The sequence below is a fragment of the Shewanella basaltis genome, from assembly GCF_023283885.1.
Lineage (GTDB): Bacteria > Pseudomonadota > Gammaproteobacteria > Enterobacterales > Shewanellaceae > Shewanella > Shewanella basaltis.
On the sequence record NZ_JAKILA010000005.1, the window covers coordinates 1 to 115,343 of the forward strand.

Annotated in this window: 102 protein-coding genes and 1 pseudogene (1 of these 103 running past the window's edge); 51 read left to right on the forward strand and 52 right to left on the reverse strand. The window is 41.7% G+C overall.

The window, feature by feature from the left end; genetic code table 11:
- The 6 genes and pseudogenes from L2703_RS05260 to L2703_RS05285 all read right to left on the reverse strand — a co-directional run.
- Positions 1-180, reverse strand: a pseudogene (locus L2703_RS05260) (transposase); the annotation flags it as partial.
- A gap of 52 nt (positions 181-232) precedes the next feature.
- Positions 233-394 (reverse strand): AAA family ATPase, encoded by a 162-nt coding sequence (locus tag L2703_RS05265; protein WP_248970081.1) that lies wholly within the window; start codon positions 392-394, stop codon positions 233-235.
- Positions 395-505: 111 nt separating this feature from the next.
- Entirely contained in the window at positions 506-1,168 is a 663-nt protein-coding gene (locus L2703_RS05270; RefSeq protein WP_248970082.1) for a hypothetical protein, read from the reverse strand.
- 1,009 nt (positions 1,169-2,177) lie between these two features.
- Positions 2,178-3,089, reverse strand: coding sequence for a 2OG-Fe(II) oxygenase family protein (locus L2703_RS05275; RefSeq protein WP_248970083.1), 912 nt, complete (start codon positions 3,087-3,089; stop codon positions 2,178-2,180).
- Positions 3,090-3,247: 158 nt separating this feature from the next.
- Positions 3,248-3,961 carry a fibrobacter succinogenes major paralogous domain-containing protein gene (locus tag L2703_RS05280; protein WP_248970084.1) on the reverse strand — a complete coding sequence of 238 codons (714 nt, stop codon included), beginning with the start codon at positions 3,959-3,961 and terminating at the stop codon, positions 3,248-3,250.
- A gap of 378 nt (positions 3,962-4,339) precedes the next feature.
- Positions 4,340-5,230 carry an AraC family transcriptional regulator gene (locus L2703_RS05285; protein WP_248970085.1) on the reverse strand — a complete coding sequence of 297 codons (891 nt, stop codon included), beginning with the start codon at positions 5,228-5,230 and terminating at the stop codon, positions 4,340-4,342.
- Positions 5,231-5,409: 179 nt separating this feature from the next.
- Between L2703_RS05285 and L2703_RS05290 the strand changes: the two genes are divergently transcribed.
- Entirely contained in the window at positions 5,410-6,354 is a 945-nt protein-coding gene (locus L2703_RS05290; protein WP_248970086.1) for an SDR family oxidoreductase, read from the forward strand.
- A gap of 14 nt (positions 6,355-6,368) precedes the next feature.
- The gene (locus tag L2703_RS05295; RefSeq protein ID WP_248970087.1) at positions 6,369-7,256 is read left to right on the forward strand and encodes a patatin-like phospholipase family protein; all 888 of its coding nucleotides are present in this window, start codon (positions 6,369-6,371) and stop codon (positions 7,254-7,256) included.
- Positions 7,257-7,654: 398 nt separating this feature from the next.
- Here L2703_RS05295 and L2703_RS05300 read toward each other — a convergent pair whose 3' ends face one another.
- The 4 genes from L2703_RS05300 to L2703_RS05315 form a co-directional block, all read right to left on the reverse strand.
- Positions 7,655-8,539 (reverse strand): MBL fold metallo-hydrolase, encoded by an 885-nt coding sequence (locus tag L2703_RS05300; RefSeq protein WP_248970088.1) that lies wholly within the window; start codon positions 8,537-8,539, stop codon positions 7,655-7,657.
- 103 nt (positions 8,540-8,642) lie between these two features.
- Positions 8,643-11,711 carry an efflux RND transporter permease subunit gene (locus L2703_RS05305; protein ID WP_248970089.1) on the reverse strand — a complete coding sequence of 1,023 codons (3,069 nt, stop codon included), beginning with the start codon at positions 11,709-11,711 and terminating at the stop codon, positions 8,643-8,645.
- Positions 11,708-14,956, reverse strand: coding sequence for an efflux RND transporter permease subunit (locus L2703_RS05310; RefSeq protein ID WP_248970090.1), 3,249 nt, complete (start codon positions 14,954-14,956; stop codon positions 11,708-11,710). Before L2703_RS05310 ends, L2703_RS05305 begins: the two co-directional genes overlap by 4 nt.
- A 12-nt stretch (positions 14,957-14,968) precedes the next feature.
- Positions 14,969-16,042 (reverse strand): efflux RND transporter periplasmic adaptor subunit, encoded by a 1,074-nt coding sequence (locus L2703_RS05315; RefSeq protein ID WP_248970091.1) that lies wholly within the window; start codon positions 16,040-16,042, stop codon positions 14,969-14,971.
- A gap of 312 nt (positions 16,043-16,354) precedes the next feature.
- Between L2703_RS05315 and rhlP the strand changes: the two genes are divergently transcribed.
- Positions 16,355-17,206, forward strand: coding sequence for a rhombotarget lipoprotein (gene rhlP / locus L2703_RS05320; protein ID WP_248970092.1), 852 nt, complete (start codon positions 16,355-16,357; stop codon positions 17,204-17,206).
- A gap of 291 nt (positions 17,207-17,497) precedes the next feature.
- On the opposite strand, the gene L2703_RS05325 is transcribed toward rhlP, so the two are convergent.
- A complete protein-coding gene (locus L2703_RS05325; RefSeq protein ID WP_248970093.1) occupies positions 17,498-18,784 on the reverse strand; it encodes a citrate synthase in 1,287 nt (428 codons plus the stop codon).
- A gap of 411 nt (positions 18,785-19,195) precedes the next feature.
- On the opposite strand from L2703_RS05325, the gene sdhC reads away from it, so the two are divergent.
- From sdhC to L2703_RS05370, 9 genes are all read left to right on the forward strand, one after another.
- Positions 19,196-19,591, forward strand: coding sequence for a succinate dehydrogenase cytochrome b556 subunit (gene sdhC / locus L2703_RS05330; RefSeq protein ID WP_248970094.1), 396 nt, complete (start codon positions 19,196-19,198; stop codon positions 19,589-19,591).
- A complete protein-coding gene (sdhD, locus tag L2703_RS05335) occupies positions 19,585-19,932 on the forward strand; it encodes a succinate dehydrogenase, hydrophobic membrane anchor protein (RefSeq protein WP_248970095.1) in 348 nt (115 codons plus the stop codon). The genes sdhC and sdhD overlap by 7 nt, the downstream gene beginning before the upstream one ends.
- Positions 19,933-21,699 (forward strand): succinate dehydrogenase flavoprotein subunit, encoded by a 1,767-nt coding sequence (gene sdhA / locus L2703_RS05340; RefSeq protein ID WP_248970096.1) that lies wholly within the window; start codon positions 19,933-19,935, stop codon positions 21,697-21,699.
- A 16-nt stretch (positions 21,700-21,715) separates the two neighbouring features.
- A complete protein-coding gene (locus L2703_RS05345; protein ID WP_248970097.1) occupies positions 21,716-22,423 on the forward strand; it encodes a succinate dehydrogenase iron-sulfur subunit in 708 nt (235 codons plus the stop codon).
- Positions 22,424-22,624: 201 nt separating this feature from the next.
- The gene (gene sucA, locus L2703_RS05350; RefSeq protein WP_248970098.1) at positions 22,625-25,447 is read left to right on the forward strand and encodes a 2-oxoglutarate dehydrogenase E1 component; all 2,823 of its coding nucleotides are present in this window, start codon (positions 22,625-22,627) and stop codon (positions 25,445-25,447) included.
- A gap of 29 nt (positions 25,448-25,476) precedes the next feature.
- Positions 25,477-26,667 (forward strand): 2-oxoglutarate dehydrogenase complex dihydrolipoyllysine-residue succinyltransferase, encoded by a 1,191-nt coding sequence (odhB, locus tag L2703_RS05355; RefSeq protein WP_248970099.1) that lies wholly within the window; start codon positions 25,477-25,479, stop codon positions 26,665-26,667.
- Between the two features lie 75 nt (positions 26,668-26,742).
- Positions 26,743-27,909 (forward strand): ADP-forming succinate--CoA ligase subunit beta, encoded by a 1,167-nt coding sequence (gene sucC, locus L2703_RS05360; RefSeq protein ID WP_248970100.1) that lies wholly within the window; start codon positions 26,743-26,745, stop codon positions 27,907-27,909.
- Positions 27,909-28,781, forward strand: a complete 873-nt coding sequence (sucD, locus tag L2703_RS05365; protein ID WP_188739244.1) for a succinate--CoA ligase subunit alpha — start codon at positions 27,909-27,911, stop codon at positions 28,779-28,781. The genes sucC and sucD overlap by 1 nt, the downstream gene beginning before the upstream one ends.
- A gap of 66 nt (positions 28,782-28,847) precedes the next feature.
- Complete coding sequence (locus L2703_RS05370; RefSeq protein ID WP_248970101.1) at positions 28,848-29,774, forward strand: AEC family transporter; 927 nt, start codon at positions 28,848-28,850, stop codon at positions 29,772-29,774.
- Positions 29,775-30,101: 327 nt separating this feature from the next.
- Here the strand turns inward: L2703_RS05370 and fur are convergent, their stop codons facing one another.
- Positions 30,102-30,533 carry a ferric iron uptake transcriptional regulator gene (fur, locus tag L2703_RS05375; RefSeq protein WP_248970240.1) on the reverse strand — a complete coding sequence of 144 codons (432 nt, stop codon included), beginning with the start codon at positions 30,531-30,533 and terminating at the stop codon, positions 30,102-30,104.
- 351 nt (positions 30,534-30,884) lie between these two features.
- On the opposite strand from fur, the gene cobB reads away from it, so the two are divergent.
- Positions 30,885-31,619, forward strand: a complete 735-nt coding sequence (gene cobB, locus L2703_RS05380; protein ID WP_248970102.1) for a Sir2 family NAD+-dependent deacetylase — start codon at positions 30,885-30,887, stop codon at positions 31,617-31,619.
- On the forward strand, positions 31,612-32,076 hold the full coding sequence (locus L2703_RS05385; protein ID WP_248970241.1) for an ATP-binding protein: 465 nt from the start codon (positions 31,612-31,614) through the stop codon (positions 32,074-32,076). Before cobB ends, L2703_RS05385 begins: the two co-directional genes overlap by 8 nt.
- A gap of 55 nt (positions 32,077-32,131) precedes the next feature.
- On the opposite strand, the gene L2703_RS05390 is transcribed toward L2703_RS05385, so the two are convergent.
- From L2703_RS05390 to ggt, 5 genes are all read right to left on the reverse strand, one after another.
- Positions 32,132-34,225: a bifunctional 2',3'-cyclic-nucleotide 2'-phosphodiesterase/3'-nucleotidase gene (locus L2703_RS05390; RefSeq protein ID WP_248970103.1), complete on the reverse strand. Its 2,094-nt coding sequence runs from the start codon at positions 34,223-34,225 to the stop codon at positions 32,132-32,134.
- Between the two features lie 527 nt (positions 34,226-34,752).
- A complete protein-coding gene (locus L2703_RS05395) occupies positions 34,753-35,148 on the reverse strand; it encodes a type 2 periplasmic-binding domain-containing protein (protein WP_248970104.1) in 396 nt (131 codons plus the stop codon).
- A gap of 11 nt (positions 35,149-35,159) precedes the next feature.
- Positions 35,160-36,344, reverse strand: coding sequence for a porin family protein (locus L2703_RS05400; protein ID WP_248970105.1), 1,185 nt, complete (start codon positions 36,342-36,344; stop codon positions 35,160-35,162).
- A gap of 74 nt (positions 36,345-36,418) precedes the next feature.
- Entirely contained in the window at positions 36,419-38,035 is a 1,617-nt protein-coding gene (locus L2703_RS05405; protein WP_248970106.1) for a methyl-accepting chemotaxis protein, read from the reverse strand.
- 407 nt (positions 38,036-38,442) lie between these two features.
- The gene (gene ggt, locus L2703_RS05410; protein ID WP_248970107.1) at positions 38,443-40,194 is read right to left on the reverse strand and encodes a gamma-glutamyltransferase; all 1,752 of its coding nucleotides are present in this window, start codon (positions 40,192-40,194) and stop codon (positions 38,443-38,445) included.
- A gap of 122 nt (positions 40,195-40,316) precedes the next feature.
- On the opposite strand from ggt, the gene L2703_RS05415 reads away from it, so the two are divergent.
- The gene (locus tag L2703_RS05415; protein WP_248970242.1) at positions 40,317-41,486 is read left to right on the forward strand and encodes a GNAT family N-acetyltransferase; all 1,170 of its coding nucleotides are present in this window, start codon (positions 40,317-40,319) and stop codon (positions 41,484-41,486) included.
- A 31-nt stretch (positions 41,487-41,517) separates the two neighbouring features.
- Here L2703_RS05415 and L2703_RS05420 read toward each other — a convergent pair whose 3' ends face one another.
- From L2703_RS05420 to L2703_RS05430, 3 genes are all read right to left on the reverse strand, one after another.
- Positions 41,518-42,135, reverse strand: a complete 618-nt coding sequence (locus L2703_RS05420; RefSeq protein WP_248970108.1) for a LysE family translocator — start codon at positions 42,133-42,135, stop codon at positions 41,518-41,520.
- A 103-nt stretch (positions 42,136-42,238) separates the two neighbouring features.
- A complete protein-coding gene (gene hppD, locus L2703_RS05425) occupies positions 42,239-43,279 on the reverse strand; it encodes a 4-hydroxyphenylpyruvate dioxygenase (RefSeq protein ID WP_248970109.1) in 1,041 nt (346 codons plus the stop codon).
- A 68-nt stretch (positions 43,280-43,347) separates the two neighbouring features.
- A complete protein-coding gene (locus tag L2703_RS05430; RefSeq protein ID WP_248970110.1) occupies positions 43,348-44,508 on the reverse strand; it encodes a homogentisate 1,2-dioxygenase in 1,161 nt (386 codons plus the stop codon).
- 218 nt (positions 44,509-44,726) lie between these two features.
- Here L2703_RS05430 and L2703_RS05435 point away from each other — a divergent pair, with 218 nt between their 5' ends.
- Together L2703_RS05435 and L2703_RS05440 are read left to right on the forward strand one after the other, a co-directional pair.
- Positions 44,727-45,653: a LysR family transcriptional regulator gene (locus L2703_RS05435; RefSeq protein ID WP_248970111.1), complete on the forward strand. Its 927-nt coding sequence runs from the start codon at positions 44,727-44,729 to the stop codon at positions 45,651-45,653.
- 144 nt (positions 45,654-45,797) lie between these two features.
- On the forward strand, positions 45,798-46,586 hold the full coding sequence (locus L2703_RS05440; protein ID WP_248970112.1) for a TIGR00266 family protein: 789 nt from the start codon (positions 45,798-45,800) through the stop codon (positions 46,584-46,586).
- Between the two features lie 76 nt (positions 46,587-46,662).
- Here L2703_RS05440 and L2703_RS05445 read toward each other — a convergent pair whose 3' ends face one another.
- Positions 46,663-47,124 (reverse strand): EVE domain-containing protein, encoded by a 462-nt coding sequence (locus L2703_RS05445; RefSeq protein WP_248970113.1) that lies wholly within the window; start codon positions 47,122-47,124, stop codon positions 46,663-46,665.
- A 97-nt stretch (positions 47,125-47,221) separates the two neighbouring features.
- Positions 47,222-47,632 carry a YccF domain-containing protein gene (locus L2703_RS05450; protein ID WP_248970114.1) on the reverse strand — a complete coding sequence of 137 codons (411 nt, stop codon included), beginning with the start codon at positions 47,630-47,632 and terminating at the stop codon, positions 47,222-47,224.
- A 196-nt stretch (positions 47,633-47,828) separates the two neighbouring features.
- On the opposite strand from L2703_RS05450, the gene L2703_RS05455 reads away from it, so the two are divergent.
- Positions 47,829-48,821, forward strand: a complete 993-nt coding sequence (locus L2703_RS05455) for a 1-aminocyclopropane-1-carboxylate deaminase/D-cysteine desulfhydrase (protein WP_248970115.1) — start codon at positions 47,829-47,831, stop codon at positions 48,819-48,821.
- 162 nt (positions 48,822-48,983) lie between these two features.
- Here the strand turns inward: L2703_RS05455 and L2703_RS05460 are convergent, their stop codons facing one another.
- The 5 genes from L2703_RS05460 to L2703_RS05480 form a co-directional block, all read right to left on the reverse strand.
- Positions 48,984-49,157, reverse strand: coding sequence for a hypothetical protein (locus L2703_RS05460; RefSeq protein WP_248970116.1), 174 nt, complete (start codon positions 49,155-49,157; stop codon positions 48,984-48,986).
- A 556-nt stretch (positions 49,158-49,713) separates the two neighbouring features.
- A complete protein-coding gene (locus L2703_RS05465) occupies positions 49,714-50,406 on the reverse strand; it encodes a ChrR family anti-sigma-E factor (RefSeq protein WP_248970117.1) in 693 nt (230 codons plus the stop codon).
- Positions 50,399-51,061 (reverse strand): sigma-70 family RNA polymerase sigma factor, encoded by a 663-nt coding sequence (locus L2703_RS05470; RefSeq protein WP_248970118.1) that lies wholly within the window; start codon positions 51,059-51,061, stop codon positions 50,399-50,401. Before L2703_RS05470 ends, L2703_RS05465 begins: the two co-directional genes overlap by 8 nt.
- Before the next feature lie 143 nt (positions 51,062-51,204).
- Complete coding sequence (locus L2703_RS05475; protein ID WP_248970119.1) at positions 51,205-51,795, reverse strand: LON peptidase substrate-binding domain-containing protein; 591 nt, start codon at positions 51,793-51,795, stop codon at positions 51,205-51,207.
- A gap of 257 nt (positions 51,796-52,052) precedes the next feature.
- Positions 52,053-52,193 carry a hypothetical protein gene (locus L2703_RS05480; protein ID WP_248970120.1) on the reverse strand — a complete coding sequence of 47 codons (141 nt, stop codon included), beginning with the start codon at positions 52,191-52,193 and terminating at the stop codon, positions 52,053-52,055.
- Positions 52,194-52,549: 356 nt separating this feature from the next.
- Here L2703_RS05480 and L2703_RS05485 point away from each other — a divergent pair, with 356 nt between their 5' ends.
- On the forward strand, positions 52,550-53,494 hold the full coding sequence (locus tag L2703_RS05485; RefSeq protein WP_248970121.1) for a chemotaxis protein CheV: 945 nt from the start codon (positions 52,550-52,552) through the stop codon (positions 53,492-53,494).
- Between the two features lie 229 nt (positions 53,495-53,723).
- On the opposite strand, the gene L2703_RS05490 is transcribed toward L2703_RS05485, so the two are convergent.
- Positions 53,724-54,368, reverse strand: coding sequence for a hypothetical protein (locus L2703_RS05490; RefSeq protein ID WP_428848645.1), 645 nt, complete (start codon positions 54,366-54,368; stop codon positions 53,724-53,726).
- A 69-nt stretch (positions 54,369-54,437) separates the two neighbouring features.
- Positions 54,438-54,797, reverse strand: coding sequence for a DUF2750 domain-containing protein (locus tag L2703_RS05495; protein ID WP_248970123.1), 360 nt, complete (start codon positions 54,795-54,797; stop codon positions 54,438-54,440).
- A 227-nt stretch (positions 54,798-55,024) separates the two neighbouring features.
- On the opposite strand from L2703_RS05495, the gene L2703_RS05500 reads away from it, so the two are divergent.
- The 5 genes from L2703_RS05500 to ushA all read left to right on the forward strand — a co-directional run bounded on the left by L2703_RS05500 (position 55,025) and on the right by ushA (position 59,998).
- A complete protein-coding gene (locus tag L2703_RS05500) occupies positions 55,025-56,272 on the forward strand; it encodes a lytic murein transglycosylase (protein ID WP_248970124.1) in 1,248 nt (415 codons plus the stop codon).
- A 104-nt stretch (positions 56,273-56,376) separates the two neighbouring features.
- A complete protein-coding gene (locus L2703_RS05505) occupies positions 56,377-56,859 on the forward strand; it encodes an FKBP-type peptidyl-prolyl cis-trans isomerase (protein ID WP_248970125.1) in 483 nt (160 codons plus the stop codon).
- Positions 56,860-56,948: 89 nt separating this feature from the next.
- A complete protein-coding gene (locus L2703_RS05510; RefSeq protein ID WP_248970126.1) occupies positions 56,949-57,176 on the forward strand; it encodes a DUF3389 family protein in 228 nt (75 codons plus the stop codon).
- A 123-nt stretch (positions 57,177-57,299) separates the two neighbouring features.
- Positions 57,300-57,965: an alpha/beta hydrolase gene (locus L2703_RS05515; protein WP_248970127.1), complete on the forward strand. Its 666-nt coding sequence runs from the start codon at positions 57,300-57,302 to the stop codon at positions 57,963-57,965.
- 308 nt (positions 57,966-58,273) lie between these two features.
- A complete protein-coding gene (ushA, locus tag L2703_RS05520; protein ID WP_248970128.1) occupies positions 58,274-59,998 on the forward strand; it encodes a bifunctional UDP-sugar hydrolase/5'-nucleotidase UshA in 1,725 nt (574 codons plus the stop codon).
- A gap of 318 nt (positions 59,999-60,316) precedes the next feature.
- Here ushA and L2703_RS05525 read toward each other — a convergent pair whose 3' ends face one another.
- The 6 genes from L2703_RS05525 to L2703_RS05550 form a co-directional block, all read right to left on the reverse strand.
- Complete coding sequence (locus L2703_RS05525; RefSeq protein ID WP_248970129.1) at positions 60,317-61,168, reverse strand: D-hexose-6-phosphate mutarotase; 852 nt, start codon at positions 61,166-61,168, stop codon at positions 60,317-60,319.
- Positions 61,169-61,268: 100 nt separating this feature from the next.
- The gene (locus tag L2703_RS05530; protein ID WP_248970130.1) at positions 61,269-61,883 is read right to left on the reverse strand and encodes a DUF938 domain-containing protein; all 615 of its coding nucleotides are present in this window, start codon (positions 61,881-61,883) and stop codon (positions 61,269-61,271) included.
- Positions 61,883-62,545, reverse strand: a complete 663-nt coding sequence (locus L2703_RS05535; protein ID WP_248970131.1) for a response regulator transcription factor — start codon at positions 62,543-62,545, stop codon at positions 61,883-61,885. Before L2703_RS05535 ends, L2703_RS05530 begins: the two co-directional genes overlap by 1 nt.
- A gap of 177 nt (positions 62,546-62,722) precedes the next feature.
- Complete coding sequence (locus tag L2703_RS05540; RefSeq protein ID WP_248970132.1) at positions 62,723-63,160, reverse strand: acyl-CoA thioesterase; 438 nt, start codon at positions 63,158-63,160, stop codon at positions 62,723-62,725.
- A gap of 92 nt (positions 63,161-63,252) precedes the next feature.
- Entirely contained in the window at positions 63,253-63,519 is a 267-nt protein-coding gene (locus L2703_RS05545; protein ID WP_248970133.1) for a Rho-binding antiterminator, read from the reverse strand.
- 811 nt (positions 63,520-64,330) lie between these two features.
- Positions 64,331-64,864 carry a histidine phosphatase family protein gene (locus L2703_RS05550; RefSeq protein WP_248970134.1) on the reverse strand — a complete coding sequence of 178 codons (534 nt, stop codon included), beginning with the start codon at positions 64,862-64,864 and terminating at the stop codon, positions 64,331-64,333.
- A gap of 1,153 nt (positions 64,865-66,017) precedes the next feature.
- On the opposite strand from L2703_RS05550, the gene L2703_RS05555 reads away from it, so the two are divergent.
- The gene (locus tag L2703_RS05555) at positions 66,018-67,256 is read left to right on the forward strand and encodes an HD-GYP domain-containing protein (protein ID WP_248970135.1); all 1,239 of its coding nucleotides are present in this window, start codon (positions 66,018-66,020) and stop codon (positions 67,254-67,256) included.
- Between the two features lie 260 nt (positions 67,257-67,516).
- On the opposite strand, the gene L2703_RS05560 is transcribed toward L2703_RS05555, so the two are convergent.
- On the reverse strand, positions 67,517-68,581 hold the full coding sequence (locus L2703_RS05560; RefSeq protein ID WP_248970136.1) for a 3-deoxy-7-phosphoheptulonate synthase: 1,065 nt from the start codon (positions 68,579-68,581) through the stop codon (positions 67,517-67,519).
- Positions 68,582-68,784: 203 nt separating this feature from the next.
- Positions 68,785-69,597, reverse strand: a complete 813-nt coding sequence (gene ppsR, locus L2703_RS05565; protein ID WP_248970137.1) for a posphoenolpyruvate synthetase regulatory kinase/phosphorylase PpsR — start codon at positions 69,595-69,597, stop codon at positions 68,785-68,787.
- 127 nt (positions 69,598-69,724) lie between these two features.
- Here ppsR and ppsA point away from each other — a divergent pair, with 127 nt between their 5' ends.
- The 5 genes from ppsA (at position 69,725) to L2703_RS05590 (ending at position 78,074) form a co-directional block, all read left to right on the forward strand.
- A complete protein-coding gene (gene ppsA / locus L2703_RS05570) occupies positions 69,725-72,094 on the forward strand; it encodes a phosphoenolpyruvate synthase (RefSeq protein ID WP_248970138.1) in 2,370 nt (789 codons plus the stop codon).
- 129 nt (positions 72,095-72,223) lie between these two features.
- Entirely contained in the window at positions 72,224-75,271 is a 3,048-nt protein-coding gene (ydiJ, locus tag L2703_RS05575; RefSeq protein WP_248970139.1) for a D-2-hydroxyglutarate dehydrogenase YdiJ, read from the forward strand.
- Positions 75,272-75,292: 21 nt separating this feature from the next.
- Entirely contained in the window at positions 75,293-75,733 is a 441-nt protein-coding gene (locus L2703_RS05580; RefSeq protein ID WP_248970140.1) for a DUF1285 domain-containing protein, read from the forward strand.
- Positions 75,734-75,860: 127 nt separating this feature from the next.
- Positions 75,861-76,280, forward strand: coding sequence for a MarR family winged helix-turn-helix transcriptional regulator (locus tag L2703_RS05585; protein WP_248970141.1), 420 nt, complete (start codon positions 75,861-75,863; stop codon positions 76,278-76,280).
- Positions 76,281-76,856: 576 nt separating this feature from the next.
- Positions 76,857-78,074, forward strand: a complete 1,218-nt coding sequence (locus L2703_RS05590; protein ID WP_248970142.1) for a class I SAM-dependent methyltransferase — start codon at positions 76,857-76,859, stop codon at positions 78,072-78,074.
- A gap of 97 nt (positions 78,075-78,171) precedes the next feature.
- On the opposite strand, the gene L2703_RS05595 is transcribed toward L2703_RS05590, so the two are convergent.
- From L2703_RS05595 to L2703_RS05605, 3 genes are read right to left on the reverse strand one after another with little or no spacing between them, the layout of a single operon-like run.
- Entirely contained in the window at positions 78,172-79,248 is a 1,077-nt protein-coding gene (locus L2703_RS05595; protein WP_248970143.1) for an OprO/OprP family phosphate-selective porin, read from the reverse strand.
- Complete coding sequence (locus L2703_RS05600) at positions 79,245-79,868, reverse strand: DUF4956 domain-containing protein (RefSeq protein WP_248970144.1); 624 nt, start codon at positions 79,866-79,868, stop codon at positions 79,245-79,247. The genes L2703_RS05595 and L2703_RS05600 overlap by 4 nt, the downstream gene beginning before the upstream one ends.
- A 1-nt stretch (position 79,869) precedes the next feature.
- The gene (locus L2703_RS05605; protein WP_248970145.1) at positions 79,870-80,667 is read right to left on the reverse strand and encodes a polyphosphate polymerase domain-containing protein; all 798 of its coding nucleotides are present in this window, start codon (positions 80,665-80,667) and stop codon (positions 79,870-79,872) included.
- An 893-nt stretch (positions 80,668-81,560) separates the two neighbouring features.
- On the opposite strand from L2703_RS05605, the gene L2703_RS05610 reads away from it, so the two are divergent.
- The 5 genes from L2703_RS05610 (at position 81,561) to L2703_RS05630 (ending at position 86,680) form a co-directional block, all read left to right on the forward strand.
- Positions 81,561-82,328 carry a hypothetical protein gene (locus L2703_RS05610; protein ID WP_248970146.1) on the forward strand — a complete coding sequence of 256 codons (768 nt, stop codon included), beginning with the start codon at positions 81,561-81,563 and terminating at the stop codon, positions 82,326-82,328.
- A gap of 79 nt (positions 82,329-82,407) precedes the next feature.
- Positions 82,408-83,712 (forward strand): ABC transporter substrate-binding protein, encoded by a 1,305-nt coding sequence (locus tag L2703_RS05615; protein ID WP_248970243.1) that lies wholly within the window; start codon positions 82,408-82,410, stop codon positions 83,710-83,712.
- A 225-nt stretch (positions 83,713-83,937) separates the two neighbouring features.
- Complete coding sequence (locus L2703_RS05620; RefSeq protein ID WP_248970147.1) at positions 83,938-84,810, forward strand: carbohydrate ABC transporter permease; 873 nt, start codon at positions 83,938-83,940, stop codon at positions 84,808-84,810.
- Between the two features lie 3 nt (positions 84,811-84,813).
- On the forward strand, positions 84,814-85,644 hold the full coding sequence (locus tag L2703_RS05625) for a carbohydrate ABC transporter permease (RefSeq protein ID WP_248970148.1): 831 nt from the start codon (positions 84,814-84,816) through the stop codon (positions 85,642-85,644).
- A 10-nt stretch (positions 85,645-85,654) separates the two neighbouring features.
- A complete protein-coding gene (locus L2703_RS05630) occupies positions 85,655-86,680 on the forward strand; it encodes an ABC transporter ATP-binding protein (protein WP_248970149.1) in 1,026 nt (341 codons plus the stop codon).
- Between the two features lie 340 nt (positions 86,681-87,020).
- On the opposite strand, the gene L2703_RS05635 is transcribed toward L2703_RS05630, so the two are convergent.
- The 3 genes from L2703_RS05635 to L2703_RS05645 form a co-directional block, all read right to left on the reverse strand.
- Entirely contained in the window at positions 87,021-88,046 is a 1,026-nt protein-coding gene (locus tag L2703_RS05635) for an NAD(P)H-hydrate dehydratase (RefSeq protein WP_248970150.1), read from the reverse strand.
- Between the two features lie 227 nt (positions 88,047-88,273).
- The gene (locus L2703_RS05640) at positions 88,274-89,434 is read right to left on the reverse strand and encodes an MFS transporter (RefSeq protein WP_248970151.1); all 1,161 of its coding nucleotides are present in this window, start codon (positions 89,432-89,434) and stop codon (positions 88,274-88,276) included.
- Between the two features lie 28 nt (positions 89,435-89,462).
- A complete protein-coding gene (locus tag L2703_RS05645) occupies positions 89,463-90,119 on the reverse strand; it encodes a peroxiredoxin-like family protein (RefSeq protein WP_248970152.1) in 657 nt (218 codons plus the stop codon).
- A gap of 118 nt (positions 90,120-90,237) precedes the next feature.
- Here L2703_RS05645 and L2703_RS05650 point away from each other — a divergent pair, with 118 nt between their 5' ends.
- Both L2703_RS05650 and L2703_RS05655 read left to right on the forward strand, forming a co-directional pair.
- The gene (locus L2703_RS05650; RefSeq protein ID WP_248970153.1) at positions 90,238-91,146 is read left to right on the forward strand and encodes a LysR family transcriptional regulator; all 909 of its coding nucleotides are present in this window, start codon (positions 90,238-90,240) and stop codon (positions 91,144-91,146) included.
- 133 nt (positions 91,147-91,279) lie between these two features.
- Entirely contained in the window at positions 91,280-92,404 is a 1,125-nt protein-coding gene (locus tag L2703_RS05655) for an acyltransferase family protein (RefSeq protein WP_248970154.1), read from the forward strand.
- A 32-nt stretch (positions 92,405-92,436) separates the two neighbouring features.
- On the opposite strand, the gene L2703_RS05660 is transcribed toward L2703_RS05655, so the two are convergent.
- Positions 92,437-93,654: a cyclic di-GMP phosphodiesterase gene (locus tag L2703_RS05660; protein WP_248970155.1), complete on the reverse strand. Its 1,218-nt coding sequence runs from the start codon at positions 93,652-93,654 to the stop codon at positions 92,437-92,439.
- A 592-nt stretch (positions 93,655-94,246) separates the two neighbouring features.
- Between L2703_RS05660 and L2703_RS05665 the strand changes: the two genes are divergently transcribed.
- Both L2703_RS05665 and L2703_RS05670 read left to right on the forward strand, forming a co-directional pair.
- The gene (locus tag L2703_RS05665) at positions 94,247-95,116 is read left to right on the forward strand and encodes an AraC family transcriptional regulator (RefSeq protein WP_248970156.1); all 870 of its coding nucleotides are present in this window, start codon (positions 94,247-94,249) and stop codon (positions 95,114-95,116) included.
- 95 nt (positions 95,117-95,211) lie between these two features.
- The gene (locus L2703_RS05670; protein ID WP_428848646.1) at positions 95,212-96,132 is read left to right on the forward strand and encodes a nuclear transport factor 2 family protein; all 921 of its coding nucleotides are present in this window, start codon (positions 95,212-95,214) and stop codon (positions 96,130-96,132) included.
- Positions 96,133-96,217: 85 nt separating this feature from the next.
- On the opposite strand, the gene L2703_RS05675 is transcribed toward L2703_RS05670, so the two are convergent.
- Complete coding sequence (locus tag L2703_RS05675; protein ID WP_248970157.1) at positions 96,218-97,099, reverse strand: LysR family transcriptional regulator; 882 nt, start codon at positions 97,097-97,099, stop codon at positions 96,218-96,220.
- Positions 97,100-97,184: 85 nt separating this feature from the next.
- Between L2703_RS05675 and L2703_RS05680 the strand changes: the two genes are divergently transcribed.
- From L2703_RS05680 to L2703_RS05705, 6 genes are all read left to right on the forward strand, one after another.
- On the forward strand, positions 97,185-97,613 hold the full coding sequence (locus tag L2703_RS05680; RefSeq protein WP_248970158.1) for a PACE efflux transporter: 429 nt from the start codon (positions 97,185-97,187) through the stop codon (positions 97,611-97,613).
- A 169-nt stretch (positions 97,614-97,782) separates the two neighbouring features.
- A complete protein-coding gene (locus tag L2703_RS05685; RefSeq protein WP_248970159.1) occupies positions 97,783-98,196 on the forward strand; it encodes a phospholipase in 414 nt (137 codons plus the stop codon).
- A gap of 338 nt (positions 98,197-98,534) precedes the next feature.
- Positions 98,535-99,644 (forward strand): flavin reductase family protein, encoded by a 1,110-nt coding sequence (locus L2703_RS05690; RefSeq protein ID WP_248970160.1) that lies wholly within the window; start codon positions 98,535-98,537, stop codon positions 99,642-99,644.
- Between the two features lie 4 nt (positions 99,645-99,648).
- Positions 99,649-100,704 (forward strand): fatty acid desaturase family protein, encoded by a 1,056-nt coding sequence (locus tag L2703_RS05695; protein ID WP_248970161.1) that lies wholly within the window; start codon positions 99,649-99,651, stop codon positions 100,702-100,704.
- A gap of 543 nt (positions 100,705-101,247) precedes the next feature.
- Positions 101,248-101,718, forward strand: a complete 471-nt coding sequence (locus L2703_RS05700; protein ID WP_248970162.1) for a Dps family protein — start codon at positions 101,248-101,250, stop codon at positions 101,716-101,718.
- A 114-nt stretch (positions 101,719-101,832) separates the two neighbouring features.
- Positions 101,833-102,615, forward strand: coding sequence for a hypothetical protein (locus L2703_RS05705; RefSeq protein ID WP_248970163.1), 783 nt, complete (start codon positions 101,833-101,835; stop codon positions 102,613-102,615).
- Between the two features lie 54 nt (positions 102,616-102,669).
- Here the strand turns inward: L2703_RS05705 and L2703_RS05710 are convergent, their stop codons facing one another.
- Complete coding sequence (locus L2703_RS05710) at positions 102,670-103,257, reverse strand: TetR/AcrR family transcriptional regulator (RefSeq protein WP_248970164.1); 588 nt, start codon at positions 103,255-103,257, stop codon at positions 102,670-102,672.
- 170 nt (positions 103,258-103,427) lie between these two features.
- Complete coding sequence (locus L2703_RS05715; RefSeq protein WP_248970165.1) at positions 103,428-104,834, reverse strand: alanine/glycine:cation symporter family protein; 1,407 nt, start codon at positions 104,832-104,834, stop codon at positions 103,428-103,430.
- A 382-nt stretch (positions 104,835-105,216) separates the two neighbouring features.
- On the opposite strand from L2703_RS05715, the gene L2703_RS05720 reads away from it, so the two are divergent.
- From L2703_RS05720 to L2703_RS05730, 3 genes are all read left to right on the forward strand, one after another.
- Positions 105,217-106,566: a sensor histidine kinase gene (locus L2703_RS05720; protein ID WP_428848647.1), complete on the forward strand. Its 1,350-nt coding sequence runs from the start codon at positions 105,217-105,219 to the stop codon at positions 106,564-106,566.
- A gap of 259 nt (positions 106,567-106,825) precedes the next feature.
- Positions 106,826-107,377, forward strand: coding sequence for a response regulator transcription factor (locus L2703_RS05725; protein WP_248970167.1), 552 nt, complete (start codon positions 106,826-106,828; stop codon positions 107,375-107,377).
- Between the two features lie 124 nt (positions 107,378-107,501).
- Entirely contained in the window at positions 107,502-107,906 is a 405-nt protein-coding gene (locus L2703_RS05730; RefSeq protein WP_248970168.1) for an NUDIX hydrolase, read from the forward strand.
- Here L2703_RS05730 and L2703_RS05735 read toward each other — a convergent pair.
- Together L2703_RS05735 and L2703_RS05740 are read right to left on the reverse strand one after the other, a co-directional pair.
- Positions 107,868-108,890 (reverse strand): Gfo/Idh/MocA family protein, encoded by a 1,023-nt coding sequence (locus tag L2703_RS05735; RefSeq protein WP_248970169.1) that lies wholly within the window; start codon positions 108,888-108,890, stop codon positions 107,868-107,870. The two genes, L2703_RS05730 and L2703_RS05735, sit on opposite strands and share 39 nt — an antisense overlap.
- 3 nt (positions 108,891-108,893) lie before the next feature.
- A complete protein-coding gene (locus L2703_RS05740) occupies positions 108,894-109,208 on the reverse strand; it encodes a putative quinol monooxygenase (protein ID WP_248970170.1) in 315 nt (104 codons plus the stop codon).
- A 129-nt stretch (positions 109,209-109,337) separates the two neighbouring features.
- On the opposite strand from L2703_RS05740, the gene L2703_RS05745 reads away from it, so the two are divergent.
- The 3 genes from L2703_RS05745 to L2703_RS05755 all read left to right on the forward strand — a co-directional run bounded on the left by L2703_RS05745 (position 109,338) and on the right by L2703_RS05755 (position 113,482).
- Positions 109,338-110,207, forward strand: a complete 870-nt coding sequence (locus L2703_RS05745; protein WP_248970171.1) for a LysR family transcriptional regulator — start codon at positions 109,338-109,340, stop codon at positions 110,205-110,207.
- 104 nt (positions 110,208-110,311) lie between these two features.
- Positions 110,312-112,021, forward strand: a complete 1,710-nt coding sequence (locus L2703_RS05750; protein ID WP_248970172.1) for a sensor domain-containing diguanylate cyclase — start codon at positions 110,312-110,314, stop codon at positions 112,019-112,021.
- Between the two features lie 351 nt (positions 112,022-112,372).
- The gene (locus tag L2703_RS05755; RefSeq protein WP_248970173.1) at positions 112,373-113,482 is read left to right on the forward strand and encodes an energy transducer TonB; all 1,110 of its coding nucleotides are present in this window, start codon (positions 112,373-112,375) and stop codon (positions 113,480-113,482) included.
- A 21-nt stretch (positions 113,483-113,503) separates the two neighbouring features.
- On the opposite strand, the gene L2703_RS05760 is transcribed toward L2703_RS05755, so the two are convergent.
- From L2703_RS05760 to olsF, 3 genes are all read right to left on the reverse strand, one after another.
- On the reverse strand, positions 113,504-113,848 hold the full coding sequence (locus tag L2703_RS05760) for a hypothetical protein (RefSeq protein WP_248970174.1): 345 nt from the start codon (positions 113,846-113,848) through the stop codon (positions 113,504-113,506).
- A gap of 344 nt (positions 113,849-114,192) precedes the next feature.
- Complete coding sequence (locus L2703_RS05765) at positions 114,193-114,651, reverse strand: CBS domain-containing protein (RefSeq protein WP_248970175.1); 459 nt, start codon at positions 114,649-114,651, stop codon at positions 114,193-114,195.
- Positions 114,652-114,754: 103 nt separating this feature from the next.
- On the reverse strand, positions 114,755-115,343 hold the 3' portion of the coding sequence (olsF, locus tag L2703_RS05770) for a bifunctional ornithine lipid synthase OlsF (RefSeq protein ID WP_248970176.1). The gene runs 1,151 nt beyond the window's last position; 589 of the gene's 1,740 nt are visible here — the last part of the coding sequence; its start codon lies off the right edge, out of view; its stop codon occupies positions 114,755-114,757.

The window sequence follows — 115,343 nt, forward strand, 5'->3', positions numbered from 1 at the left end:
AATAGCAAAAATGGTCGCTAACTCAAGAATGCGTGAATCGACCCACTCGCGTCGATGCTCAAAGTTCTCACCTGTTGAATTATCAATTCCGCAAAGAAATGCCTTACGCACCACACGAGAACAGCAGTGGTAGTAAGGCGTATCTTCCAGGCTAACGATTGTCTGTCTTGGTCTGGCCATCTTTAATTACCGTTTGGAAAGAGTAAATAAAGCGTAGTTCAGCGCTCAATATTTAGCCAGCAACCTTGGGTGTCTTATGCAAATACTGAAGAGCGGCAAAGACACTTGACTTGCCTGCATTGTTTGGCCCAATTAAAAAAGTAGTGTCTCTGAATTTAATGCAGCAATCTTTTAATTTTCTGAAGTTGTTTATTTTCAGCTCATGAAGTCTCATGTAAACATCCTTATTCGATTGAGGCGAAAGCCCCTTAACGCCGCGTTAAGTAGTGAGCAACGCAACCACGAAACCAAACCATACCACCGTAAACACTATACTTGGTTCAAACTAATAATGCCGAGCGTTGCGAATCTGTCTTAAACGCTTTGTTAGGCTTTGGTAGGTGCCTTTCGGGTCATGGCCCCACCTTGCAAAAATATAAAAGCGCATAATTAAACAAACCATAAAAGCCCCCGAAGTTAAACAACTGAGAAAAATCTCAGGCATAAACTCAATGACCTTTTTTATGTTCTCTTCTGGTAGTTTCCCTTTAGCTCCCAGTATCTCAATAACCAAACTAGCCGGTCTATAACCCACCCATGCTAAAAACCAAGAACATGCCGATACAGGTAAAAGAAATAATAGTGGTTTTAAATTCCGATGAGGTAAGATGAAAAACAATAATGAAATCGCAAATATGACCGCCAAAAATGCTGTCCAAGCATGGATTCTCATATCTTGAAGCCAGAAATGTTCTTTAATGTACATTAAGAGAACCAGCGCACCTAGTGTGCTTACGAACAAAAGCTTTCCGACTTCTTTCGTAGGTTCAAACCGAACCAAGACATAAGCAACAACACACCAAAATATGCTAATCCAACCAATGAAATCGACTTCTAAAGAGAAGAATCTCGGAGTCGAACTATTGGTTAAGATTAAAACACCGATAATTACTCCTAATAGTAAATACACTATTGCGAATCTCACTAAAAGCCAAACCAGTTTTATCATGAGTACCTCTTTCCATGAGAAGCCTAACAGCTTATTGAAGGGCAAAAAAAATTAAAGTCGCCCTTTTAAGTTATTGATTAATAACATCCTACATTTACTATCTTATTGATGTAAAGCAGTTTTATTTAACTCCACTAACAAATAAAAGCGTGCTTGCGCGTTAAAAGTGGACTCAATATTCGACAAAAATAAAAAACTTTAATTTCAATTTATTCTGAGCAGCGCATACATCTCACTAAACAGAGTCTTTAACACCCGCAGATAAAACAAACATTAACAGCTTCATCATGGTGGTTTGCGAGCCGACCGTCCGACCCATGGACGGGTCGGTCGAGCTACATGGATGTACTAGTGCGTGTCGGTAAGTGAATACCATGTTGAAGCCAAATAAACCTTACAGTTATATGCTTTGCAATAGGCGAAGCGCCACAGCGTTAGTGGCCGCAGGCCATAAGTACAAAACAACAAAAGCTAACACCTGGATCCCGGCTCAAAAGCATTGCCGGGACGACGATTAAATTAACCTGCGTATTTAACACCTGCAGATAAAACAAACATTAACAGCTTCATCATGGTGGTTTGCGAGCCGACCGTCCGACCCATGGACGGGTCGGTCGAGCTACATGGATGTACTAGCGCGTGTCGGTAAGTGAATACCATGTTGAAGCCAAATAAAACCTTACCGTCATATACTTTACAATAGGCGAAACGCCACAGCGTTAGTGGCCGCTGCCCATAAAAAAGAGTCCCGGCTCAAAATAATGCCGGGACAAGGTGAGGGTGTAGTTAACCTTTTGCCATAAACTAGTTAACCTCAGCTCTGGATAACAAACGCCTTTCAAGCAGTCCTTTGCCTTCCTCACTGCGTTGAATTAACTTGCAATAGGCTAGCTATTGACGCGTTAATTCGCCTTGTTAGCAAAACAAATTACAAGCTTGACAGTGGATTTTAGTCAATCTATTGATTTATATCGTTATCAATACATCTCTTATCCAGAGTTGAGGTTAGTTAAAACGGTGCAACGCTATCTAGTGCTGCCGTTGGTGTGGTCCAACGCTCGTGTGCATCTATGATTGGGCGCTTAGCGCCTTGTGGTGGTATTTGGCCTCGGTCGCCATATAGCCACAACACAAAGTTGGTGCGCTCGCCACTCGTTATTGGCTGAGCTGCATGAACCACATTGCCACGGTGGATCATTGCAGTACCTGGTTTAAAGGTTAAGCTATGTTTTTGCCCAGTTGCCACATCAAAAAAATCTACTGCAGAGCCGGTAAACGCTTCGCTTGGCAAGTTCAGATTAATGTTTAATGTGACCGCCGATGCATCCGTATGTGGGCGGATCGAACTATCTGTATTAGGTTGATAATGAATCGAAAAACCAAAAGTTTGCGTGTCGTAACCCATCACTTCAGGAAATAACATCCGCGCAATTGGGCGCATATAAGTGTCTAACATTTCACGATAAAATGTTTGAAAATTGGGTGCAGCAAGGTAGCCTTCAGAACGGCTGTCGAGCATTGCACCACGGCGATTGAGCACAATGCCATAAGGTGGACGCAATGGAATTTGCGCATCCCAAACGCTTTCTAAATATTGACGTAAATCAGCTAAGCGATCAGGGTTAAAAAACTGCAACTCAAATACGCCTGGTGCGACTTCTTGCAGTAAGTCTTTAACCGCAATTTCTTTACTTGGGTCTTGCCAGGCTTGCGCGACAGCATCGCGTAAACGTTTATCAAGTAATGAGCTGTCGAGAGTCAGAGCATCACCTTGCTGGCTGGCTTGCCACTCTTTCCAGGCGTCGCTGAACAACGCTTTATTGGTATGCCAAAATTGTTGTACTGAGGGGGCACGAGATAACATGGCTTCGCGAGACGGTAATGTTAAAGCTCGTGCACGTTGTAATTGAGTTGCTGACATAATGGGTAAAACTCCTATTCTGTGGCTCGGCGATCACTATCACCTTGCGAGGAGCTCAATTTATTACATCCATTTACCTGAATAAATAACACATTCAAGCAAACAGAATTAAGATTTTATTTATAATCTCACGTTCAGCATTAAGCTCAAACAGGACATTAACTCCTGACGCACCTCACTGAAAACATATACTCTTTTGAGCTAGTGGCACGGCGAATTTCAGTTTTATGCGCATTCCACCACGAATATGCAAGTGTGCGAATAATAGCTTGGTTGTCGGTTGCGCTGGTTGCGGTCCAAAACTCGGTGTAAGCGCCTTGAGTAATGTAAAACCCGTTCCATTTAACGCCTGCAGGTCTTGCAAAAAACTGCTGTTTATTGACAAGCGATGGTTCAAATTTAGCAAATGGACCATCGGCTTGCGCCTCTTTTAGCTGCAAACCAATATTCTGCTCACCGCCGCGCCAACCGTCTTTGTGCACCTCTGCTTCAGGCATGCCTAAGGTGCGCTCTAGGGTTTTCCAATCGTCATCGGTGGCAACTCGCCAGCCCACTGGGCAAAGGTTTCGCTCATCTGACACATCATGCCAGTTGTACAAGCGGCCGTATGTTAATAGGTTTGCCGCATCATCGTTTGGCACTGCGCCCGAGCGCACCGCTGAGCCATCTTGAAACTGGGTGCTTCGTAGGTTTTCAGCAAGCCAAACTTGTTCGCCAATCTTAACCGTGCGATACACATTGCCTTCTCTGTCTTGAACCGTGTCGTCAAGTTTGTGTAACTCGCTGTTAATGCTGCTAGACGATACTGATGTTGATGCCGCTGTTGATGCCATGACCATGCTTACTCCTATCGATAAGATAAGTTGTTTCATAATAAGTCCCCTGCATTACTTCTATACCCAATCAACCTGAAGATGCTCGATTTCAGCAAGAATTTACACGCGTTTAGCCAAGGCATTGATTGCGGATAATGGTCGTTCCCTTTCCAAAATCAATAACACTGCATAAACGCGTGTAAAACTCGCCCTTTGAGAGTTTCAGCGTGTTCCCACTACGTTGTTGCGTTAATTTATAAGGTGCCTACATTACCGCATTAACGCGCCTTGTATTGAAAACACGGTGAAGCTCTGAAACACGGATCTTCAAGTTGATTGGGTATATACAAACAACTTTAACTCTCAAACCTGTAGTAAACTAGGCGATATACTGTCTAAAACATGCCTATTTGTATCAATATGCAATTTTAGCCACTAGGCCACCTGCTCGAGTAAGGGAGCTGAATGACTCCATTGCTTAGGCGACTTGCCATACATACGCTTAAACTCTCGGCTAAATTGCGACGAACTGACATAACCGACCTTCATCGCGGCCTCACTGACATTCATACCGGCAGCAATTCTCATGGCAGCATGATTAAGGCGCATCGATTTCATAAATTGAATAGGCGACATTCTGGTGGCTTGTTTAAATTTACGGTGAAAAACCGCTCGGCTCATTCCCACTAACGAGGCTAACTCATCAATGGTGACATTTTTGCTTAAATTTGTGGATAAATACTCAATTGAGCGAGCAATCTCATTGCCAACCCCAAACGCCCTTCTGGCTGAAATCCCCGCGTCACCTTTTAATACTGCGTAATACAACTCTCGCAATCGGCTTTCGCCTAGTATTGCCGCATCCATGGTGCCATCAAGTTGCAATAATCTCAGTAACGCATCGGCAAACGCATCGTCCCAGTTAGCAAGCGAAAGGCTTTGGGGTTGCGAGCTGGTTTTAGGCTGTTTAATCGCACCTGTAACGCTTTCCATTTCAATTGCCAATTCGGTCATGACTTGAGTGTCGAGGGAAATATAAACCCCAAGTAAGGGTTCCTCGGTTGAGGCCTCAGGCGTACCGGCCTCGACGGGCAAAGAAACGGTGCAGCACATGTATTGACTGTTGTCGTAGATATACCTGTGGCCATCTAAAATCGCCTCTTTGCGGCCATTCAAAATCACCACCACCGTCGGTTCGTAAAGTGCGGGCGCGCAAGGCATAGCCTGGGTAATCTTAAACAAACTCACCCCTTTTATGGCGGTTTCAACCATGCCATCGGCCGTGATGCGCTTTTCGACTAACTGTTTTATTTTTTGTTTCATCACTTTTACACCCAAACCACAATTAGATACAAATAGGCATGTTTTAGCGATTAATTCGCCTGTTTATACCAAACCATGAGAGTTATAGTACATTTCAGGTAACACTACTACCCTAGCTCGCAACATGCAACGGTAATGATTGCACAGGCTAACGGCTCAAATTAGCAACAAAGGTAACAATGATGACAACTCAACAATTTGGTCAAAAAGGTTGGACTCCTGAACGTATCGGCTCACTTGTCGGCAGGACGTATGTCATAACAGGTGCAAACAGTGGCGCAGGGTTTGAGGCATCTCGCATCTTGCTCAGTAAAGGTGCCAAGGTTGTTATGCTAAACCGCAACCCAGATAAATCGGCCAGCGCAATTGAAGCCTTAAAGCTGGCACTAGGTCAGCATATTGACGTGAGATTTATTCAGGTCGATTTAGGTGTGCTGGCCTCTGTGCGCCACGCCGCAAACCAACTGCTTAACACCACACCAGTCATCGATGCTTTGATCTGTAATGGCGCCATTGCACAGGTCGCCAAGCAACATCTCACCGTCGATGGCTTTGAAAGCCAACTTGGGGTAAATCACTTTGGCCACTTTTTACTGTGTGGTTTACTGTTTGATCGCATCAATGAGGCTAAAGGCCGGATTGTAATGGTAGGCAGCAACGCCTACAAAATGGGGCTTAAACGGATTAAGTTTGAAGATCTTAACTTTGACAAAAAATACACCGCCTGGGATTCATACGCACAAAGTAAGCTGGCGCAAATGATGTTTGGTTACGAGTTGCAGCGCCGTATAAAAGCCGCGGGCAAAAACGTTGAGGTACAAGTGTGTCACCCTGGTGCTTCTCGTACCAACTTGCTTATGGATACCGCAAGCACCTTTAATAAAATGCTATGGGCGCTAATGTCTCGGATTATTGCTCAGTCAGCTGAAAAAGGCGCATGGCCCGAGGTGATGTGTGCAACAGAGCAAGGCCTGCAAACGGCCACGCTTTATGGCCCCACCAAACGCGCCAATACTGTGGGGCCAGTGGACCAGAATAAACTCGATAGCATTGCACTTAATCAAGACATGGCAGCCAAATTGTGGGCGCTATCGTTAGACAAAACATCACTAAACTGGTCGCTTTAATCTAGGGTCATCGAGTGAACAAACGATTACTCACGCAGAATTCATTACTGACACTCATCACGCTGGGGTTAATGGCTTGTGCGTCACCCAATGTTTACAACAAGCTTAATGCCGCTGCGCCAACGGTAAATGCAGAGCATGAGCTGGGCATTGCTTTTGGTGGCGGCGGTGTGCGCGGCTTTATGCATTTAGGGGTTATTAAAGCGTTAGAGGAAGAAGGAATAAAACCCGATGTGGTCAGTGGCACATCTGCAGGCTCCATCGCCGCCATTTTATACGCATCAGGAATGAGCGTCACAGCAATGACTGCGGCAATTGAAAACATGGCAATAGGCGATATTGCTGATGTTGTATTGTCGTCAAAAGGCTTTGTTAACGGCAAAAAATTATCCGACTGGATAAACACACAAATAGACTATGACGATCTTGCCGATATGCCGATGCCAGTGGCGGTTACCGCAACCAATATGACAACTCAACAGTCGGTGATCATTCGCTCGGGTAATCCCGGCCATGCGGTGCAAACCTCATCGACGATTCCGGGGGTATTTATTCCGGTTGAGCATCAGGGGGAGATGTTAATCGACGGCGGTGTTTTCAGTGTTGTGCCGGTTTATGCAGCCAAAACCTTAGGCGCCAAAAGGGTTATTGCGGTCGACATTTATTGTCATAACCAATCTCAACGCGAAGGTGGAACATCGGCCACTCAGTTAACCCTGGCCGTATTTAGAATGCAAAGCTGTAGACTGTCACAGCAAGAACTAGACAGTGCCGATATTGTGATTTCGCCCGTGTATGACCCCAGTGGGATTGACGCATTTAACCATAAAGCGGCGGCAATTCATGCCGGTTACACGGCGACTAAGGCAGTGATACCGCAGATAAAAAGCATTGCTAAATAAGCCTACAACTGCCACCCCATAGGCGACAAAACACTCGTTCAGGCGCTCAATACTAAAATACAGGCCACTTAGGCCTGTTTTTTACGCATTCATTCAATATGACTCGCTTATTACAAGTATTCATATTGCAAACCAGTAACTCAGTGGCAAAAGCAACGGGCTGTTTAAAAAGCGCTTGTTATCCTGCTTTTAGGTTACTTAACCTGATCTCGGGATAAGGGATGAACTTATACTATTTAAAATCAACATGTTACCCATTCTCACTTTCAAGCTTGTCATTTGTTCTGCTAACAAGGCGAATTGACGCGTCAATAGCTAGCCTATTGTAAGTCGATTCAACGCAGTGAGCAGGGCAAAGGATTGTTTGAAAGGCATTTATTATCCCGAGCTCAGGTTATTTAATCTGCTTTAGCGTTGAGATCTTGGTAAAGGGTTTCTATCCATTTATCTGCGGAGATAAAAGTCCAGCCCCATGTTTTATATTCAGCCGGTACACCCATTTGTTTTATTGTGGCAAGATCATGGCCTTTTTCGATTTCTCCACGCATCCAATTAATACTGTCATCAAGCATGTGCTTAAACTTTAATAATTCATTTTTGCTGGCAAGATCGCCATGACCTGGTATGACTTTGGTTTTATCATTTAGCTTATCTAATATGGCGCTAACATTGTCACGATAACCCATTACCGAACCGCCCGCGGCTAAATCAATGTATGGAAATCGGTCTTTAAAAAACAAATCGCCCATGTGGACAATATTGGCCTGTTGCCACATGACAACACTGTCACCGTCGGTATGCCCAGGTCCAAGGTGTATGACTTCTAGGGTGTCTTGATTAAAATGAATTGAGATGTTTTCTGCAAAGGTAATAACCGGCAAGGCTGATTTTGGGGTTTTGCTGTCGGCGCTTAATCGTTTTAATACATTGTGATGCGCTAAGATAGTTCCCGTGGCTCCAAAATGGGCATTACCCCCTGTATGATCGCCATGATAGTGGGTGTTTACAATGTATTTTGGGCTGCCAGCTTGTATATCATTTAATGACGCGGTGATTTTCTCTGCTAATGGCGCAAATTGATCGTCAATAATTAATATGCCGTCGCTGCCAGCCGAAACACCTATATTACCGCCAGCACCGATAAACATGTAGGTATTGTTGTCCAGCTTTTTTGAGGTAATCGTTACATCATCCATTTTGTTGTCGGCTAGCACTGCCGTGCTTAATGCCAGCATTGCTAAGGCACTCATACCCATTACATTACCGTGAAATCTCTGTTTCATGTGTATTCCTTTTATTGCTGTTAACTGTGTGGCTCGTCGTGGTGTTATATCCAGTTATTGGCATTGTTTATACCCATGCATGTTTTTATATCCACCGATTTGCTTATCTGTAAGTCCAAGGTAGCAGCTTTTGAGCAATCGTGTTGGCTAATCCTAATCTAATCGCGGCATTATGACGGATTAAATACAATGCTTGATAACATAAAGGGACTAAATACAAACTGGTTAGGGTTGAAAAGGTCAGCCCCCCAATAATGGCGATAGCCATAGGCGAGTATGGTGGCCCTCCGCCGCCAATTTGAGTGTCGCCCATAGCCAATGGGACTAACCCTAAGACAGTGGTGGCGACGGTCATTAACACTGGGCGTAAGCGAGTGATACATACATCGGTAATCGTTGTGCTCAGTTTATCTAAATCGGGCGTCATTTGGTTTATTTGGTCAACTAATACAATACCGTTATTGACCACTATGCCCATTAAAATCAAAATGCCGATCATTGCCATGACTGACATGGACGTGCCTGTTAACCATAAAGCCCAAAATACGCCAGTAATTGAAAATATAATTGACGTAATAATGGCGGTTGGCAGTAATAATGATTCAAATAATGCCGCCATCACGATATAAATCATTGCAATGGCCAAGATCATATTCACAGCCATAATTGATTGATCTTCATCTTGGCGCTCAAATCCACCTCGTAGTGAGTAATCATAACCGTGAGGAAAATTTACCGAGTCCATGACTTGGGTAATTTTTTCTTGTGCTTCTTCGGTGGTTAAGTCTTCTAGATTAGCCCCTATTGACAATGCGGTTTGGCGATTAAAGTGTCTTATTGTGTCAAAACGAGGCACCACGCTAACATCGGCGAGACTATCGAGGGTATAGACCCGGCTGCCTTGACGGATAATAGGTAACTGTTTGAGTTTTTCGAGTGATTTTTGCCAGCTTTTGTCATATGCCAGTTCAATACGCAACTCACCACTCGGATCGTGCCTAAATGAGCGCAGCGGTGACCCTCGAAGTGCGATGGCAATGTTTGTTGCGATATCACTTAAGGTGAGATCCAGTCTTGCTGCCATTTCACGATCGATGACGATAATGACTTCTTGTTGTGCGCCATTGACCTCAGAGCGTACGTCAACTAATCCATTGATCTGGCTTAATAACGGTAAGACTTGTTCGCTAAGGCGGATCAATTCTGTCGTTGAGCGTCCCGTTAGTGTGACGCGTATTCCGCTATTTTCATTGCCCCAACCAAACTGAGGGGTAGCAATTGAGAATTTTGGAAAACCTTCACGGATCATCTTTTTCAACTCACTCATTTCGATTGGAATATCTTTTTGTAATAAAATGGTGGATTGCGCATCATGTGGTGCGTAATAACTGTATACGGCGTCAATGTAAAATTTATCTTTATTACGGTACAAATAATCTTCCATGCGATTAATCATCGCTTCGGTCACGGCTAAATTGTGGCGGCCTTCAAGTTGATAATTAATGTAAAGCCGGTCATTACCTTCACCATCGCCTTGATCTTGTTTAACTAAACTCAATGGTAGAGCTGTTGATAGCAGTAGCGCGATAGCAATCACACCAGAACGCTTAGGACGGGTTAAAATCCAGGTTAAGCTGCGTTGATAAAACAGCCCTAAACGGTTGTGGTTATTGGCGGGTTTTACCTCAAAGTGAAAACGATTGAGCATCAATGGAATAAGGGTTTTGGCCACCAATAACGATGCGCCAAGCGATATGCAAATCGCGACGGCAACGTGTTCTAAAAAGATGGTAAGCTGAACTTTTACGCCAAATATATTAGGTAAAAATACAATAGCAGTGGTTAAGGTACCGGCTAAAACGGCGAGTGACACTTTTTCAACACCGGTGAGTACGGCTTGTTGGTTTGCCCTGAGTTGGCATGTATCGTCTATTTGGGCTGCTTGTTTCTCTTGCAGTACGCTTTCTGTTACCACTACGGCATTGTCAATCAGCATCCCTACGGCTAATAACAACCCCATCATAGACAAAATATTGAGGCTGTAGCCCAGCATGTACATGCCGGCAAAGGTCATACACAGTGAAATGGGTACCGATGACACCACAACCAACGTCATTTTTAGGTTGCGCAAAAACAGAAATAACACACCAAAGGATAACAATGCGCCAATTAAGCCTGAGAGTAATAAATCGTTAAGCGAAGATTTAACCCCAAAGGCTTGGTCTTCCATAATAAACAATTTAATACCCTGAAATTGCTGATCTTGTTTAACGAGTTCGATAACCTTGAGCACTCTGTCAGACACTTCAACTAAGTTGGATCCGGATTCTTTAAATACATCAATACCGACAGCATATTTTTGATCAAGATGCCTGCCTTCTACTTTTTCGGGTAGGGCGTAACTGACGGTTGCAATGTCTTGCAAATGAATACCAGGCACAATGACTAAGTTGTTAATGTCGTCAAGACTGGTAAATTCTCCCTTAGGGCTAACTTGGTAAACTTGTGAGTCAGAACGAATGGTGCCTGCACTAATGACAAAGTTTTCTGACAACAGCCGGCTTCGAAGTTGCTGGCTGTTTAAACCAGATGCGGCTAATTTGTCTGCATTGAGGCGGATTTCAATTTGTTTTTGCTCTACACCGTAAAGCGTTACTTTAGACACGCCATCGACGCGTTCTAGTGGTTTACGTAACTGTTTATCCAGCAAATCAAATGCGTTTGAGAGTTCTCGCTCGCTCGATATTCGTATGGTTAAAACTGGCATATCGGCCGTAGAAAACTGTTGAATAAATACACGCTCAACATCATCTGGCAGTAAATGACTTACAGAGTCTATTTTTTCGCGTGCTTCCAGGCTTTTGGTCGCAACGTTTTCACCCCATTTCATATTCAGTTGAATAAAAGCACCATCTTGGCTTGAGTCGGAGCGAACTTCTTCAATGCCACTCATGGTAGCCAATGATTCTTCTAGTACTTTGGTTATATCGCGTTCAACTTCAGCAGGGCTTGAGCCTTTATAGGGCACATTGACAACAATTTGCGGAATATCAATCCCTGGAAACATTTCTAAAGGCAACATTCTGCTCGCGGCCATACCAAACAGTAATATCGCAATAAAAAACATGCTGGTGGTGACAGGACGTTTTATTGCAAGTTGGGTCATATTCATCTTGTTTGCTCCTGATTAACAAGCTCAACCGGCAAGTCATATTGTTTACGGTCAAATAGTGCGTACAGGGCAGGGAGCACGATTAAGGTTAATAATGTTGAAATACTTAAGCCGAAAATAACCGTAATGGCCATAGGGGCACGTACTTCGCTGCCATCACCCATGCCGATTGCCATAGGTAACAAACCTAATGTCGTGGTTAATGTGGTCATTAATATTGGGCGTAAGCGAGATTGTGCGGCATCATTTATGGCAGTTAATTTATCTATCCCTTCACGGCGCAGTTGATTTATTCGGTCGACTAATACGATGGCATTATTCACCACAATACCTGCCAGCATTATAAGACCTATAAACACCACAACACTTAAGTGGGTTCCGGTAATAAATAAACCGACAATACTGCCCGCCACTGCCATGGGCACAGCAATAAGGATCAACAGTGGATGTAATAGCGATTCAAATTGGCTTGCCATCACAAGGTAAACTAAGAATATGGCTAATACTAACGCAATTTTTAGTGAGTCAAATGAGTGTTCCATTTCTTCATTTTGGCCACCAAAACGGGCCTGGATTGAACTTGGAAATTGTTGTTGTGCTAATAGTTTATTGGCTTCAACCACGGCTTCACTGATATCACCATAAGCCAAGTTTGACGATACAATGGCCACACGTTGCTGGCTAATGCGGTTAATGGCTGAAGGCCCAATTTGCAAATGTACTTCTGCAATGGCATTCAGTGGAATAGGTTGGTTGCTGTCAGGGTTAATAATTAATGACTCAATGTCGCTAATTTGATCACGTTCGCTCAATTCACTGCGAACTAAGATGTCAACTTTGCGATCACGTACGGTAAATTGGCTTGCTATTGTGCCGCCCACACGCTGCGCGATTCGGTTGGCAACGGTTGGGGCATCCATTCCTAATGCCGCTAAACGTTCATGGTCAAAACGGATACTGAGCTCAGGTTGACCATCTCGTAATGTGGTGTTGATGTCACTAAATCGGTCATTCTCTGCGAGGGCTTTAACAAGCTTGTCGGCACTTCGTTTAAGTAACGTTAAGTCATAACCTGTTAGCTCAATTTCAATTGGGGTTTTAAAGCTAAATAGTTCAGGATGCTCTATTTGGGCTTCAAGTTCGGGGATGTTGCGGGCGGTTTGTCGTAACACTTGGCTAACGGCATCAAAGGCCAAGTGATCTGCTAATACAACTTGTAAACGTCCCCAGTTTTCGCCGCCACGGGCTGTGTCTGATGTCATTAAACCGCCACTGCCAGCCTGGCTATAGGCATGTTTAACGTCGTTACGGTCTTTAATGGATAGGGCTAGTTGTTGCAATACCGCATCGGTTTCGCTTACTTCTGTACCAGGTGGTAATAAGATTTCAACGTAAAATTCGCCTTGATTCATTGGCGGGATAAGCTCCATCCCCAGCCTAGGCAATAAGCTGCTAGATGCCACTGTCAACACCAGTGCGATAATGACAGTAACCAACTGGTGGCGGAGCGCTTGGCGTAAAATACGGTAATAAAATGACTCAATAACGCGATAAACTGCATTAAATCCTGCACAAATGGGATGTAAAATAATGCCTAATACACCGCTAACAAAACGACTGATTACAATGATTGCGGTGAGTAATCCTGCCGGAATATAACTAAACACAAGCTTAAATGGAAAACGTATTATTGCGAGCAAGTAGTGACCTATTAGGCCTTTTATACTGGTAGGTTTAGCCACAGCAACAGCAGCGACGGGCTGCGGTAAGTGAGTAAAACCTTGGCGTGAAGCCAACATGGGAATTGCAGTTAATGCAACAAACAATGACGCAAGAAGGGCAAAGGTGACAGTTAATGCCTGGTCAGAAAACAGTGCTCCGGCAATGCCATCGACAAACACCAAGGGTAAAAACACCGCAAGTGTGGTCAAGGTGGATGCAAAAATAGCCCCAGCGACTTCTTTACAGCCTGTAACAGCGGCGTCTATTTTGCTCATTCCAAGTGCTTTGTAGCGATCAATGTTTTCAAGTACGACAATCGCATTATCCACCAATAAACCGATGGCCAGTGCAATACCGCCTAATGACATAATGTTTAAGCTGATATCAGCAAAATACATCATATTAAAGGTCGCGATAACGGAGAAAGGGATAGAGATAGAGATAATAAGCGTAGCAATGATGTCACGTAAAAACAGGTAAATAACCATCATTGCTAACATGCTACCAAACAAGGCTGCGGAGGTGACCTCGTCCACTGCACTTTCGATGAATTCAGATTGATCGTAAATGACTTTTAATCGGTTTTCATTGTCAGCTTGGTTAATCTGGGCAAGCTCGGCATGCAATTTTTGAGCAACGGCAACCGTGTTGGCATCACCTTCTTTATAAATGGCGAGTTCAATTGACTCTAGTTCACCAATGCGAGTGATGTCGCTTCGTTCTTTGTAAGCGTCTGAAATGACGGCAATGTCAGCCAGCCTCAATAGGGTTTGCTCGTTGCGATATACAATGACCTGGCCAAGTTCTTCAAGCGAATTGAATTGATTTAGGGTTCTGACTAAATATTCTTTATCGCCTTGGATGACTTTACCGGCAGACACATTGATATTTTCTTCGTTAATACGGCGTTTAATTTGATCTGCGTTGAGGTTTAATTGGCTGAGTTTTTGTTGATTAAGCTCGATATGCACTTCTTGCTCAAGCCCACCAGACAAGCGAACTGCTGCCACGCCAGATAAGGCTTCGAGGCGGCGCTTAAGTTCTTCTTCGGCAAAAGTGCGCATTTGTTTGAGCTGCTCGGCATCTGCATCAGGCACTGAAAAAGCAAGACGCATAATAGGGTCAAGATTGGGGTTAAAGCGTAATAATAGTGGCTTGTTGATGTCCAGTGGCAGTTCAATCGTGTCTATTTTTTCACGTACTTCTAGGCTTGCCATGTCCATATTGGTGCCCCATTCAAACTCGAGCACCACATCAGACATGCCTGATCGTGAAATAGAACTAATTTTACGCAAGCCTTTAACCACACCTACAGCCTCTTCAATGGGCTTGGAGACAAGTTGTTCAATTTCTACAGGTGCGGCACCGTCGTAAGCCGTTCTAATCGTGACGCTGGGATAGCTTAAATCGGGGAGTAATTTTACTGCAAGGCGTGAAAATCCCACCATTCCGAACAGCATAACAGCGAGCATGAACATCCATACAGTGACCGGACGGTTCACTGAAGTATTTATCATTGACATGATCTTGCTCCGTTATCGAATGGCTGCAAAGCTAAGCGGGGTGATGATCTCGACCAAAGATTGATCTTTGAGGTTTTGTTGGCCGCGAATGACAATTTGCTCGCCAGCACTCACTCCCGATAAAATTTCGACAATGTTGTTTTCACGGTAGCCTAGCGTCACTTCTCTGCGTTCAGCTTTGGTGTCTTTTATCACATAAAGAGCTTGGGTATTGTCTTGATTAATCAATGCATTATATGGAACCGTTAACACATCTTCATGGGTGTCGTATTTTAATTCTACGCGGGTAAACATCCCAGCTTTTAAGGTTGCATCTTTATTAGGGATAGCTAATGTGACTTTAAATGTGCCGCTTTGAGCATCAACGACTGGGCTGATCCGCAATACTGTGGCATCAATACTGGGTAAATTTGTGTTTTGTTGTTGATGCATAATTGTCGCATGTTGACCAATGCGGAGACTGGCGAGTTGCTGTTCCGGTAGGTGAAGAATGCCATGTAACTGATCTTGGTTGACTATGTAAAAAAGCTCTTGAAACTCTTTTGCCATGTTTCCCAGTTTAATGTGGCGAGCGGCAATCACACCGTCAATAGGGGAGGTGATTTGGCTTTCTTTTACCTGTAATTGAGCTAAGTCTCGTTGTGCTTTAGCAGCTTGTAAGTTGAACTCAAGTTTTGCCATGGCGTCTTGGCTGATGAATTCTTTATTGCTCATTTTATTTAAGCGATTTAATTCTTGTTCAATTATCTGCACTTCGGCTTCGGAGCGATTAAAATCGTATCGTTGACGTTTTGCATCAATGACGGCGAGCACCTGTCCTTTAGTGACTCTATCGCCTTCTTCCACATTGATTTGTTCTACAATGCCAGCAATTCTGCTCATAACGTGTGATTCTTCAGGCGCTTCTAGCGTGGCGGTTGTACTGTAAAATGATGATACATCACCAGTTTCGACCAATGCTGTTTCAACCGGGATGGCAAATTTTTCTTCTTGTTTTTTTTGCTCTTCTTCACCTGTACACGCACTAAGACTTACTATGCAAAGTAGTGGAATTGCCAATTTTTTGATGCTGATGAACCTATCCATGAGTACCTGCCAATGTTATATTTTTGGATGAAATGAGGTCGGTGTTGTTATGTTATGCCTAAGTGGCTAAACGTCACGTTATCATTTGTAACTATTGTTAATTGAACACAACAAAGCATTAACCGTGCCAACTATAAAACTCATTATTTATCAGTTTGTTATTGTTTTTTTCTATTGAGATTAGTGAAAGCCGCAATCGAAAAGTAGTAAAAATAATTAACATTTAGTGTGATTGATTATTGAGGTTATGGTGCGATAGGCAAAACAATGAAAGATAAACTCAATCGGATCGTCAAATTTAAGGGAAAATAAATGAAACTAATTACATGGATATCGACCTTGGCTTCGGTGTGCCTCTTGTCATCATGCAGCATGATGGTCAGCCAGCAAGCGGGTAAGCAGTCTGTATCGAGCAGTTTGATGGATTTTTTGTATCCTAAAAAAGAAGACCGAGCAGTGCTTAACGAAGAGATCCCCGTGCTGACACTACCTGTCAAAGTGGGCATTGCATTTGTACCGTCTTCTGGTTGGCAAAATCGGTCAATGCATAAAAAAGATGAGTACGAATTACTCGAGAAAGTAAAAGCATCGTTTGTGAAGTACGATTATATTGACCGTATTGAGGTTATTCCCAGCACGTATCTTGCTGGTGGCGAAGGGTTTACCACTCTAGAACAAGTAGGGCGACTTTATAATGTCGATGTTATTGCACTAGTGTCGTACGATCAAGTTACCCAATCACTTGAAAATAATGCAGCACTTTTGTATTGGACGATTGTGGGTATGTACGTTATTCCTGGAAATGAGAATACCATTCAAACCTTTGTCGATACTGCGGTGTTTGATATTAAAAGCCGTAAAATGCTGTTTAGAGCACCAGGAATAAGCAAACTAGAAAAACGCACAACGGCCATTGGTATAGATGAAACCATTGCTGAAAAGTCGATGGAAGGATTCGATATTGCTGTTAAGGATATGACGAAAAACCTAGATGATGAATTAGCCCGTTTTAAAGTGAGGGTTAAAGAAGAGAAAATTGCCAAAGTAGAGCACAGTAGTCAGTACAGTGGTGGTGCGGTTGATATTTATGTTGGATTGTTATTATTGATGCTGCTGTGCGCGCGTGTCAAAGGTCACTTTTCTCTGTGCTCGTTTAAACAATGATGTATTGTGATACTATTGCGCGTTAGTTAGTGATCTCTTTGCGAACATTTAAAAGGGCTTAAATAAGGCGAATGACTGAATGAATAGTGATTTTTTTCGACGTCATGCAACGCAGTGTAAGCCCTTTTAACACCCGCCACAAAGGAATGCCTCAGCCGCTTTTGCTTTACGTTAACCCTATGTGCAGGTGTTGTTCGCTAATCGTCAGAGTACAGAGCAAAGCTATATCAGCATAATTAAGGTAACAAAAAAGCGCCTTTCGGCGCTTTTTTAGTGTGGTTAATCAAAAGATTAACGCTTATCTACGCTCACGAAATCGCGCGCAGACTCGCCAGTGTATAACTGACGTGGACGGCTGATTTTGTGGCCAGGTTGATCTAACATTTCTTTCCAGTGAGAGATCCAACCAACGGTACGAGACAATGCAAATAGCACTGTAAACATGCTGGTAGGGATACCAATGGCTTTCATGATGATGCCTGAGTAGAAATCGACGTTAGGGTATAGCTTCTTAGAGATAAAGTATTCATCTTCAAGGGCAATACGCTCAAGTTCCATTGCTACATCTAGTAATGGATCGACCACTTTCAGTTCTTTTAGCACTTCATGACAGGTTTCACGCATGACTTTGGCACGTGGGTCAAAGTTTTTGTAAACACGGTGACCAAAGCCCATTAGACGGAATGGATCATTTTTGTCTTTTGCTTTCTCGATAAACTCAGGAATGCGGTCAACACTGCCAATCTCTTCTAACATTTGTAGACAGGCTTCGTTAGCACCACCATGAGCAGGGCCCCATAATGAAGCAATACCAGCAGCAATACATGCAAATGGATTTGCACCTGAAGAACCGGCTAAACGTACTGTAGATGTAGATGCATTTTGCTCATGATCAGCATGCAATACAAAAATACGTTCCATTGCTTGTTCAACCACTGGATTGACTTTGTACTCTTCACACGGAGTAGCAAACATCATCGACAGGAAGTTACCTGCATAACTTAAATCGTTACGTGGGTAAACAAAAGGTTGTCCCATTGAGTACTTGTAGCACATCGCTGCGATTGTCGGCATTTTCGACACTAAGCGGTAAGCTGCAATTTCACGATGCTTTGGATTGTTCACATCAAGAGAGTCTTGATAGAAAGCAGATAGTGCACCCGTGACACCACATAGCATTGCCATAGGGTGTGCGTCACGACGGAAGCCTCTGAAGAAGAATGCAATTTGTTCGTGAACCATAGTATGTTCTTTTACTGTGGCAACAAATTGTTCGTATTCAGCTTTAGATGGTAATTCACCGTAAAGGAGCAAGTAGCATAAATCTAAATAGGTCGATTCAGTTGCTAGCTGTTCAATTGGGTATCCACGATGTAACAAAATACCTTTATCACCATCGATATAGGTAATTGCTGACTCACAAGATGCCGTAGCTAAAAAGCCTGGATCAAAGGTGAAATACCCTTTTTTTCCAAGTGTACTGATGTCGATTACATCAAAACCTTCAGTACCTTTCTTGATAGGTAGGTCAATTGAATCGTTTCCTGGTAACTCTAATTTGGCTATATTATCAGCCATACCCCGTTCTCCTTACTTCATTCTTATCTATGAGTGCGGCATGTTAAGCGGACATTACTGTACAGTGAATGTGGATCACAGATCAATTTAAATAAGCGTTTAAATTTGTTAGACCATGGTATATGTCCACTGAAAACCGCGCTGCGCTTGCATTAGAATAAAAAATTACTAAAAAAACTTATTTTGCATAATGTGAGGTTTGTATTTGACAATTCGCGCGAGTATACTTGCCTGCGTCCCTAAGGGAGACTAACGTCACAGTTTCGAAATAATGAATTTACCCGCTAAATCGTGATTTCTCAACTGATTAACGATGTGTGAGAGTAGTCTGTTTTTTGTTTAATCGTGTTATGCCGAATGTCGACATTGTCCATTAAGCAAAAAATAGACACATAACAAAAATAATGCTCAATGGAGCTGAGTGAGCAGAACGTGAAGAAGCAAAGACCTGTCCATCTAGACCTGCAAACGATTCGCTTTCCTGCAACAGCGATCGCGTCAATCCTACACCGCATTTCCGGTGTCATCATGCTATTTGCTATCGGTATCCTTCTTTGGTTGTTAAATTCAACTTTAACATCAGCAGATGGTTTCGCTAGCGTACAATCCTTGTTTGATAGTTTCGTGATGAAGTTCATCCTCTGGGGAATTTTAACCGCGTTGGGTTATCACTTATTAGGTGGCATTCGTCACTTGATTATGGATACCGGCCGTTGGGAAGAATTAACGTCGGGTGTCGCATCAGCTAAGGCTACTTTTGCACTAGCAGCGGTTTTATCTGTCATAGCGGGGATTTGGGTATGGTAACAAACGCAGCAAGTTTTGGACGCAGTGGTGTTCATGACTATATTTTATTACGCGCAAGCGCAGTGATTCTCGCTTGTTATACTATTTTTTTAGTAGGCTTTATCGCGTGTAGTGCCCCGTTAACCTTTGAGATTTGGAATGGCTTGTTTAGCGCACTTCCAATGAAAGTGTTTACCCTATTAACGCTTATTGCCTTGCTTATCCATGCGTGGATTGGCGTGTGGCAAGTGTTGACTGATTATGTCAAGCACACTGCGTTACGCGGTGTTTTACAGTTTACCTTTGTTGTGGTCGCATTTAGTTATTTAGCGTCAGGCATTGTAATTGTGTGGGGTGTATAAGTGAGTATTCCAGTACGCGAATTTGATGCAATCGTAATCGGCGCTGGTGGCGCTGGTATGCGTGCAGCATTACAGATTTCTAAAGAAGGTAAAAGCTGTGCGCTTTTATCAAAAGTGTTTCCGACTCGTTCACATACCGTATCTGCTCAGGGTGGTATCACCGTAGCATTAGGTAATGCGCATGAGGACCATTGGGAACAGCACATGTATGACACGGTTAAAGGTTCTGATTTTATCGGTGACCAAGAAGCCATTGAGTTTATGTGTCAAACCGGTCCAGAAGCGATTATCGAACTTGAGCAAATGGGTTTACCATTCTCTCGTTTTGAAAATGGCACTATTTATCAGCGTCCTTTTGGTGGTCAATCGCGTAATTTTGGTGGTGAGCAAGCCGCTCGTACTGCTGCCGCTGCTGACCGTACCGGCCACGCGCTGCTTCACTGCCTTTATCAACAAAACGTCAAGCACAAAACAGATGTATTTTCTGAATGGTATGCTTTAGACCTTGTTAAAAACGCAGACGGTGTGATTGTGGGGTGTACCGCAATCGAAATCGAGACCGGTGAAATTGTTTACTTCAAAGCTAAAGCAACTATTTTAGCGACCGGTGGTGCAGGGCGTATTTACGCATCAACCACTAACGCTCACATCAATACTGGTGACGGTGTTGGTATGGCTGCTCGTGCTGGTGTACAGTTACAAGACATGGAAATGTGGCAGTTCCACCCAACGGGTATTGCTGGCGCGGGTGTTTTAGTGACTGAAGGTTGCCGCGGTGAAGGTGGATACCTGTTAAACAAAGACGGCGAACGTTTTATGGAACGTTACGCACCTAACGCAAAAGATTTAGCATCACGTGACGTGGTAGCACGTTCTATGATGACTGAAATCCGTGAAGGGCGTGGTTTAGATGGTCCTTTAGGTCCGCACTGTTTACTTAAGTTAGATCATTTAGGTAAAGAAACCTTGGAAGCGCGTCTTCCTGGTGTATGTGAATTATCACGTACTTTTGCTCATATCGATCCGGCTGATGGTCCAATTCCAGTTTTACCAACTTGTCATTATATGATGGGTGGTTTACCGACTAAAGTCAGTGGTCAAGTTATTCGTATGAATGACGATGGTACTGAACAAGACGTTTTAGGTTTATTTGCTGTGGGTGAGATTGCCTGTGTGTCTGTTCACGGTGCAAACCGCCTTGGTGGTAACTCATTACTTGACTTAGTGGTATTTGGTCGTGCAGCAGGGCAACATTTAGGTAAAGCACTTGATGCAACGCCTGATCCAAAAGCTGCCACCGACGTAGAAATAAAGGCATCACTTGCACGTCTTAATCGTTGGGAAAGCAACAAAGACGGTGAAGACCCAGCGGTTATTCGCAAAGATCTTCAATTGTGTATGCAATTAAATTTCTCTGTTTTCCGCAGTGGCGAAGCCATGGCAGAAGGTTTAGAACAGCTGCAAGCTATTCAAAAGCGCCTTGAAAATGCTAAATTAAGTGATAACTCAAAAGAATTTAATACTCAACGTATTGAATGCTTAGAATTAGACAACTTAATGGCGACAGCGCTAGCGACTGCATATGCTGCTAACTTCCGTACTGAAAGCCGTGGTGCGCATTCTCGTGAAGATTATTTAGAGCGTGATGATGATAACTGGTTATGCCATAGCTTGTTTGACCCAGCGACAAGAGCTATGAGTAAGCGTGATGTCAATATGGCGCCTAAGTTACGTGAAGCGTTCCCACCTAAGAAACGTACCTACTAAGGCAGGAGTTGCAAAGATGAAATTAACATTTGCATTGTATCGTTATAATCCTGATGTAGATACCAAGCCTTACATGAAGGATTACACCCTTGAAGTGCCTGATGGCTCTGATATGATGGTGTTAGATGCGTTAATTAAACTGAAAGAACAAGACCCAACGCTTGCGTTTCGTCGTTCATGCCGTGAAGGTGTGTGTGGTTCTGACGGTTTAAACATGAATGGTAAAAACGGCCTTGCGTGTATCACGCCATTATCGACCTTTAAAGGGAAGAAAATAGAAATCCGTCCTTTACCAGGCATGCCGGTAGTTCGTGATTTGGTTGTAGACTTAACACAATTCTACAAGCAATACGAAAAAATTAAGCCTTATCTGATTAATGATGAAAAGGCGCCAGCTCGTGAACATTTACAATCACCTGAAGAGCGTGCTCATTTAGATGGTTTGTACGAATGTATCATGTGTGCATGTTGTTCTACTGCTTGTCCATCTTTCTGGTGGAACCCGGATAAGTTTATCGGTCCAAGTGGTTTGTTACATGCTTATCGTTTCTTGATTGACAGTCGCGACACCGCAACAGAAGAGCGTTTATCTGAGTTAGATGATGCTTATAGTGTGTTCCGTTGCCACGGCATCATGAACTGTGTTGATGTTTGTCCTAAAGGATTAAATCCAACAAAAGCGATTGGCCACATTAAATCAATGTTGCTAAAGCGAGCAGTTTAATGCACGAGAACGAGCAAAATAAAATAGTTTATTAGCTCAATTAAGAGTCATCTTCATTTTGGGGATGGCTCTTTTGTGTGTTTATGAGAGACCTTCTGACATTATCTTGCTAAGATAAATGACAGAATACGTGTGAATAACTGTGCTTATTCACTGTTATGTTTATGGCTAGCACGTGTATCAAGTTTGAAAGGAATAACAATGCACCAAGGCATCATGAAAGCCTGGCTCGAATCATCACATTTAAGTGGTGCTAACTCGACCTACGTAGAAGAGATGTATGAAGCCTATCAAGAAGATCCTCAATCAGTGACCGCTGATTGGAAGCTTGTTTTTGATAATCTCCCGCCCGTTAACGGTGCCTCAGTAGAAGTGCCCGAAACAGCCCACTCTAAAGTTCGTGACTACTTTCGTAGTTTAGCCCTTGAAAGTCGTTCAAAAGGCGCAGCACGCGTAAGCGACCCAGAGTTAGACGCGAAACAAGTAAAAGTCCTCCAGCTTATTAATGCTCACCGTTTCCGTGGTCATCAAAACGCTAACCTTGATCCATTAGGATTGTGGAAGCGCGAAGCGGTTCAAGAGTTAGATCCTGCTTACCACGGCTTAACAGCTGAAGACATGCAGCGTGAGTTCAACACTGGTTCATTTGCCCTTGGCGGTGAAACCATGAAGCTTGCGGACATTATTCATGCACTAAAAACAACCTATTGTGGTTCGATTGGTGCAGAGTACATGCATATTACTGACACTGACGAAAAGCGTTGGATCCAGCAACGTCTAGAGCCAACGTTAGGTAAAGCGAAGTACGATAATGCGGTTAAGAAGCGTATTCTTGAAGGCTTAAACGCCGCAGAAGGTATGGAAAAATATCTTGGTGCTAAGTTCCCTGGCGCTAAGCGTTTCTCGCTCGAAGGTGGTGATGCATTAGTGCCAATGATGCGTGAAATCATTTACCGTGCTGGTGAAGCAGGTACAAAAGAGATTGTTGTGGGCATGGCCCACCGTGGTCGCTTAAATCTGTTAGTCAATATTCTTGGTAAGCGTCCTGCTGAGTTGTTTGACGAATTTGCCGGTAAGCATGCAGACACCCATGGCTCGGGTGACGTAAAATATCACCAAGGTTTCTCATCAGATTTTGAAACGCCAGGTGGCAACGTCCATTTAGCGTTAGCCTTTAACCCATCTCACTTAGAGATCGTTAACCCAGTGGTTATTGGATCAGTTCGTGCTCGTCAAGACCGTCGCGGTTGTAAAGATGGTTTACAAGTGATGCCAATTACCATTCATGGTGATTCTGCGATTACTGGACAGGGCATTGTACAAGAGACATTTAACATGTCTCAAACCCGCGGCTTTACTGTGGGCGGAAGTATTCGTATTGTCGTAAACAACCAAGTTGGCTTTACTACGTCAAACCATGCAGATGTGCGTTCTACAGAATACTGTACCGACATTGCTAAAATGGTTCAGGCGCCTATCTTCCATGTTAATTCTGATGATCCAGAAGCTGTTGCATTCATCTCTCAGCTTGCTGTTGATTACCGTAACGAATTTAAGCGTGATGTGGTTATTGACTTAGTGTGTTATCGCCGCCATGGCCATAACGAAGCGGATGAGCCTAGTGCCACACAACCGCTGATGTACGCTAAAATTAAGAAACACCCAACGCCACGTAAAATCTACGCAGATAAACTGATTGCTGAAAATAGCATCCCTGCTGATGAAGTGACGGGGTTAATCAATCACTACCGTGATGCATTAGATGCGGGTGATTGTGTGGTGAAAGAATGGCGCCCAATGACATTGCACACAGTAGATTGGACTCCTTATCTAAACCGTGAGTGGGATGAAGACTACGTCAGTGCTATGAGCATGGACCGTTTAAAGAATTTGGCAAGCAAATTAGTCGATATTCCACAAAGCCATGCATTACAGTCTCGTGTTGCTAAAATCTATAGTGATCGCGAAGCGATGGCTAAGGGTGAGAAATTACTGGATTGGGGTTTTGCTGAAACGTTAGCGTATGCTTCTATTTTAGAAGACAAGAAACGTGTACGTATTACAGGCCAAGATTCAGGTCGTGGTACATTCTTCCATCGTCATGCGGTTCTGCATAACCAAAAAGATGGTACCACTTATTTACCGCTACGTAATGTGGCTGATGAGCAAGCGCCAATTGACATCACTGACTCAGTATTGTCTGAAGCATCTGTTCTTGCCTTTGAATACGGCTACGCAACTGCTGAGCCAGGTGGATTAACCATTTGGGAAGCACAATTTGGTGACTTCGTTAACTGTGCGCAAGTGGTTATTGACCAGTTCTTGTCATCAGGCGAGCAAAAGTGGGGCCGTTTATGTGGTCTAACAATGTTGCTTCCACATGGCTATGAAGGTCAAGGCCCTGAGCATTCAAGTGCCCGTTTAGAACGCTTCTTACAATTGTGTGCTAACCATAACATGCAAGTGTGTGTTCCTTCTACACCAGCACAGGTGTATCACATGTTACGCCGCCAAGTGGTTCGCCCAATGCGTCGTCCATTAGTGGTTATGTCACCTAAATCTTTGCTACGTCATCCATTAGCCGTGTCTAGTATGGAAGAGCTTGCTGAAGGCACTTTCCAAAATATTATTGGTGAAATCGATGCATTAGATCCAAGTAAAGTAGACCGCGTGGTGTTTTGCAGTGGTAAAGTTTACTTTGAATTACTTGAAAAGCGTCGTAAAGAAAACATCGATAACATTGCTATTATTCGTGTTGAACAGTTGTACCCGTTCCCTGATGTGGAAATGCGTGCAGCATTAGAAACCTATCAGCATGTTAAAGACTTTGTATGGTGTCAAGAAGAGCCACAAAACCAAGGTGCATGGTACTGCAGTCAGCATCATTTCTGGGCTAATATTCCAGCAGGTGCACAGTTAACTTATGCCGGTCGTGAGGCGTCAGCTGCACCCGCATGTGGTTATCCAGCATTGCACGTACACCAGCAAGAATCATTAGTGAATAGCGCATTAAAACTGTCTTAATAGATAATATATATAAAGGGAAGCTTTCAATGAGTATCGAAATTAAGGTACCCGTATTACCAGAATCTGTTGCTGATGCAACGATAGCAACTTGGCATGTTAAACCTGGTGAAGCGGTCACTCGCGATCAAAATTTAGTTGATATCGAGACTGATAAAGTGGTGTTAGAAGTAGTGGCTCCAGAAGACGGTTCTATTTCTGAATTGTTATTCCAAGAAGGTGACACTGTTTTAGGTGAGCAAGTTATTGCTAAATTTGTTGCTGGTGTTGTATCTGGTCAAGAAGTGACTAAAGCCGAAGCCCAAGCTCCTGCAGCAGCAAAAGACGCAGCTACTGATGAGTCTAATGATGCACTAAGCCCATCAGTTCGTCGCTTAATTGCAGAGCACAATCTTGATGCTGCCAAAATTAAAGGCACTGGTGTGGGTGGACGTATCACTAAAGAAGACGTTGAAGCATTCGTTAAGTCTGCTCCAGCGGCTAAAGCAGCTCCTGTTGCACCGGTTGCTCCATTAGAAGGTCGTAGCGAAAAACGCGTTCCAATGACTCGTTTACGTAAAACCATTGCAACTCGTTTGTTAGAAGCGAAAAACTCGACTGCAATGTTAACCACGTTTAACGAAGTTAACATGAAACCTATCATGGATATCCGTAAGCAATACCAAGATATCTTTGAAAAACGTCATGGTATTCGTTTAGGCTTTATGTCTTTCTACATTAAAGCGGTGACTGAAGCGCTTAAACGTTTCCCAGAAGTCAATGCGTCAATCGACGGTGATGATATTGTTTATCACAACTATTTCGATATCAGCATTGCAGTATCAACTCCACGTGGATTGGTTACACCCGTGTTACGTGATACTGATACCATGAACTTAGCTGAAATCGAAAAAGCAGTTCGTGACCTTGCCATTAAAGGCCGTGACGGAAAACTGTCTGTTGCAGACATGACTGGCGGTAACTTCACTGTGACTAACGGTGGTGTTTTCGGCTCATTAATGTCTACCCCAATTTTAAATCTGCCACAAAGCGCAATCTTAGGCATGCATGCCATTAAAGACCGCCCAATGGCAGTCAATGGTCAGGTTGAAATCCTGCCAATGATGTACCTAGCACTCTCTTATGACCACCGTATTGTTGATGGTCGTGAGTCAGTTGGCTTCTTAGTCGCGATTAAAGACTTCTTAGAAGATCCAACTCGTCTACTACTTGATTTATAAGTCAGTAGATAAACCCTCGTCGCTGGTTCGTATTGAGCCAGTTGGATTTGATTAGAAGTATATGGATAGATCATCATGAATTTGCATGAGTATCAGGCAAAATCTTTATTTGCCGAATATGGTTTACCAGTCTCTGAAGGTTTTGCATGTGATACTGCTCAAGAAGCAGTTGAAGCAGCTGGCCACATTGGCGGAAATATGTGGGTTGTTAAGTGTCAAGTACACGCAGGCGGCCGTGGTAAAGCAGGTGGCGTTAAAGTTACCGGCAATAAAGAAGAAATCAGAGCATTTGCTGAAAACTGGTTAGGTAAAAATTTAGTAACATACCAGACTGACGCTAAAGGTCAGCCAGTTGCTAAAATCCTAGTTGAAAGCTGTACTGATATCGCCAACGAATTGTACCTAGGTGCAGTTGTTGACCGTAGCACTCGTCGTGTTGTCTTTATGGCATCGACTGAGGGTGGCGTTGAAATTGAAAAAGTGGCTGAAGAATCTCCAGAGCTTATTCATACAGCGATCATTGACCCATTAACAGGTCCTCAAGCTTATCAAGCTCGTGATCTTGGCTTCAAGTTAGGTTTAAACCCAACACAAATGAAGCAGTTCACTAAGATCTTTATGGGTCTTGCGAACATGTTCAACGATCACGATTTTGCATTATTAGAAATCAACCCACTTGTAATCACCACTGAAGGTAACCTTCACTGTTTAGATGGCAAGATTGGTATTGATGGTAATGCCTTGTTCCGTCAACCAAAAATCAAAGCGATGCACGATCCATCTCAAGATGATGCTCGTGAAGCGCATGCTGCTAAGTTTGAGTTAAACTATGTTGCCTTAGATGGCAACGTAGGTTGTATGGTTAACGGTGCAGGCCTAGCAATGGGCACCATGGACATCGTAAACCTACACGGCGGCAAGCCAGCTAACTTCTTAGACGTTGGCGGTGGAGCAACGAAAGAACGTGTTGCTGAAGCATTTAAGATCATTCTTTCTGATAGCAATGTTAAAGCGGTATTAGTTAACATCTTCGGTGGTATCGTACGTTGCGATATGATTGCAGAAGGTATTATTGGTGCTGTGAAAGAAGTGGGCGTTAAAGTGCCAGTCGTTGTACGTCTTGAAGGTACTAACGCCGAGTTAGGTCGTGAAGTATTGGCGAAATCTGGTCTTGATATCATCGCGGCAACAAGTCTAACTGACGCGGCTGAGCAAGTTGTTAAAGCTGCGGAGGGCAAATAATGTCTGTTTTAATTAACAAAGATACCAAGGTAATCTGTCAAGGTTTCACTGGTGGTCAGGGTACTTTCCACTCTGAGCAGGCGATTGCTTATGGCACGCAAATGGTTGGTGGTGTTTCTCCTGGAAAAGGTGGTCAAACTCACCTAGGTCTTCCAGTGTTTAACACTGTTAAAGATGCAGTAGCGGCAACAGGTGCAACTGCAACTGTTATCTATGTTCCTGCTCCATTTTGTAAAGATGCAATCCTTGAAGCAATCGATGCTGGCCTTGAGCTAATCGTTTGTATCACTGAAGGTATTCCAACACTTGATATGCTTCAAGTGAAAGTGAAGCTTGAAGAAACGGGTACTCGCATGATCGGTCCTAACTGCCCAGGTGTTATCACTCCTGGTGAATGTAAGATTGGTATTATGCCTGGTCACATCCACAAGCCTGGTAAAGTGGGTATTGTTTCACGCTCTGGTACATTAACGTACGAAGCGGTTAAGCAAACTACTGATGAAGGTTTCGGCCAATCTACTTGTGTAGGTATCGGTGGTGACCCAATTCCTGGTACCAACTTCATCGACGTATTGGAAATGTTCCAAAACGACCCACAAACTGAAGCGATTGTTATGATCGGTGAAATTGGTGGTAACGCTGAAGAAGAAGCTGCTGAATATATCAAAGCTCACGTAACTAAGCCTGTTGTATCTTACATTGCCGGTGTTACTGCACCAGAAGGTAAGCGTATGGGCCATGCTGGCGCAATTATCGCTGGTGGTAAAGGTACTGCTGCTGATAAATTTGCTGCTTTAGAAGCTGCTGGTGTTACTACTGTTCGCTCTTTAGCTGACATTGGTAAAGCATTACGCACTAAAACTGGCTGGTAATCTTACCTAGCTTGATAAAAGGCGCTTAGGCGCCTTTTTTATTGCCCTTTTATGTGGATAGCATTGATGGCCATAGTGAATATTATTTTTCCGATTATGTTTATGGTTACACTTGGTTATGGTCTGACTCGTGTGGGCTTTTTCAGTAAAGAACATATTGCCGGGATCAGTAAATTTACCTTTTATGTCAGTATTCCTGCGTTTTTATTTTCCAATATGTTAGCTGCGCCATTGGCGCAAAGTATTGATCCGTATTCCTTATTGGCTTTTTACATTCCTGTGTTACTGGTATTTGCAATCGGTTACCAAATTAATCGATATATTGGTCCTATAGCACAGCGTAATAGTGATGCTAGTGCCATTTATGCGTTAGGCTGCAGTTATTCTAATACCGTTATTGTTGGCTTGCCGGTCATTACTGCGGCACTAGGCAAAGCAATGATTGGCTCAATATTTATGATCATTACTTTTCACAGTGCATTTTTATTTGCACTGACTTTTGTGTTGGCTGCTCGCTCGCAACAGCAAGGGTTTTCCTGGCGTAAATTTACACGATCTATGGTGTTAAATCCGGTCGTGTTAAGTATCAGTTTAGGCCTTGTCGCAAATGGTTTGAGTATTGAATTAGGTCAACAACTTGATGAAGGCTTAGCATTATTAGCCAAGCCCGCACTTGCATGCGCCTTATTTGTTTTGGGTGCAAATCTGAGTTTTTATCGCATAGGTGAGCATTGGCGCTTGGCATTAATCGCCAGTGGGTTAAAAATACTATTGTTACCCGCCTTAGTGTATGTCATGGCGATGCAGGTGTTGCAATTATCGTCCCAAAATACCACGATGCTTGTGTTGTTAAGTGCCTCACCATTAGGTGTTAATGCTTATCTGATTGCCACCGAAATTAAGCAACATCAAGCAACATTAGGCAGTACGGTTGTATTGTCTACGTTGTTATCAGTGTTGAGCTTTAGTTTATGGCTGACGTGGTTAATCTAATAACTAACCTCAATACTGATTATAATGAGATCGATTTTAGACCCTATTACAATAATAATCATTGTAGGTGCTGTCATCTATAGCAAGGTCATTTGAAGCCGTAATGGGGTTTGTGACACAGTCAGAAGGGCGAATTAATCAGCGTGGTTTTTAGGCTGTTTTAACGAATTAACGCAGGAGCCGTTGTCTGGCAGAGTATGCCTACAAAACACTGGCTTAAATACCGCACTGGTAATGCTCGCTAAGAGCACATGCTAATGCGGTTTGCATAAGCCATGGGCAATAAAAAACCAGCAACAGTGCTGGCTCTTTTACAATACGAATAGACTATTCGTCTGCGTGATCACAAGTGTCGTTAGTGCAGTGTCCATAAAGGTATAAGCTGTGGTGAGTCAGTTTGATATTATGACGCATTGCTATTTCGTCTTGGCGACGCTCAATAACTTCATCTGTAAATTCAATTACTTTGTCGCAAGTTAAACACACTAAATGATCATGGTGTTGTTGTGTCGACATTTCAAACACAGCTTTTCCACTTTCAAAATGGTGGCGGTTTAAAATACCCGCATCATCAAATTGGTTTAATACTCTATAAACTGTCGCTAGGCCTATTTCTTCGCCCACTTCGAGTAACTTTTTGTATAAATCTTCGGCACTGATATGCTGATTTTCTGGATCTTGCATCAGTTCTAGAATTTTAACTCGCGGCAGGGTTATTTTTAATCCGGCTTTTTTGAGCGCTTGATTTCCATCTGTCATTGCTAATCTCTTGATTGCAGAACCCATCGGTTCATCGGTGGATAATCTAATCATTATATGTCTTGAAGTTAAAAACATAAACCTCTTAACACGGTTAATCAACTTATAAACAAAATATTTAGTCAAACACATACTTATTTCATATTTTTTGCGCTAAATCACTAAAATTGCTGCAATAAGCTTACTTATACTAAGGGATTATTGTGTCCAGTGGTTGTTAAGATATGATGGTTTTTTGAAAAAAATGGTTTTTTAACGCAATAATTGCCTTTTTTCATCATGCGATTTTGTAAAAAGTGATACTGTAAACTCAGATATAAAAATCAACTACAAGAATAAAAAGGACCTAACATGTATCGGCAAATTGTGGTCCTGACCGGCGCGGGGATATCAGCTGAGTCAGGGATTAAAACCTTTAGAGATCAACATGGATTGTGGGAAGAGCATCACATTGAAGATGTCGCCACGCCCGAAGGTTATGCTCGCGATATTGAGTTAGTTGAACGTTTTTATAATACCCGCTGGCAACAACTACATGGTGGCGGTGTTGAGCCTAATGCCGCCCATTTAGCATTAGCAAAGCTTGAAGCTGAATTTGATGGCGAACTATTAGTGATTACGCAAAATGTGGATGATTTGCATGAGCGTGCGGGATCACGTCGACTTTTGCACATGCACGGTGAGCTTTCTAAAGGACGTTGTCCGCAGTCTTTACAGACGTTTATATTACGTGAACCTTTTGGTGTTGATAATTGTTGTACTTGTTGCATCCCCGCACGGCGATTACGGCCACATATTGTGTGGTTTGGTGAAATGCCATTTGGTATGGATAGAATCCATGATGCGTTAGACCGTTGCGATTTATTTATTGCGATTGGCACTTCGGGGACCGTGTATCCTGCAGCTGGTTTTGTCGACTCGGCAAATCATCATGGTGCACAAACGGTAGAGGTGAATTTATTGACTGCAGATAGACACAGTCAGTTTCAATACCATTTTACCGGTAAAGCAGGTGAAGTAGTGCCGCAATTAGTTGAGCAGATTTTAGCGGGGAAGGTGATAAGCAGTGACACAATTAATGAATAATACCGCTAAACCCTGCGTAGCGATTATTATGCGGGGTTTGCCGGGCAGTGGTAAATCTTACTGGGTGGAGCAGTATATTAATGCATTAGGCATTGAGCAGTCTTTACACATTCGTCAGTATGGTTATTTTTCGACTGATGATTATTTCATGGAAAATGGGCTATACCAATTTAATCCGCAAAAATTGGCGCAATATCATCAAGCCAATTTAACCGCTTTTATTAATGCTATGGCTCGCGCAGAACCTGTGGTGATTTGTGACAATACCAATGTCGCTAAATGGGAGTTTATGGCCTATGAAGCGGCAGCCAAGGCTTTAGGGTATCAGATCAGGGTGGTATTGGTGGGGCAGCCTAAGGATGCACAGCATCAGCAATTATGTGCTGAGCGCAATCGACACCATGTGCCATTAGCCCATATTCAGAAAATGGGTCATTTATTTGAAATCGAATCGTAGTTTTTAGACAATAAAAAAGGCGCGGTTAGCGCCTTTTTGTACTTTGTGGTTAGGGTTATTGAGCTGAAACAGGGGTGGTTAAGTCAATACTGTAAATGGCAAAACCGGCCACAACGGTGTCACTTGCGGGTAATTTTACCATTTTACGTTGTTGATTTTCTGCCACAAATTTGTCAGCAATTTCGCTGTCTTGGGTTTCAAAACGAATATCTAAGGCCACAGTGGCATTGTCGATTGTTTTGAAGTCCCAGTTGTAATCAGCAGATGGGTCAACCATTGCGTCATAGCCGCCAGCAGCATTAGGTTGTGATTGCTCTGTAATATAAGCCGATAGTGCATCACGGTTGGTGTCTGGCAGTTCTAGTACAACGTGATCAGAACCTGTTCCAGCAAACGATCCTCCAAAGGCACGGTAGTTATTTGATGCGACAATAAATGACATCGCAGCTAATTCATCACCGGTAATCACAGTCCCGTCTGGAGCCGTGTAGGCTAGGTCAACAATGCGGTTTGCTTCTGCATTAACAACAACACAACTGCGATCAAACTTACTTGGTTGGGTAACGTCAATTTTATACGTTAAGCCATCAATCACATCAAAGTTATAGGTCGGATGACCTGCACGGTTAATCAAGTTTTGTGGTGTGCTGATTGTAGGGTCGATTTGATTAAATTGGTTAGCTGAACATTCTAGCCAATCTTTAAGTTCAGCACCCGTTGCTTTAACCGCTACCATAGTATTTGGGTAAAGGTATAAATCAGCGGCATTTTTGTAAGACAAGTTACCAGCATCTACTTGCACATATTGGCTTGCATCACCTTCAGCATAACGTCCACCGGCTTTGAACGGTGCAGAAGCTGATAGAATGGGTAGGTCTTTTAAATCATCCGTGATTAAGGCTTTAACGCGCGCAATTTGTGCATTAGAGACAATTTGAACCGTAGGATCATCTTGTACCAAGGTGAGGAAGCTATACATGTCTGCTGCGGCAACACCAATAGGCTGACTGACATAATCAATAGTACCGTTATGCTCAACTTCTATTGCATCACGTAAGCTTGATTCACCTTCAACCAAGGCAACTTTATTTGCGTTGTCATAGATTGGACGTGCTTTCGCTGTTGATTCTTCATGAATGACAATCCATTTTCCTTCTACTTGACGTAAGACTAAATCGATAACACCTAAGTTATCTCCCCAGCGGCCCGGCATGACGGCTGGTATACCGTTTAATAAACCTTTGTCTACATCTGTATTTGGTAAGTCGCTGTACGTTGCTGATGGGAAAACAGAGTGGCTATGGCCAAAGAAAATAGCATCAATACCGTCAACATTGGTTAATGCATAAGTGGCGTTTTCTGCCCATGGATCACCAGGGTTTTCGCTTGAGCCGATACCTGAATGGGGAATGGCTAAAATAATATCAGCGCCTTCGGCTTTCATTTGTGGTACAAATTTATTTGCCGCTTGAACAATGCCCAGTACTTCTACTTTTCCGTCTAAGTTTGCCTTATCCCACTGTAAAATCTGCGGTGGAACAAACCCGATGTAACCAATTTTAATGGTATGTTCATTACCGTCAACGTCAGTAACAACTTTATCTTTGATAATATATGGGGTAAACATGTTTTCATTAAATAACACATCATCCCAACAGCCGTCTTTGTCAGCACAAATGACGTTAGCATTAATATAAGGGAAGTTAGCACCGTCTAAGGATTGCTCTAGAAATGATAAACCATAGTTAAACTCATGGTTACCAATATTTCCCACGTCATAGCTAAGCGTATTCATCGCTTTATAAACAGGGTGAGTATCGGTAAGCATATTGCTGTCGGTTTTAAATTTATTAGCAACATAGTCACCCATTGGGCTACCTTGTAATAAGTCACCGTTGTCCACTAATACAGAGTTAGTCACTTCAGCGCGCGCCGCATTAATTAAACTGGCGGTGCGAACCAAACCAATGGTTTTATCCTCTTTACCAGAATAATAGTTGTAATCCATCATATTAGTATGTAAATCAGTGGTTTCCATAACACGTAATTTAATGTCTGCCGCCACTGTATCTTTACTGTCATTGGATCCGCAAGCGCCTAGCCCCAGAGTGGATGCAACCACAACAGCAAGTATTTTTTTATTTAGCATAATTCTCTCTCTTTTTATTTGACCCCGGGACATATTTTGTCGTGTGTCCCTTATGTAGCGTTAACATCATTTACCTATTTTGATAATAAAATGAAAACACGGTCGTGATTATAAGCATAATTCGTGAATAAATTGTGATGAAACGCTAAATTAAGTCGATTAATAAGTGAGAGTGCTCAATTGTTAGGCGTAATTAGTGGTGTTTATACTATTGAAGAGTTTATTTTTATAGCGTTAAATATAAGTAAGTTAAAGTGTATATTTTAAATTCATAATTAATTATGAATTTAAAACATGAATAAAATAAATTGTTTAACTGTTAACTATTCATAAATAGAGCGTAAGTATTCTAACGGTTAATATATTATTGGTGGTGAAATGAGTCTTCGCCGAAAGTATATTTAACGAATATGTCTGTAGTAATTACATTGATGTAAACGCTTTCATTAAGGCAATAAAAAACCGAGTAACATAAGTGTTACTCGGTTTATTTAACCATAATATCATTGCATTGATGGCAAATTATATTACGGTTTTAAAATCACTTTAACTGTCGCATCGACATCAGCTTCATCGATATAACCAATAGCATTTGGGTTACTTGCTACAGCAGATTTCATTGCAGCAGCACTTGGAACCGTGGCGGGTGGGTTTCCTTTACCAGTAAAAACCTGTTTTGACCAAAAAGCTTTTAATTGAGAATCAGATTTACCCGTTACAGCTTGATGAAACTCACTGCGTGTGGGGTTGCCTTCTTCAAGCTCATACACAACAACAGAGGAGTCGCCTTTACCTAAAAAAGCTTTTTTGGCATCATTTGCTGACAAATTGCCAGCCGCTGGATTACCAATGACTACCACGGCAGCATTGGCAGAAACAATAGCAGATAAGCTGATTGCTAAAACACTAAGTAACGTTTTCATTTAGACACTCCTTAGAATACTGCGTCAAATTTAACGGTGTAGATTAAGGTGTCATCGTAAATGAATTTACCTGTTGTTGTGTCAAGGCTGTTATTGAGGAATCCACCTGAGGTGTCACCAAAATCATCGGCATAGGTAATATCAAACTTAACCGCAACGTTATCGATAGCATCCCAACGCAAGCCTAAGCTGTATGCCATACGTTCCGCATTGAAGGCTATCATTTGAATGGCTGCTGCTTGAGATAATGGTAAACGCTCGTCATTATCTTGGGTTTTCATGTAAGCAACAGTGACATAAGGCGTAAATTCTTTAATACGGTAACCTAATGTTAAATAACCTGAGTCCGTATCAGGGTAGGCTGCATCAACTTCAATGCGTGTCCATTCGGTAATGGCAATGACTTCACCGTTATCATAACTTGCACCTACACCTGTGAACGAGCCGGTATCGTCAACAAGTTGCAGAACGGTATAATCGGCTTCGCTTGTTACACTGCCATCAAATTTGGCTTGACCGTACACTGCACGTAACGTCCATGTTTCATCTGTCCAGTTGACGTTGGCGCCGATGAGGTTACTGACATCAGTGCCAGTACTTTTCACTTTAGATTCGCCGCCAAACATTTGCATTGTTAATGTTGAGTCATCCAAATCAACATCATACGATACACCACCACCGGTATATGATGAGAATGGCACAGCGCCGTACACTTCTTCTGGCGGACGCGCAAAGGGCTGTGCGTAGCCAACGTCTAGGTAGTCTGAATACATGTATAAGGGCACACGTAGTTTACCGCCACGAAGTTTAACTCCATTTTCAAAACGGTGAGATAAATATGCCCATTCGGCTTCAACTTCCCAGTCGTATTCGCCACGCATCATTAACTGTAATACAGCTTGAGTACGGTCAGAAATATCGAATGTGGCTTGTAAACCAACTTTGCTGTCTTCACTGAAGTTTGCACTCGTGTCAGCACTGTTATAGCCTGCATCATTATCAGAGCTAATATAAGCACCACTGATAAAACCATTCAGTTTCACTTTATCTTTAAGGTTTGCATTTTGCTGAGATTGTAATGCTTGAATTTGCTGTTCTAATTTGGCAATTTTTGCATCAGCGTCGTCAGCCAGAGCAATACTCGGTGCCATTGCAATGGAAATTGCGACAGGCAACGCTTTCAAATTAAATTTCATGTTGTGACTCCTGGTTATTACTCATCATTCGCCTAAAAGGCTCATTTTTATAATGGTTCTCGCCGACAATTTAATTAAACCTTAAATTGGTTTGTGATAAATTGCAGTTTTTCACTTACGTTTTGGATATCGACGCTTATGCCGCCCATATCCGTTGTTGTCGCCCTGACTTTTTGCGCACTGCTTTCCATCTCTGCCACATATTGCTGAATTAATACTGACGTATTATGTTGCTCTTCTGTGGCTGCGGCAATTTGATCGTTTACTTCTGATATTGCACTGACTTTATTGGTAATACTGGTTAAAGCATCACCTGCTGTTGACGTTGATTGAACCCCTTTTTCAGCAGTTTCAATACCTCTTTGCATAGCATCAACGGCCTGTTTTGATGTCGTTGTCAGTTCTTTTAATACCGTTTGTATCTCTTGAGTTGAGGTTTGTGTGCGTGAAGCTAGTGTTCTTACCTCATCGGCTACGACCGCAAACCCTCTGCCATGTTCACCTGCTCTTGCTGCTTCGATGGCGGCATTGAGTGCTAATAAATTCGTTTGGTCTGCAATGCTGCGTATGGTGTCGAGGATGCCATTCACTTTGTGGGTAAAGGCGTCTAATTGATTAACGACTACCGCAGTGGTTTGTACTTCATTGGCCAAGGTTTTTATGGTAGCAACGGCATCATTAACTATCACAAAGCCTTTTTTGGCCTCAGTATTTGCGTTTTCAGCTTCTAATGCTGCGCTGGAAGCGTATTCTGCAATATGGGTTACGCTCACAAACATTTCTTTCATTGCATGCGATATTTGTTCAATTGCCGCATTTTGCTGCTCAACATTGATACCACTTTGTTGACTACCATTTAATAAGCTTAGCGCTACTTCATTTAAGTGTTCTGTTGTGTGCTTAGTATCGGCAATAGATGATTGAAGTTTAGTAATAAATTGATTAAACCAGTAAACAAGTTCGGCAATCTCATCTTTACCTTGGTACTGTATCCGAGAGCGTAAATCGCCTTCACCTTCAGAGATATTTCTTAGCGATTGAGTCACACTATCAATTGTGCTGATAATAGAGCGATTAACCAATAATCCGACGGCTATCATTACTAGGGTTGCCACGACACCGACGAGCAATACACTGTTTTCTGCTTGCTCGCTACTGGATATTGTTGTTTGGATTTGCTGTTCAAATTGCTCTGAGTAGGCTTGTTTTTTGTCAATAAACTGTTTCACTAACCCTTGATAGCGTTTGGCATTTTCAGCGGCTTGCGTTTGTATTTTACTGAAATCAACATCATCTTTAAGAAATTCTGCAGCCAAACTTTTGGCGTTATTATGATAAAGCGCTAACTCGTTTTTTTGTTGTTGAACATGGCTGAGCTCTGATGGCAGTAATACTGACAACTCAGTTAGATTGTCAGTGATGTCTTTCACCATTTTTGCCGCAATGTCTAAACTGTCTTCTTCACCTGTGGTAATCGCAGACTGGATAGTTTGATCGAGTTGTAATAACAGACCTTGGTTAACCGTCGCTAAATTAAGCGCAGGGTAGAGTTGGTTTTGGATGCCATTTAATCGTTGGGCATTTTGGTCGCCTGTTTGGTTGTTAATGATTAATGAAATCACAAACGACACAATAGCGACTATGGTGAGCAGGGCAATTCTATGCCTTATTTTTAAATGAGTGAGTTGCATAGTACCTTTTCATAGCAAGTTGGCGACAAGTTAATAATATCATTTAAAAAAATTGGATGAAATTACTAATAAAAACCTAGTTTTACTCTAGGTTGCAGTAAGTATGGACATTGATGACAAGAATGCAATTTATTGTTGTTTAAATATAAAAAGGTGAGTAATTTAAATTAATAAAAAGCTGGTTTAATCCATTGAAAATATTAGATTTATATGAGTTGTAAAAACATGGCGTGTTTACTGTTTTTTATGAAAGTGTTTAATTTGAACGTGGCTAGAAATAAAATTGTGCTTAAAATGCCGCGATTGTTTATTTATATCTTTAAGTTTGCATACCATAACAATTGAGTCTCAATAATGGCGACTGCTCATCAGTCGCCATTAATAATGTGCTTAGCGTACCTTTATTTTTAGTGTCCTACTGCCGCTGAACCTGCACGGCGTGGATCTGACGCGCCGAAAAGACCTTGTTCAGTCACCATAATCGATTGAGTACTGCCAATAGATTCCTGAGTTTTGACTTGATGACCTTTGGCTTCAAGCAGTGAGATAGTATCGCGGTTCAATGTGTGTTCTGCCCAAATAAAGTCAGGTTGCCATTGATGGTGGATCCGCGCTGCGGCAGTTGCTTCTGCAATATTCAATTTATGATCAATTACATTCATGATGATTTGCAGTGTAATGTTAATAATTCGCGAACCACCGGGACTGCCAGTCACTAAAAACGGTTTCCCGTCTTTCATGACTATCGTTGGGCTCATTGAGCTTAATGGCCGTTTATTGCCTTGAACCGCATTTGCATCCCCACCAATTAAACCATACCCATTAGGTGTACCTGGTTTAACTGAAAAATCGTCCATCTCGTTATTTAATAAAATCCCAGTCCCTTCGGCCACTAAACCTGAGCCGTAGCTAAAGTTAAGTGTATAGGTATTTGCAACTGCATTGCCCCATTGGTCTACGACTGAATAATGGGTCGTTTGATCACTTTCATATCCGGCGAGGTTTCCGGGTTTTATTTCACTGCTCGGCGTGGTTTTATTAATGGCGATTTTATCCGCAATGGTACTGGCGTATTCGCGACTAATAAGCTGTTTGACAGGCACATTGACAAAATCGGGATCGCCAAGAAACTCACTGCGATCAGCGTAGGCATACTTCATTGTTTCTGCCATAAGGTGCAAGGTATTTGCCGTGTTATGCCCTAACTGATCAATTGGGAACTTTTCGAGCACATTGAGCATTTCAATAATGTGAATACCACCTGATGATGGTGGTGGCATTGACACAATTTCGTAGCCTCGATAAGTACCGCGTACAGGTTCACGCTCAACCACTTTATAATTGGCTAAATCTTCTAAACTCATTACGCCGCCAGCATCTTGTACAGCTGTAACAATCTTTTTAGCCGTTTCTCCATGGTAAAAGCCCTGGCTGCCTTTTTCTGCTATAAGTGATAATGAATGAGCCAGCTCAGGTTGTTTCAGGATGTCATTAACCTGAAAATCGCTTCCATCTGGGCGGTAGAATATTTTTGCTGAGCTTGGCCATTGAGCTATTCGCGATTTAAGGCCACTGAGTGAATTAGATAAGTCTGAGGTGACAACAATACCGTCTTTGGCGAGTGAAATGGCTGGGGTTATCACTTGTTTTAGGTTCATGGTTCCGTATTTTGTTAAGGCAAGTTCCATACCCATAACAGTACCAGGCACACCAACGGCTAAACCATGCTCACGGCTCAGTTTATTGACCGCATTCCCGTGTTCATCCAAAAAAATATCTTTATGTGCTTTACCTGGTGCCGTTTCGCGGTAGTCGATAGCAATGGTTTTCTTTTGCTCAGCTAAATGCACTAACATAAAGCCACCACCACCTATATTACCTGCTCTTGGCAAGGTAACGGCTAGGGCATAACCTACCGCCACTGCGGCGTCTACAGCATTACCGCCTTGTTTTAAAATGTCTACACCTATTTGGCTTGCTATTGCTTCTTGGCTAGAGACCATGCCATGTTTGGCATAAATTGGCTGTGCGGTCGCCATTTCACTGAAAATCGAGATATCATTGGCATAAGAGGTCGTACTATAAAAGGCCGGGTAGCAAAGGGTGAGTGATAATGCAGCGCTGAGCAACAGTGGTTTGAGTTTAGGGAGTCGGTTCACGATCAATCCTTGGTGTTTATTTATTTGATTATGTTGTAGAACATGCCACATGATGGCGACAATTGGTATGAGATTTTAACTAGAACAATTTAGTCTTTACAGGTGGGCAGTCAGTGGAACAAATGAAAGCAGCAGTTTATCAATTCAGATTTGTGAATACTATTAGCGAGATAAAAAAATCTGACTGGAATGCTTTCTTTGGCATTTCTCATCCATTTACTCGTCATGAATATTTATCCGCATTAGAATTAAGCCACTGTGTTAGCCCCAACACGGGCTGGCAACCACAGCATTTAGTCGTGAGCCAGGGTGATACCTTGATTGGTTTGATGCCGATGTATATTAAAACTCACTCATGGGGAGAATATGTGTTTGACTGGGCTTGGGCTGAGGCATTTGAGCGTAATCAATTAGAGTATTACCCTAAAATTGTCACGAGTATTCCATTTACCCCCACCACTGGACAGCGTATTGGCTTTGCGCCTTTTCTTAGCGAAAATGAAAAACAAGATGTCATTAACCAAGTAGGCCAGTTTATTCGCCAACAGCTTGTTGATCGCCATTGGTCATCTTGGCACGGTTTGTTCAATTTGCAGTCACAACATAACATGTGGCTAAACTCTTCTGTTATCTCGCGTTTGGGGTGTCAATTCCATTGGCATAATCATGGCTATAGCGATTTTAATGATTTTCTTGGCAATATGAGTTCGAGAAAACGCAAAAATATCCTTAAAGAACGAGCCCAAATTCAGCAGGCACAATTACGATTTACTTTTGTTGAGGGAAATAAAGCCAGCCCCGAGCAGTGGCAAGGGTTTGTGCAATGTTATCAACGCACATATTTAAAGCGTTCTGGCCATCAAGGGTATTTGTCGGCTGACTTCTTTTTATTAGTCGCTGCGACGATGGGGGAGTCTATTCGCTTGTTATTGGTTGAGAATAGTCAAAATCAACTTGTGGCCTCTGCGCTTTATTTTATCTCAGATAGTCATTTATATGGTCGTTATTGGGGGGCGTTAACCGAGTATGATGGTTTGCACTTTGAGGCTTGTTATTATCAGGGGATCGAGTATGCCATTGCCAATCAGTTAAGTGTATTTGATGCCGGTGCCCAAGGTGAACATAAAGTGGCCAGAGGGTTTTATCCGGTTTTGACCTATTCAAGTCATATTATTCAGCATCAAGGCTTTGGTGATGCAATTGCTGATTTTTGTGAGCAGGAACAGCACCATATAGGGCTTTATATGCAGCAGATGACAGCGCAATTGCCTTATAAAACAACGTGCCAATAACCGCGGTTTTTATTGCTGACAAAGTCCAATACTAATCAAGCGCAAGCCACACCCCCACAAGCATCATTAAGCTGCCGGCTATACGGTTCATCCAGCGGATATTATCGCCGCGGCTTAAAAACAAGCGTAAACTTTTACCGCCACTGGCATAGGCTAGCATTGATAGGCTTTCGGTTAGCATTATAATGCTTAATAGCACTGCAAGTTGCGGCCCCACCGGTTTGTCAACATTGATAAACGGTGGCAGTAACGAAATCATAAATGCCCACCCTTTAGGATTAGCAATGGCGGTGATAAACCCTTGGCTGATTAAGCTGACTCGGCGGGTACTGACTTGCGTGCTGTCAATGACCGCCATTTTGCCTTTGGCGCGCCACATATTAATGCCGATATACATTAAATAGGCGCCGCCAACCCATTTTAATAAATCAAATATTTGGGGGTAATTGAGCATAATGCTGGCAACACCAAGTACTGCAGCAATGGCAACCAGTGCAACGCCAACAAGCTCACCGAGCATCATCCATAATGTTTTACGTACCCCAATGCTCATGCCTAAAGTCATGGCCAGTGTCATGCACATACCAGGAGTAATAGAAACAAAAAAGAACGTGGGAATAAACACGGCAAGTAAGGCGTAATCTGGCATAGTATGAGTCTTAGATAAACGATATAGAGCGCAGAGTGTAATGACCTAACATGATAAAAACCAGCACTTTGCTGGTTTTTATGTCTCAAAATATACCGATTGGTTACAACACACCTCGTTTCATTTGATCGCGTTCAATGGACTCAAATAACGCTTTAAAATTACCTTCACCAAAGCCTAGGTTATTTTTACGTTGAATGATTTCAATAAAAATAGGGCCAAATAAGTTTTTAGTGAAAATTTGCAGCAAATAACCGTCTTCATCGCCATCGACTAAAATTTGATGATGCTTAATACGTTCACGATTTTCAGTCACTTGTGGTAGTTTCTCGAAAATGGTGTCGTAATATTCAGGAATAATATCTAACGTTTGGATTGATGTGCCTTCCATTGCATCTAATGAAGCAACAATATCACGGCTTCTAAAGGCTAAATGTTGTACGCCAGGGCCGTTATATTCACCTAAATATTCATCAATTTGGTTGTTGTTATTGCCTTTACCTTCGTTGATTGGGATACAAAAGCTGCCATCTGGTGAACGTAATGCATAAGACACAAGTGCAGTTTGCACGCCGCTAATGTCAAAGTAACGAACTTCAGTAAAACCAAAGATATCTTTATAAAAGTTAGCCCATTTTTCCATGGTGCCTTTGTAGACATTGTTGGTTAAGTGATCAACTTCCATAAAGCCTTTTTCGGGCGTGACAACCGGTTGGTCTAAATCGATAAAGTCAGTTTGATAGATATTGTTTTGCTCACCAAAGGTGTCGATGAAATAAATTAAGCTGTCGCCAATACCATAAATTGCCGGGTAGGACATGTCCTTGTTTGCATCATCAGCGGGTTTAGCACCACGATTAACTGCTTCTGTAAAGGCAAACTGAGCATCTTCTACACGCCAGCCCATTGAGCAAATTGCCGGACCATGGGATTTAGCAAACTCAGCAGAAAAGCCAGTGCGACCTTTATTGAGCAAAAAGTTAATGTCGTTTTGTTTGTAGTAGACGATGTCGTTATTTTTGGCTTTTTTTAACATCGAAAATCCAAAATCAATAAAGACTTGGTGCATATATTCAGTGTCTGGGCTGGCAAATTCAGTAAATTCGATACCTAAAAGCCCCAGTGGATTAAGTTCGCTAGCCATTTTGTTTTCCTTTATTTTCTGTCAACACGCCATCACTCTTTGGTGACTTGGGTTAGTTAAATTACATCTTAGTTTTCTAACCAAGAACGGTTGTAGTCAGCACTCATGCAATGTTTAACATGGGTGGTTAAATTGAGTGGGGCGAAGGTATCGACCATCACTGCGTATTCGTATGTGTCTGTTTTGCCAATTGAGGCTTCGGTGCGCCCTGGTTGTGGGCCATGGGGGACACCTTTTTGATGCAATGTCATATAGCCTGCTTCAATACCGGTACGACTCATAAAGTCGCCGTCGACGTAATAGAGCACTTCGTCGCTGTCGATGTTGTTGTGGTAATAGGGGGCAGGAATCGACTTAGGATGAAAATCGTATGGGCGTGGCACAAAATTACAAATCACAAAGTTGTGTGCACTAAAGACTAAGTGCTCTGACGGAGGTAAATGAATTTTGCCGACTTTAGGGGCGTATTCAGTAATATTAAACGCCCATGGGTACACACAACCATCCCAACCAACGAGATCAAAAGGATGCCATTGCAGTATCATCTGTTGATAACGCTCGCCAAATTTACACACTAAGGCAAATTCACCTTTTTCAACAACTGCTTCTGTTAATGTCGGCGTACGAATATCGCGCTCACAATAGGGCGCAGACTCGAGCATTTGGCCGTATTCATTTCTAAAATGTTTTGGGACTTCTACCATTGATGCTGACTCGATCACAAACAAGCGCACGTTTTGGTAATCATTAAAGGTTAATTGATAAGTGGTGCCGCGCGGAATGATCAGGTAATCCCATTTTTGAGTGTTAATGACACCGTATTCGCTTAATAACTGACCTTCACCCTCGTGGATAAAGATGACTTCGTCAGCATAGGCATTGCGATAAAACTCAGTTGTTGGTTCAGTTACTTTAGCGGTATACATGGCAACATCATGATTAAAAAATATTTTATTGCGGGCGCTAAAAAAATTGCCTTGGCAATCTGCTTGGCGTGAGTCGAGCTTGTAATTTTGGATCAGTGGATCATGCCATTGTTCGCCATGACCTAATGCATAGGGCTGAACATCTATCGCTTTTGTGGGCATGTTATGGTGATATTTGTTGGAATAGATATTTGAAAAACCGTGAGTTGAGAACAGTTCTTCACGATAAAGCTCACCATTGTCTTTTTCGAAGGCAATGTGGCGCTTAGTCGGGATTTGGCCTTGCTTAACATAGAATGGCATTGAATATTCCTGTGATGTATCGGCTGTCTGCTGCGCGGCGATATGTTGATTTTTGTTATGGCCTAAACGCACTTGGCAAACCAATGTGTGATCTTATTAACAATTTAGTGGTAAAGATCCACAAAAAAAAGAATAATAAAAAGCTTAACTTAATCGAATTATTAGATGGTCTTGTTATCTTTACATAAGTGTATTGATAACAAGACACTGGAGCTGTCATGCGGATTGATATTGATGCCTTTAATGTGCTGCAAGTTCTTGTTGAAGAAGGCAGTTTTTCTAAAGCATCTGAACGTTTACATAAAGCTCAGTCGGCGGTGAGCTATCAAGTTAAAAAACTAGAACAGCATTTAGGGGTCACGTTATTTAATCGCGACCACTACCGCGCGGAGTTAACAGCAGAAGGAAAGGTGATATTGGCTGAAGGCCAGCGTTTATTGCAGCATTTAGCAAACATAGAACATCTTGCTAGCAGATTCAGCCAAGGCTGGGAGCCAAAGCTTGAGCTAGTTATTGATGGCGCTTTACCTATGGAGCCAATCATGAGCGCCTTAAAACGAATGTCAGAGCATAATATTCCCACTAAAATTCAATTGAATATGGAGTTTTTAGGTGGAGTACAACATCGATTTGAACGCGATCAAGCCGATTTAATGTTAGTTAAAGACTACCGTACAGGGCCATCTTACCATCCGAAGCCACTACCTACGGTTACCAGTGTGCTGGTGGCTTCACCTATGCACCCTTTAAGTCAATCACGCAGTATCAGTCTGCCTGAACTGCAGCAACATGTTGAGCTGACAATTGAAGATTCATCGCCAGGTAAACGTGCACGTGATGAGATGCAATTTGGTGGCGATAAGGTGTTTTATCTTTCTGGTTTTATCATGAAAAAAAATGCGCTGTTAAAAGGCTTAGGTTTTGGTTGGATGCCTGACTTTTTAATTACGGAAGAACTTGCTAACGGTCAGCTAACCCCTATTGATTTTATTGGCGGTAATCGCTTTAGTTTCACGCCACAATTAGTGTCTACACTAGAGCGGCCTTTAGGCCGAGCAGGGCAGTTATTTACTGAACTTATTTTACAAGAGTTTGCTCTGTATCAGGAGCAACAAAGCGGTGTGAGTGGGGCAGGTTTAGGCTAAAGGGTGATTGAGAATACACAACACAGGTCAGACATATTATGTCACAAAGTTAACATGGGCAAATCAGCGACTCCTTGCTAACCTAAGTTAATGAGGTCGTAAAGATGTCAAATACCGGGTTTATTCATTTTAAAGGAGCAAAAAATGATCAGAAAATGCCACGAAGTCGACTATGAAATTATTGGCACTAGCATGCAATTGGTTGAAATAGAGCTAGACCCCAATGAAGCTGTAGTTGCTGAGGCTGGAGCCATGACATACCTTGAAGAGGATATTTCATTTGAAGCCAAAATGGGCGATGGTTCTGAACCTGAGTCAGGCTTTTTTGGTAAGTTATGGGGCGCGGGAAAACGTGCAATTTCAGGTGAAGGGATTTTTATGACGCACTTTACTAATGAAGGGCATCAAAAACGTAAAGTCGCATTTTCAGCACCGTTTCCAGGTACCATTTTAGCGATTGACCTTGCTGAACATCAAGGGGAACTTATTTGCCAAAAAGACAGCTTTTTAGCTGCAGCATTAGGCACCCAAGTTACCATGACATTTAACAAACGACTTGGTGTGGGCTTTTTTGGCGGAGAAGGTTTTATTTTGCAAAGCCTTAAAGGCGATGGCATGGTTTTTGTGCATGCGGGTGGCACGTTAATTAAAAAAGAACTACGCGGCGAAACCTTACGGGTTGATACCGGCTGTTTGGTGGGCTTCACACCTGGCATCGATTATGACATAGAGCGTGCAGGTTCATTAAAATCTATGGTGTTTGGTGGAGAGGGATTATTTCTCGCGACATTGAAAGGCCATGGTACGGTATGGCTACAAAGTTTACCGTTTTCCCGTATGGCTGATCGTATTATTGCTCACGCCCCGTCGAGTGGTGGTAAAGATCAAGGAGAAGGTTCTGTGCTAGGTGGTATAGGACGTATGATTAATTAATGCGTAATGGTTAAGCTATGGTTTGCTAGCAAAAGGTGACTTGATTAAGTCACCTTTTTTACGCCATGCTTATTGATTATTGGCCGAGCGAAACAATATGGCAAAACTCCTCAGCGGTGACAGGTTGAACACTTAACCGCGCACCTTTGGTGACCAATACCATGTCCCGTAAAACAGGGTCACTCTTGAGTTGCTGTAAACTGACGATATGATTGAGTTTTGCCGTAAATTGAATATCCACTTGCCACCAACGTGGTTTACTAGGATCTGACTTTGGGTCAAAATAGCGAGATTGAGGGTCCAATGCCGTGTCATCACGTTGTGGTTGGCTAACCACAGTGGCTATACCTACAACACCAGGCACTTTACAGCTAGAATGATAAAACAACACGCTGTCACCGGTATTCATCTCATCGCGAATAAAATTGCGAGCTTGATAATTTCGGATCCCTTGCCATGACATGGTTTGTTGCGGGCTATGCTGTAAATCATCAATGCTGATGTCATCGGGTTCGGACTTCATTAACCAATATTTCATGTATGACTCTTTTATAAACAATACTGTGGTTTATATTATCATTCGCAAAGGAAAAAGCCGACAACATGCTGTTATCGGCTCTCGAGTCGACGTGAGTTTATACTGGTTTGGTTACGACGGTTTGGCCTATTGGGGTTAGGCTCAACAGTGCCAATTTTATGTGCTGGATCGCAAATGGAATACCAATAATCGTCACAAAGCAGGCCAGCGCATGGGCTAAATGACCAATCGCTAACCAAATACCAAAGAACAGGAACCAAATAACATTTCCGATCAACCCTAAACTGCCTGTGCCAAGATCTTCATGACCTGTTAAGTGTTTACGATTGACACTTTCTTGGCCAAATGGCCAAAACGCCATTTCACCAATTACAAAACACGCACGCCCAAATGGAATGCCAATAATGCTGATAAAACATAAGAGTCCGGCAAGCCACCACGCCAAGCCCATTATAAAACCGCCTAATACAAACCAAGCAATATTAAACAATAAACGTAAAAGAGACATTTTTAATCCTTTTTAATAGCCAATATGACAAAGATATAGCCATTTTTGTGCCACATTTTTATCTTTATGATATTAATGGTTTTTTATTTGTTTGTTTGCGGTTTAACAAGACAAACTGAGTCATTAATAAAATCTATCGGTGAGTTTTATCATTTTTTAGTTAAAATGCTCACACTAAGCAATCTTGAGGTTTAACATGTTTACGCCTAGCCCTGTACACGAAATGATATTTGAGCAAAAACGTATTTATGTAAAACGTGATGATTTATTACATGCCGATTTTAGTGGCAACAAGGCGCGTAAATTTCATTATTTTTTGTCTCATGACTTTTCACCGGTAACACAATTAGTGGCTAGCGGCTCTGCACAGGCTAATTCGTTATATTCTTTGTCTGTATTGGCAAAACAACGTGGCTGGCAATGTGATTATTATGTCAGTCATCTTAATCAGCATCTGATTAATCACCCACAAGGCAACTATGCAGCGGCGTTAGCTAATGGCACTCGGATTATTGATATCAGCCAATTAAGTCTTGCTGAGCAATATAAAGGTAAGCACTTAGATGAGGTGATGGAGCATATTGTTGCACAACATTATCAGAACAACGCGTCTGTATTGCATATTCCTGAAGGAGGGCGTTGTGGTTATGCTGAATTTGGTTTAAGTTTTTTGGCCGCTGAAATTATTGATTGGGTTATTACTAACAACAAAAAAAATCTGGCTGTATTTTTACCATCGGGAACCGGCACAACAGCAGCTTATTTAAGTAAACAACTTAAACTACAGTTACCTAAAAAATTATCACAGCGTTTTACCGGGCCGCATAATGCATGTTCTGAGAATGTGAATATTGAAGTATTAACATGCAGCACTGTTGGGGGGGATGACTATTTATTAAAGCAATTTTCTTCATTAATTGACCAAGTTTATTTTCCGCGAGTGTTGAATGATGGTCATAAATATCATTTTGGCAAATTAACGCAACGTTGCTTTGATATGTGGAAATCGATTTGTTCACAAGGGATAGAATTTGAGCTTGTGTATGACCCGGTTGGTTTTTTAGTACTAAAAGCGTTTTTAGCGAGTAATCCACAGTGGCAGGGAGATATTTTGTATTTACATCAAGGTGGTGTGCTGGGTAATCAGAGTATGTTATCAAGATACCAACGCAAATTTGGTTGTGATTAGCTGACTCATGAATGTGTAAAATGTTGTGACAAATAGGTGAGTTGATAAGTGAGATAATTCATTTTGCTCTGTTTTAATAAACATCGGTAAGTGAGAGGAGAATACCGAGAAATGAGTTTATTAAATAACAGAGCAAATGATTAACGCTGAGCGTTAGGAGTATTACTTATTTGCAGAGATTAACCATTTCATGAAGTTTAATGCTTCAGTACGTTTTGAAAAGGTTTTTTTGTTTTTACCTAGGCTGTCGGTAAAAGCAATTGAGTTTTTGTTTGATGAAATTGAATTAACCGGAAAGCTAACTGAAATTTCGTGACCGTTGATGTTGTATGACATATGCCACACTCCTTATTTTTGCTAATCACCCTTAGGTGAGATAATTGTTCAATAAAATATCCTTGGCATTTTTAGTGGTGCAAAAGATTAACTTGTCGAGATTTAACTTAACCTATTCTGAACTCACTAATCAAGTGTTGTGATATAAATAATTGATTAAGGTAATAAAACCCAATAATTGTATAAACACGTACACTTAATTTTATAAGTTGAACACAGTTATATTACAAGGGTATGACGTTTACGTGTGTAGCGTGTTGCTAACACAATTGCCATGCCATAAGTAATAACACTGTACAGAAGCTTGTCTTGGGTTTACGAAGGAAGTTGAGCAGACTTACAGGTAGGTACCAAAATTAACAAGATTATCTAAATCTTCGTTGATTCTATACTCACTTTTCTTTTTTAGCAACAACGTTTTTCGAAAATAAGACAAATTACCGCTAACATTAGCTGTAAATGTGCAATTAAGCCCTAAACAGCTAACACAAAACCTGCTACATCCCAGAATATTTAACCGCGACAACAGAGTCATCGCGATTAAATATGGCATTGACTAATAAAGTAAGTCACCAATGGGGTTAAGTAACTTACTGATACCTTTGGTAAAATAAAGCGGTGCATCGACTATGGTGTAACACAAGCAACCTTCAGTTGTTTTGGGCGAATGCTCATGGTCTTGATCGAGCAGCATAAAATCACCTGGTTTGTAGGTGTTGTAACAATCGCTAAACTCACCTGCCAGTAACAAAGTTAATTCTGAACCTTTATGAGTGTGCTCAGGGATTTCTCCATTAGCTGCAATGTGCAGTAGACTTGCTCTTGCCTGAGGTTCTCCAGTGTCTAACCGTAAGCGACTGACTTTACCAATACCTTGCCAAGAAGCATTTATCTGTTTTCTAAACACCCGCGGTAAAACGTAATGTTGGCCTTTGATGGTGACACTGTTATCGCCCGGTACAGTGTTTGGTGCTTGCTCAGCATTATCGTCAGCATCGAGGTTGTCGAGTGTAGAAGACAGAAACTGACCGAGTAGTGAATCAAGGTCTGCTGCGTGTTCGGAAACATGTTGGCTGGCATTGACTTGCTCAAATTGCTGCTCAGACAGGGCAATCGTCATTTGTTCGAGCTGCTGTTGGCAATGAGCACAAAGCTCGGCGTGTGCTGAGATGGCAATAGACATTGACAGCGGGAGCTCACCTTTTGCATGGAGAGACAGCAAATGCTGATCTGGATGGTAATTAATCATAGTGTTTCTCCATAAAGCTTTTTAACTTTTCTAAACCGAGTCTAAGTCTTGACTTAACTGTACCAATTGGGATGTTGAGTTTATCTGCGAGCTCTTGTTGTGTGAGCTCTTGCATATAAATACCTTGTACGACCTGACGTTGTAATGGTGGAAGCTCTTCAACATGTTGCAATAAGCTGGCAGATAATAAAAAATCGTCGTCGTTATTTTCTGCATCGTCAGACTCGAATAGGGGCCAAATATCGTCGCCAAAAGCGTCTTCACGATTGTGTTGGACTTTGCGAAGCATATCGAAGCACTGGTTACGCATGATAGTAAATACCCAAGTGCTAACAGCGGCTTTGTCTGCGTTGTATAGGTGTGCTTTAGTCCAAACCCGTGACATGGTTTCTTGAACCAAGTCCATTGCCAAGCCTTGCTGGCTTAATCGCTGCACACCAAAAGCATTGATTTTGGGAGCGAAGTGCGAAAAAAGTTTGGCAAATGATGTTTTGCAGCGGTTGTTAGCGACTTGCAACATCAAATGAGCCAGCTCATCTGTTAGTGGATTGGGTTCGTCTGAATTCATAGCACCATTTCGTTTAGTAGAAGATCTTAGAGAAAGATTTCCTTTATCATAACGAGTTTGCGTACTTTGTGATTGAATATTTTCCATTTTTTCACTCATATCCAGTAAATCACTATTAAGCATAATGTTTATGCGATGTGTACAGCCGGTAAACAACCGAGTTTTGTTGTTTCTCTGGTTATTGTTATCCAGTACGGGTGATAGACGGAATTAGATCATCAAATAGACAATTATTTTATGATATCGAGCAGAAAAGATTTAGCCAAAAGATGATCATGGTTATTAATGCACTGGTATTTTTGACTTGCAGTTAATGGAATGATCTCTAACCATCTTTGGCATACCCAGCTTATATCATTGAAATCACTTTCGTTGTAATGTGCTAAGTGTTGCGGGTATTGCTGTAATAGTTGCTTTAAGGTCTCACTGAGACGTTTATCTTTTTCTCGCTCAAGTGGCCTAATGTGGGGCTGTGCAGCATTTTGCTCAATAATATGGCTTGGCCACCCCTCAATAAGTGTGACGTCGGCGCGTTTTAATCCATCATGCTCTACATCGATCTGATTGATTTTAAATGTCTGTTTGCCTTGAACGCTAATACCTAGTAAGCCATCGTCTAGGGTTTCAAAGTCAACAATTTGAGTCAGTGTACCGATTGGCATAATGGTCTTTTTATCGTCAGATAGCATACAAAGCCCAAAACCTTGGCCACTTTTGAGCGATTCTGACACTAATCGTTTGTATCGTGCTTCAAAAATTCTCAATTGCGTATACCCCTGTGGGAGTAAGCAAATGGGTAAAGGAAAAATTGGGATTATCATTACAGCCTCAGTATTATTTAACACAGTGTATCTGTTTTAATATACGCCAAGATTGACTTTATCGATCATCTTGAAGCACCCAAATCAGCTTGTCTTCATTTATCGAAAGTGCATTAAGCTTTTTGAGGACTGTTGTTTTACTGCCGCAGTGATGATCGGGGGTTGAGTCAGTGTATAAGCCTTGAAAATTTTGTATGATGTTATGGTGTTGCTAAGCGCCATATAAGGGCCTAAAGAAAGACGCTTTTAGTCATCCATTATCGGTCATCGTCTATAACATCCGCTTTACCTTCAGCGCTGTCCCATTGCTGTTTAACCTGTTTAAACCCGTTATTGATGATAACCACTTTATCATTGTCGATAGTATTGTGCGGTGACATTTGACCTGTTGCGCTCAAATGAGTGATCCAAACACGCTATTGGGCTTCCTGTGCCAAGCAAGGTACTGTCCTAGTGTAAATGGTTCTACGACGCTGAAAGGCAGGCCTTTGTGTGTGCCTGCAGACAAACCTAGCTTGAAAAGCCCCCGAGTCGCTGTTTTATGGCGGTATTCATTTGCAAGTCTGGTTTTATGATGGTGACAGCGTTAACTATACGAAATTCGTACAGGAAATGATTTTGTTGTGCGTAGATTTTGTATTTTTGTTGAAACCATCACGGTTTTGACTCCTTTATGGTTAATTTTTAAGTATAATTACTCTGTTGATTGGTGCGATATGTTGCACACACATTTTAGTTTGAGGTGAATAGCGTTATGAGAAAAGTGCTCGATACAGTAGACCAACGCACCAAGTTAGTTGGTGAAAACCGTTTAGAGTTGTTGCTGTTTCGCATTGGCTCTACACAGTTGTTTGCCATTAATGTGTTTAAAGTAAAAGAAGTGGTGAAATTACCTAACATCAATACTTTTCCAGGTAGCAACCCTAATATTTATGGCGTAGCGAATATCAGAGGCACATCTATTCCAGTGATTAACTTGCGTGAAGCGATAGGTTTTTCTCCCAGACCCATTACAGATGACAGTAACCTGATTATTACTGAATATAATCGCAGTGTGCAGGCTTTTTTAGTGGGTAAAGTTGAGCACATTATCAATATGACCTGGAGTGATATTATGCCGCCGCCGAAAACATCGGGCGGTCATAATTATCTGACAGCAATTACCAAAATTGAGCAAGATGGGGTTACGCAATTAGTGTCAATTATTGATGTGGAAAAGGTACTTGCTGAGATTATTGACTACGACATTAGTTTATCGGAAGGGGTACTTGATGAGGCATTAGTACCACAATTACCCGGTAGGAAAGTACTGATTGTTGATGACTCGTCAACTGCCAGAAAACAAGTACGAGATACATTATCACAATTAGGCATTGAGATTATTGAAGCTTCTGACGGCCTACAAGCTCTTAGGTTATTACAAGGCTGGGCGGATAACGGAAAAAATGTCGCCGATGAGCTTTTAATGATGATAACAGATGCTGAAATGCCTGAAATGGACGGTTATAAGTTAACCGCAGAAGTAAGAGCAGATCCACGTATGGCCAGTTTATTTATTACTTTAAATACTTCTCTCAGTGGCAGTTTCAATAAGGCAATGGTTGAAAAGGTGGGCTGTAATGAGTTTATCTCTAAGTTTCAGCCTGACTTGTTAGTGGGGGTCGTTCAAGACCGTTTACGCGCTATTTTGTCGGTGTAATTTAGCTTCGCTGGATACTGATTGACGCTTGTACCTTGCGATTACGGTACTGATTGCATGAGCTGCAAGTTATACCAATTAGCACAAAAATGTGATTATGCTTACTGGTTAATCGCTTATCACTTCTTTGTAAATGTTGAAGGTAGAACAACGACCTCGCTGCCAATTCTGCCTTGTGCGAAGTGATTTTCCTACGTGATCGCAGATCATTTATTTATTCAGATAGGTATCAGATTTGATCCTCATCTTCGATGAGTTCATCAATAATGCGCTGTTGATGTTCACGCGTGATACCAATGTTTAGCCTAGCTATCTTTATGGCATGCCCAAACCTAGCCTTACCGAGCAATGTTACTAATTGTTTAAGAAAATGAGCGTCTAACGACAATGTATTGCTGTAATGTTCAATTGCCTTGGGTAATGAGGTAAATCTCACATCGTCAAATTCAAAACCCGTTTGTGAGTCGTGGTTTTCACCATCGAGTAGCACACCATCTAGGCTTAACGGCCAACCTTTGGCGTTGATCCGGCTTTGCGCGATTTGGTACATCATCCAGGCACTTTTTTTAAAACCACCAAAGATTTTGCATTCAAATTCAGACTCAGCTAACTCTTGTTCGGTCCAGTTAATGCCAATAGCCAAATGTTTTTGATACACATGCATTAATTGATCTTTAACTGCATCACGGCAATCCCAAATTGAGGTTAATGGGTTCTTTTTTGCAAAGCCTAAACATTCTTTACATGCGGGCACCGTCAGTGATGGGTGTGGGGTATGTGCCATTCTGTAGTAGTCAAATTGTTCACTACAGGGCTCGGTGCAAAACCAACAGGTGTGGCGTTGCTCGAATGGAATATCAATTAATGTAGGCATAGGTGTAAACATTCTATATAAAAAAGCTACTCAAAAGAGTAGCTTATTGTTAATTATCCGCGAGCAGTATTATTCTTTCTCAAAGTCGACTAATTCTTTTGCTAATATGATTGGGTCAATTTCTTCACATTCTTGATCCGCTTCCCAATCAATACCAATCAGTACACCGTCGTCATTTAAGTCGCCAACCCAGTATTCTAAAAATTCGGTTAACGTGATTGAAACGGCTTTATAATCTGTCCATTCTTCAGTGCAATGGCTTGTTGCAGCAGATTCACTTGACCACAACGGCATTACGTCAGTATCTTCAAATTCAGATGAGTCACATACTACCCAACCTTCACCTGTTTCATCTTGTAAGCCCCATAAGACTTGATGTTGTTTTACGTTTTCGATAAAGCCAATTAGTGCGGGTGTTTGTTCGGTCATGATAAGTCGCTTTAATAAGTGAGAATTAATGTCATTATACGTACTCACAAAATAAGGAAAAGGCTTAATTAATGACAATGATGTTTATGTTGTTTCTTTATACCAATAGCAGGATAAAAAACGTTAATTTAAACAAAATAAACAGGGTTTAATGCTAACGGGTCTTGTTTCCTGAGAGGCGATGCGTCACGATATTCAACATTCATTTGTAATAATTAAGTGTTTACATGACCCACCAAAGCCGTTTTTCTGCGTTTATTGCTTCAATGTTTGTTTCGAGTACTTTCTTGAGTGCTTGTGCTGTATCTGCTTCACCCGATCCAGTCGTTGATGTCTCTCCTGTGCCAGTGCAAGCTGACTTTGCTACTTGTGTAGTCGATTTACAGCAAAAGGCAAAAGTTGCGGGCATTTCACAACACATTATTGACACAACTGTCGCTAACTTAAAGTATGTTCCTCGAGTTATAGAGCTTGATAATCAACAACCGGAGTTTACCACTACCTTTGGTGATTACTTTGACAAACGTGTGACCACCTGGCGGGTAGAGCAGGGCCGAAAAATGATGGTTAAACATCAATCATTATTGGCTAAATTAACCAAAGAATATGGTGTACCTGGGCAGTACATAGTCGCATTTTGGGGATTAGAGACTAACTATGGCAGTTACAAAGGCAGCATGCCTGTTTTAGATTCTTTAGCGACTTTAGCCTGCGATCCGCGTCGCAGCGATTATTTCACAGGTGAATTAATACAAGCACTTAAGCTTAAGCAACAATATCGATTTGCAGACAGTACCATGGTTGGCTCCTGGGCCGGTGCCATGGGGCATACTCAATTTATGCCAACCAATTATCGTAAATATGCCGTTGATGGCGATGGTGATGGTGTAGCAGATTTATGGAACAGTGAGGCGGATGCACTCACATCGGCTGCTAACTTTTTACAGCACTTAGGCTGGAAAGCGGATCAACGATGGGGGCGTGAAGTGCTATTACCGCAAGACTACGGCTTTGAGTATTTAGGCAGTCAATCTGTTTTACCCCTCAGTCAGTGGCGTGCGTTAAACATTACCCAAACTAATGGCCAACCCATTGCCGCACCAGACATGCAAGCTGCATTGTATTTACCGGCGGGACACACAGGGCCAGCCTTTTTAGGCTATGACAACTTTAACGTAATTATGCGTTGGAATCGCTCAGAGTTTTATGCCATTTCAGTGGGACATTTAGCAGACAGGATAAATGGCGCATCCGAATTAAGTCGGGCGGTACCAAAACAACCACGACTGAGTCGCGATATTGTGAAGCAATTACAACAAAAGCTGAATGACTCAGGTTTTGATGTTGGAAAAGCCGATGGCATATTAGGCCGAAATTCTGTTATAGGTTTGCAAGCTTTTCAGAAAAAACAAGGATTAATTGCCGACGGTTTCCCTGATGCACAAACCTTCAAAGCGCTTGGTATTAAGCTTTAATAGACTCAATATTAGGCAATAAGCTTGGCAAGAGTCACTATTTTTGTGGATGCCATGGCACTCATTTGTTAAGCTTCGCCAAAATCTTGAGTTAAGGAATAAAAATGAGCATTAAAGACGATATGGTTGTGCAGTTTAATTACTCGCTGCGTGACGAGAAAGGCGATGTGATTGAGTCTAATGAAGGCCGCGATCCAATTGCATACTTGCATGGCCATGACAACATGATGCCTGGTATTGAAAATGCGATTAACGGTAAAAACGTGGGCGATAAGTTTTCTGTTACTCCAGCTGCAGCCGACACCTATGGTGAACGCCAAGAAGGAGCAGAGCAACGTGTGTCAGTGAAACACCTTGTCGGCGCTAAAGCTTGGAAACCGGGTATGGCCGCTGTGGTAAATACTGAGCAAGGTCAACGTCAAGTTACGATTTTAAAAGTCGGTAAATTTATGGCTACCGTAGACATCAACCATCCTTTGGCTGGTCGTGAATTGACTTTTGATATCGAAATTGTTGGTGCACGTGAAGCGTCGGATGAAGAAATTGCTCACGGTCATGCTCATGGCGCGGGTGGTCACCACCACTAGGCCAATGAGTGTTAACCTGAAAATCCCAAGTGAATCACTTGGGATTTTTATTTGTGTGTTACTTTGTTTACTGCAACAAAAGGGGAGTCATGGTCATTGATTTTTCAATCGGCAAGCTCATTGTTACCGTCAATGAGATCCAGTGTCGTTTTCATGATAATCATATTGTCTTAGCAGCCGCTGTAGATGACATTAGTTGTTTTCATCAAGGTTTGGTTATTGCTGCTGATGGTGGCACTGTTCGCTGGAGTATTAAGCTTGATAATGCAACGCAGCTAGAGCAAGTGCTTAATTATACGGGTATTCAGGCGCAGTAAAGCCACCACCACATTGTGAGCTGATAGATTGGAATGGTATGCTTATTAGCTAATTTAAATTAATCGGCATTGTATGTTTTAATTCTACAGATCCCGTTTTGAATATAAATAAGGTCAAGTTTGATGTCTTCTTTAGAAACAATCGTAATCGAACCGCAAACCACAGCAACAGCATGCGTTATTTGGCTGCATGGCTTAGGTGACTCTGGCGCAGGGTTTGCGCCTGTTGTGCCTGTGTTAGGATTGCCAGTAAATCACAGTATACGTTTTATTTTTCCACACGCTCCAGAACAGGCTGTAACCATTAATGGTGGTTATGTGATGCGTTCGTGGTACGACATTAAAAGCATGGATTTACACGACAGAGCAGACATTCAAGGTGTAATGAGTTCTGAGAAAGCTGTGCAGCAATTAATTCATGAGCAAATCGCTCAAGGCATAAGTGCAGATAATATTATCTTGGCAGGATTTAGCCAAGGTGGAGTAATGAGCTTATTTACTGGCTTACGTTTTAAGCAAGGATTGGCTGGCATTATAGCATTATCATGTTATTTACCTGGTGGCGAGCATCTACCTGAGCAACTTGCAGATGAAAACCGTGCAACGCCTATTTTGCAACATCACGGTGAGCAAGATGATGTCGTGCCTTTATTTGCTGGAAAAATGGCTCATGATGCGTTAATTGCTGCAAATTATCAGTCAAATTGGCGTACTTATCCGATGGCGCACAGTGTTTTACCTAATCAACTTACCGATATCGGTCAATGGATACTGCATGTGTTGAAATAAAAGTTTAACGCCACTGTTCTCTATTTGGGATAATTGGCTTGTGCTTGATCATAAAAAAAAGTAAGTAATTTAAGTGGCTTAGCAGTCTATCTGTAGAGCCATTTTTTTTACTTGTTTTTAACATGTCATTTAACAACTCAATTGTTTGCCTGAGTGGATTGTTATCTGTTTAAGTTATTGTTATTAGTGTATTAAAAATCACATTTTGTCATAAAAATGAAATCAAAAACCGTCAATCTTTGTTATCATTCTGCCTGTGAATTGGATTTTCACAGATTTAAAAAATAAATAATAACTCGGGGTAAATCATGACAAACATGTTAATTAAAGGATTAGTTGCAACAGCTGTACTAGCAGCATTGGCTGGTTGTAACAGTGACGATGACAAAAAAGAAGTAGAAACACCAGTAGCTGCAACCTGTGCTGAAGCAGGTGATGCATGTAAAAAGTTCACCGTACTACACACCAATGATAACCACGGCCGTTTTTGGCATAACAGCGATGGTGAATATGGTATGGCAGCTCGTAAAGCGCTGATTGACCAAATTCGTGCAGAAGTCAGCTCTAATGGCGGTGAAACATTAGTATTATCTGGTGGTGATATTAATACTGGTGTGCCTGAATCTGACTTACAAGATGCATTACCAGATTTTATTGGTATGAACGAGATTGCTTATGATGCCATGGCTGTTGGTAACCATGAGTTTGACAACCCACTTGCCGTTTTAGATTCACAGCGTTCTATTGCTAACTTCCCAATGCTTGCAGCCAACATCTACAAAGCTGACGGAACACGCTATTTTGATGCATATAAAGTATTTGATATTAATGGTCTTCGTGTTGCTGTGATTGGTTTAACCACAGAAGACACGGCAAAAATTGGTAATCCAGAATATATCTCGGAATTGACCTTCACAGATCCAGCAACTGAAGCTGCAAAAGTGATTGCCGAAATTAAAGAAGCCGATGTTGCAGATTTAATTTTTGCTACTACCCACATGGGTCACTATGCAGATGGGCAAAATGGCAGTAACGCACCTGGCGATGTGACATTAGCGCGTACACTAACCGCTGGTGACTTAAGTGCTATTATTGGTGGTCACTCACAAAACCCAGTTTGTATGGAACCAGACACAAACGCGTATGCAGATTTTGCACCCGGTGATGACTGTACTCCTGATATGCAAAACGGTACTTACATCATGCAAGCTCATGAGTGGGGTAAGTATGTGGGTCGTGCAGATTTTGAATATTTTAACGATGAACTACACCTAGCAAGCTATAAGTTACTGCCTGTGAACTTAAAAACCACAGTGACAGATGCTGACGGTAATGAAACTGAAGCGTTCGTTGCTGAAGAAATCACCCCAGATGCAGAACTTGAAGAATTATTAGCTTATTACCAAGAACGTGGCCAAGGCCAGTTAGATGAAGTTATTGCAACCACTGACGCATTGCTTGACGGTGTTCGCGCTAACGTTCGTAACATGCAAACTAACTTAGGTCGCTTAATTGCTGAAGCTCAGCGCACTAAAGTTGGTGCTGATATTGGTGTGATGAACTCAGGTGGTGTGCGTGCTTCAATTGAAGCGGGTAACATTACTTACCGTGACGTACTGACGGTTCAACCATTTGGTAATACCGTTACGTTAATGTCGATGACTGGTGCTGAAATCACTGATTACTTAGGTACTGTTGCTTCATTCCAACGCGGTGCAGGTGCATACGCACAAATTACCGGTGTTAAAATGATCGTTGATTGTGCAGCTAAAACAGTCGCTATCAGCGAAATTAACGGTAAAGATTATAGTCCAACTGAGTCTTACAGCTTTACGGTTCCAAGCTTTAACGCTGCAGGTGGCGACGGTTACCCAGTATTGGATCCAATTCAAACAGGTTATGTTGATGCTGAAGTGTTATACACTTTCTTCAAAGACAAAGGCACTATTGCTGCAGCTGATTACGCACCAATGGGTGATATTGAATATCAAAACTCTGATAGCACATTAGGTTGTACCGTTACCGCTAACTAATAGAGCATTTAATGTTGAGTCATGCGAATGACTAACCATTATGCTTAACGTTATGTGGCTAATACCATAATTAAAAAGGCAGCTTAGGCTGCCTTTTTGCTATTTAGCTATTTAACCTCAACTCTGGATAAGAGATGTATTGATAACGATATAAATCAATAGATTGACTAAAATCCACTGTCAAGCTTGTGATTTGTTTTGCTAACAAGGCGAATTAACGCGTCAATAGCTAGCCTATTGCAAGTTGATTCAACGCAGTGAGGAAGGCAAAGGACTGCTTGAAAGGCGTTTGTTATCCAGAGCTGAGGTTATTTAGTTTTATGCTGTTAACCAGCCTATACGAGTCGTTAGCCTGTGGCTTTCACCTGGTGCTAAAACGACCTTATCTTCAAGCACATTAGCGGCTTCTAAACACACCATGGTGAGATAATCATCGTTATTAAAACGAGACAATCTGGCTGATTTTGCTATCCATGGGTTCCACAATACAGCCGAATGGCTATTTTCACGACTAACCACAATCGAGCCATGTGGTGTGTGTAGTGTTTGCTGAGGCGCTAAGTGAGTGTATACCCGATCGGTTTCTTTAGTGAACTCAACAGCATCGGCGGTTTGCTGAAAAGGGCCTTCGCCAAATTCAATATATTGTGAGCCATTAAAGCCGCTTGCACTGAGCTTGTGAATATCGCCAATTGGAAAGTAACTGTGTAAAGCTTGAGTTAACGTGACTTCGTGATCATCTAGGTTTGTGTTTACAAGACTAACAGAAAGCGTTTCACCTAACGTAAATAACACTTTTACTTCAGTGTTATGTGGCCAATATTGTTGGTCTATTTCGCTTTTAGGTAAGGAAAATACCAAATCGACAATTTGATCATGTATGTTAACGGAGTCGAGCGTCCAGACTTTGTTACGTGCAAAACCATGTTGTGGATAATCTGGGTGAGTGTGTGTACCAAACCATGGCCAACAAACAGGAATGCCACCTCGGATCCCGTTTCCCGGTTGGTAATCATCAGCCGATGATACCCAAAGTAATGGCTGTTTGCCTTTAGGTACAAATTGATCTATTTGGGCACCTTGCATAAATATCCGCGCTTGGCACAGTTGTGTGTCAATGCTGACATACTCAAGTCCATTAGGGTGTTTTTGCGTGGTAACAGAACCCATATTGAGTGTCCTTGTATTGAAGAAAAAAGCTTAGTAGATAAGCCTCTAGCTTACCTTATTTTTAAAGCAGTGATAATGGCGAGCAATATGGCTAAGGTGATTAAAACGAAAAATACAACATACGGTTGTTAGCAGGCATTGTTATATCCTGTTGTAGGGTAAGTCCTTGTTGCTGTGCAAGGGTATGAATCCATTCTATATCGCGCACGCCACTTAGTGGATTTTGTTCTTTAAGCCAGTGGTCAAACTGTTGATTACTGTCGCTGGTAAATTTTCCTGAGTATTTAAAAGGTCCATAAATGGCGACGCCCCCGGTTTTAGCTACATGTTTACCACATCCGGCAAAAAAAGCTTCTACAAGTGGTTTGCTCATAATATGCAAGGTGTTTGCCGTGAAAATGGCATCAATAGGGTGTGAAAATATGGGCCAGTCTTGTTGGACATCAAGTGCGATTGCCGGACTTAAATTAGGTAACGCGAAGTGATTTAATCTTGCTTGTAAGTTTATTAAGTTGCCGGCTTGATCGCTGGGGTGCCAATGAAGATGGCCTAGTTGTTGAGCAAAATAAGTGCAGTGTTGCCCTGTACCGCTGCCAATTTCTAACACATGTGAAGTGTGATTAAACCATTGTGTTAAATGGGTTAAAATTGCTGATTTATTGTTTTCACAGGCTTGTGAAAACGGTAACTGTGACAGGGGTATAAGGCTATGCATTACGAAATATCGACTTTTTCCATTTCGAGCTGTTGCAAGGCAATCACAGCTTGAGTTCGATTACGCACACCGAGTTTTCTAAATATTGCCGTAGCATGAGCTTTAATAGTCGCTTCAGACACCCCAAAATCATAGGCTATTTGCTTGTTGAGTAATCCTTCTGCAAACATCTGTAATACGCGATATTGTTGTGGGGTTAAATCAGATAAACGGCTTGCCATCTTATCTGTGGGATCGTCTGAAACAGGCTGTAATTCTGTACCAGCAGGTAACCAAATATCACCATATAAAATCGCAGTTAGAGCATCAGTGAGCGCTTCCATTGACGCAGATTTTGGAATAAAGCCACTGCTGCCATAATGCACTGCTCGGCTAATGGTATTGATATCTTCATGGGCTGAAATCACCACAACAGGAATGTCTGGGTAATGAGTACGTAGATGAATAAGGGTAGAGTAGCCATGAGAACCAGGCATTTGTAAATCGAGCAAAATCAAATCGAATTGACAGTCTTTACTGTCTAAAACTGTTTCTAATGCTTCTGCACTATCAGCTTCAACCCACTGAGTGTGATTAAATGCATTGCTTAACGCCTGTCGCAAGGCATTACGAAATAATGGGTGATCATCTGCAATAACGATATTTAAATTTTCAAGCTTCATGGCTTTTTTTATTCTATGTTGCACGTGAAGATAAACTCAATGTAACAGAAAAGTAATCGACTGTTCTATTTCTTTATGTAACAAGAAGGTGAATTTATGCCATTTAACAATAAACTATAGACTTTAGTCTAATGAAAAATCACGATAAATGCAGTCAATAGACTGCATTTGTCTTAATTAACCATGAGGCCAAACCTGGGTAGGTTGACGGTTTTCGTCGACCGCAACAAAGGTAAATACGCCGCGGATAGCGTGCTCTCGATGATCTTTATACATGTCTTCAACATAAATATTGACCTCTACTTTTAATGAGGTATTGCCTACATGGATTACTTTGGCAATTAACTCCGCTAAGCTGCCTGCAGGAATTGCTTTTTTAAAATCAATACGATCCGAGCTTACGGTCACCAATGATTTGCGACAAAAACGGGTGGCAGCAATAAAGGCTGTTTCGTCCATCCATGCCAAGGCATCACCACCAAATAAGGTGTTGTGATGATTGGTGTTAGAAGGAAAAATGGCCTTAATGACGCGAGCTTCTGATTGAATAATTCGAGCTGCCATATCTTCAGGAAAATGGGTTTCAGTTTGAGCGGGATTTTGAGCAAGGGACATACATAGACCTAAATTAAACCACGAAAGAAGGTGTAAACGCCGCGCATTGTACTGTATGAACTTAAGCTATGTCGAATAGGATTAACAAGTTATTACTCACTAAGGGTTAAATGTGTAAACAGGGAGTTAGTGCTCAGCACCTCTATTAATTTAATGTCGGCTAAGATGACCGTTTGGGGTGTCAAAGTGGTTGTGTAACCGCAAATGGCTTCATAATTTTGGTCATCACCTTGTACGATAACGATATTGTTAAAACGGCCGACAATCTCGTTGCCAGAATGTAAAGTCAATCTGACGTGATATTGATATAAACACATGATTTCAATGTAATCATAATGCTCGCATTTAATGGATTTCAATGAAGGGTCCTCGGGACTGTTGATCTTTTTAGGTTAAATTAACCTCAACTCTGGATAACAAACGCCTTTCAAGCAGTCCTTTGCCTTCCTCACTGCGTTGAATTAACTTGCAATAGGCTAGCTATTGACGCGTTAATTCGCCTTGTTAGCAAAACAAATCACAAGCTTGACAGTGGATTTTAGTCAATCTATTGATTTATATCGTTATCAATACATCTCTTATCCAGAGTTGAGGTTAAATTATGTTCGAGTTAAAAACGTATTAATCGAGGCGAATGGATTGAAGCCTAGCCACCTAAGCAACGCTTTATTCACAAAGAGTCATTTAACAAAGAGACATGTTTTTAGCCGAACCCTTCGGGCAGCGTTTCCTGGCTATTATGACTGTGTTATCGACTTTTGGAGAATAACTACACCGCTAAGTCTCTGCCGCGCACTTGTATATGAGTAATGGCCAATAATTCGCTGCAAAACACCCTAGAAAGATCTACAGGCCCTAGGGTCTGTTGATCTTTGCTGGTTGAGTTTTGTTCGAGTTAAAAACGTTTTAATCGAGGCGAATGGATTGAAGCCTAGCCACCTAAGCAACTCTTTATTTGTAAAGCATTGTTCAACAAAGAGTAAAACGTTTTTAGCCGAACCCTGTGGGCAGCGTTTGTTGGTCATTTTTACTGCGTTATCGACTTTTGGAGAATAACTACACCGCTAAGTCTCTGCCGCGCACTTGTATATGAGTAATGGCCAACAATTCGCTGCAAAAACACCCTAGAAAGATCTACAGGCCCTAGTATTGGGTCATGATATTGATTCATCAATAACGCAATATTACTGTGGATACTTTGCGGTTATTGCTATCAAGAGTGATTATATACAGTCTATCAAATTCATTTGCATCATTGATTGCGGGTTGTTTGTCTGCCCCAAGCTGTTCAGCCAGTGCCGTTGTAGTGTTGCTGTGTCCTACAACCAAAATGTGTCCTTGTTGTTTAAATAGTATTTCAGCCGTTTTTGGGAGATTGTGTGGGTCATACACAGTGGTTTCAAGGTGCTGACTTTTTGCGACAGTTAGTGCTGTTTCTTGGGTACGTTTATAATCGGTGGTAAACACTTTAGCGAGCGGCGTACTCGACAATACTGTTGCTAAACGCATGGCTCTGAGTTTACCTTGAGCCGAAAGGCTAGGGTCTTGCCCCGCGAGTTTTTCGGCATGTCTAACCAAATAAAACACTTTTGCTTGAGTATTGTTGACGTTAAGCGTCGAGTTGAGGTCAGTGTTGTCTGCCATTATTGTCGAGTGAAAAAAGGCAAAAAGAAGTAGTAGCGGGTATCGAATAGTTAAGATCATGGATTAAACCTATCGCTTGTGCTGCAGTAATCAGCTGTGTAGTGGCTTATTTAACCGAGAGTAGCTACTGGTAAAAAACATTATACTGTTTGCTGTTTTTTTAATGGCTCTGTTGAGTCTAGCATAAAGAGCGGCAATACTGCCTCACACCTTGAGACAAACATAGATACCAGCCCTGTATTGCATAACCATGTGCATCTAGTGACGAGTTCGTTCCATTTAAACAGGCTCTAGTAAAAGCCTTTGCATTCGCCATTACCCTGTTAATTACAGATAACTCACCACATTTCACAGATTTAAAGCCGTTTCACTTTACTTGCTCCACAATGCAAAAGCATCAAAGCCCAAGGCATTATACCATTTCCATTAATTATGTGACCAATCAGAGCCACTCAGACTTTTCAGTTTGAGGCGCATTGTTGAAAGAATGGTTATTCCCTTTTAAGGCGATGCAACAAAGAAATGGACAGTCTGAGTGTCTCCTACAAGGCGGGTTTCTGTGCCTTCCATACTGCTTAATAGCATTTTGACGTACTACTGCATGGACGCAGGAGGTAGAACAACGCAGGAGCAGTTGTCGACGACTGCATGGATGCAGGAGGTAGAACAACGCAGGAGCAGTTGTCGAGAGCAACTGTGCCTACAATCCTATTACTTGCCTAGAAGACACAGAATTCCTGCTGAATGACCAGATAATTGCTGGAATTGGTATTAATGCACTGATTTATAAAAATATCAGTCTACTGTTTATTTCGAGCTTAGGTGAATTGATTTTTTGATTGTTTGCCATATTAGCGCAATACTTAATTTAGCTAAAATTAACATAGTGTCGTTTCATTTGATGCTAGGGTCTGTTGATCTTTGCTGGTTGAATTTTGTTCGAGTTAAAAACGTTTTAATCGAGGCGAATGGATTGAAGCCTAGCCACCTAAGCAAAATTTATTCAACAAAGAGTAAAACGTTTCTAGCCGAACCCTGTGGGCAGCGTTTGTTGGTCATTTTTACTGCGTTATCGACTTTTTATGTAGAATAACTACACCTCAAAGTCTCTGCCGCGCACTTGTATATGAGTAATGGCCAACAATTCGCTGCAAAAATAACCTTGAAAGATCAACAGGCCCTAGCAGCCTAGTTAGCACACTAAGGATGGTATATGTCAGATTCTTTAGCCGCTCAAATTATTCAATTAGAATATGATGATGCTTTGCCTATTTGGCGGCATACCATTTTCATGCGTTTATTTACCATGCTCATCATAGTGTGCATTCCGGTGTATTTTACCAGTGTATACCTTTGTATTGAGCAAGGTATTTGGTACATGGCAATATTTGATACTTTGGCTTATGGCATCATGTTGTTTGCAGTATTTTCCCCCTCAATTACAGACAATTTTCGATATCTATGTGGATGCGGCCTGGCATTTTTGATTGGGGCTGGTTTTTTGATTGCCATTGGGCCTTCTGGCGCAGGCTTTTTTTGGTTATTCGCTTTTCCCCCATTAACCAGTGTGTTGCTAGGTGAGCGACCAGCGATTATCGCGCAGGTTATTAATACAGCGCTGTTATTTACCATAGGGATTGCATTTCATTATCAGTGGTTACATTGGCCAGTCATGGAACACTTTTCAACAATAATTTGGTACGTGGTGGTGATTAACTTTATCGTTACCTGTGCCATAGTCACACAGTCAATTTCATACTTATTGGGTAAATTAACCCATTCCTTGCATTCGACACTCGCATCGAGACAAGCCACTGTCATCGGGTTAGCCAAATTAGCCGAATACCGAGACAATGATACCGGTGCACATCTTATTAGAATGCAGCAGTATGCAAAGATGTTAGCAAAGCAAAGGTTATCGGATGAACAGGTGCCGAACGAATTAACCGCGGCATTTATAAAAGAAATTAGTTTATCTTCAATTTTGCATGATATTGGCAAGGTGGGCATAGCTGATCATATTTTGCTTAAACCTGGACGATTAACCCCAGAAGAATTTGAACACATTAAATCACATCCTGTAAAAGGGGCTAAAGTGATTGATAGTTTGTTGAAATATGCCCCAAAGTGTGAGTTTTTGTTAATGGGCCGGGACATCGCAGGAGGTCATCATGAAAAATGGGATGGCAGCGGTTATCCTAAAGGGCTTAGAGGTGAATCAATCCCGTTATCAGCAAGGATTGTGGCATTAGTTGATGTGTATGATGCGTTAACGTCACCGCGCTGCTATAAACGTCCCTTTTCCCATGAAGAAGCAAAAGATATGATTCTTGCTGGACGAGGTAGCCATTTTGATCCTGCATTGGTTGACAGTTTTATGGTAATTGAACAACGCTTTGCTGAGTTATCGCAGGGTTCTTTGGCGCACCATAGTGCGTGTTATGAATCATAAAAAGCGTCATACCCATTCTTATTAGAATATGATCTCTTTTAGGCTGCGTCATTAACCCCAGTACAATGAAAATGACTGCAGGTGTCGTCATCTACATCAACGTGATTTAAAACCGAAATGAGAGAGGCCGCATTTAATTTGCTCCCATAAAAAATGCCAGTCTGTATCGATTGGCATTTTTGAAGATGTATGCTTATTTGCAAGCATGCTGATGCTTGCAAATAGGTGAAACCGACTTTTTGCGTGTCAGTTAACCAAACTTACTGACTTAGCAAGTTTTTACGATCGCGGGATGCCTTGGCTAATTCCCGTAGTAATTTTTCAGAGTCAGCCCAGTGTAAACAGGCATCGGTAATGCTTTGCCCATATACCAAAGGCTCGCCTTTAACGACTTTTTGATTACCTTCAATCATAAAGCTTTCTGCCATAATACCTGCAATTGCAGTGCTTCCCGCACGCATTTGCGTCATGATGTTGTCGGCAACCTTTAATTGATTTTTGTGCTGTTTTTCGCTGTTGCCATGGCTAAAGTCGATCACCATGCGTTGCGTTACACCCACTTGCTCAAGCTGTGCGCGTGCTTGTTCAATATCTTGTGCAGAATAATTAGGTGTTTTACCGCCTCGTAAAATAATGTGGCCGTAAGGATTACCATGAGTACGGTAAACTGCCATGGCACCATCTTTATCTGGTGAGTAAAATATATGCGGTACCTGTGCGGCACGTACCGCATCTACTGCGATATTGATATTACCGTCGGTACCATTTTTAAAACCTACTGGGCAAGACAATGCCGACGCCATTTCACGGTGAATTTGGCTTTCAGTGGTACGAGCACCAATGGCACCCCAAGTGATAAGATCGGCAATATACTGGCCGTTTACCATGTCTAAAAACTCGGTGGCAATCGGTAATTTAAGTTCAGTAATTTGCTGCAGTAATTGGCGCGCCATGCGCAAGCCCTTATTTGGGCTAAAGCTACCGTCTAAATCAGGGTCTGAAATGAGGCCTTTCCAACCCACAATGGTACGTGGCTTTTCAAAATACACTCGCATTAAAATACATAAGTCGTCTTTTAACTCATGGTGAAGGGCTGCGAGCTTTTGTGCGTATTCTAAGGCCGCTTTAGTGTCGTGAATTGAGCAAGGGCCAATGATTACTAATAAACGTTGATCATCGCCAGAAATAATCGCTTCAACTTCGCGACGTTGGGCTACTAGGTAGTCTGCTGCGTCCTGAGTTAAAGGATATTCTGAAGCCAACTGAGCTGGAGAAATGACTTTGCTTAATAGGGTTGTTCTGAGTTCATCTGTTTTAATTGTCATGCATTTTACCGGAAAACGTGAGATGCATTTGCATCGTATTGCTCGGGATTATATACCCAAAGAAGTTAAAGATGCGAGGCTTAGCCCAGGATTGTGGTGACTAAAAAACAGATTGCTCTAAAAGCTAAAGGCGAATCACGCTAAGTTGAGTCGCCTTTTTTGGGGATATATGCGCTATATTATTCGAATTGATTGTTTAGCTATTAGAACATGTGACGTTTTAGGCCGGTAATATCGAGGATTTTTGTGGCTATTTCTTCGACAGAATGGTTTGTTGTGTCAACAAACGGAATGCGTTCTCTTTTGTACATCATTTCCACTTCTTTGACTTCCATACGGCATTGCCTCAAAGAGGAGTAACGGCTATTTTCCATGCGACTTTGTCTAATTTCATGTAACCGTTGTGGGTCGATAGTTAAACCAAACAGTTTCGATTTATTGCTTTTTAGTGCCTCAGGTAACTTTAAGTTATCCATGTCATCTTCGGTAAATGGGTAGTTTGCGGCCTTTATACCAAATTGCATCGACAGGTACAGGCTTGACGGCGTTTTACCGCAACGCGATACCCCTAATAAAATAATATCGGCTTTATCCATGTGTTTCATGGTTTGGCCATCGTCATTTTCCATCGCAAAATTAATGGCATCAATACGGGTTTCATAACCGTGATTACTTTTACCATGGGTACGGTGTAAAAGTGGTTTTGCTTGCACCCCTAGGTGTTGTTCGAGTGGCGCAACAAAGGTGTTCAAAAAGTCATAATCGACACATTCACTTGAAAATATCACATTACGGATTTCAGGATTAATGATTGAGTGGAACACAAGGGGTCTTTCGCCTGTTGTAATAAAACAATCATTTATTTGTTGTTTAACTTTTTGCGCGCGCTGAATGGTTTCGACGAAAGGAATCGTAAGTGCTTCAAATTCTATAGGAAATTGTGAAAGTACAGCATGCCCAAAAACCTCTGCTGTGATCGCGGTCCCATCTGAAATGTAGAATACTCTTGGTGTCATTCTGACCTCTTGTAGTAATAAAATTACAAATAAAATTATAGATTTACGCGTGTTGTATGGGAGTGTAAGATGCTATTGCCCTCGTGTGAAGTGGCCACTGAAATAAAAAACTTGCGGAGATAAAACTGTGCAGCAATACGTACTCTGGTATCAAGAATTAGGCATGGGTGATGTAAACAAGGTTGGCGGAAAAAACGCATCCCTTGGTGAGATGATCAGCAATCTGGCTAATGCAGGGGTTCAAGTTCCTGGCGGTTTTGCAACGACTTCTCATGCGTTCAATGAGTTCCTTGAACAAAGTGGAGTTAACCAGAAAATTTTTGACATTCTGGCTACATTGGATGTTGATAATGTCAATGAACTGGCAAAAGTAGGTGCACAGATCAGACAATGGGTTATTGAAACCCCATTCCAGCCTGCACTTGAAGATGCAATCCGTGAAGCTTATGAGCAGCTGTCGAGTGAAACGCAAGACGCCTCATTTGCGGTACGTTCATCAGCAACCGCTGAAGACATGCCAGATGCATCGTTTGCGGGCCAACAAGAAACATTCTTAAACGTTAAAGGCTTTGATGCTGTCATGCTGGCCATTAAGCATGTTTATGCGTCTTTGTTTAACGACCGAGCCATCTCTTATCGTGTCCATCAAGGTTACGAACATCAAGGTGTTGCTTTATCTGCCGGCGTACAACGCATGGTGCGCTCAGACAAAGCCGCGTCTGGTGTGATGTTCACAATGGACACTGAATCAGGCAATAACGATGTGGTCTTTATTACTTCATCTTTTGGTTTAGGTGAAATGGTTGTACAGGGCGCGGTTAACCCTGATGAATTTTATGTTCATAAGCCAATTTTATCTCAAGGTCACGATGCTGTGGTGCGCCGCAACATTGGTAGCAAGTTAATTCAGATGGTTTATTCTGATGACGCATCTCATGGTAAACAAGTCAAAATTGAAGACGTCGCAGTAGAGCAGCGCCGTACATTCTCCATTAATGATGCTGAAGTCATGGAGCTTGCAAAGCAAGCGATGATCATTGAGCAACACTATGGCCGTGCGATGGATATCGAATGGGCAAAAGACGGTAACGACGGTAAGTTGTATATTGTTCAAGCGCGTCCAGAAACCGTTCGTAGCCGTGAAGACGTACAACTAATTGAACGTTACCATCTTAAAACCAAAGGCGATGTGATTTGTGAAGGTCGCGCTATTGGTCACAAAATTGGTACTGGTGTTGCGAAAGTATTAGCGTCAATTGAAGATATGGACCAAATTGAGCCAGGTGATGTGTTGGTAACAGACATGACCGATCCTGATTGGGAACCTATCATGAAACGCGCCAGCGCTATTGTGACTAATCGTGGTGGCCGTACTTGTCATGCTGCAATTATTGCACGTGAACTGGGTGTACCAGCGGTGGTGGGCTGTGGCGATGTGACTGACCGTATTAAGAGCGGCGATCTCGTGACTGTCTCATGTGCAGAAGGTGACACAGGCCTGATTTACTCAGGCCAGCAGCAATTTGAAGTTATTACCAACCGTGTTGATACCTTACCTTCATTACCAATGAAGATAATGATGAACGTGGGTAACCCAGATCGTGCCTTCGACTTTGCTCGTTTACCTAATGAAGGTGTGGGTTTAGCGCGTTTAGAATTTATCATTAACCGCATGATCGGTATTCACCCTAAAGCATTACTTGAATTTAACGACCAAACCGCTGAGTTACAATCTGAAATCAATGACATGATTGCCGGTTACGACTCACCAGTTGAATACTATGTTGCTCGCTTGGTTGAAGGTATCGCGTCTATCGCATCGGCTTTCTACCCGAAAAAAGTGATTGTGCGTATGTCAGACTTTAAGTCTAACGAATACGCTAACTTAGTAGGCGGCGATCGTTACGAGCCAGACGAAGAAAACCCAATGTTGGGCTTCCGTGGTGCTAGCCGTTATATTTCTGAATCATTCCGCGATTGTTTCGCATTAGAATGTGAAGCGATTAAACGCGTTCGTAACCAAATGGGCTTAACTAACGTAGAGGTGATGATCCCATTTGTGCGCACAGTAAGTGAAGCGTCACAGGTGATCGAGCTACTTAAAGAGCAAGGTCTAGAGCGTGGTAAAGATGGTTTACGCGTTATCATGATGTGTGAATTGCCGTCTAACGCCTTATTAGCTGACCAATTCCTTGAGCATTTTGATGGTTTCTCTATCGGGTCGAACGATTTAACGCAGCTTACACTAGGGTTAGACCGCGACTCAGGTATTATTAGTCATCTGTTTGATGAGCGTAATGATGCTGTTAAAGCATTATTATCAATGGCCATTAAAGCCGCTAAAGCCAAAGGTGCTTATGTGGGGATTTGTGGACAAGGCCCATCTGATCACTCTGACTTTGCCGCTTGGTTAGTCGAGCAAGGCATCGACACAGTGTCATTAAACCCAGACACAGTGATCGATACCTGGCTATATCTCGCCCAAGCACATGGTTAACCTTGCTTAAATAGTGTTTAAAATTGCACTTCAACCTGCAATTTTATCAAGTTGTCATAAAAGCCGCTTTTTAGCGGCTTTTTTTTGTTTATAATGACAGCAATACATCAATAAAATAATAAGCCCTCTATGTTACCTTTGCTATCACATAAACAAACATTAGAACCTATCTATCTTGAGTATCTTGACGCGCTTGAACAAAGTGAGTTTGAGGGTGAAATAGACAAGCGTTACAGTGCGCGGCTTATCCAGGCGACCGATAATTCGGTTTATCAATTTTTGCCGCAAGCCGTGATATACCCTCTGCATCAACAGGATGTTGAACTGGTGTTATCATTAGCAGCACAAGCTAAATACAAACAGGTTACTTTTAGTGCTCGTGGTGGCGGTACCGGCACCAATGGCCAATCGTTAACTCACGGGCTGATTTTAGACGTTTCTCGTCATTTAAACCAAGTACTTGAAATTAACGCCGAAGAAGGCTGGGCTAGGGTACAAGCTGGTGTGGTAAAAGATGCATTAAATGATGCACTGCGCCCGCACGGTTTCTTTTTCAGTCCAGATTTATCAACTTCTAACCGGGCGACTATCGGTGGTATGGTTAATACAGATGCCTCTGGTGCAGGCTCATTGGTGTACGGTAAAACCTCAGACCATGTTTTAGGTATTACCAGTGTCCTGATTGATGGCAGTGTACTGAGCACAACGCCTCTAGACCACACTTCGCTTGAGCAACAACCTTTTGGTGATAATCAATTAGCCAATACCATTGCCAGCAACATCGCACAACTGTGCCGAGCAAAACGCGACACGATTATTGAACGTTTTCCTAAATTGAACCGCTTTTTAACGGGTTACGATTTAAAGCACGTGTGGAATGATGAATTAACACAGTTTGACTTGTCACGTATTTTAGCGGGCTCAGAAGGTACTCTCGCTGTTATTACTGAAACCAAGCTTAATTTAACGCCGTTACCTAAAACCCGGATAATGGTAAACATCAAATATGATTCATTTGAATCAGCGCTGCGTCATGCTCCATCGTTAGTGCAAGCCAACGCAACCGTGGTTGAAACGGTCGACTCCAAAGTACTTAACCTAGCCCGTGAAGACATTATCTGGCATTCGGTTGCCGAACATATTAAGGCTGTACCCAATAAGATCATTGAAGGTCTTAATATGGTGGAATTTGCTGGTGACGATGATGAAGTTAAACACAAAGTTGCGCAACTAGAAGCCATGCTGACCGAGCAATTAGCGCAGCAGCAATTTGGTTTGGTGGGTTTTCAAGTCATTGAGAATCGTGTAGATATTGACAGTATTTATGCCATGCGCAAAAAGGCTGTTGGATTATTAGGCGCAACCAAAGGCAGTCGTAAACCCTTGGCATTTGCTGAAGATACAGCCGTACCTCCAGAAAACTTAGCCGACTACATTATGGAGTTTCGTGCGCTACTGGACAGCCATCAGTTACAATATGGCATGTTTGGCCATGTTGATGCGGGCGTTTTACACGTACGGCCTGCACTTGATATGTGCGATCAAGCCGACGAAAAACTGTTAAAAGTGATATCTGATCAAGTTGCGGCATTAACGCTTAAATATGGCGGATTAATGTGGGGCGAACACGGTAAAGGTGTACGCGGTGAATACGGCCCAGCAGTGTTTGGTGATGAGCTTTATGGGGCGCTTGAGCAAATTAAAGGCTGGTTTGACCCTGATAACAGGCTTAATCCTGGCAAGTTAGTGGCACCACCACAATCTGGTCCATTAATGTACAATGTTGACAGTGCCAAACGTGGCAGTTTCGACAGGCAAATTCCAATCCAAACACGTAATGCCTTTCCCGATGTGATGAATTGTAACGGTAATGGCCTGTGTTTTAATTACAGCAGTTATTCACCTATGTGCCCATCGTTTAAAGCAACAGGTGATAGGGTGCAGTCGCCTAAGGGCCGCGCAGGGTTGATGCGTGAATGGTTGAGATTATTAGAAGCAGAGGGCGTCGATGTTGATGCATTAGCAAAGTCAAAATCCCTAGGCTGGATGCAACGTACTCAAAACACCCTTAATAACCAACGTGATTACGACTATTCACATGAGGTGATGGAGTCACTTAAAGGTTGTTTGGCTTGTAAAGCATGTTCAAGTCAATGCCCAGTAAAAGTGGATGTGCCAAAGTTTAGAGCGCAATTCTTTAATATTTACTATAAACGCTATTTAAGACCTGTTAAAGATTATCTGGTTGCTGGCATCGAAGATTCATTGCCTTTAATGGCGACTATGCCAAAAGTGACTAACTTTGCATCGCAAAATCCACTTAGCCAATGGGTAATTAAAAAAGCCATTGGTTATGTTGATGCACCTAAATTATCGGTTCCTACACTGAAACAGCGTCTAGATGGCCATGCTAGCCGCGGTTATGATTTAGATGCATTAAGTGCAATCCCTGAGGCCGAACGCAGTCAATATGTATTGGTGGTGCAAGATCCGTTTAACAGTTTTTACGATGCAGGTTTGGTATACCGATTTATTCAATTAATTGAAAAATTAGGTTTTAAACCTGTGTTATTGCCCTTTAAACCCAATGGTAAGCCAACACACATTAAAGGCTTTTTGGACAAATTTGCGAAAACAGCACAAGATAGCGCTGACTTTTTAAATCGTGTTTATGGTTTGGGTATGCCAATGGTGGGTCTCGATCCTGCATTAGTGCTTTGCTACCGAGACGAATATAAAGAGGCATTAGGCCAACGTCGTGGTCCGTTTGAAGTTAAATTGGCCAATGAGTGGCTTATGTCGGTTGTATCTTCTCGTGACGGTGCCGCTAAGGTGACTGAGCAAGCACCGCAGTTTACTTGGTTTAGTCATTGCACCGAATCAACAGCAAAACCCAACACGGCCAATGAATGGAAAGCCATTTTTAGTCATTTTGGAGCCAAATTAAATAGTGTAAATTTAGGCTGTTGTGGTATGGCAGGCACTTATGGCCATGAACTGGATAATCTTGAGCGTTCAGAGCAATTATTTGAAATGTCTTGGCAACCAAGCATTGATAAGATTGCTGAAAATAGCCAGGTATTAGTTTCAGGTTATTCTTGTCGTAGCCAAGTAAAGCGTTTTGCAGGCTTTAAACCTCAACATCCAATTGAAGCATTGCTTAAGCTAATCAATTAATGCACTGATAAGGCATATAAAATGGCACATGAAAACACGGCATTAAACGCATTTACCCATCCAGATGGTGTCGCTTTATGCAGTGATGATGTGCTGTTTCATATTCAGGAAAATGGCGATTGGCTGTATCTTAACAGCCCATTGCCAGCCAAATTTGCGGCACTGTTTAGCCGTATCTTGCATTGTATCGATAATGAGTATTACCTTATCACCCCAGTTGAAAAAGTCAGAGTTAGCGTCACCTCTTATCCATTAATGCTGGTGGATTATCATTTACCTGAGCAATCAACCGACGAATTGGTCTTTAGCACCAGTATTGGTACTGAGTTGGCTGCGGTAAAAATACAAGACGTTCATGTCACAGATGATGGGATTTATATTCAATTAATCAGAGGGTTAGTTGGTCAGCTAAATCGTGCTTGCTACTACAGGTACATTAATGATTACTTATCTTTTGACTAAAATAGCTTCTCTTAACGTATAGAAATGGTAATCTAAAACTGTTCAAGTGTGTTTGACATTGTTATTGATATTTGGATTCTAGGCTTGCCGGGAGTCAACACACGGATGACGATGTAGGAGGTATCATTTGAAACGTTATGAAAGTTTAAGTTACCTGATTGCCCATCTTAACATTGCCTTACAGCAAGAACTTGATACGCGTTTAAAACGCTATGAGTTAGACAGTAAACTGTGGCCTGTATTGTTCACCCTGTGGCAAGAAGAAGGTTTGAGCCAAACAGAGCTGTCTAAACGTTGTGACGTGGCCAACTACACCATGACTCGCTTGCTTGATACGTTACAGGTGCAAGGGTTTATAACCCGGCATCAAGAAGCCGACAATCGTCGCGCTTTTCAAATCTTTTTAACCGACAATGGCAAAGCACTAGAGCAAGACTTAATTCATGAAGCCCAATGGGTTAATGAACGCTTTTTAGCTGCACTAACTCAAAGCGAGCAACAAGAGTTTATGCGTTTGTTGAACAAGGTCAACACATTCAGCTTTTAAGTACTTGCTATTGGTTATACCATTCCGGATTAATAAGTGACCACTCAGAATGCGTCCAGCGGTTTTTGATTAAGGCGTCGCTATGCAGTAATGGTTGTTCCCTTTCAAATAGCGAGAACGTAAAGCAAAAGCGGCTGGGGCATTCCTTTCAGGCGAGTTTTAAAAGGGCTTACACTGCGTTGCATGACTTCGAAAGAGAAAAACTATTCATTCAGTCATTCGCCTTGTTTAAGCCCTTTTAAATTCTCGCTGAGAGATCACTTACTAACGCGGAATGGTATTATCTCATTACACGCGGATATACAGGTAGTTTAGCGTGTCATTGACTCACATGAGGCTCATGATGTAACGGCACTTCTTGTAACTGCAATCCTTCTAACGGCACTCTTTGTAACGGCACTTCGCCTCCGTGTTGTTAACCTTAAGATAAAGTGTGTATGGCGTAAGCATGATTATTAGGCATATAGTACCGCTTACATGGTGTAGAATAGCGGGTCTTGCTAATGCATTATACAATATGATGCAGATATTTAGGTGCTACAGCGCTTTAATGATTACACGTAAAATGAGATTTTAATGTCAAACCTTACTTCTTCTGAACTCAATAGCTTTGTGCAAGAATGCGTAATTGCATTAACCGACAACACCTTACAGCGTTTGGTATTTTCTAAATACCGTGGCGATGACAAAGAGCTTAATCGTATTGCGGTGCGTAGTGTTGAGCTTAAGGATAAACGGTTTGCATCCTGTCTTTATCAATATCGTACTAACCATATCACCAAAAATGTTGAGATCTCTAACGCTGGTGCTCTTTTTGAGCAGTGGTTGCTGGGTGACTTTCAAAATGCACACTTAACCACAATAGAGTGGGAAGTGCAGTTGAGTATCAGTAAAAAAGGTAAAGTGCTCATTAATAAGTACCGCAATAAAAATGCGCCCAAATCCAGCGATAACACAATGCCTGGGGCCGAGATGGCAATGTCGCATAACCGAGAAAAAAAGCGCTTTGTTGAACAACATCGGCCTTATTTGCACGAGTTGGGTATTACCGATGCTGTCGGTGACATTATTCCGTCAATGTCTAGAAAGTGGAAGCAAATCAATAAGTTTATTGAGGTATTATCGCGTGCTATCGATAACACCGGCCTTGCGGATAAAAATGAAGTACACATAGCTGATTTTGGTTCAGGTAAAGCGTATTTAACCTTTGCAGTACATGATTATTTTACTGATAAACTCAAAGTAAAGACACAGGTGACAGGGGTTGAACTGCGTCAGGGCTTGGTTGATTTATGTAACCAAACGGCAAAAAAATTAGCCTTAACAGGCATTAAGTTTGAGCAAGGTGATGTACAGCATTTTAAAGCTCAAGGTATCAATATCATGATTGCCTTGCATGCGTGTGACATTGCCACAGATTATGCTCTGCATATGGGGATCCGCACTGGTGCTGAGATTATTATGTGTTCGCCTTGTTGTCATAAACAAATTCGACCACAAATGCAAAGTCCTGCAATGCTAGCGCCTTTACTGCAACATGGTATCCACATGGGGCAAGAAGCCGAGATGGTGACCGATGGATTACGTGCATTGTTGCTCGAGGCGCATGGTTACGACACCCAGGTGTTTGAGTTTATTTCACTGGAGCACACCAGTAAAAATAAAATGATATTAGCCCAAAAACGTAAGCATTCACTGGATAATTCAGCCACTTTAGCTCAAATAGCAGGCATTAAAGCGTTTTATGGTATCAAAGAGCAGTGCCTTGAAACCTTACTCACTCAAAGTCAATAAACGCTCAATTTATCAATATGAGCTTTCAATCAACACCATTAAGACACTCCATTATTGAAGTGTCTTAATGAGTGTTATCGCAATCTGTATTTATTCACTAAAAACTGTACTGCGCTCTAAAAGCAAATGCATTGTCATAGCCAAAGGTTTCACCATCATCTTGATGCCGAGCACGAATCACATTCGCTTTGAACATCAGATCATTACTCACAAGGTAATTTACGCCAATTGTCAGCGTTTGGGCTTTACGGTTTTCTTGCTGTAATGCAAATTGGCTAACTCGCCATGTCAGCTCCCAGTCGTGTTTGGCTTTGATTGTGCTTAACTTGCCAGCTTTGTAACGACGGTTTTTACCCGAAAGGGGATAACTCATTTGGTAATAGCCGCCCTGATAGTGGTAATTGCCACGGGTTTCGTCGTCGGTATCTGTCTCGATCCATTCAGCCATAGACACGACACCTAAGTATTGCCACATCAACTCAACACTGGACGATGACATTTCTTGTGCATTTAAGCGAGTACCCTCAAGTAACGAGTCACTTGAATACACTTCTAGCGTTTCATTAATCCTAAATTCATCCCCTTTGAGTTGCCTTTCACTGAATGCTGAACCAAGATGCACAAAGTTGTCATTATCATCCACCAAAGCCCAGGTTAACCTACCCGTGACGGCATTACTGTTTTGCGTATTGTCATCCTGAAAATAGCCTAAACTCCATGTAAAGTCCCCTGGGCTACCGTCAAGTTTTACCCCAACACTGCGCCCTGGTGCTAGTGCCTGCGTCACCATGCTACGTTCAATCATGAAGGTATCGCTTGAGCTGGTGAGTTTTTCCAAACCAAAGGGTTCTTTTTGCTGACCGACGGTGATGTCGGCCCAGTCAATTGCTTTATATTGAATATAGGCATCTTTAATATTGAGTTTGCCATCAGCAATATCTACCTGAAATTTACTTTGCCAATGATCAGTTAATTTGGCTTTGGTGCTCAATCTTGCACGGCGAATATCTGTGCCATTGTTTGAGTGTTGCTCATCTTCAAGGAAAAGATCAGAAAACTGATCATGGTCGACCATGATATAACCACCCAAGCTAAATTGCGGATATTCTGTGGCATTTGTGCCGGTGGCCAAAACGAATAAGGCCGGTGCACAATAGGAGGCGAGTTTTTTCATGATTTTGCCTCCACCGGATTGCTAGTGTGAGTGGCGATAACTTGTTTTTGGCTGTCGGGAATGTAATAAACGCTAAGTTCGGCAGTGTCTCTTAAAAAATCAATGTGGGCTATTTCAACATTGGTGATATCTAATCCAGTGCGTTCACGCAGATCTGCTAATAATAAGGCTTTATTTTTAGGCTTGATGTTCTCAATACGTTCGTATGAAATACGTTGAATTTTATGATGCCCTTGAAAGAAGCGGGTATCGACTAAAAATGCAATAAAACATAAAAAAGCATTGATTAAAAACAGCACTAAGGTGGGTAATTTACTCACTGCGCATAGCAGTGCAATGGCTGTAACCATGAATAAGTAAGTCATTTCTTTTATCGAAATGGTGTCGGTGCGATAACGCAACATACCAAATACGGCAAACAGCCCAAATGCAAACTCCATCGACATATCAACGCCATGAAGCAAATAAGTAATTAAAAATATCCCAATACCAAATAATACAAATGAGCCGGCTACCGTGGCATTTTTATTGCTGCGAAAATAACAGCCATAACACAACATGACAATCGATATAAAATTAACGATAAACAGTACAATAAAACTGGAGGTGATCTCGGTCATGTTAATGACTCCATAATGCAGTATGTTGGTTAGATTGAGTCAATGACGAAAGCTTCATCAATGTGGGTTTAAAGCGATTGTATTTAATGGTTTGCTGATGCAGTAGTATGCAGCCGATACAGTATTTACTGAATGCCGTTGGCGCAAAATAGTGTTGCGGCATTAACTGATAAAATGGCGAGTTTTTTGAATGCTTTAGTTGTTTTAATTCCACAATAAAAAAACCGGTTAGATCGATGCGATCTTGTCCCTGTGACGATTGATACCATAAATTAAAATCGATTGTTAAGCGCTCAGGTAATGCTTCATTGGCCAGTGCTATTCGCTCGTAACCACCTTGTTGTGATACACAAAGTTGAGCAAAGTCATAACCTAAATGCTGCTGAATAAAACCCTGGTTATTCAATGCAGATTGCTCGTTGTTATGACAACGGATCCGGCTTTTAATGGTGCGTTTATGGTTATTTTTAAATTTAACTTCAAGGTATTGTGTTTGAGTGTCGAGATAAGTGCGTTTACGTACTTTAAAGCGGTTTAGTTTGCCGTTGTGATGATCTTTGTAAAAGCTCATTTCATGGGTGTCAAAGTACTGGTTAAAGTAGTTTGAAGTACACTTTCCATTAATTTTTAATACGCTGTAATGATCACGCGCTGCTAACAACAGTGTGGGTAAATATGCCAAGGGTAAAATGAATTTAGAATCCACTCTATCTTGTAAATTTGCATGTGTTAAGTCGTCAAGGCTATGGCTATCAAAGTGCGATAGTAAGTGTTCAATATTATGATTAATTATATTCATTTGAGTTACTTATCATTATTAGTTTATTTTTACTCAGCTTGTGTCTAATTTCTTATCAAGAGGCTCAACTGAATGCTGAAGTGCCATAAGTTAATATTCAGTTGCTATTGGTTATATTCGTAGGTCTCCTGTTAATGATTGGCAACATAACTTTTAGATGAGTGTACAAAGAGATTGTGCAGAAAATATGATGTAACTGTGGAGAAAGACTGTAGATGTTAACTTTTTAATGATGTGCAGCTAAATAATACGCATCATTGAGGCGCATATTATGTTTATATTTTTATAAAGACTTATTGATTGATTGAAAGTCTTAATACCATTTCTCTTTATCGTCATATCCATCATCATTTTATTCGGTCTATTACCAAGTCGATGTTTTTAAAGCATCTCATTTTTTGAGGGGATTGACCTATTGTTAGGCGATCTCGTTTAGCTTTCGACTTGCACTGTTCTTATCACTTCATGAGCACAATTTTGGTGCGCCACTTAATGGAATGGCACTCTGTTAACTGCGTTGAGCTCGGTTTTTCCCTCTCCTACATTGTATTTAGTTAACCTACAACTTGAATTTTTAAAAAAAATGCAACATCAAATCGTTGTAAGCTTTTGTTAAATAACAACTTAAATTTAAGTGTTAAATTTTTTGTGTTTTTTTATTGCTAAAGTGATTGACGAGGAAAAATCTAAGTGGGAATATGCTCAGTAGTTGAGCAATTGCTTATTTTGGGGTGCAAGAGCTCAACAGGTTACTTTTTAGTGATGATTGTCTAGGGGAAAATTGTGACGTAAATGAGCGTTAATGATTTTTTATCGGGCATAAATTTCTACTACTGAGAGCGTTTTCGTTCTAAAAGTAATTTAATAACAATACTTATAAAAAAGGTTTTACTATGTTTAATAATATTAAAAGAAAATTAGTAATTACGTCTGTCGCATTAACAACTTGTATGGGTATGCAAGCTCAGGCTCAAGAAGGTGGGGAGTGGGATTTAGGCTTTGGTCTTAAAACAAATCATTTATGGCATGGCTTTATTGTTACTGATGGGGTAATGACAGCAGCCTCGCTTGAATATAAAACAGCAGATAAGAAAACCACTTTTGGTCTCTGGGGTGGCGGCTCATTTAATGGTGAGTTCAAAGAGTTTACTTATTACGTGTCACACAAGTTTACCGACAATTTCTATGTTGAAGTTGTTAACCATGGTAATCACTCATCGATTCCTGATGGCGAAGTTGATATTTTCGATTATTCGTCAGATCCATCTAAAACCGGCAATTTTACTGACATTGGTGTTGGTTATACCTTTGAAGGCAGTACACCAATTTCTGTTTATTATTCGGTTATTGTGCAAGGTATCGACAAGTTTGAAGATGAAGATACTGGCAAAAATGAGCGCGCTTACACCAACTATATCGAAGTGTCTGCCCCTGTGTGGAAAGGCGTTGATGGCGATAGCGTAAAAGCCTTTGTCGGTGGTGCCTTTTCTCCAGTTCAAAAACAGAATTTTTACTCTGATGATGCAAACATCAATAACGTTGGCTTTACTTACTATAAAGACCTAACGGTATTAGGTACTACCTTACCTGTATCGGCCACGGCAATGTGGAACCCTGCACTGAACAATGGTGCGCTACAAGTTGCTGTTGATCTTTTCTAATTATTGAAGCATGCGTTAGCCGTGAAGTTCGGCTAGCGCCTTTACTTTTAATTAATTAATACAGGTATTTATTATGTCGATGAAATTATCAGCAGTGGCTGGATGCGCGTTATTATTCAGCACGTCTCTATTGGCCGAAACCATCACTATCGCAACGGTTAACAATGGTGACATGATCACCATGCAAGAGTTAAGCAGCGATTTTACAGCTAAAAACCCCGATATTACCCTCAAATGGGTCACCCTTGAAGAAAACATTTTACGCCAACGAGTCACAACAGACGTTGCGACCCGTGGTGGCCAATATGATGTGATGACCATTGGTACCTACGAGGTGCCGATTTGGGGAAAACAAGGTTGGTTAACAGAGTTAGATAAACTAGGTGAAAATTACGATTTAGATGATTTGTTACCCGCGATTCGCAGTGGTTTAACTGTCGATAACAAATTATTTGCGGCACCATTTTATGGTGAAAGTTCGATGGTGATGTATCGCAAAGATTTAATGCAAAAAGCGGGTCTTGAAATGCCAACAAAACCAAGTTGGGATTTTATTCGTCAAGCCGCTAAAGCCATGACTGACAAAGAAGCAGGTGTATACGGTATTTGTTTGCGCGGTAAAGCGGGTTGGGGCGAAAACGTTGCCTTAATTACTTCAATGTCTAACTCATTCGGTGCCCGTTGGTTTGATGAAAACTGGCAACCACAATTTGACAGCAAAGAATGGCAAGCAACCTTACAGTATTATGTTGAATTGCTTGAAGAGTCGGGCCCTCCAGGTTCTTCAGCTAATGGTTTTAACGAAAACTTAGCGTTATTTCAAACAGGTAAATGTGGTATTTGGATTGATGCAACGGTTGCTGGCGCTTTTGTGACCAATGTGAAAGACTCAGAAGTTGCTGATAAAGTCGGCTTTGCATTAGCACCAGATAATGGCTTAGGTAAGCGTGGTAATTGGCTGTGGGCTTGGACCTTAGCTGTGCCGAAAAGCAGCACTAAATCGGATGCAGCCATGAAGTTTATTAGCTGGGCGACATCAAAAGAGTATTCGGCGTTAGTGGCAGAGAAAAAAGGCTGGGCAAAAGTGCCACCAGGAACCCGTGCGTCATTGTATGACAATCCTGAGTACATAAAAGCCGCTCCTTTTGCGCAAATTACTCTAGAGTCTATTCAATCTGCCGATCCAATTAATCCTACGGTTAAACCGGTTCCTTACGTGGGTATTCAGTTTGTGGCGATTCCTGAGTTTCAAGGAATTGGTACTGCGGTAGGGCAACAATTTTCAGCGGCTTTAACGGGGCAACTTACCGTAAAACAAGCGCTAGAAAGTTCACAACGTTTAGTTGAACGTGCAATGAAAAAAGCGCGTTACCCTAAAAAATAAATCTGTATTGATAACGGATAAGTGGTGAACACTTATCCGTTTTTAGTATTTCACTTCAGGTTAAATCAGCAATAAAAGCCTTAGGTTAAACTATAGTTTGACCTGACTAGCATAAAATTTGCCATGATATTTATCCCTTATTAAAAAGATAACAAGGGGAATAACAGTGAGTTTGATGTTTATTGTGTGACTTGATCCGAAGTTGTTTATCAAAAGGTCTAGGTTATGGCTACGACAAATTCACGCTCGCTTGCTCGGTTGATGTTATTCCCATCAGTGTTACTACTGTTGGCTTGGATGATCGTACCGCTATGCATGACGTTGTACTTTTCATTTTTAGATTACAATTTGTTAACCCCCGGTAATGATGAATTCATTGGGTTTGTTAACTATGAATTCTTTTTAACTGATCCGGCTTTTATCGAATCGTTTTTTAATACGCTGCTATTAGTCACTGGCGTGCTGTTTATTACCCTGGTTGGCGGTATTGGCTTGGCGGTGTTATTAGACCAAGCGATTTGGGGCCGAAACTATGTGCGTATTATGGTGTTGGCACCCTTTTTTGTGATGCCTACTGTGTCTGCATTGGTTTGGAAAAACATGTTGATGAACCCTGTTAATGGGTTGTTTGCTCACTTTGCGACATGGATTGGTGTCGATCCAATTGATTTTTTTGCTCAAATGCCGTTGTTTTCTATCATTATTATTGTGTCTTGGCAGTGGTTGCCTTTTGCGGCATTAATCTTGTTAACTGCAATTCAGTCGCTTGACCGTGAGCAACTAGAAGCCGCCGACTTAGATGGTGCAGGGCCTATTAGTAAGTTTTTATACATAGTGCTGCCGCATTTATCACGCGCAATTACTGCTGTTATTTTGATTGAAACAATATTTTTATTGTCTATTTTTGCCGAAATATTGGTCACAACCAGTGGCGGTCCCGGATATGCATCAACCAACATTACTTACCTTATCTACACTCAGTCTTTACTGCAGTTTGATGTGGGTGGTGGTTCTGCTGGTGGTATTGTTGCGGTGATCCTTGCCAACATTGTGTCGATTTTCTTAATGCGTTTAATCGGTAAAAATTTGGAGGGTTAAACTATGGCTATTAACAAAAGCAATAAGTCAAAGTTCATTTATACCATTTTAGCTTGGGGTATCAGTGGCTTAATATTTTTTCCGATTTTATGGACAATACTAACCAGTTTTAAAACCGAGGCTGAAGCGATTTCTGCGAGCCCAAGTTTATTGATGTTTGATTGGACATTAGAAAACTATCGAGATGTGCTTGCTCGTTCTCCATATTTCGACCATTTTTGGAACTCTGTCGTTATTTCATTGGGCTCAAGTTTATTGGGATTGCTGATAGCCATTCCTGCGGCATGGTCTATGGCGTTTGTACAAAATAAACGCACTAAAAATCTGTTGATGTGGATGTTATCAACCAAAATGCTGCCTCCTGTTGGCGTGCTTATTCCGATTTACATGCTGTTTCGCGATTTTGACTTGCTTGACACTAAAATTGGATTAGTGATTGTGATGACCCTGATCAATCTCCCTATCATGGTATGGATGCTCTATACCTACTTTAGAGAGATCCCGAATGAAATTTTAGAAGCATCGAGAATGGATGGTGCCAATATTATTGATGAAATCTTTCATGTGTTATTACCAATAGCGTTACCCGGTATTGCATCGACCTTGTTACTTAACGTCATTTTAGCCTGGAATGAGGCGTTTTGGTCGTTGATCCTTACTGCTGCAAATGCTGCACCATTAACGGCATTTATTGCCAGTTATTCCAGCCCTGAAGGGTTATTTTATGCCAAGTTGTCTGCTGCCTCTGCAATGGCCATTGTGCCGATTTTAATACTTGGTTGGTTTAGTCAAAAACAATTAGTGCGTGGGCTGAGTTTCGGCGCAGTAAAATAGGAGAATTCAAATGGGTAGCATTACATTAAAACAAGTGACAAAAAGTTTTGGCAAAGTGAACGTGATTAAACCAATTGATCTTGAGATTAAAGATGGTGAGTTTATTGTGTTTGTTGGGCCTTCTGGCTGTGGTAAATCGACACTTTTACGCATGATTGCAGGGCTAGAAGATACCACGAGTGGCACCATTGAAATTGACGGTAAAGATGCCACAGATACGCCGCCTTCTAAGCGTGGCTTAGCGATGGTGTTTCAGTCTTATGCTTTGTATCCGCACATGTCTGTGCGAAATAATATCGCATTTCCGCTTAAACAGGCCAAAATGAGCCCTGAAGAAATTGAAACGAAAATTGCAAATGCGGCAAAGATATTAAACCTAGACACTTACCTTGACCGTAAACCAGGACAACTTTCTGGTGGCCAACGTCAACGTGTCGCAATTGGTAGAGCGATTGTTCGTCAACCGTCGGCTTTTTTGTTTGATGAACCTTTATCAAACTTAGATGCTTCTTTGCGGGTCAACATGCGTTTAGAGATATCTGAACTGCATAAGAGTTTAGCTACAACCATGGTTTATGTCACACATGATCAGGTCGAGGCGATGACAATGGCAGATCGCATTGCGGTATTTAATGCCGGGATTATTGAACAAGTCGGTACGCCTCTAGAATTATATAATAAACCGGTTAACCAGTTTGTTGCAGGCTTTATTGGCTCACCTAAAATGAACTTTATGAATGTAAAATCTGCTGATAATAATCCTACCGCGACCATAGGTGTTCGCCCAGAACATCTTGTTATTTCAAAAGACAGCGGTATGTGGCATGGAACTGTTGGTGTTATTGAACATCTCGGGTCAGAAACCTTTTTGCATGTTCACATTGAAAGCGGTGATACCTTGACGGTACGTGCGGACGGTAATTGTGACATTCAATATGGTGACAAGGTATACCTTAATGCCTCGCCAGACAAAGTGTTACACTTTGATGCAAATGGACTCACTTTGCCATTAGAAGCGGCCTTAAAAACGGCATAATTAACCCTGCGGTGTAAGGGGGAATGAAAAGCTCATCAGAAATGGTGAGCTTTTTTGTTAGTATTTTTAGTTGAGTAACCTCAGCTCTGGATAATAAATGCCTTTCAAACAGTCCTTTGCCCTGCTCACAGCGTTGAATCGACTTACAATAGGCTAGCTATTGACGCGTCAATTCGCCTTGTTAGCAGAACAAATGACAAGCTTGAAAGTGATAATGGGTAACATGTTGATTTTAAATAGTATAAGTTCATCCCTTATCCCGAGCTCAGGTTAAGTATATAAATCGCAGCGAGTGACTGTTAAAAAATGCAAGTACGATACAAACTTGAAGCATTTAAATTTACAGCGTTAATAAGTGTTTGATAGCTTTTGGGATATAGTCAATGAGATCACTGGCAAGCACGCAATAGTTACTGACATCACTTGCGGCTAAATCACCACATAAACCATGTAAAAACACCCCAAGACATGCGGCATTAAATGGGCTCATGCCTTGGGCGCAGCATCCGCCAATCATTCCTGTTAACACATCTCCCGTGCCAGCTTTGGCCAGTGCATTGTTACCTGTTGGGTTAATAAAGGTGGAGTCTCCATTGCTTATCACGCTATGGTGACCTTTTAATACCACAACAGCGCGAAATTGTTGTGCAGCCTTTGTTGCGTAGTGCACACGATCGGCCTGGATTGCTGCAACGTCTATATTCAGTAGGCGCGCCAATTCTTTAGGATGTGGGGTAATAATACTGTTTTTGGGAAAGAGTAATGGTGTGTTGGATTGACGTGGAGGCTGATGTAATCGATGACTCATAAAATTGAGCGCATCAGCGTCAAATACCATACTTTGGCTACGTGTTTGTAGTGCGCCAAGTAAGGCAAAGAAAAAACCATGATTGCCCTCTGCAATTTCCATATTGCTGGTTTGTGTCGCTGAGGCGATATACTCATCTTTACTCTGAGCAATACTTAAGCCACTGCCCACAGTGATAACCGATGCTTTCTCTAATAAGGTGTGTATTTGCGTTAACGCTTTTACATCGATTGACTCAGTATCGATAGACTGTAGTCCAAAAGACATAGACTCAGGCATAGTTGGATTTATCTTGGCATAGACAATTGGGCGAGTTAACAAGGGATGCATAACAATATTGGGTGTTAATCCACTCACGCTTTGACAAACCCCGGGGCTACTAGCCAAGGTCACATAACCTGCACCCATACGCAGTGCCGCCACGCTCGACAAATAAGCCGCACCTCGATAATGTATTGAGCCTGCAATATTAAGCACATGACCAAATGTCAATTTATGGCTATTGTCTTGTCGAGGCGGTAAAAGTGTTTTGATGTATTGTGTTGAGAGTATTTGCATTTTTACCGTCCCTTATATTTACCCCTTTTGTAAACATATCACATGGGTGGTAAAAAATTGTGCGCTAGAACAAAAAATGACAACATAACAATATGTTGTCATTTTAGGCAGCGTGAAGGTGTTGATTTGTCGCAAAGATACGCTGATTTTACCGCGGTGTTTAATCCGTTAGTCGACTCTGAACGACAGTGACACCGCGTCAGAAATGAAGAGTGCTTATCAGCATTTTATTTTGCGGTCAATCTGTTAACGGCTTTAGTGTCGCTATATTGCATTACACTTAATCCCAAAACCACTAGGCTGGCAAGTAAGGCGCTTGCGTAAAAACGGGCGGTAGTATCACCTGGAATAAATTCAACAAACGAGGTGATAAACTGACCGCCAAATACCGCCATGGCAAAGAAAGACAGGTTTTTTCCTCTGGCGTTGGCTGGGCTTTTTTCCACTGTCATGTGATTAAGTAACGGGATCGTAAAACCAAAGCCCATTCCTGCAAAAACAGCACCAATAAATAACACTGTTAAGCTTTGTGCGTTGGCAAAGCATAAGTGTGCAACGGCAAAAGCTGCAAACGCTACACTTAACAGAGCTATCACGCCAATGAGTTTGCTTATTTTAGGCATGAATAGGGCAGAAACTACCGCCACTAATGACAAAAAGGCCAGTAATGTACCCACTTGATCTTCATGATAACCTTGCTTAGCCATGCTATTGGGTAACACAACAATGGCAGTAAAAAATACTACCATGGCTAAAGTGGCAAACAGGTAAACATGGTTTAGCGACAATCCTTGATTCACGTGGTGATCGTCACTATTTGATTCTGGTCTCTGGGTTGGGTGTTTACGCGGTACAAATAACACAAGCAATAACAAAAACAGCCAAGCTGCTAAATATAAACTTAAGGGATACGCCCAGTGAAGACTTGCTAATTTACCCCCTAAAAAGAGAAACAAGACTCCACCTAATTCAATGGCCATACCTTGTTTAGCAATCATTTTTAAACGCTCGTTTCCGGCGTACCACTGCGAAATTAATACCGTACTGCTTGCCATGACCAATGCGGTTATGCCCCCCAAGAGAATACGGTTTGACAATACCCACCAAGGACCGTGTAGCCAATACACGCTAAAGCCAAGGAAGCCATAAAGCAGCAAGCCCAATATTAAGGCCTGATAAGCGCCAAAGGTATCTATTGCTTTACCTGCAAAAGGGGCAAAAAGCACTGCCCCTAATGCTGGAAACGTAACCAGCCATACCGAATAGTCATTAATATCTAAAGCGTTTGATATGCTTAATAAACCAGGTGTTACAACAGCACCGACCATAATAGTGAGGCTGGCAATACACAGTAGGGCAACGCTGCCCAGTGCAGATAAACGAGTCATGTTGTGTCCTAATATCCTTGGGTCTTTGCTAGGCGTTTTTCAGTTTGCACAGTGCATTGATAATATCGTCGGGCTCTGAGCGGGTGCGGTAATCAACATCCACAAAGCGCCAGGTCACTTTGCCTTCGCGGTTAATCACAAACGTTGCCGGGATGGGTAATATCTTGCTGTTGCCATTATTAATGGCCTCTAAGTCCAGCTCGCGATCTACGCGCATATGCTCACTCAAAAACTCAGGAACCTGCCAGGCGACGCCAAATTGCGCTGCGACTGTTGCATCTTGATCCGATAGCACCTCAAAATCCAACTTGCTGATTTCATCTTGAGTCATTGTACCGTCGGGTATTTGCGGGCTAATCGCAACAAGCTGGGCGCCGAGGGCGTTAAAATCACTCAAGCGTGCTTGCAATGCCCGCAGTTGTAAATTGCAATATGGGCACCAACTGCCACGGTAAAATGTCACCACCACAGGGCCTTTTTGCAATAAATTAGCCAATGAAATGGTTTGTCCATTGGCATTAGGCAGTGAAAATTGAGGCGCTGTTTGTGCAAGTTTTAACGCGTCGTTACCTTGTAGAAACGATTTTGATTGAGCAATGATGTCGTCTACTTTTTGCATAAACGCAGGATTTTTTTGTCTTCCTTCTGCGATTTTCGCATCGGTTTGCTGTTGTAAGCTTTGCATGGTGTTTCCTCTCTTTTACAGCCTTAAATCAGATTGCTTGTAGAATAAACACAATGGATCTATAACAAAAATGTTATTATTTTATAGAATCTATACAAATTATGTATTTGAGGTGGTTGTGGACATTAAAACATTAAAGAGTTTTATTAGCGTTGCGGTACATCAGAGTTTTTCAGCTGCCGCGCGCGAACTCAACACGGTACAGCCTGCCATTAGCCGACATATCGCCATGCTTGAAGACGAGCTTGGAGTGGCGCTGTTTATTCGTAACTCGCGCGAAGTCATCATTACCAGCGCAGGTGAGCAGTTACTGCATGACGCAAAACAAATTATTGCCTTAGCTGATAAAGCCAAAGATCAGGTTAAGCGCGCGCAACAAGGGCAGATGGGCGAGTTAAACATTGCCTATTTAAGTTCAGCTTGTTTAAGTTTTATGGCAGATCTTATTCGTGATTATTCTGAGCATCACCCTGATGTGCATGTCAGTTTATTTGAGATGACCGCGACAGAACAAATAGAAGCATTTAAGCATAATCAAATTGATGTCGGTTTTTCTCGGCCATTACCAACAGGGATCCAAGATGAATTTATCAGTACCGATATCTATATCGACAAGCTCGTTGCCGTTGTCGGAGCACACCACCCGTTAGCCCAATACACTGAGATTGCGTTGAGCCAGTTACAGCAACAAAAATTAATTATATTCCATCGAGATGAAGCCGTCGGCTTGTTTGATGACACTATTATGTTGTGTAAACAAGCTGGGTTTTCAGCCAATATTGTGAGCCAGCCTCGGCATATGCAAACCTTACTCACCGAGGTGGCCGCGGGGTTAGGCGTGGCTATTGCGCCGTATTGTATTAGTAAATTATACCGCCAAGGTTGCCATTTTTTAACGCTTACTGATGCGCATAAATCCATTGCGACACAGTTGCATGTCAAGTCAACTAATCACAGTGCTACGGTCGATGCTTTTGTGGCGCTTGTCATCGCTAATCAACCAAGCATTGCAAAAGGTATGGCCTAGTAAAAATCGGGCTTTTTGTTGCCGTATGCCACTCGTGCCCTAAAATAGCCTTAATAGTATTTTATTGCTGATATTGATCACTACACCAACACGGCATACTTCTACACGAATAAGCCAGAGGAAGGCATTGATTATGGACAAGGCTTTACCCCAAAGTAGACGCTATTGTGAACTTGATTGGTTACGGGTGATATTGATTTTTGCTGTTTTTCTGCATCATGTCTTTATGCCATTCAATGGTGATGACTGGCATGTCATGAACAATGAGTCCAGCAAAGTGCTTGATGACATAATGGTTTATTTCGAACAGCTGAGGCTGCAAACGTTATTTTTTATCGCAGGGGCCGGTAGTTTATTGTTACTGCAAAAAATGTCGGCAAAGTCATTTATGATCAGTAAATTTCATCGGTTATTTATACCATTGCTGGTGGGGATGATATTGATTGTACCGCCGCAAAACTATATCGAAAATATCGCCGATTATGATTCGTTTTTATCAGCCTACGGTCAGCTCATGCTGTCGTTTGATACCAACCACTTATGGTTTATCGAATTTCTGCTGGTATTTATGCTACTGGCCATTCCTTTTAAACACTTTTTAGCCAGTAAGATAGGCAAAAGTTGGCTCAATTGGCTTGAGCGATTAAGTCAGTTTAAATGGGGGTTACTGGCGTTAGTTATCGTGTTGGCACTGATCCGAGGCTGGGCAAAATACCTGATGCCCGATGACAGTCATCATATTGAAAACCTGTCTCTGAGCGTGTTTTATGTGTTTTTCTTTTTTGCAGGCATGAGTTTTATGCAGCGTGCGCGTGTTTGGCAAACATTGGCTTTGCATCGGCGCACCTATTTAATCAGTTTACTTATTAGCACGTTACTGTTTTATGCCTACTATTACTCGCCAGACTTAAGTGGGTATTTGTCGTTAACGGCTCGCTGGCAGATTTGGTGGTTTATGTGCTGTTTAGTGTCGTGGTCTGGATTATTGACCATGGTCGGATTTGCCAGTGCGTATCTTAACAAAACCCCCATCTGGCTGAAGCAAACCAATGAACTCATTTATCCATTTTATATTTTGCATCAAACGGTCATTGTGCTGTTGGCGTTTTATATTGTGCAGTGGCAGGCAGGGATCATGGTAAAATCGTTCAGTTTACTTGTAAGCAGCATGATCATTTGTGCCGCGCTGTGCTACTGGGTAATCAAACCTTTTAACCTGATAGGTTACTTATTTGGTCTAAAAAAGGGCACTCGTTAGCATGAAAACAGCTAAGACTTTGTGCGCTCGAGTTAACCTTCGTGTGCCAGAAACTCGATAATTTGTTCCATATTAAGATTGTAATCGTCAGCCCGAACACATTTTACAATCAGATCGTCGGTGACGGTGGCCAGGTCAATTTTCTGGCCTGCTTCAAAATGATCTGGCTTTAAATGGTAGAACGGTTTTACTAAGGGGCGGATAGGATCTTTAGGGTTATGGCCTTCAACAATGGCCAATCTGTTAGATTCTAATTGCACCACTGACCCGACAGGGTAAACCCCCATACAGCGAATAAATTGATCGACTAGCTCCTTGTCGAGTTCATTTTTATCGGCCAGTGCGCGTAATATGCTAAAGGCTTTGACTTGAGCATATCCTTGTTTATAACAACGGTGCGAGGTCAGTGCATCAAAGATGTCACAGATGCTAATCATTCTTCCGTACAGTGTGATTTTTTCAGCAGGTACCCCAAAAGGGTAGCCTTGGCCATTGAGTTTTTCATGGTGCAAACTGGCAACTTCTAAACTTAATGGACTAATGCCTGGGGTGTTTTTCATTATTTCAATTGAATAACTGGCATGAGTTTTCATGATATGAAACTCTTCATCGGTGAGTTTGTCGGGTTTATTTAAAATCCGATCGGGGATCATGATTTTACCCACATCATGTAAAAATGCGCCTACGGCTAATTGATTCACAATGTCTTTGTCTATTTTTTTATAAACAGCAAACATGGTCATTAATACAGACACAGATACCGAGTGTTCCAATAAATATTCGTCTTTATTACGTATGTTAATCACGCACGATAAGGCATTGGGATTATTAAAGATAAGATCGGTCGATTCGGTGGTAATTTTTTGAACAGGCCCCATGTCCAACGGCAAACCATGCTGCGCATTGTGGAATAGCTTTTTCTGAATATCTTTTGACTCGTTAAATACCTGGCGTGCTCTAACGATTTCTTGATTGAAAAAATTAGGCTTTGTTGCTGGTCGAGCGGGCAAGATTTGACGAGATGGCGGTGCTTTCTGTGTTGTAATGCTGGTGGTCGTTTGTTCAGTAATGACTTCTGTTTTACTCGTATCAATTAATAGCTTAGTGACGGATTTACGCTTTAATGCTTCAATGACACGCTCGTTTTTAAGCACTCCCGGCTTAGTGAGCGAAAACGTATCTTTAGGCTCGGTGATTTCGACCACATACATTCCAACACATACGTCAGTAATGTCATGTTCAATCAGCATAAATCGGTTCCTTGAGGCTACTTATCAACATCAAATATATCAACGGTTTTGTCTATATCTACACGCTATGTTACACGATAACTCATTTGATAAAGCAATATAAGCGAAATCATACGAGGTTACGTTAGCTGTTAGATGAAGCTCAAAAAAGTATTATTTTGTGATGCGAATCAATGGTATTTAGCAACATATCTTTTGAGTCTATGCTGATTTACGCAGGAGATCCATTAGCTTTGAAAAAATGTCATTTTTTTGAAGTATTTTTGCTCAGTTAAAGACAGTTTATACTATTAATACAGTTGGTTAATGATACTAACGTCTTATAATACTCGGTCGTGATTGAATTGATATATTCCTAATCGCTTAACAAAATCGATAGGCATGAAGCGCTAATCATTGATACTTGATGTATTAGTGTATTAGTGTATTAGTGTATTAGTGTATTAGTGTATTGGGGACTGATCACGGTTACTTGTCACAAGCACTGAGATCAGCGGTTAAAAATACTCCTGTGTTAATGATTGTTATCAAGAATTGATAATGCGTAAAATAGTCTAAATAGGCATAGTTTAATTGAAACATTGAGTGTTGTATGACCATTCCTAACATTGGTTTTAATCACGATAAAACTAATCAAGCAGAACTTGAAATTATTGAGCTGTCTGATTTATATACTCGCTCTATGATAGGGCATGATCCACAAACCCCACATCGCGTGTCATTTTTTATGCTGGTTTATATTGAACTCGGTGAGGGCGAACATATGGTTGATTTTAATCATTATCGCTTTGGGCCTGGGTCATTGATTTTTGTGCAGCGTGAACAAGTACATAGTTTTGATTTTTCTGGGCAACCTCAGGGTAAAGTCATACTGTTTACCCAGGCTTTCTTAGATAAAGTGCATGCCAATATGCGCTTGCCTAACTACACGCCTACACATTTAAATCAGCAGCATAACCCTTTATTGCAACTGGACAGCACTCACCATGCACGTAGTCATATTTTAATTGAGCAAATTGAAACTGAAATAAACACGCCTGCCTCAGAACCGCTTATTGTGATGTATTTATTTTCGGCATTAGCCTTGTTGTTAAATCGTTTACGTCCGGCGTTAAGCCAGGGCAACTTATCGGCTGAGCAAAGTAGTAAGTTAGCGCGTTTTTTTAGTTTAATGCAGCAGCATGTTCAACACGTACGCGATGCAAATTGGTATGCAGGCAAAATCCATACAACCTATAAAACCCTCAATCTAATCTGCAAATTGGCAACTGGTTTAACCGCTAAACAGATGATAGATGCCTACACCATTGTTGAAATAAAGCGTCGCCTTGTGGTGAGCAAAACCACGACTCAGCAATTAGCCAATGATTTTGGTTTTGAAGATAGCAGTAACTTTGTTAAATACTTTAAAAATCACACTGAACTGACCCCAAGTCAATTCATGAAACACCATTTGTCTTAACGGTTCGACTTTGACCATTTTAAGGCTCATATACACTCTACTGGCTAACGGCTAAGCCTTATAAACTGTCCTCATTGAAACCAGAGGACTTACCCATGAATACCATTACTAACAAAATCATCGCAGTTAACAGTACCTTGGCAGCACGTAAATCTATTATCAGTGCACTAGTTATAACTGCACTATTTGGTGGTTCCTTAATGTCTGACAACAGCGTTGCGGCAACTGAAACATCTCAAGTTGAAGTCAGTTACAAGCAACAAGTCGTTGAGTTATTGAGCAGTATTGAAACCGGCGACCCAGCACCAATTGGCTATATTAACCCTAACAAATACATTCAACATAACTTAGCGGTTGCTGACGGTTTAGCCGGTTTTGCTGCGGTAATGCAGCAGTTACCTAAAGGCAGCACAAAAGCTCAGGTTAAGCGTGCTTTTCAAGATGGTAACTATGTGTTTACGCACACAGAATATAACTTCTTTGGCCCTGAAGCCGGCTTTGATATTTTCCGCTTTGAAGACGGTAAAATTGTGGAGCATTGGGATAACCTACAAGCCATTGCAGCAGTAAATCCAAGCGGTCATACACAGTTTGATGGCGAAACCAAGGTCACTGATTTAGATAAAACTGAACAAAATAAAGCATTGGTTGCCCGCTTTGTTGATAGTATTTTGATTAAAGGTGAGATGGCCAAAATAGGTCAATTTATTGGTAGTAAAGATAGCGATTATATTCAGCATAACCCTAATATTGGTGACGGCTTAAGTGGCCTAGGCAAAGCCTTAGGTGAGTTAGCTAAAATGGACATGCCAATGGTTGTAAAAACTAATCATAAAGTCCTTGGCGAAGGTAACTTTGTGTTGTCGATTAGTGAAGGCACATTTATGCAGCAACATGTGGCATTTTATGACTTGTTCCGTGTTGAAAATAACATGATTGTGGAACATTGGGACACCATTGAAACCATTCCGGCTCAAACTGACTGGAAAAACAGTAACGGTAAATTTGGTTTTTAATCATCCTACTTAAATGATATACAAGGCCGCGAATTTGTGCGGCCTTTTTTAATGCGGTCATTGATTGGTAATTATGATGTTAGCCCTAGGGTGTAAGTAATTGCCTTAAAGCGTGTCTAAAATGTTTAACCATCGGCTCTAGGCTGTAGCGACTATGCTGAATAACATCAACACTGGCCTGCCAGCCCATATCTTTAAATTCGTTCGGTAACAACACTAATTGGCCACTATTAATATAGTCATTAGCAATATGATTGGGCAGTAAACACCAACCATTGCCCTGTAGTGTTAGTTCAAGCAGCACATAGTAATTGTCTGCGTACCAAATGTTTGGGCTTAAGGCGAGCTGAAAGTCACTCGATTTGTTATTACGCGATCGCATAAGCAATTGTCTGTGCAACTTAAGCTTGGCCGTGTTATTGATGTGTTGTTGGGCTAATGGGTGAGAACTTGCAACATAGATATCAAATTTAACTGATCCAATCGATTCATAATCAATGTGGGAAGGAAGCGATAATTCACTAAAAATAATGCCTGTCACCGCTTTATCTTTATCAATCATGTCGACAATATCGATACTCGACGCCGTAAAAATTTCCAGAGATGTGTTGGGATAGTCCAGTTCTAGTTGATTAACAATACTGGAGAGCTTTTGAAAAGGAATGCCTTCATCTACACCAATAGTGAGCTCAGAAATAAATGGTTTTTCAAGATGTTGCGCACAATAGGTTAACCTTTGGTGCTGTTGTAATAATACTGTGGCATGACGTAGTAGTGTGTTGCCTGCCTGTGTTAATTTCGGATAACGGCCGCTGCGGTCAAATAATGCCACGTTACAGTCTATTTCGAGATTGATGACATGCTGGCTCACTACGGATTGCGCTTTGTTAAGTGACCGCGCTGCGGCTGAAAAAGAGCCGGTTTTAGCGGTTGCTACAAATGCTTCGAGTTGATCAATGCTATACATATCGTTTTTCCAGATGGTATATAACTATTTTGTATCCATATATTGGATGATAATAAGGCAAACGTCACCAATAATTGAGTTCAGTATGCTAAGAAAAGAGAGAATATTTCACGCGGTGTTTTTTGAAATATTGGCTGTCGCTATTATTGTCCCTGTGAGCGCAGTATTAATGGAGAAAAGCACCACAGATATGCTGATAGTCAGTATTGGTTTGTCACTTTTTGCTGTGATGTGGAATTATATCTACAACAGTTGGTTCGACAAGCTATTGGGTAGCGACCGAATTAATCGCACATTATCAATCCGTATTGTGCATGCGATGTGTTTTGAAGGCGGCATGCTAGTGGCAACGCTTCCAGCAGTTTCTTGGTATTTATCGTTAACTCTCATTGATACCATGATGCTCGAAGGTGGCGTTTTGGTGTTTTTCTTTGTTTATACCGCAGCGTTTAATTGGGTATACGATGTGTATCAACCATACCAAAGGTGGTTTGGTAATGCAGTGCATAACTGATCGGTTATACAGGTTACCTTTGATGGCGGTTAAGCCAGTAAAGCATAGGGTATCGTTACACAATGGTGTTTGCTACACATCCCATCGGTTTTCGTATATGACCCGCTTACTCGCTCATGATTAGTGTGGCATCATAATGGGGCTATTTTATTGTTGGGTGCCATATTTTATGCCTTACCGCCAGGTGATTAAGTTAACCATTGTTTTTTTATTAATGCTTACGGCTAACGTTGCACGAGCAACTACTTTGGCTCCCTTTAGCAGTGATGGTTGCAGTGCATTTCCAAATGGCACATTTGAACAAGGTGAGCTTTGGTTAGCCTGTTGTCAAAAACACGACTTTGATTATTGGAAAGGCGGCACTTTTGATGAGCGTTTAGCCTCAGATAAAGCACTAAGAGCGTGTGTAGCACAAGTAGGGCAGCCGCACATTGCATTATTGATGTTAGCGGGTGTGCGAGTTGGTGGGACTCCTTATTTACCTACTCAGTTTCGTTGGGGCTATGGCTGGCCCTATCCAAAAGATTATGGTGAATTAACAGAGGATGAACTTAAGCAAGTAAAACAACTTTCTGGTCAGTGATAGCCTATCTTTAATCTCTTTTTTATTCATCTCCATGTATTTTCTCCTGGGTAAGTAAGCTTGTTTATGCTTTGCTTAGCTAACGCGTGAGCACCTATTTTTGTCACGGTTTTTGTTGCAGACGCTGTAATGATTAATGGTGTCTCTTGTTTTTCTCCCTCTAGATTGTTTTATTTTACCTATTTATCAAATTCTTATAAATTATCCTGTATGAGTTATAGATTGCTTGGTGTGAGTTTATCCGTATTTGTGAATATGACTGTTGCAGCTTGATGTGATTTGGGCTTACAATTGTGCGCTCAAATTGTGCAATCAACTATAATGAGCATCTGCTACGAATGAATGTGTTGACTCGACTAAATCATGCCACTGCCAAAACCTTTTTACACACTGACTCAATAGGTAGTTATCTTGAACCGATAATACAGCGCTTTAAACCTGCTTGGCGCACTCATTGGTTTCGCGCGCGTGTGTTATCAATAAAAAACCTTGATGGTGTTGTTGAACTATTGTTGAGCCCAGAAAAGCATTGGCCTCAGGCTAAAGCTGGGCAACATGTTTTACTCACGCTTGAGGTGAATGGTCGCTTAATGACTCGACCATTTTCGATTTCATCAGGGCCACAACAACTAAGTAATGATCACCCGCGGCAGCGATCGATTAGGTTGACGATTAAAGTTAATACAGAGGGGGGATTTACCCCAAAGATAGTCGAGAGTGTGCTCACTCAACGTGTGGTTAACATCAGCGCACCGCAAGGTGATTTTGTCACTGTTGATTTTCCAAATAATCCCGTGTGGTTTGTTGCTGCAGGAAGTGGCATCACACCGTTTTTGGCCATGTTGCACCATCTTGCTCACCTGGCAAGTGGTTCAGCTCGTTCAGGGGCAAACCATCCTATTCATTTAGTGTATTTTGCTAAGGCTTTAGAACACTTATATGTTGATGAGTTGCTAGCAATATCCAAGGTACTCCCACAGTTACGCTTGCAATTGTTAGTGAGGCAACAAGGTCATCATTTGTCAGATGCCTTACTCCATTGTGATCCTAGTAGCCAGGTATTTGTTTGTGGTCCAGCACAGTTTAAGCATGCCGTTGATCAGCAATTAGATATGTTATTGCATCCACAGCAGCAACGTCGGGCCGAGTATTATCAAGCCCCTGTTGTTGCGCAACAAAGCACTGGTGAACACGATGTGCTGGTCATTCAACGCGGCACGTCAACCCTGTTGACTTTAACTGCGGATGACAACTTATTAACGGGATTAGAACAACAGGGTATTCGTGCTAATTTTGGTTGTCGTATTGGGGTATGCCATCAGTGTCGATGTGTTAAAAAGTCAGGAGTAGTGAGAAATTTGCGCACCGGTGAGTTGTCGCAACAAGGTGAGCAATTAATTCAATTGTGTATTTCTCAGGCCGTAACCTCACTTGAGTTGGAATTGTAATTTTATGAATAACACTATTAATTTTAATCTATTAGCCGAAGAGTTAGACACATTAAAGCGTGACACAATGGCTGAAGTCGGTCGTCAAGATGCTGCTTATATTCGTAACGTGATTGTGTGGCAGCGAGTATTAGAGTGGGGCGGTCGTGCTCTATTAATGCTGGGGTTTATTCATCCTCTATGGTGGGGAATTGGCGTGTTGAGTTTAGCCTGCGCCAAAATACTCGACAACATGGAGATTGGTCATAACGTTTTGCATGGCCAATACGATTGGATGAACGATCCTCATATTAATTCCCGTCAGTTTGATTGGGATATTGCTTGTGATGGTAAGAGCTGGCAGCGCATCCATAATTACGAACACCATACTTACACCAATGTGATTGGCAAAGATCGTGATTTTGGCTACGGTTTATTACGTTTGTCTAATGACTTTGGGTGGCGAATTAAAAATTTGTGGCAGTTTATAACCTACCTTAATTTGAGTGTGCTATTTCAATGGGGCGTGTCTTACCATGAGTTAGCCGCCGAACGTGTGTTTATGGGCAAAAAAAAGCAAGGTCGAATATCACGCGTTGATGCTAATGAGCTCAAACGGCGTTTTTTTACCAAAGGGGCTAAGCAATTAATAAAAGATTATTTGGTGTTTCCATTACTTGCAGGACCGCTGTTTTTGTGGGTGTTACTGGGTAATTTAATCGCGAATTTACTGCGTAATTTATGGACATCAACCATTATCTTTTGTGGTCATTTTACCTCAGATGTACATACCTTTACCCAAGAGCAGTGTGAAAATGAAACTCAAGGCCAATGGTATTATCGCCAAGCGCTGGGCTCGTCAAATATTTCGGGTGGTAAGTTATTTCATATTTTAACTGGCCATTTGAGCTTTCAAATTGAGCATCATTTGTTTCCTGACTTGCCCTCGTCCCGTTATCAACAGGTGGCACCACAAGTGCAGGAAATCCTTTGTCGTCATGGTATTGCATATCACACCGGCCCTTTTTTACGCCAATATATCCAAGTGATTAAGCGTATTTTACTCTACTCGTTACCATAAATTATGGAGCAAACGGGCATGTGAGCGGTTATCGACTTAACCTGAATCCTATGATCAGGTGTTAGATGATGTAAAAGGTCAGCGTGTTAACTCTAGTTTGCTTTTAAGCTTGTGCGTTACTTAATTCTCATGGCGAATTAACACAGGGGGCAGCTAGCCTATTGCATATAAACGAGTCGCGCCGTGTGAAAGGCATTTGTTAGTTATCATTCTGCTGATTTGTCGTTTATGTGCTGCCTGAGGCTGTGTATTACTGTCAATCTGCTTATCATTGAGTCGATGGCATTGCTCTGTTGTGCTGTCACAAAGATGCTGCTTTTTGATTAACAGCCAACTCAGTCAAGAACACTATTCTTAAATAAATAGATTAAAATGTATTAATTTAATAGATTTTGCAGTTTAAAATGATCTAATATCAATCGCATGCAGTATCAATCATTCAGATTTAAACAATATTGCGTCAAAACAGAGCAAGATCAATATTACCTAGGTAATAGGCGTTGTATTGTTGTATTGATTCATTCTTCAAAATTAGGAGTTAACATGACAGACATCGATATTGGTATTAAAAAAGATGACCGCCTTAAAATTGCAGAAGGCCTAAAACGTTTATTGGCTGATTCATACACGCTGTATTTGCAAACTCACAACTTTCATTGGAACGTCACAGGGATTCATTTTCGCGAATTGCACCTGATGTTCGAAGAACAATACACCGAACTGGCAACCGCAGTTGATGATATTGCAGAGCGTATTCGTACACTTGACGTTGCAGCACCTGGTACTTACAAAGAGTTTGCTCGTTTAAGTTCTATTAAAGAAGTTGAAGGTGTGCCTGACTCTGCAACTATGGTTGATTTACTCACTCAAGGCCATGAACAAGTGGTTAAAACGGCTCGTGAAGTGCTTAAATTAGCCCAAGCTGGCGACGATGAGTCGACGGCAGCATTAGTGTCAGATCGTATGCGCATACACGAAAAAACCGCATGGATGTTACGCGCAACTCGCAAGTAAGTTATTGTAAAGTATTAACCCGCTGGCTTTTTAGGTCAGCGGTTTTTTGTTGCATCTAGAAAACCTCGTTTAAACACGTTAATGTATGTTTTTTTATTTCAAGATGATGCCACAGTGACCAAAAATAACCAACTGCTCCAACTTGCTCAACACTTGTTTGCCCAGCGCAATGCTAAAGCGCCTAATTCGCACTTTGATAGCGTTTCACCGCAAAGCATGGAACAAGCCATTGCGGTTCAACAAATGATGGCTGGTCTTAATGGCCATATTGCCGGTTGGAAATGCTTAGTACCACAAGCCAACGGAGATCTTATTGTTGCCCCTATTTTGCAACCTGCAGAACGCGGCGGGCAATGTAGCATTATACCGAGTGTTAAAGATGACCAAGTATTAGCCCTTATTGAGCCTGAAATCGCGTTTATTTTAGGTCAAGATATTGAACCTCATCGCAGTTACACCAATGCTGAAATTGACCAAGCGATCAGCGCGACTCACATGGCATTGGAGTTAATTCAGAATCGATTTGCTGGCGATGTTCAACCGAGTTTTTATCAAAAGTTAGCTGATGGCCTGAGCAATCAAGGTGTATACATTGGCCCTGAAATTGACAAATCTGTGGCTTTTGCTGCAGGGCAGGTGGATGTGGTCGTTACTGACAACACTTCACCAAATACGCCACAATCATTTGCTGGTAAACACCCTTGTGACTTACCTCCATTACCAGTGTATTGGATGATTAATTATTTGGCTCAATTAGGTATTAAACTCAATGCAGGGCAGGCCATTATTACGGGGTCATATTGCGGTGTTGTTAAAGTTTTGATGGAAACCGAGATAAACATTGAATATCGTGGTATTGGCCAATTTAATGTTAAGTTTGTAGATGCATTAGCCTAGCGTTATTAATGGTGACGTGTTTGAGATATAAAAAAAGCGCTTGAGGCGCTTTTTTTATTTGGATTGTATCTGAGTGAAAAACTCTTCAAGTTGTTGGCTAACCGTTTCTGTATCACCGGTGGCTTTTAAATATGAGCGTAAACCAATAATGTGAACTTGCAACTTTTTAGCGAGTTGATGCTTATCATATTGCGCAGACAAATCACCTTGTTGCTGGGCTTGCTCAACAATACCGGCAAAACGGTGTTCTACTTTGTTGAGTAAACCTTTAGCAATATCAAGGGTTTCCTGGTGAGATTCATCGAGCTCAGCGAGTGTTCGCATGATCATGCATAATTCACTCGGCACTTCGGCGCTGCAAGGGACAATTAGCCCCCGAAGATACTGTTTTAACCCATCCCAAGCGTGCTCATGTTGTGCCAAATGTGCATTAAGCACATCGGTTGATGTTTGAGCATAATGAGTTAACGTTTGATGAAACAGATCAGCTTTACTTCCAAAAGCGGCATAAATACTGCCTGGTCGCATGTCCATCGTTGTTTGAATTTCTCGCGTAGATGTAGCCAGAAAACCTTTTTGCCAAAACAGGTTTTTTGCTTTTATAAGTACATCTTCGCGATCAAATTTAGAAATATTAGCCATTAGCCCCTCTTTAGTTAATGACATTTTACGATAATCTATCGAAATAAGGCCAGTGTATTGCATTAATTTTTAATCACCAATTGTTATATGGTGTAATGCAGATAAAACGCAAAGTGACTTTTGTGCCAATTTTCGATGTTAGTTTCCATGGCATTATAATTTTGGCTTGTTTACGACCACACACCTTCTTCGGTTTTACCTTGAATTTTTACATCGGCCAATTTGAATTCTGGTTTGTTGGTGGTGTGCAGCTTACTTTGATAGTCGCGGGTTAAGTTAACTATGGTTGGCGTTAATAGCATCAATGCGCTGATATTTACCACCGTCATTAACCCCAGGGCCATGTCGGCCATGTTCCACACTTCTTTTAAACTGGCATTTGCTCCCCAGAACACCATGGCTAAATACAATAAGGTGTAACCCGTACGGCCATAAATATTATCTAGCTTAAACAGGTGTAAGTTACTCTCGGCATAGGCGTAATTGGCCACCACTGAGGTAAATGAGAATAGGGTGATAATAATGGCCACAAACATATCACCGCTCATGCCCATGTGGTGAGTCATGGCATTTTGAGTAATACGAATGCCTTCCATTTCGTTGCCGATATTACCTTGTGCCAGTAAAATCACAATCGCAGTACAACTACATAACACCATGGTGTCGATAAACACTCCAAGCATTTGCACATAGCCTTGCGCAACCGGATGGTTTGGCACAGGGGTTGCTCCCGCTGCGGCATGGGGGACACTACCGGCGCCAGCTTCGTTAGAATATAACCCACGTTGAATACCATTTTTTATCGCCGCACCTAATGCACCAGCGCCAGCTTCAGTTAAGCCAAAAGCCGAGTTAAAGATATCCATTAACACAGCAGGTACCTGCTGAATATTAATCAAGGTTACTGCCACCGCTGCCAAAATAAAGGCAAGGCCCATAAAAGGTACAATTAACTCTGCAAAGCGGGCGATACTGCGTAGCCCACCCATTACAATAATGCCGGCTATTACTGTAATGACAGCACCTGAGTATACGCTTGATATATCAAAGGTATGATTGAGGGCATCGGTGATGGTGTTTGCTTGCATGGCACTAAAACTAATGCCGTAACCTAAAAATAAACACAGGGCAAACAATACGGCCAGCCAGGGTTTATTAAGCCCTGCGCGAATGTAATAGGCGGGGCCGCCACGGTATTCTTTATGATCATCGCGTACTTTATACAGCTGGCCTAAAATACTCTCAGCAAACCCGGTTGCCATACCAAGCAGTGCTATTACCCACATCCAAAATACGGCGCCGCTGCCACCAAGGGATATCGCCATGGCAACACCCGCTAGGTTACCGGTACCCACCCTTGCTGATAACCCAGTACACAAAGCTTGATAAGAACTGATCCCTGATTTATCGCCCTGGGTACTGCCTTTCATCACTTTAAACATGTAAGCAAAGTGGCGCAGTTGGATAAAGCGTAATCTCAATGAAAACCACACACCGGCAAATACTAATATGTAGATCAGTACTTGGTATTCGCCCCATAATACATTGTTGGCGAACGACACAATTTCATTAATCATTGAATAAATTCCTAGTTTTATATTATTTTTTGAGGCTTTCACTTGGCGTATTACATTGCTTGTTTTGAGCTATGTACTCAAACAGCCAATCAATATTTTTAGGGCTAATAGCTTAATAAATACACTTATAATCGAATTGAATTAAAAATATATATGAATAGCTATGCAGTAAAATTACATTAGTAGCACTAAAGGCGTTAAATTTGAAGTGTCGTTAACAGCATGTCGATGAAAAAGTCACCTAACAACAGATTTCAAGCTAGGCTTGAGCTTAATACCTGCTATTTGTGTTAGTTACGGGTGATTTTTGCTCAATTAATCAATGCTGTTTGGTTGAATCTTGTTTACTGTGAGAGTATTAGGTCAATAGGATAGAGTTAGGATGATGAACGTGGCAAATCTGAATGTGCCTTTTAGTGCCAATCAACAACAATTAGCACTATTGCGCTTAGTTAACTGGGGCTTGAAAATTGGCCTTATTCTATTTGCGACTGACTTGTTTGGCTTAATCACACCGCCCATCAGCTTTAGTTACGTGTTGATTATTGAAGCCTGTTACGTGGGGTTTAGTTATCGGTTTCATCGGCTCAGTATTAACAATCAAGGTTTGTTGTTTTTAACGTTATTGCTAGATACATTATTTTGGGCTACTTGGCTTTATTATACAGGTGGGGCGACTAACGCGTTTGTTTCTTTGCTATTGCTGCCGATTGCAATTTCGGCGATTACCTTACCTCGCTGGGCACCGTGGTCATTAACCGCCTTGTCGACCGTGTTTTATAGCCTGATGATAATCACTATTGCTGATCATATGCCAGATCAGCCAACAATGCCTGTAGGTGGCAACATGCATGCTGGCCATGATATGAGCCAGATGGCGATGGACATTTCCGCCAGTCATTTGATGAGCATGGGCTCACATTATTTAGGTATGTGGTTCAACTTTGTTATTTCTGCATTGGTGTTAACCATTACAGTCGGCTTTATTGCCAAGCGTATTCGGCAAAAAAATGTTGAATTGCAATACTTACGTGAAGCCCAATTAAGGCAAGAAAAAATCCTCGCATTGGGTACAGCTTCAGCGCAAATGGCGCATCAATTAGCCACTCCATTGGCCACGCTACGTTTACTCGTAGATGAAATAGCAGACACGACACATCAACCCGAGCAAACTGAATTACTAGCAGATATGCAGCAAGCACTTAACCGTTGTGAAGTGACATTAAATGACTTACGCCTTGCAACAGAATCGATCCGCGAACAAAAATTATTGCATCAGTCGGTTGATAAGCTGGTGGTTTTGTTATCAGATCAAATTAATTTATTAATGCCCGAAACGCAGTTAAACATTTGTGTGACATCAGCTGCTGAAGACGCCGTTTTGCACACAGACATGAGTTTATTGCCAGCATTATTAGCACTCGTTCAAAACGGGGCCCAAGCAAGTGAAGATAATAGCCAAGGTGCAAAGGTTGATATCAACTTTAGCGTCTCGCCAGCGTCAAACCAAGAGTTAAGCATTTCCATTCGTGACTATGGGGTGGGTATCGCTACGCACTTACTTGAAACATTGGGCAGCAATATGGTTAAAAGTCCTAAAGGAATGGGGGTTGCGGTGTTATTGAGTCACACCAGTTTTGAGCGTTTAGGTGGAAGGCTATACCTCAAAGCACATCCGCAGTGTGGCACCGAAGCGATTGTTACTTTACCGTTAGTGCATAGGGACTGTTGATGTTTCAAGCTTGTTTTTGCAGCCATTTGGGGTCATTACATAAACATGAACTATAAAGCAGAGAGGTTGAGGTGTCGTTATGCTACATAAAAATGATAACACAGTAGAAATGGCCAACAAACGCTCCCTGACAGGTCCGGCTAAACACGTGTTACTCTTTGTTGAATGACTTTTTGTGAATAGAGTTACTTAGATGACTAGGCGTTAACCAAGCCGCATTGAGTTAACGGGTATTGTTTGGCGTTGTATTGAGAAATAGATGAAAAAGTTACTGATTATAGAAGATGATACAGCATTTGCGGCAATCCTTGCGCGCCGTTTAGCTCGCCATGGTTTTGACTGCAAAACGTGCCCAAATGCGATTAATAGCTTACTGATTGCCAGACAATTTACCCCCACTCATATTGTGCTTGACATGAAGCTGGCTGAACACAATGGCCTGTCGTTAATTAAACCATTAAGGCAACTGCTTCCGCAGGTTTATATGGTTTTATTGACGGGCTTTGCCAGTATTGCTACCGCTGTTGAAGCGATCCGTTTGGGGGCCGATAACTACCTGGCAAAACCTGTAGATACTCAAACATTACTTAATGCGCTTCAAACACAAAATACTGACAATGTCGCTCATGTTAGCCCCTTTGATGTCATCACCGAGCAACCTCTTACTCCTAAACGGCTCGAATGGGAGCATATTCAACAAGTGCTTGCCAACAATAAGGGGAATGTATCAGAAACTGCCCGCCAGTTAGGTATGCACCGCAGAACATTACAACGCAAATTATTAAAAAAACCGATTGCAGACAATCGCTAATTGCAATTAAGGCTGAGCTGTTAACGTGCTGATAGGTGACTTTTATATTGTTGCTAAGAGTGATGTACGATTGTCAGCCAACATAAATGACAATGGTGTCCAGCAAAATAAGGATAGGTAGTAAATGGCTTTTAATGATTTATTTCGATTGAGTGCTCATGCCGTAATAACCAACGAGCAGGGACATGTACTCTTGTTAAAAGCCACTTATGCAGACAAGCACTGGGGCTTGCCCGGAGGCGGGTTTGATCCAGGTGAAACAATACATCAAGCGCTGAAGCGTGAATGTTTAGAGGAGCTTGGGTGTGATGTTAATATTCACTATTTGTCTGGTGTCTACTTTCACAGAGCGTTCCAATCACAAGCATTTATTTTTCGTTGCGAGCTTCCTCAAGGCGCGGCCATACGCTTAAGTGATGAACACAGTGAGTACGCTTACTTTGCTGTTACCGAATTATCTGACGTTCAGCAACAGCGAGTAAACCAATGTTTAGCGTTTAATGGTGTGGTTTGCAGTGCAGCTTTTTAATGCGGCCTGATGCCATGTCGTTAGCATTTTCATAATATCAACAGAGTCAGCGAGTTGTGCCAAAGGTCTGGGCACAATATATTGCTCAGTGGCCAGTGCATTAAGCACTGCCTCTACTTGATAGTAAAAACCATTTCCCTTAGCGGTAACGGTCACCAAGTCCTCTTTTTGCTCATATAACCTAACAGTAAAGTGATTACCTTGAGACTCAGGTAACCAAGGATTTGAGCCAAACTCAATACTTCCTAAGCTGCCTAAAATAGTAAAGCCTGCGTGCAGACCATAGTCTTCTGCGGTATGTAAATGACATTGCACACCGTTACGGTAACTGATGATGGCGGTTGATTCGCAAATGTTGCCATCTTGGCCGTATCTTGTGCTTGCAGTGATGTGATATTGCTGGCTTTGCTCTGTGCCAAAGTGTTGTTGCATGACCAATTGCACTAATGATGCTGGGTAACAGCCTAAATTAAAAAGCGCCCCAAGACTGGCTGGGTTTACAAACTGGCTAATGGCTGCGCAATATTGGCCTCGGATACTTTTTATTTCACCTATTTTGCCACTGGCGAGAGTGTGACTGAGTTGCTGCATCAATGGGTGGGCTAAATACATTAAACCTTCAAGAAAAAACACCTTGTTTTGCTCAATCGCCTCTAGGCTTGCAGTGGTTTTTTGCATGTCGACAGACAGTGATTTTTCACACAGAATCGCTTTACCCGCTTGTGCCGCTTTTATTATGTACTCATGATGTAGATGATTTGGGAGAGCGATGTAGACCACATCAACTTCAGGGTCGTTGATTAACGCATCAAAATCGGTAAATTGATGTGGAATGTGATATCGCGAAGCAAATTCGGCCAATGTGATGGTATTACGGCCTGCTACACCATAGATTGTACTTTGTCCTTGTGCTTGTATCGCCTCTGCCATCACTCCCGAAATAAAACTGGTGCCTAATATTGCCCACTTTTTTGTCTTAGACATACATCAATCCTCAGATGTTAATAATTGATAATCAAATGCTTGTTGTAACTCGGTTAATGCCGATTTAATAAAAGCTTGAGTATGTTCATAGGAAAAGTGTGCATCAAATGCTGCTTGGTTGTCGTAGCGTTCCCAAAACACAAAATGTTTAGGGTTAGTTTTACTTTGCAGTGCTATTGCTAATGAACAACCGGGTTCATTATTCATGTCCACACAAAATTGGCGTACAGCATCAACGCCCTGAGCTAGTGGCACTTCATCTTTAATGTGGATTTCTGCGGTGATAAATATGCCTTGCTGATTTAATTTGTTATCCATATTGGTCCCTTACTCATCGAGAGGGGCATCGTAAACCAGTTTTGTGATCAGCAAAATGTGTTGTGAGTGTTTACAGAAAACACTCCTGGTTTACAATGGGAGCAAAGATTAAGCTAACTAGGATTTTCGGTGGATAAATTAACGGCTATGCAAGTGTTCAGCCATGTGGCTGAACAAGGGCATTTTGGTGCCGCAGCACATCATTTTAAAATCAGCCGCACTATGGTCAGCAAGCATATTAATCAACTAGAAGCATATCTGGGTATTAAATTGATTAACCGTACGACTCGCCAGCAGGAGTTGACTGAGTCTGGTCGGATGTATTACCAAGAATGTAAAACAATATTGGCCGCTATTGCTCAGGCTGAAAATACCTTGCAAATGATGACAGGAACACCCCGCGGAAGGATCAGTATTAACGCGCCAGTCAGTTTTGGTAGTAGCGTATTAGCACCCATAGTGAATCGTTTTTTACATCTCTATCCAGACATTGATGTGGAACTTTGTCTCGACAATAGCCTGGTTGATCCGATAAATAGCCATATCGATCTGGTGGTGAGAATTGGCGAGTTGGGCGATTCTGGTTTGATTGGGCGACATATCATGGATTATCACATGCAGTTTTGCGCTTCACCGCAGTATTTAGCAACGCATCCGGTAATACACAGTCTTAATGATTTAGGTGATCATCAATGTCTTGGGTTTAGTTATTCAACAAATGGGTCTTTGTCTGTGGCCCATCAACATATATTTGGTAAGCGTCATTTTAGATTACTTTCAAACAGCGGCCTTGTGCTCACTCAAGCAGCCATTGATGGCCTAGGCATTATTTTACAGCCAACAATCGTGGTAAATGAGGCGATTATTGCGGGTAAATTAGTGAATATTGACTGCTTAACACCACCAGAAGCAATGCCAATACATGTATTGTATAAAGATAAAAATTTGCCACTTAAAACTCGGACACTCATTGATTATATCGTTGCACAATTAAGCTAGAGTGCCGCGTTAAAACAGAGGTTATCGGGTTAGACAAACACCACATCTGGGGCTAATCTAATAGTAAACTTTTGCCAAGGATATTTACTATTAGACTTTTATTGGTGTTAGTCTTTTTTTGCAGTTTTTACGTTGCAAGTAAACCTATCGAATTAACCGCTGCTGTTGGTGAGCAACTCATCAACAAGCAAATAAGTATTTGGCAGGTAACTGGTGACGACGTGCCGTTTGAAAAAGCACTGAACCATTATCAGCAAGGTCATTTTGTGAAAAACCATAATGGCAAAGTGAGTTTTGGTTTTACCCATGATGTTATTTGGGTGTCAGTGTTAGTGAATAATGCATCAACGGCGCCAATAAAATCGTATTTTTATCTCGATTCAGCCTGGTTAGATCATGCCGATTTTTATTTTGTTCGGCAAAATGAGCTCGTCGATAAACTGGCAACGGGTGACACACTTCCTTTCAGCTCTCGCAGTAAGCCAACACGAATGATAGCGCAAGCATATGAATATCTCCCCGGGATCACCCAGGTGCTAATTCGCTTTAAGTCTCAAGATCCTTTATTAATCCCCCTTTATTTAACAACAGAGCAAGCGATACAGCATAATGTAGAGTTAAGTAATTATTTTTATGGTTTTTTATATGGCGCATTTTTTATTCTTCTCGTCTACAACATTGTGCTTTCAGTGAGTTTAAAAGACAGTAGCTATATTTATTATTCATTCTATTTATTATCTTTTTTAAGTTTGAACATTGCTTATACCGGACACGGTTTTAAATTTATTTGGCCTGATTGTTTACTGATACAGCGTTGGGCAATGATATTTTTTTTATATTGTTACGTTATTTTTGGCATTGCATTTTGCTTTGAGTTTTTAAAGTTAAAAACCTACTTACCAAAGGTATATCGTTTTAATAAGCTGATATATCGTGTTTTTGCTTTTTTTACGTTGGCATTGTTTATTTATGCAGATCAACTGTTGGCTGTAAATATTGGTGTGGCGTTAACCTCGGGTTTAGTGGTGATTTTTATTAGCCTAGGCTGCTTAGCTTTACGAAATGGTCATGCAATGGTTAAATTTTTTATTCCAGCAGTATTTCTTGGTGCGGGAGGCGCGGCACTGTCTGCTGCTACCACCTGGGGAATTATTCCGTACAACACGTATTTATTTCATAGTATTGAGATAGGGATGTTAATCGAAATGTCTATTTTGGCCTTAGCGTTAGCGTTTAATTTAAAAGAGGTGGATAAAGCAAGGCTCACCGCCGAAGTGATAGCACTGTATGATCATCTAACCGGATTATTTAATCGTCGTGCTTTTACGGTTAATGCCTCGCCACTATGGGTGCTAGGCATACGAGAGCAAACCCCGTTTTCTATGATCCTTTTGGATATTGACTGGTTTAAAATGATTAACGACAAACATGGTCATGCAGTGGGTGATGCAGCGCTTAAAAGCATAGCCAAAACATTGCAACAACATACTCGCAAAAGTGATGTATTAGCACGATGGGGGGGTGAAGAATTTATCATCTTTTTACCCAATACTAATCAAGCAGATGCGATGCAATTAGCCAATGATTTACGTGAAAAGATAGCGTCAATTACCCTGTATCACGATGGCGGCGAGTTATCTGTCACCGCCAGTTTTGGTGTCGCAGAATATGAAAGGCACATGACAAAGGTAGAGGACCTGATTAAGCTTGCCGACAAGGCATTATACAAAGCTAAAAATTGTGGACGTAATATTGTCTGTGACACATCAACTACCGGATCGGTTACCGCAAGCGAAACGGCAATCATGTCTTAGTCCTAAGCGCAGATAAAACCCTTAATAATGGGTTAAGCCAAGCATATTTAGTCATTATCGCTCACATCAAAAACAACCATTTATAATGGTCAGCGCCTAACACCTAAAGATTCCCCATGGGATGTTATCCATTTTAGTCGGAATTACACTGAACAGTAGCGTAGCCTAGAGAGTGCCACGATTTATCATGTGTTATTACAGCCGATACTCATCTTTGCAAATGCGCCAGTCATGTTATAGATTGTTGCAGTGGTTTGTGATGTTGCAATGCATTGTTTATACTGCAGTTCATCTACCTATCGTATAACAATAACAATAATAATAACAATGCAATTAAAAAGGACTTTAACCATGAAAAAAACACTTATTTGTTTATCTATTGTTGCAGCATGTGCCAGCCACATGGCCTTTGCTGAGTCTTCACCGTCGGCCGATTTCTCAAAAGCATATCAACAGTATAACCAAGCAATAGATGCAAATAATCAAGCCGATGTCATTACCTATGCCCAACAAGCTTACGAGCTTGGTAAGGTAAAATTTGGTGCTGACAGCATTGATAGTGCCAATTTAGCCATCAATTGGGCTAATGCCATTGTTGCGCAGTCAAAGCAAAATAACAGGGGGCGAGTGGTACAAGATGAGCAGGTGATAAACGCTCAACAATTGTTTGAGTCTGCTTTAACGACTTATCGTAAAGCATTGCCTGACAATGATATTGCCTTTGTCGATCCACTTATCGGCTTAGCTGAAACGACGCCAGATAACACCTACGCAAAAAAAATCTTGTTTGAAGCCATTGATATTGCCGAAGATGATGGTAATGAATTAACTGTGGCTGAAGTGAAAACCTTTGCTTTTTATCGCTTAACAGGGACTGAATTTTATACTCGAAAGGTGAGAGACTTTGCCTTTGACGCCTATGATATTTATAAGGACAAACTGCCAGCAAATGCAATAAAGCGCGTTGATGCGACTTATCTTTATGGTGCATTAAATGAGGCAATGGGGCAGCATTCTAAGGCTATAGATGCCCTAGTAGAAGTAATAAAGCAATACAAAGCGTTACCTTATAGCCACCCACATGAACTGCGTGCACATGCATTATTGGTTGATATTTACCAGCAAAGAGGTCAGAAAGACAAGGCCACCAAGCATTGTATTGCCATCGGTGAAATGACCCCATGGAATGACCAACAAGAACAAACGCCTCTATTTAGGACTGCACCAGATTATCCAATGTCTTATGCTTCGCGTGGTAAAAGTGGTTGGGTCAAACTGGAGTTTACTGTAGATGAGCAAGGTTTTGTGCAATCACCAAAAGTGCTGGATTCAGATGGTGGTAGCCAATTTGAGAAAGAATCAATTGAGGCGCTCAGCCAGTGGCGTTATGCGCCTAAATTTGTAGATGGTAAGCCAGCAAAGGGGACTGCAACGGTTCAAATAGATTTTACACTTGGGTAATCTATCTTGTTGAGTTTAAGTTTAACTCAATAAGTACATGCTGAGCATGCCGACACAAACTATCACAAAGCCAGATTCAATCATGAACTGGCTTTTTTGTAACTGTTTTTGGCCTTGTTTTAAAATGGTCACCAGTTGGTTTTGTTTGTAAATACGGCAAGATATTAACGAGGTTTGCGGATCGGCAATTAACTGAAAACGGCATTTTTTACCGTTATCGAGCAAGACGTCGTGCATACTTTGTAAACCAAAGTTGAATTTACGCGACACCACTTTGCCGTTAATAAAAACCCGCTCCAAGCCACACCAATTGCTGGCATGTAACTCAATATTGTCTTGATTTAGATGGTAAGAAAATTTAATCATAATGCTCATCCTTTCACATGATAACCGCGTGTTTACGTATACCTATCATTCAAAACTGCATTAACATTGACACTTTTTAATCCTGTTATTAATAAAGCAGAGCAATGTGACAATTTCCAGTATAGAAATATGAACAATTTGCGAATTAAACCTATGTTATTGCTGGCTATGATAATATTTATTTTTATATTTTATATTGCAAAATATCAGCGACTGGGCTTGTGAAGACGTTTTGAGCGCGAGCATCTAGACGTTGTGGTCGTGGGCTCTTAAAAGAGGGCATTGTGGGGGACAAATCATGCTATGCAGTGCAATAGACGCTGCCTAAAATAGGTCACATTCTATTAAAAATTGGTGTAATAGGCTCTTAGCAGATCTTTCCAGGTAATAATGCCAACGATACGATTGTTTTCTAATACTGGTAGACACCCAATGTCATGGTCAAGGATCAGTTTACTGGCTTGATTGATGTTGCAGTGGGGCGCAATGGTGATTGGATTATGACTCATCACTTGATGAACCCGTTTTTGAAGGGTTTCAGTATCTCTTATCAGTTCTGCAGCAGTCCCTATATTGGGGCTGAGCGCGCGTAAAAAATCACGATGCGATAAAATGCCTGCCAAGGTGTTGTTTTCATCGATTACCAGTAAGTGGTGAAAACTGACGTTATCGAAAATCTCTTTCGCTAGGGTGAGACGATCATCCATCTCTATGGTGACAACACGGGTAACCATAATGTCAGCCACAGTCAATTGACTGTGGGGCAGTTGTTCTGCCATGTCATTGTTTGTCGATGTCGTCATAGGTGATTCTCCACTGATTTATCTTGTTATATCAGATAAATATTAGCGTAACAATCAAATAACAACCACTCATGCCACTAAAAAGTACGTCTAAGGGGACGCGTCATGATGCGGCTTGCGCCGGGAGCAAGTGGCCTGCCAAATATTTTTGATATTTAATGGGTTTGAGTTGATGGATATCAACTAACACTAAGCCATCAATGCAATCACCAAATTCAGGATCGATTCCAAAGTCTAAAAATTTAACCCCTTGATTATCGCAAAGCTCGCCATATTGCTTAAATAACGTTGGTACAGAGACTGCCATATTTGCTAATGTCCGTTTGAGAATTTTAAAGTTTTCCGGGTAGTCGTTACCGTTAAATAATTGTTGTAATTGATGAATTCTATCTGGCGTAAACTGGTATGAGTGGAATGAATGGGCTAACGTCTCATCGCTAGCAAAATGCTGTTGATAAAAAAACACTAACATGTCTTTTGCCTGTAAGGGGAGACTATCACTTAACGACACTGGGCCAAATAAATAGCGATATTGGGGATTTTTCACTAAAAAGGCACCAATGCCTTGCCATAGGTATTCTAGACTACGACGGCCCCAATATTTGGGTTGTACAAAACTTCGCCCTAGTTCTAAGCCTTGGTCAAAGTAAGGTTGAAAGGCCGGCTTATAGTCGAACAATGATTGGCTGTAG

What these genes read in the sequence shown, in the direction of transcription:
- L2703_RS05325 (WP_248970093.1), bottom strand. Translation starts at nt 18,784, where the DNA reads ATGGCTGATAATATAGCCAAATTAGAGTTACCAGGAAACGATTCAATT.
- L2703_RS05510 (WP_248970126.1), top strand. Translation starts at nt 56,949, where the DNA reads ATGGTCATTGATTTTTCAATCGGCAAGCTCATTGTTACCGTCAATGAG.
- L2703_RS05765 (WP_248970175.1), bottom strand. Translation starts at nt 114,651, where the DNA reads ATGACGACATCGACAAACAATGACATGGCAGAACAACTGCCCCACAGT.
- L2703_RS05680 (WP_248970158.1), top strand. Translation starts at nt 97,185, where the DNA reads ATGCTAAGAAAAGAGAGAATATTTCACGCGGTGTTTTTTGAAATATTG.
- L2703_RS05385 (WP_248970241.1), top strand. Translation starts at nt 31,612, where the DNA reads ATGAATAATACCGCTAAACCCTGCGTAGCGATTATTATGCGGGGTTTG.
- L2703_RS05605 (WP_248970145.1), bottom strand. Translation starts at nt 80,667, where the DNA reads ATGAATATAATTAATCATAATATTGAACACTTACTATCGCACTTTGAT.
- L2703_RS05540 (WP_248970132.1), bottom strand. Translation starts at nt 63,160, where the DNA reads ATGTCCCTTGCTCAAAATCCCGCTCAAACTGAAACCCATTTTCCTGAA.
- L2703_RS05580 (WP_248970140.1), top strand. Translation starts at nt 75,293, where the DNA reads ATGGCACATGAAAACACGGCATTAAACGCATTTACCCATCCAGATGGT.
- L2703_RS05760 (WP_248970174.1), bottom strand. Translation starts at nt 113,848, where the DNA reads ATGATTAAATTTTCTTACCATCTAAATCAAGACAATATTGAGTTACAT.
- L2703_RS05290 (WP_248970086.1), top strand. Translation starts at nt 5,410, where the DNA reads ATGACAACTCAACAATTTGGTCAAAAAGGTTGGACTCCTGAACGTATC.
- fur (WP_248970240.1), bottom strand. Translation starts at nt 30,533, where the DNA reads ATGACAGATGGAAATCAAGCGCTCAAAAAAGCCGGATTAAAAATAACC.
- sdhC (WP_248970094.1), top strand. Translation starts at nt 19,196, where the DNA reads ATGGAGCTGAGTGAGCAGAACGTGAAGAAGCAAAGACCTGTCCATCTA.
- ppsR (WP_248970137.1), bottom strand. Translation starts at nt 69,597, where the DNA reads ATGACACCAAGAGTATTCTACATTTCAGATGGGACCGCGATCACAGCA.
- L2703_RS05275 (WP_248970083.1), bottom strand. Translation starts at nt 3,089, where the DNA reads ATGTCAGCAACTCAATTACAACGTGCACGAGCTTTAACATTACCGTCT.
- L2703_RS05645 (WP_248970152.1), bottom strand. Translation starts at nt 90,119, where the DNA reads ATGCAAAGCTTACAACAGCAAACCGATGCGAAAATCGCAGAAGGAAGA.
- ushA (WP_248970128.1), top strand. Translation starts at nt 58,274, where the DNA reads ATGACAAACATGTTAATTAAAGGATTAGTTGCAACAGCTGTACTAGCA.
- L2703_RS05610 (WP_248970146.1), top strand. Translation starts at nt 81,561, where the DNA reads ATGTTTAATAATATTAAAAGAAAATTAGTAATTACGTCTGTCGCATTA.
- L2703_RS05660 (WP_248970155.1), bottom strand. Translation starts at nt 93,654, where the DNA reads ATGCTGATTGAACATGACATTACTGACGTATGTGTTGGAATGTATGTG.
- odhB (WP_248970099.1), top strand. Translation starts at nt 25,477, where the DNA reads ATGAGTATCGAAATTAAGGTACCCGTATTACCAGAATCTGTTGCTGAT.
- L2703_RS05485 (WP_248970121.1), top strand. Translation starts at nt 52,550, where the DNA reads ATGAGAAAAGTGCTCGATACAGTAGACCAACGCACCAAGTTAGTTGGT.
- L2703_RS05455 (WP_248970115.1), top strand. Translation starts at nt 47,829, where the DNA reads ATGTTTACGCCTAGCCCTGTACACGAAATGATATTTGAGCAAAAACGT.
- L2703_RS05655 (WP_248970154.1), top strand. Translation starts at nt 91,280, where the DNA reads ATGGACAAGGCTTTACCCCAAAGTAGACGCTATTGTGAACTTGATTGG.
- L2703_RS05715 (WP_248970165.1), bottom strand. Translation starts at nt 104,834, where the DNA reads ATGATTAATGAAATTGTGTCGTTCGCCAACAATGTATTATGGGGCGAA.
- L2703_RS05415 (WP_248970242.1), top strand. Translation starts at nt 40,317, where the DNA reads ATGAAAGCAGCAGTTTATCAATTCAGATTTGTGAATACTATTAGCGAG.
- L2703_RS05405 (WP_248970106.1), bottom strand. Translation starts at nt 38,035, where the DNA reads ATGCAACTCACTCATTTAAAAATAAGGCATAGAATTGCCCTGCTCACC.
- L2703_RS05710 (WP_248970164.1), bottom strand. Translation starts at nt 103,257, where the DNA reads ATGGCTAATATTTCTAAATTTGATCGCGAAGATGTACTTATAAAAGCA.
- L2703_RS05390 (WP_248970103.1), bottom strand. Translation starts at nt 34,225, where the DNA reads ATGCTAAATAAAAAAATACTTGCTGTTGTGGTTGCATCCACTCTGGGG.
- L2703_RS05525 (WP_248970129.1), bottom strand. Translation starts at nt 61,168, where the DNA reads ATGGGTTCTGTTACCACGCAAAAACACCCTAATGGACTTGAGTATGTC.
- L2703_RS05315 (WP_248970091.1), bottom strand. Translation starts at nt 16,042, where the DNA reads ATGGATAGGTTCATCAGCATCAAAAAATTGGCAATTCCACTACTTTGC.
- L2703_RS05755 (WP_248970173.1), top strand. Translation starts at nt 112,373, where the DNA reads ATGAAAAAAACACTTATTTGTTTATCTATTGTTGCAGCATGTGCCAGC.
- L2703_RS05665 (WP_248970156.1), top strand. Translation starts at nt 94,247, where the DNA reads ATGACCATTCCTAACATTGGTTTTAATCACGATAAAACTAATCAAGCA.
- rhlP (WP_248970092.1), top strand. Translation starts at nt 16,355, where the DNA reads ATGAAACTAATTACATGGATATCGACCTTGGCTTCGGTGTGCCTCTTG.
- L2703_RS05535 (WP_248970131.1), bottom strand. Translation starts at nt 62,545, where the DNA reads ATGAAGCTTGAAAATTTAAATATCGTTATTGCAGATGATCACCCATTA.
- L2703_RS05400 (WP_248970105.1), bottom strand. Translation starts at nt 36,344, where the DNA reads ATGAAATTTAATTTGAAAGCGTTGCCTGTCGCAATTTCCATTGCAATG.
- L2703_RS05460 (WP_248970116.1), bottom strand. Translation starts at nt 49,157, where the DNA reads ATGTCATACAACATCAACGGTCACGAAATTTCAGTTAGCTTTCCGGTT.
- cobB (WP_248970102.1), top strand. Translation starts at nt 30,885, where the DNA reads ATGTATCGGCAAATTGTGGTCCTGACCGGCGCGGGGATATCAGCTGAG.
- L2703_RS05620 (WP_248970147.1), top strand. Translation starts at nt 83,938, where the DNA reads ATGGCTACGACAAATTCACGCTCGCTTGCTCGGTTGATGTTATTCCCA.
- L2703_RS05725 (WP_248970167.1), top strand. Translation starts at nt 106,826, where the DNA reads ATGAAAAAGTTACTGATTATAGAAGATGATACAGCATTTGCGGCAATC.
- ydiJ (WP_248970139.1), top strand. Translation starts at nt 72,224, where the DNA reads ATGTTACCTTTGCTATCACATAAACAAACATTAGAACCTATCTATCTT.
- L2703_RS05675 (WP_248970157.1), bottom strand. Translation starts at nt 97,099, where the DNA reads ATGTATAGCATTGATCAACTCGAAGCATTTGTAGCAACCGCTAAAACC.
- L2703_RS05555 (WP_248970135.1), top strand. Translation starts at nt 66,018, where the DNA reads ATGTCAGATTCTTTAGCCGCTCAAATTATTCAATTAGAATATGATGAT.
- L2703_RS05345 (WP_248970097.1), top strand. Translation starts at nt 21,716, where the DNA reads ATGAAATTAACATTTGCATTGTATCGTTATAATCCTGATGTAGATACC.
- L2703_RS05740 (WP_248970170.1), bottom strand. Translation starts at nt 109,208, where the DNA reads ATGGATAACAAATTAAATCAGCAAGGCATATTTATCACCGCAGAAATC.
- L2703_RS05445 (WP_248970113.1), bottom strand. Translation starts at nt 47,124, where the DNA reads ATGAAATATTGGTTAATGAAGTCCGAACCCGATGACATCAGCATTGAT.
- L2703_RS05430 (WP_248970110.1), bottom strand. Translation starts at nt 44,508, where the DNA reads ATGCCATTCTATGTTAAGCAAGGCCAAATCCCGACTAAGCGCCACATT.
- L2703_RS05305 (WP_248970089.1), bottom strand. Translation starts at nt 11,711, where the DNA reads ATGAATATGACCCAACTTGCAATAAAACGTCCTGTCACCACCAGCATG.
- L2703_RS05690 (WP_248970160.1), top strand. Translation starts at nt 98,535, where the DNA reads ATGAATGTGTTGACTCGACTAAATCATGCCACTGCCAAAACCTTTTTA.
- L2703_RS05310 (WP_248970090.1), bottom strand. Translation starts at nt 14,956, where the DNA reads ATGTCAATGATAAATACTTCAGTGAACCGTCCGGTCACTGTATGGATG.
- L2703_RS05515 (WP_248970127.1), top strand. Translation starts at nt 57,300, where the DNA reads ATGTCTTCTTTAGAAACAATCGTAATCGAACCGCAAACCACAGCAACA.
- L2703_RS05640 (WP_248970151.1), bottom strand. Translation starts at nt 89,434, where the DNA reads ATGACTCGTTTATCTGCACTGGGCAGCGTTGCCCTACTGTGTATTGCC.
- L2703_RS05270 (WP_248970082.1), bottom strand. Translation starts at nt 1,168, where the DNA reads ATGATAAAACTGGTTTGGCTTTTAGTGAGATTCGCAATAGTGTATTTA.
- L2703_RS05420 (WP_248970108.1), bottom strand. Translation starts at nt 42,135, where the DNA reads ATGCCAGATTACGCCTTACTTGCCGTGTTTATTCCCACGTTCTTTTTT.
- L2703_RS05695 (WP_248970161.1), top strand. Translation starts at nt 99,649, where the DNA reads ATGAATAACACTATTAATTTTAATCTATTAGCCGAAGAGTTAGACACA.
- L2703_RS05590 (WP_248970142.1), top strand. Translation starts at nt 76,857, where the DNA reads ATGTCAAACCTTACTTCTTCTGAACTCAATAGCTTTGTGCAAGAATGC.
- L2703_RS05300 (WP_248970088.1), bottom strand. Translation starts at nt 8,539, where the DNA reads ATGAAACAGAGATTTCACGGTAATGTAATGGGTATGAGTGCCTTAGCA.
- L2703_RS05730 (WP_248970168.1), top strand. Translation starts at nt 107,502, where the DNA reads ATGGCTTTTAATGATTTATTTCGATTGAGTGCTCATGCCGTAATAACC.
- L2703_RS05550 (WP_248970134.1), bottom strand. Translation starts at nt 64,864, where the DNA reads ATGATCTTAACTATTCGATACCCGCTACTACTTCTTTTTGCCTTTTTT.
- sucC (WP_248970100.1), top strand. Translation starts at nt 26,743, where the DNA reads ATGAATTTGCATGAGTATCAGGCAAAATCTTTATTTGCCGAATATGGT.
- L2703_RS05630 (WP_248970149.1), top strand. Translation starts at nt 85,655, where the DNA reads ATGGGTAGCATTACATTAAAACAAGTGACAAAAAGTTTTGGCAAAGTG.
- L2703_RS05625 (WP_248970148.1), top strand. Translation starts at nt 84,814, where the DNA reads ATGGCTATTAACAAAAGCAATAAGTCAAAGTTCATTTATACCATTTTA.
- L2703_RS05505 (WP_248970125.1), top strand. Translation starts at nt 56,377, where the DNA reads ATGAGCATTAAAGACGATATGGTTGTGCAGTTTAATTACTCGCTGCGT.
- L2703_RS05435 (WP_248970111.1), top strand. Translation starts at nt 44,727, where the DNA reads ATGCGGATTGATATTGATGCCTTTAATGTGCTGCAAGTTCTTGTTGAA.
- sucA (WP_248970098.1), top strand. Translation starts at nt 22,625, where the DNA reads ATGCACCAAGGCATCATGAAAGCCTGGCTCGAATCATCACATTTAAGT.
- L2703_RS05370 (WP_248970101.1), top strand. Translation starts at nt 28,848, where the DNA reads ATGGCCATAGTGAATATTATTTTTCCGATTATGTTTATGGTTACACTT.
- L2703_RS05265 (WP_248970081.1), bottom strand. Translation starts at nt 394, where the DNA reads ATGAGACTTCATGAGCTGAAAATAAACAACTTCAGAAAATTAAAAGAT.
- sdhD (WP_248970095.1), top strand. Translation starts at nt 19,585, where the DNA reads ATGGTAACAAACGCAGCAAGTTTTGGACGCAGTGGTGTTCATGACTAT.
- L2703_RS05720 (WP_428848647.1), top strand. Translation starts at nt 105,217, where the DNA reads ATGATGAACGTGGCAAATCTGAATGTGCCTTTTAGTGCCAATCAACAA.
- L2703_RS05280 (WP_248970084.1), bottom strand. Translation starts at nt 3,961, where the DNA reads ATGAAACAACTTATCTTATCGATAGGAGTAAGCATGGTCATGGCATCA.
- L2703_RS05530 (WP_248970130.1), bottom strand. Translation starts at nt 61,883, where the DNA reads ATGCATAGCCTTATACCCCTGTCACAGTTACCGTTTTCACAAGCCTGT.
- L2703_RS05490 (WP_428848645.1), bottom strand. Translation starts at nt 54,368, where the DNA reads ATGCCTACATTAATTGATATTCCATTCGAGCAACGCCACACCTGTTGG.
- L2703_RS05685 (WP_248970159.1), top strand. Translation starts at nt 97,783, where the DNA reads ATGCCTTACCGCCAGGTGATTAAGTTAACCATTGTTTTTTTATTAATG.
- L2703_RS05470 (WP_248970118.1), bottom strand. Translation starts at nt 51,061, where the DNA reads ATGGAAAATATTCAATCACAAAGTACGCAAACTCGTTATGATAAAGGA.
- L2703_RS05500 (WP_248970124.1), top strand. Translation starts at nt 55,025, where the DNA reads ATGACCCACCAAAGCCGTTTTTCTGCGTTTATTGCTTCAATGTTTGTT.
- L2703_RS05465 (WP_248970117.1), bottom strand. Translation starts at nt 50,406, where the DNA reads ATGATTAATTACCATCCAGATCAGCATTTGCTGTCTCTCCATGCAAAA.
- sucD (WP_188739244.1), top strand. Translation starts at nt 27,909, where the DNA reads ATGTCTGTTTTAATTAACAAAGATACCAAGGTAATCTGTCAAGGTTTC.
- L2703_RS05600 (WP_248970144.1), bottom strand. Translation starts at nt 79,868, where the DNA reads ATGACCGAGATCACCTCCAGTTTTATTGTACTGTTTATCGTTAATTTT.
- L2703_RS05595 (WP_248970143.1), bottom strand. Translation starts at nt 79,248, where the DNA reads ATGAAAAAACTCGCCTCCTATTGTGCACCGGCCTTATTCGTTTTGGCC.
- L2703_RS05450 (WP_248970114.1), bottom strand. Translation starts at nt 47,632, where the DNA reads ATGTCTCTTTTACGTTTATTGTTTAATATTGCTTGGTTTGTATTAGGC.
- L2703_RS05615 (WP_248970243.1), top strand. Translation starts at nt 82,408, where the DNA reads ATGAAATTATCAGCAGTGGCTGGATGCGCGTTATTATTCAGCACGTCT.
- L2703_RS05495 (WP_248970123.1), bottom strand. Translation starts at nt 54,797, where the DNA reads ATGACCGAACAAACACCCGCACTAATTGGCTTTATCGAAAACGTAAAA.
- L2703_RS05735 (WP_248970169.1), bottom strand. Translation starts at nt 108,890, where the DNA reads ATGTCTAAGACAAAAAAGTGGGCAATATTAGGCACCAGTTTTATTTCG.
- L2703_RS05395 (WP_248970104.1), bottom strand. Translation starts at nt 35,148, where the DNA reads ATGAAAACGTTACTTAGTGTTTTAGCAATCAGCTTATCTGCTATTGTT.
- L2703_RS05560 (WP_248970136.1), bottom strand. Translation starts at nt 68,581, where the DNA reads ATGACAATTAAAACAGATGAACTCAGAACAACCCTATTAAGCAAAGTC.
- L2703_RS05700 (WP_248970162.1), top strand. Translation starts at nt 101,248, where the DNA reads ATGACAGACATCGATATTGGTATTAAAAAAGATGACCGCCTTAAAATT.
- L2703_RS05440 (WP_248970112.1), top strand. Translation starts at nt 45,798, where the DNA reads ATGATCAGAAAATGCCACGAAGTCGACTATGAAATTATTGGCACTAGC.
- L2703_RS05670 (WP_428848646.1), top strand. Translation starts at nt 95,212, where the DNA reads ATGAATACCATTACTAACAAAATCATCGCAGTTAACAGTACCTTGGCA.
- hppD (WP_248970109.1), bottom strand. Translation starts at nt 43,279, where the DNA reads ATGGCTAGCGAACTTAATCCACTGGGGCTTTTAGGTATCGAATTTACT.
- L2703_RS05635 (WP_248970150.1), bottom strand. Translation starts at nt 88,046, where the DNA reads ATGCAAATACTCTCAACACAATACATCAAAACACTTTTACCGCCTCGA.
- L2703_RS05475 (WP_248970119.1), bottom strand. Translation starts at nt 51,795, where the DNA reads ATGATAATCCCAATTTTTCCTTTACCCATTTGCTTACTCCCACAGGGG.